Here is a 109308-nt window from a genome sequence, read left to right as displayed (position 1 = left end):
GCGAAGCGACAGCAACAACATGGTTTTATCTGTGCGAAAGCGAAGCGACAGCAACAACATGGTTTTATCTGTGCGAAAGCGAAGCGACAGCAACAACATGGTTTTATCTGTGCGAAAGCGAAGCGACAGCAACAAAAACAACAACAACATACGACAGAGTGACCAACATCAATTAAGCTAATGCAAATTGCTGCTAAACTCTCCAAATCATTTGGGGAGTTTTTTCTTGTTTCGAAAGAAAATGTTTTGTAGCATAAAGGTATTAATGAAAGAATAGGTGAATGACTGTGAACAATGCGATGACTGAAATGATGCAAGCACTTGAACAAGGGGACTTAGCATTAATTGAACAGCTACTTGAATCATTTTTAACAAAGGAGTTACCTGAGGAAATTTATACGCTAGCTGAAATCTTTATGCAGTATGGGTATATGAAAGAAGCTGACCGTGTACTGGAGCATTTACAATTTTTATTCCCAGAAGAGGCACAGTTGAAAATTGATCGTGCAAACGTCTTAATGGAATTAGGCGCTGAAGATGAAGCGTTAGATTTTTTATTAGAAATAGAGGAGACATCTCCAGAATACCCTCAAGCATTATTAGTATTAGCTGATTATTATCAAATGCAGGGTTTATTTGAAGTAGCAGAAATGCGTATCAATGAGGCGCTATCTATATTACCAGAGGAGCCATTATTACAATTTGCTAAAGCGGAGCTATTATTTGAAACTGGCCGTTTTTTAGAGGCTGCGAGACTATATGAAGAATTGTATGAACAACAAGTTGAATTTGCTGGAGTAAGTCTTGTTGAACGACTTGCTGAAGTGTATCGTGCAGGAGCTGCCTATGAAGCGGCCTTAGATTACTTTTTAAAAGCTCTTGATGATGAAGTGAAGCCAGATGTTTTATTTGGTGCAGCGTATTCAGCCTTTCAATCACAAAAATACGAAATGGCGATTAAACAATTAGAGGAATTAAAAGAATTGGACCCTGATTATTTCTCTGCTTATTTATTGCTTGCTGAAAGCTATGCAATGACAGAGGACAATAAAAAAGCATACGCTGCCATTCTGGAAGGATTAAAGCGTGACGAATACGATAAGTCCTTATTCTTATTCGCTGGAAAAATGGCTTTAAAAACTGGTTTGCCAGCTGAGGGCGAGCAGCATCTACGTGAAGCCATTGCTTTAGATCCTGAATACATGGAAGCGGTATTAGCATTGATCTCTGTGTTGGAACAGCAAGAGCGTCATGAGGATGTAATAGAATTATTTGAAACGTTACAAAAAAATGATTTTGAATGGAGCACCTTATACCCATTTGCTGCGGTTGCATATGAAAATTTAGAATTGTACGACCGTGCATACGAATTTTACCATTTGGCATATAATGATTTTAAGGAAGACGCAGCATTTTTAGAAAAATATGTTTACTTCTTATTAGAGGAAGGAAAGCGTTTAGAAGCTAAAGAAGTACTCGGTCAATTAATAACTATTCAGCCGGGTGAACTAGAGTGGCAAGAGAAGTTAGAAACCTTAGAATTTGAGTAAAGGAGGGAGTGGGTATGACTGCTTCTGTATCAGTTGTCGATAAAAAAGCATTTGTTAGATGGTTTTTAAAAAATTATCAATTGAAACGTCGTGAGTGTGTATGGATTTTGAATTACTTATTAAGCAACGATGAGTTATTAAAACGAATTCGATTTGTTGAAGAAGCTCACTATTGCCCTAGAGCAATGGTAATGTCAACAGTTGACTCAACAGGCGTGCCATTTCGTTTTTACAAAGGCAATGTAATGACAGCGGATGCTGAGAAATCTTTCCATGATTTACGCTTACATGAACATGAAGATATGTATATACAATTGAATTTTCCAAATGTACCTCCAAGCGCACAATACTTAGCAGTTCTTGAAGAAAACCCTTATATGCCGGAAGCACTGATTGTCAGTGAAAAAGATCGTTTACTGGCAGAAGAGCTGCTTTCCAACAGCTTACTCGTATTCCAGGAAGAAAAATTACTCGCACAAATTGATGAAGCCCTCGATCAAGGAGATGAAGAGCGCTTTTATGAATTGTCTAATTTGTTACAAGCTTTAAAGGAAACGGCTAATTTACATTAGTTATATGTAAAAATTGAATGTCCTTTATCTACCTCAATATGATAACATATCAAGTGAATGATTGTTTTCACTTTTTATTGGCTATCCTATTGAAGAGTGGAGAAGGGCATTTTTATTTTTGAACAAAGAGGAGGTTTGCGAAATGTATTTTAATACAAGCGATGTGACATCGTTTATGACACAGAAGGAATTTATCGATACAGCAATCGTTCCACTCGTATCCATCGATTTAACTCCTGAAAAAATGAAACAGAGTGGTACAGAGGCGGATTTTTTGTTGTCGCTCACATCTTTTATCGAACAACAATTTAAAGGCCGTCTATTACTAATGCCTCCATTCTCGTATAGTACAACATTAAAAAACGAAGATATGCCGAAGCAATTAGATGCACAATTACATAATGCTGGTTTTAAGCATGTGTTCTTCATTACTTGTGACCATTTTTGGACAAATATTGGAGATGAAGTAAATGTTATTTGGCTACCAGCGATTCCGTTAGAAAGTATGGATAAAGGCGTGAAGAACTCCATTCTCGAAGATCAATTGCGACAAGTGATTCCGATGCTTTCGACCAAATGGGCACAAATTTAACAATTTGTTTCAATAAATGTTCACATTCTCCATCTTTCCACAGAAATGCTATATTGACCAAGCTATGGACTTGATATATCATAGATATGTCCTAGTATTACTATTTGTAAAAGTATGTCCGTTGGACTGACCTTTAAGTTAGAGGGGGGAAAAAAATGAGTAATAATCGAGTTTCACGTCGTCAATTCCTAAGCTATACACTAACTGGTGTAGGTGGCTTTATGGCGGCAGGTATGCTGATGCCAATGCTTCGTTTTGCAATAGACCCAGTACTACAAAAACATGGTGGTGGGAACTTTATAAAAACAGAGCATAAAATCGCTGATATTACTGACAAACCTGTTAAAGTTGACTTAAAATTTGAACAAGTTGATGCATGGTACAAATCAGAAGTAACAAACGTAGCATGGGTTTTCAAACAAGGCGATCAAATCGTTGCATTATCTCCTGTTTGTAAGCATTTAGGATGTATGGTGAACTGGGGAGAAAATTCAGAATACCCAGATCAATTCTTCTGTCCTTGTCATGGTGGACGTTACGAGAAGAATGGTAAAAACATACCAGGAACACCACCAACAGGTCCGTTGGATGAATATGAAGTTAAAGAAGAAGCTGGTTACTTATTGCTTGGTCCAACTAAAGCAAATACTCTAGTTTAGTAAGGGGGTACAAAAAAGTGCTAAATAAAATTTATGATTGGGTCGATGAACGCTTAGATATTACACCAATTTGGCGTGATATTGCCGACCACGAAGTGCCAGAGCACGTGAACCCTGCACATCATTTTTCAGCATTCGTTTACTGTTTCGGTGGATTAACTTTCTTCATCACGGTAATACAAATACTATCAGGTATGTTCTTAACAATGTACTATGTACCAGACGTAGTGAATGCTTGGAAATCAGTTTATTATTTACAAAACGAAGTAGCATTTGGTGAAATCGTACGCGGTATGCACCACTGGGGAGCTTCATTAGTAATCGTAATGATGTTCTTACATACTCTTCGTGTATTCTTTACAGGTTCTTATAAGAAACCTCGTGAATTAAACTGGATGGTTGGTGTAGGTATTTTTGGTGTAATGATGGGTCTTGGTTTTACAGGATACTTATTACCTTGGGATATGAAAGCATTATTCGCTACAAAAGTAGGTATCGAAATTGCTGCATCTGTACCGTTTATCGGTGAATGGATTAAAATCTTATTAGCGGGTGACTCAACTATTCTTGGTGCTCAAACGTTAACACGATTCTTTGCGATTCATGTATTCTTCTTACCTGCAGTATTGTTTGGGTTACTTGCAGCACACTTTATCATGATTCGTCGTCAAGGAATTTCAGGGCCGTTGTAATAGTTCTTGACGGTTCGATGATTTTTTAAAGGAGGGGACATAATGCATCGCGGAAAAGGAATGAAATTTGTTGGTGATTCTCGTATTAAAGCGAATCACAGAATGCCGAACGTTCCAAAGGATTATTCCGAATATCCAGGTAAGACGGAAGCTTTCTGGCCGAACTTCTTACTAAAAGAATGGATGGTTGGTGCTGTATTTTTAATTGCTTATTTAATTTTAACAGTTGCACATCCATCACCACTTGAAGGACCAGCTGATCCGACAAGAGCATACGTGCCATTACCGGACTGGTACTTCTTATTCATGTATCAATTATTAAAATATTCATATGCTTCTGGTCCATATAATGTTATTGGAGCAATTGTAATTCCAGGTCTTGCATTTGGAGCGCTATTATTAATGCCATTTTTAGATAAAGGTCCAGAACGTCGTCCATCTAAACGTCCGTTACCAACAGCGTTTATGTTATTGACTCTGGCAGCTATGTTTTACTTAACATGGGAAGCTGTTGCTAACCATGACTGGGAAGCTCAAAAAGCAATGGGCGCAATTGAAAAAGAAGTTAAAGTTACTATTGATGAATCACTACCAGGTTATAAAATTTGGAATGGTGAAGCAGGTGACTCAGCTAAAACTTGTATCGGCTGTCATGCGGCTGACTTAAAAGGTGGCCCAGCTGCTCCAAAATTACTTGGTAATACACTAACAGCTGAAGAAGTTGAAGATATTATGCATAATGGTCGTGGCAAAATGCCACCTAAACAATTCAATGGTACAGCTGAAGAATCAAAGCAATTAGCTGAATTTATTGCGAGCTTAAAAGAAGATAAATAAGTATAGTTTACAAGAGTCAGGAAACTGGCTCTTTTTTTCTTCTAGCATAATAATGTGACTGTTACAACGTCAAAAAAGTTCCCGCTAAAAATATATTTGCTTCTATAATATTTATTAAGATATACATACAATTTAAGATATTCGAAAGTGGCGGGGAATTCACCGGAATTTTTGTAGTACTAACCGTGTGTTATACCCTAACATTTGATGTGGTCTATTTTTAAGAGGAATGTTAATAAAGAGCTCATCAACAAATGTTAGTTTAGGATGACATTGGCTGAAACGTAAGCTATATATCAGTTGATTCCGTTCCGACTGGACGCCCCAGGAAAGCGCCCAGTCGGAACGGAAATCAACCCCACGTTATGGTTATGAGCAAAAAAATATTGCTTCATAAATAGAAAGAATGTGGCAAATTAAAGACTATTTTATACATAATAACAGTTAAAAAAGGCATCTTAGTAAAGACAGAAGATAAAGGAGTTTTAATTATGCAAATTACACGTGCAAACATCTGGTATCTCCTTACGCATAAATCATTTTTAATACTTTTACTTATTATCAATCTATTAGGAACTATTTACGGATATTATTGGTATGGAGGGCAGCTTGCCATCACGAAGCCAATTTTTTATATTTTTGTGCCAGATAGCCCGACAGCCAGCTTATTCTTTTGCTTTGTATTGTTAGCATGGATTATGGGGAAAAAATGGCCACTAATGGAAGTGCTAGCACTTATAACACTAGTGAAATATGGAATCTGGGCTGACGTTATGAATATTTGGACGCTGATTGAAACTGGATCTATTGGTTGGCAAGGCTGGATGCTTGTGGGCTCGCATTTTGCGATGGCTGTCCAAGCAATTCTATATCTCGGTAAATATGTATTTTCATATTGGCATGTTGCCGTAGCAGCCGTATGGACATTGCATAATGATGTGATTGATTATGTATTTGGCCAAATGCCTATGTATCGAGATTTAGCAGATTATACAAGCTATATTGGCTATTTTACTTTTTGGTTATCAATTGCATCTATTTTTTTAGCCATCTTTTCAATTAGGTGGCGCAAATATTTGCCGAATTAGGTAATTGATTATAGAATTATAGTATCGAGGTAGAAAGGGGTTAGAAAATTGTCGACAAGTATGTATATTGTTTATTTTGCAATAATAATGCTACTGCCACTCTACGCACAGATGAAAGTAAAGGGCACGTATAATAAATTTGCAAATGAACGTACAATGAAGGGACAAACAGGTGCAGAGGTAGCGCGTGCGATTTTAGATGCGAACGGCTTATATGATGTACGAGTTGTTCCAACGCAAGGTGTGTTGTCTGATCATTATAATCCGGCGACAAAAACAGTTGCTTTATCGGAAAGTAATTTCTACGAGGCGAGTATTGCTGGTGCGGCAGTTGCTGCTCATGAGGTTGGCCATGCTATCCAGCATAAAGAAGCTTATTCAATGCTGACATTACGTAGTAAGCTAGTACCAGTTGCAAGTATTTCATCTAATATGTCTTGGATATTTGTAATGATTGGTATTTTTGCAAGTAGTTCGAATATGTTACTTTTAGGTATTGTATTATTGGCAGCAGGTGTGCTTTTCCAATTAGTAACGTTACCAGTAGAGTTCGATGCTTCAAAGCGTGCGTTAGTGCAAATGAATTCTTTAGGAATTATTACAAATGAAGAAGAGCGTCCAGCACGAAAAGTATTAAGTGCTGCAGCATTAACATATGTTGCCGCAGCAGCAGTTGCTGTATTAGAGTTACTACGTTTAGTATTAATCTTTACAAATATGAGAAATGACGACTAATGAAAAAACTTGTTGTAGTGATATTTCACTATAGCAAGTTTTTTAATCCTTAAACTATGTTTTTACTGAAATGCTCACCTCCAACAAACTTTTTATTTGAGGAGAGTAATCAGATTATAAGCATTTTATTGATGATTTTTGTGCGAAAGAGCAGTGTAAACGTAGCGGCAGCAGCACGATGTTGGTCACGAAGGCGTTAATCACAGGATGTGATGCTCTTAGCCTTCGTTCCCTACATGCTTGCTCCAGTGTCTTATCTGTGTCACTGATTCCCAAGGAGTCGCCCAGCTCTACTCCAATCAACTTGTATACAAGGAATATGTCTTAGCAAATGTCATCCATAACTTTTGGTGATGAGCCATTTAATTTTTAATGAATCGGTTGTTTTTGGTCATCAAGCGTGAAGCCTTCACCTGCAACATCTCGTACTTCTATTATAGATACGAAAGCGTGTGGATCTACTTCATGAATAATAGATTTTAAGCGTACAACCTCATTGCTGCCAATAACACAATAAATAACTTCTTTTTGTTGCTTAGTAAAATGGCCATGACCTTCAAGTATAGTGATGCCGCGTTCCATTCGTAATGCAATCATCTCAGCAATGGCGCTCGATTTTTCAGATATAATAAGTGCTCCGCGTGCTGCATATGCTCCTTCTTGAACAAAATCAATAACACGTGCGCCAACAAATACCGCAACAAGGGTATACATCATAGAGCGTTCATCTAAAAACGTTAGCCATGATAAGATAATGACAATTGCGTCAAAGATAAACATCGTTTTACCCATACTCCAGCCGAAATATTTATGCCCAAGGCGAGCTAAAATATCTACACCACCAGTTGTACCACCGAAGCGAAAGACGATACCGAGCCCTAGTCCAACAAAAACCCCAGCAAAAAGAGCTACAAGTAACATATCGTCCTCTAAATGAATAGTAAATTGATATTTTTGGAAAACTTTAAGGAAAACTGAAACAGATAAAGTTCCAACAAGCGTATAAATAAATGATTTTTTCCCGAGTAAACGATAACCAATAATAAACATAGGGATATTTAATAGTAAATTCATTAAGGCAGGGTCCCAGCCTAGTGTAAAATATAGTATGAGTGTAATCCCACTTAATCCACCTTCACCAAGCTGATTTTGCATGTTGAAGTGAACGAAGCCGAAGCTAAAAATTGCAGCTCCGAGCATTATTGCAATGATATTACGGATTTTGATCTGTTTTAGCATATGACCTCCTGAAGTCCCAAACATATGAAGTAATACTATCTATTATCTGACATTTTATTGTTTTTGACAACAACGGTGTAAATTTTATACGATGGTAAGTAGGAGTGTGATTTTAATGACTGAACAAATGACAATGCAAGCTTTACAGCAGCGTGTGGATGATTATATAGGACAATTTAAGGAAGGCTACTTCCCGCCATTCGAGTTACTGGCACGTTTAACCGAGGAGCTTGGTGAATTGTCTCGCGAGGTGCAGGACGTTTATGGGCAAAAGAAGAAAAAGAGTACAGAGGAAGTAAACAGTATTGAAGAAGAATTAGGTGACTTTTTCTTTGTTTTAGTGTGCTTTGCAAATGCTCAGGGCATTAAATTAGATGAAGCACTTTTACAGGTTATACATAAATTTGAAACAAGAGATAAAGGTCGCTGGACTAGAAAGGATGAAGAATAATGTCAATTCGTGTAGCTATAGCAGGACCTAGGGGAAAAATGGGGGCTGAGGCTGTACATACCGTCATGAAGCATGACAAGATGGAATTAGTAGCTGTACTAGATTATAAGGAAGTAGGAAAAACATTAGCTGATTTGGAAATGTTTCCAGCAAGTTATACGGCTCCAATCTTTACAGATATGTCTGAGCTTGTAGAGGCAACTGCACCAGACGTATTAGTGGATTTAACAAGCCCGCATTCAGTATACAAACATACTAAAGAGGCCTTGACTTTAAATGTACGACCTGTAATTGGTACAACGGGCTTTACAGATGCACAACTTGTGGAATTATCAGCAATTGCAAAAGAAAAAGAGCTCGGCTGTATTATTGCTCCAAACTTTGCGATAGGGGCAATCCTGATGATGAAATTTGCTAAGGAAGCAGCAAAATATTTACCGGATGTTGAAATTATTGAAATGCACCACGATCAAAAACTAGATGCTCCATCTGGAACAGCTGTTAAAACGGCACAATTGATTCAAGAGGTGAGAGCACAAAAAATGCAAGGACATCCAGAAGAAAAAGAAACACTTGAGGGTGCAAGAGGGGCAGAATTTGATGGCATGCGTGTTCACTCTGTTCGTTTACCAGGTTTAGTGGCACACCAGCAAGTTTTATTTGGTGGAGATGGGCAGCTATTAACAATTCGTCATGATTCTTTAAATCGTAATTCTTTTATGTCAGGAGTAGCATTCTGCGTAGAAGAGGTTATGAAAATGGATCAACTTGTATATGGTTTAGAAAACATCATCTAAAGATTGGGATGGAAGCTTAATGAAAATCGCATTAATTGCACATGATCGCAAAAAAGATAATTTAGTACAGTTTGCTATTGCTTACCGAGATATTTTAAATGAACATATGTTGTTTGCTACAGGTACAACAGGACAGCGTGTTATTGAAGCTACAGGCTTAGAGGTAACACGTTTTCGTTCAGGACCACTCGGTGGCGACCAACAAATTGGCGCAATGATTGCCAATAATGATATGGACATGATCATTTTTTTCCGTGATCCTTTAACAGCACAACCACATGAGCCGGATGTTTCTGCACTTATTCGTCTTTGTGATGTTTACCAAGTGCCACTGGCCACAAATATGGGAACTGCAGAAATACTACTGAAAGGCCTACAAGAAGGCTTTGTGGATTGGAGACTGATTCAAGAAAGACGAAATTAAAAAAGACGTGATTTAGAAAGGATGATAATCGAATGAAAAAGCTAAAAATTGGCATTACCTGTTATCCAACCGTTGGAGGCTCTGGTGTTATTGCAACAGAATTAGGAAAAATGCTTGCAGAGAGAGGACACGAAATTCATTTCATCACCTCAAGCGTACCATTTCGATTGAATAAAATTTATCCAACCGTCTTTTTCCATGAAGTAGAAGTTAACAATTATTCAGTATTTCAATATTCGCCATATGATATAGCATTAGCGAGTAAAATGGCGGACGTGATTAAGGATGAAGAACTAGATGTGCTTCATGTGCATTATGCAATCCCACATGCTGTATGTGCTGTTTTAGCACGTGAAATGAGTGGTCGTGACATTGGAATTGTCACAACGTTACATGGTACAGATATTTCGGTGCTTGGGCAGGATTCTACTCTTTCACAGGCAATTAAGTATGGCATTGACAAATCTGATATCGTTACGACAGTGTCAGAGGCATTAAAGCAACAAACCTATGAGCTTATTGATACAGTAAAGCCGATTAACACGATTTACAACTTTGTTGATGAACGTGAATATTTCCCGCGTAATCCAGGAAATTTAAAGGAACAATTTGGCATTCAAGAAGATGAAAAAGTTATTATTCACGTATCTAACTTCCGTAAAATTAAAAATCTCCCGCATATTATAGACGCTTTTATGAAGATTCGTGCAAATATGAAGGCAAAGCTGTTACTTGTAGGAGATGGCCCAGAAAAGCATCGTGTAATGGATCAAGTAAAAGAAAGTCCTTATATGAAGGATGTTCTATTTTTAGGCAAACAAGAAAATTTGGCTGAATTGTATGCGATAAGTGACCTAAAATTATTACTATCACAGCAGGAATCATTCGGGCTAGTTTTACTTGAAGCAATGGCTTGTGGTGTACCTTGTATTGGATCAGCTGTAGGCGGTATTCCAGAAGTCATTGAACATGGTGTAGATGGCTATATAGTGGAATTAGGTGATACGGACGCAGTAGCAGAATATGCCGTGGATCTATTAAATGATGAAGAGAAATTGCAACGCTTCCGCGAAGCAGCTATTCGTGCTGTTGATGAAAAATTCCATTCATCTAAAATTGTAGAACAATATGAAAAATTGTATGAAAAGGTTGCTGAAAGAAATCATGCAAAACAATAAAGAATGGCAAGCAGCCTATTCAGTTATTGAACAACTAGAAAAAGCAGGCTTTGAAGCAGTAATCGTCGGTGGTGCGGTACGAGATGCCATACTCGGCCGTCCTGCTCACGATGTAGATGTTGCAACAAATGCCATGCCAGACGAAGTAAAGTCTGTCTTTAATCATACTGTTGATATAGGGATTCAGCATGGGACGGTACTTGTTATCGTGCCAGCTGGATCGGTGGAAGTAACGACATATCGCACAGATGGAGAATATACGGATCACCGTAGACCCGAGGAAGTGCAATTTGTACGTTCGTTAAAAGAAGATTTACAGCGCCGAGACTTTACGATGAATGCCATAGCGATGCGACGTGATGGGTCTTTTGTTGATTTTTACGGAGGACGCCAAGATATTGAGGCTGGTGTTATTCGAGCTGTTGGTGACGCACAGAAACGCTTTTCAGAAGATGCATTACGAATGCTACGAGCTGTGCGTTTTTCTGCACAGCTTGGTTTTCTAATTGAATCAGAAACCTTGAAAGCAATGCAGGACAAGGCTGATAATATTTCTTGGATTGCGAAGGAGCGCATAAAGGCAGAGCTCGATAAGCTATGGGTAGGGAAAGATGTTTTTAACGGTATAAGAAAACTTGAGGAAAGTAGCTTAGTGAATTATTTGAATGGTACTTTTCAAGCTGATGACTGGTATGAATTTAAAACGCAGGACAAGCTATTAGGCTGGGCATATTTTGCTGTGTTGCAGGGGGATCATTGGAGAGAAGTGCTAGGATGCTATCGTTTATCGAATAAGGAGATGGCATTTGTAAAAGCTGTATTAGCAGCTTTTACAGCTTTCCAAAATGGCTGGACAAACATGGATTACTTTTTGCATACACAACAGGAACTCGAGGCAGCTTGTTATTTTGCGGAGCTGAGACAGCTTGACGTTCAAATGCCACAGCAAAGTATTCATGAAATACAGTCAAAACTTCCCATAAAACATAAACAGGAGCTTATTGTAAACGGTACGGACTTATTAAAATGGTCTGGAAAAAAGGGTGGGCCATGGGTAAAAGAAGCGTTGCAGGCGATGCTTGAAGCAATTGTGAATGGCGAGCTTGAAAATGAACGACAACAGATTAAGAATTGGATAGAACACGATTATTTTAAAAAAGAATGACGATTTTTAAACAAGGAGCCGGTCTCAAAAAATAAATGAGACGGCTCCTTATTAATTTGGTTCTATAATATTTTTTGCTTAATCACCAAAGGTTTTGGGTGACAATTGTTAAAACGCAACATGAGTATAAGTTAATTAGGAAGGCTTGGCGGTCAAATCACAGCATCACAGATGAGACCCTGGAGCGCGAGTGAAGTGGATAGAGGAACGAAGGCTAAAAGCATTCACGTCCTGTGATAACGCCTTTATGACCAACATCCTGTTGTTGCCGCTGCCGCTTCGCTTTCGCTCAAAAAACATTTGCCACTGCTGCCGCTTCGCTTTCGCTCAAAAAACATTTGCCACTGCTGCCCCAAGGAAAGCACCTAGCCGGGATGGAAATCAACCCTACGTTATGAGGGTAATCCAACGATCCGAAGCAAAATAGTTAAAAATAACGAATAACTAGTAGCTAAAAGATATTTGATGATAGATTGTGGTCAATTGTCATAATTTACAGTATGATAAATACAATTGAATCAATATTTTGCAAGCAAATAAAAAAATTTATAGCAGAGTTTAATAAAGGATTGATTAGCATGAGTATTTCTATGAAGGATGAAATTTTAAAAAGAATATTAGCTGCTAATGGTGAAGCGGTTTCAGGTCAGGAGCTAGCAGATTCCCTTGGAGTATCACGTACAGCTATATGGAAACATATGCAGTCGCTACAGGAGGAAGGCTATGCATTTGAAACTGTAAAGAAAAAGGGCTATGTACTGACTGGTGTGCCAAATAGCTTAAGTCCAACACAAGTTGAACTATTTTTAAATACGGAACGTTTTGGACGTGAAATTCATTATTTTGATGTTGTAGATTCAACACAAACAATTGCCCATAAGCTTGCACAGGAAGGCGCTCCACATGGCACTATTATTATCGGGGAGGAGCAAACAGCCGGTCGTGGTCGAATGGCCCGTCCATGGGAATCTGCAAATGGCACAGGTATTTGGATGACCATTATTGTGAGACCGGATGTTACTCCTCAGCAAGCTTCATCGTATACGCTTGTCGCAGCAGTTGCAGTCACGATGGCTATTAAAACATTATATAAACATATCGAACCGGCCATTAAATGGCCAAATGATTTGCTCATTAACGGTAAAAAATGTACAGGAATATTAACAGAAATGCAGGCTGAGGCAGACCGTGTACAAGCACTGCTAGTAGGCATAGGTATAAATGCAAATCAAGTCGAATCGGATTTCTCCCCAGAAATTGCAGATATTGCTACATCTTTACGTTTAGAAGCGGGTGAGGAGATTAATCGTGCGGCTCTTGTCGCATCTATTTTACAATATTTAGAACAATTCACGGAATTATACGTGAATGAGGGCTTTACTAGCATTAAAAAGCTCTGGGAACAAATGTCATGTACTATTGGACAACGTATTGAAGTAACAACTTTACGCGAGCGCTTTGAAGGCATTGCCAGTGGGATTACGGATGAAGGTGTACTACAGCTAACACAGGATGATGGAACAGTCCGAACAATTTATGCTGGAGATATAAAAATTTTATAACTAAAAGGCTGCAAGAATCATATGAAACTTGCAGCTTTTTTGTGTGTTCAATGTAATTTAGATTCTCTATTTGCGAAGTAAGTGTTTCTAGTGGCGCAAAAGAGTGCACAACCGGTGAATAACTGCTTCTATCATCTAAAATGGGAGATGCTCACTTTATTTCAACGTTAACTGTAAGTCACCATATGAAAGTGTTGCTTTTAGCTGGTTATCACCTTTATATTCTTGTGATACTTTGCTGTTTTGATCCTTCTTATCAACTGTAAGATCCCCGAAGTCAGTTTGTAATTCATAGCCAAGCTCACTTCTTTTATTTTGTAAGTGAAGTGTAGCATCCCCAAAGTTAGACGTAATAGTGGATTGACCATTTAATGTTCCATCGATATTAATATCACCATGTTCACTTTCGGCAACGAAGCCATTACTTGAAAATTGTTGTAGCTTCATATCACCAAAGGATTGTGTAATCTCTGTTTTATCACCAGTAGTGTCTTTAAAAATAATATCTCCAAAATCTTCGATTAGATTTAACTCCTGATAATTCAGACCACGAATGGTTGTATCCCCAAAATTACTATCAAGGACAACGGTTTTCAATTTTACATCTGAAGGAACAAAGATTTTGATGGAAGGAGTTCTGAAGTTACCAAATCCGAATTCTAAGCCATTCTTCTTCCTACCCTTTGTTTCAACAGTTAATGTATTATCTTTAATACTGTACGTCACATCATCATCATTAACAACATTTGTATCTAATGCATAATGATCACTAGTAACAATTTCAACATCTCCATAGTGATTGATAACATTGAGGTTAGTGAAATCATCTAGTTTATAGGAATTGTTTACTAGCTTATTATTCTCTGGTAATTGGATGCCTTCATCATTTAACACGAAACTCCATTTCCCACCAGAGAAATAACCAACTAGAGCTAACAGTATACCAAAAGCAATCATAGTAATGGCAATATGGGTATGTCGAGACGTCATTAGTATCCCTCCTTCCGTTTCTTCGTTATTTTATGAAATAGTCTACCTAATGCTTCAACACAAACAACAACGATTTTTTTGATCAAACGACCAACAATCGGGAAAATCAGGATGCCCAGACCTGTTACAATAAAGCCAATACCCATAAAGAGTAACGCTGTCTGCCAGTCTTGAGTTAAAATGAAGAAGCCTGAAATAAGTGCAACGATTCCAGCGAAAAAGATACTACATACAGTTGCTATAATCGCAATGATAACGCTGAATATAACTGCTCCAAATGAAAAAATAAGTGCTATTGCAACTACGAGTAACGGTAATGAAAGTGGGGCAGATACTATTGCTAGTATGATAAGCCAAATCGCAGAAACATTCTTCTTAGTCGAAGTTGAGGTTGCTTCTAAATCCTTTAATGCATAGTCAGCCATTATTTGTGATGCAACATGAGAAGGAGAGCCTAGCTGTTGAATGACATGCTGTTCGTTTTCCTCTCCTGCTTCATCGAAATATTCCTCATAATAGGCAAGCGCAGCATCAATCTCATGCGCTGGAAGACGTTGTAATTTCCCCCGTAGCTTTTTCAAATAGCTTGCTCTATTCATCATATTTCCCTCCTAAAAGTACACAGTCAACTTTTTCCTTATATTTTTGCCATTCTTTTAATAGCTCCAGTAATCGTACTCGACCTTGCTCAGTAATTTGGTAATAGCGTCTATTTCTACCTTGGTAGGGCTGATCGTAGGTTGTTAAGCAATTTGCTTTTTGTAAACGACGCAATACTGGATACAGCGTAGATTCTGATATATCCATCACGGTTTGTACTTGCTGTGTTAATGAGTAGCCGTATGCATCCTCTTTATCGACGATTGCGAGTACACAAGCGTCAAGTAAAGCTGAGCCAAGCTGAAATGTCATCTTTTCTCACCTCGCAATGTAATACCTATACAGAGATTTATATTATATGTCGTATAGTATGTTGGAAGTATATTACATATATTATCGATTGTCAAATTTTATTAAAAATATTTGTAAGGAAATAAAGTGATAGTAGTGTCATTTTTTATTTACAATAAAAGGTATATTGACTACGATAAAAATGACGATAGTGTCATTTTAAGTGTATGGAGGTAGAGATAATGCCAAAGGTAAGCCATGAATATGTGCAGGAAAAGAAAAACAGTATTTTAGAAGCAGCCATAGCAGTATGTAAGGTAAAGCCGCTCTATGACATTACGATGAGAGATATAATTAAAGCGTCAGGGGTAAGTCAAGGTGGTATTTATCGTTATTATTCAGACTTGGATGAAATACTCATTGAGGTTATTAATCAAGTAAATGTAAATGCAGACTATAAACATATTATCGATGATATTACGGATACGAGTAATTCTCCCACAAAAACAATCATTAAATTATTTAATTTTCTTGGAGCGTACATGAAGGAAAACGTATCAACAGTTGGCAAAATCCAATTTGAGCTTACGATTTTATTTGCTAACAATTCAGATAGAGAAAAGAAAATATTATCGAATATTTATGAGAATGAAAGTGGGCAATATTTTATGCAACAAATTTTTCATTCAATCCATAAGGGTATTTCTTCAGGATGTTTTCAGCCAGAGATTTCGGTCGTGGATCTATCTACTTTTATAATGACGTCCATTGATGGCATTGTGAGAGACGTTGTCTTGCAAAAATGTTACGGGGTGTTCTCAAATGATCAAGTGCAGTTTGATGAGGTTCGTTTGATGAATACACTTTGCAAATCCGTATTATTACTATTGGGTACGAAAGAAGGAGAGGATTAAAGTTGGGAATAGAGGTAAGAAGATTTCTATTTTATACCTTTGCTACGTCTTGGATAATATGGGGCAGTTTAGCCTTATTTACACAGCTGAATTTGCTGAAGTTTGGCAATGCAATATATATGCTGTTGTTTGTTCTCGGCGGAATTACTCCTGCAATTTGTGAGATTTGGTTGAAAAAGAAATATTCGACTAAAGAAGAGTTCAAATCATTTATCCATAATGTAAAAAATCCTAAGCATCCTGTATCTTGGTATATTCTTGTAATCGGATGGGCATTTGCGGCTTTTTTTTTACCAACGCTATGGGGCGGAGCAACTATGGAGAATCCAATATATCTGGCGTTACTTGAATTGCCAATCATGATTATTGGAGGAGGGGTTGAAGAAATCGGCTGGCGTGGTTTTTTACAGCCTTCATTACAAAAAAGATGGTCTCCCTTCACGAGCACAATGATTGTGGGCGTTATTTGGGCAGTCTGGCATCTGCCATTATGGTTTGTCATTGGATCAAATCAAATGAACATGAACTTTCTATGGTTTTCCCTAATAACTTTAGCGTTATCCTTTTTATTGACGATCATTTACTTATCCACTAAAAGTATTTTTCTCTGTATTATTTTCCACGCTTTCACCAATTCATTTTGGGATGTTTTTGTACCAGTTACAAATGTATCTTCTGGTTTTTTCACATTATTATTTGCTCTGTTACTATTTACATTGTTTGAAGTTTATCGAAAATCAAACTTTCAAAAACGAATGGTTTGAATTTAGTAATAGTTATGGATCTTAGTTATTAGAAAATAATATTTGAAGATTACATGTGGAATCTGTTATAGTATGTGCGAAGGGCAGTATCCTTGTGAACGGCACCTTCAAAATGTAAGACCTATTTACCTTCTTTCAGCAGGTGTTCAAAACACCCGCTGAAAGAAGGTAAAGCCTCCGGCGGATGTCACGGAATCGGAAAGGAGTTCTTTGTGCAAGCACAAAGCCGATTCCGGACGCAATTATGCCGGGGCATAATTGATAATAAATATCTGCCTTGATCATTTAATGACAGGGACGGAAGAAAACAAACGTTCAAAAATGTAACTTGATCAATGGAATGGGCAATTCTCTTAAAGAGATTACAATTCCTTTATTTAAGTTATGGCCTCTATTCAAGAATAAGAGGTGATTTTTGATAACGAACGAAACACTACCCTTCTGTCCATTTTAGGAACAGAGGGGTTTTTCTGTTTTCTTCCCTTAAAAAAGGAGGACTACATGGTGAAAAAGACTTCAGATTTTGTAAAGATGAAGGCAGCAGGTGAGAAAATCGTTATGCTCACTGCATACGATTATCCTGCTGCAAAATTTGCCGAGGAAGCAGGCGTTGATATGATTCTAGTGGGAGATTCACTAGGTATGGTAGTACTAGGCTATGATTCTACAATGCCAGTAACAGTAGCCGATATGGTTCATCATGCAAAAGCAGTGCGTCGCGGGGCAAAGAATACATTTGTTGTTGTGGATATGCCATTTGGTTCGTACCACGGCGATGTACACGAGACGTTGAAAACTGCAGTTTCCATGATGCAAGAAACAGGAGCAGATGCACTTAAGTTAGAGGGTGCAGGAGATGTTCTACCGGTAATTCGTAAATTAACGTCAGCTGGTATTCCGGTGGTAGCTCATTTAGGTTTATTGCCTCAATCAGCTGGAGTACTTGGTGGCTACAAGGTTCAGGGAAAAACAGCTGAACAGGCAACAAAACTTATTGAAGATGCAAAAAAATGTCAAGAGGCTGGAGCATGTGCGGTCGTTTTAGAATGTATTCCTCATCAGCTAACAGAGATGGTTTCTGCTAATCTTATCATTCCAACGATTGGCATTGGAGCTGGAGTAGAGGCTGATGGACAAGTATTGGTTTATCATGACATGTTAAGTTACGGTTCACATCATGTACCGAAATTTGTGGAACAGTTTGCTAATATGGGCCAAGAAGCAAGCAGTGGAATTGCTAGTTACGTAGAAGCGGTAAAGGCAGGCACATTCCCTGCGCCGAAGCATTTCTTCACGATGAAAGAGGAAGCATTGGACCAGCTATATGGGGGCGTAAAGTAATGAAAATCGTAACTACAATCCAAGCACTAACCGTAGAAATCCAAGCAGCTAAACAAGCTCAAAAAACAATTGGACTCGTTCCAACAATGGGCTATTTACATGAGGGCCATTTAACGCTAGCAAAAACAGCTCGTGCTGAAAATGATTTAGTCGTTATGAGTATATTTGTAAACCCGACGCAATTTGGGCCAAACGAAGACTTTGAAAGCTATCCGCGTGATTTGCCACGCGATACAGCTTTGGCAGAGTCTGCTGGTGTAGATATTGTTTTTGCACCAAGTGTTGAAGAAATGTATCCGCATGACGGTGGTATTCGTATTCATGCAGGTGAACAGGCAACAATTCTTTGTGGGGCGAGCCGTCCAGGACATTTTGATGGTGTTTTACAGGTCGTATCTAAATTATTTCACCTAGCACAGCCTACACGAGCTTATTTCGGACAAAAAGATGCACAGCAGGTTGCTATTATTGCTACGATGGTACGCGATTTTAATTTCCCGTTGGACATGCGAGTAGTACCCATTGTACGGGAGGAGGACGGCTTAGCGAAATCCTCTCGTAATGTGTATTTAAGTGAAGCGGAGCGTCTTGAGGCACCAGCGATTAATGAAGCGCTACAGCTTGCTCGTGATAGCTTTTTAGCGAATGGTGAGGTAGCGAATGCACTTGCTAAAGCAAAGGGATACATTGCAGCACGTACACATGGCCGCATAGACTATATTGAGCTATTAGCGTATCCAGATTTAACACCAGCAACTGCTGAAACTAAGCAAGTGCTTTTAGCAGTAGCCGTCTATATTGGTAAAACTCGTTTAATTGATAATTGTATCTTTAATGTGAAAGAAGGATTGTAAAATGTTACGAATGATGATGAACAGTAAAATCCACCGTGCTACAGTGACACAAGCAGATTTAAACTATGTTGGATCTATTACGATTGATGAGGATATTTTAGATGCGGTAGGGATGCTACCAAACGAAAAGGTACACATCGTCAATAACAACAATGGAGCACGCTTTGAAACTTATATTATTGCGGGGGAACGTGGATCAGGCGTTATTTGTGTGAACGGTGCAGCAGCACGTCTAGTACAACGTGGAGATATTGTGATTATTATTTCTTATGTGTATGTAGCAAATGAAGAGGCAAAAGATCATAAGCCAACAGTAGCCATTATGGGCGAGGGCAATACAATTAATGAAATGATATCGTATGAGCCAGAAGCAACAGTGATGTAATTGGCTGAGACATAAGTATATATTTAACGTAAAATTAAAAAATTTCACATCAGAAAAGCGCGAGTAATCAACGTTTCTAAAAATTGATTGCTCGCGCTTTTTAAAGTTATGACTTTTTGGTGGAACGAGATAAACCAAGGGCAATCGCTGATAAACCTTCAACAATCGCTGATAAAATAGCGAAATCGCTGATAACCCCCAAAGAATCGCTGATAAAGTAACGAAATCGCTGATAAACCTCCAAAGATCGCTGATAAAAGTAATAAACTCACCAATAAAACTCTGAAAAAAGATTTCTAAAATTGATTGCTCCCGCTTTTTAAAGTTACGACTAGTTTTGTCCCGGTCTCTTCTTTTTGTGTACTATCTAAAAGGGCAGAGGGATGCCGCTGAGCCAAATATGTGATAAAATTCATCTATCTAATGTGAACTGTGAGTTGAGATGTATGATGGAAAGTCAAAAGTATGCAATTGTTGATTTAGAGACGACTGGTCATTCACCGGCAAATGGGGACCGAATGATTCAAATAGCAATTGTAATTATGGAAGATTGGAAAATTGAGCGTACCTTTACGAAGTTTATTTATCCAGGTAAAGCTATTCCAACTTTCATTCAGGATTTAACGCATATTACGGATGAGGATGTAAAGGATGCCTTGCCGTTTGAGGCACATGCCGACTACATATATGAACTGCTTGCTGATTGTGTATTTGTCGCGCATAATGCGGATTTTGACTTATCTTTTTTACAAGCAGAGTTCAAGCGCGCGGGCTTACCGAAATGGCAGGGTAAAAAGATGGACACGGTTGAGCTTGCCAAAATATTGTTCCCGATGTCGCTAAGCTTTAAGCTAGGTGATTTAGCGGCAGATTTAAATATAGAGCTAACAAATGCACACCGAGCAGATGACGATGCGCGTGCAACAGCTGAGCTTTTTATACGTTGTTGGAAGGAGTTACTCAGTCTCCCTCAGCTAACCCTTGAACAAATGCATAAACGTTCATTCAGATTGAAATCAAATTTATCTCAGCTTTTCTTCGAGGCTCTTCAAATTAAACGACAGCACGTAACTGCTAATGAAAATGTCTCCTACTACCGCAATTTGGCTATTTGTGATGGAAGGAAAAAGCATACAAATAATACGGAGATTGTATCATATCCACAAACAGCAGCTGATAAAACAACTTTAATGACAAAGGCCATGTTGAATTTTGAGCAACGACCAGCGCAATTCGAGATGATGGACACTATTTGGCAAGCACTAAATGACAAAAGAGAGTGCGTTATAGAGGCCTCAACAGGGATTGGTAAAACAGCGGGCTATCTACTTCCTGCGATTTTGTATGCTCGATCAGTCGATAAAAAAATTGCGATTAGCACATATACATCACATTTACAGGAGCAGCTTGTTGAGGAAGAGTTACCAAAGATTGAAAAAATCCTTGGCACTAAAGTAAATATTGCTGTTCTAAAGGGCATGCAGCATTATATTGACGTTGCACGCTTTGAGCAATGTATGGCTTATGCTGATGAATCTTATGATGATACCTTTACAATTTTACAAATTCTTGTCTGGCTGACCAAAACAGAAACAGGTGTGTTAAGTGAACTCAATGTATCTGGTGGTGGACAACTATTTTTAGAGAAAATCCGGAAAATTCCTGATGAAAAACCTTCAAAGGGCGTTGATTTCTATGAACAAGCGTTAAAAAATAGTGAGTTTGCCGATTGTATTGTAACCAATCATTCTATGGTACTCAGTGATTTAGTCCGTCAAACTCCGATTTTTACAGAAATTGATGGATGGATCATTGACGAAGCACATCAATTTATACAGTCTGCCATGCAACAGGACGAAATTGTCTTCTCCTATACGCAGTGGAAGTACATTTTTGGTCAAGTAGGAACGATGGAGGAAACTGCTTTATTCCAGCAATTTAGTCAGGCGGCTAAGAAAAAACAACGTGTTCCTATGCAAAGTTTGCAACGATTAGATGCACAATTTATACGCCTGCAACGAACATTCGATGAAACTATTCAACGAGCTGTTCAAAAAATGCAGCAACAAATCAAAGGTAAACAAGCTAGTAGCAAATGCACTTTGTTTTTAGAAGATGTATCGCTAGCAAAAGAACCGCTTTTACAAGTGAGTAAGCTCACACAGCAGTGGCTTGATCTTGCGTCAGAAGTAGGGCAAGTCTTTGAAAATAATATTGAGCAATTAGATAAAAATGAGCTCTATATTTTATCGGAATGGCATTATTGGATCCGTGAATTAAAGGTAAAAATCGCGGAATGGGAGGAAATTTTTCTATCCCCACAGGTTGATAATTCGGTGTGGTTAGAATTCGATTTACGGAGCGTTCCAGGAAGCTTACATGTCTTTAAAAAGCCGGTTAATGTCACACCTATCATTGAAAAAGTACTTGCACCGCTTCGTAAACAGGCAAGTATTGTGTGGACTTCAGGTACTTTAACTGTGCCAGGTAATGAGCGTTTTGTGACGCGTCAACTCGGTATTTCTGATAGTGTGCAAGTAATAAAGCTACAAGCGCCACCATCCTATTATGCAGGGGCGAAGGCATTTATTGTCACAGATATGCCTGATATTCAACATGTGTCACAGGATGAATATATTGAAGCGGTCGCCCACGCCATTACACGTACAGTCCGAATGACAGAGGGACGTTGTTTTGTCCTATTTACCTCACAGGATATGCTTCGAAAAACTGTGGACCTTATTCAAGATAGTGAACTCCTTGATGACTATATGCTCTTCGCACAAGGTGTAACGGGTGGTAGCCGTATGCGTATTCTGAAATCATTCCAAAAGTTTAGCCACTCCGTCCTCTTTGGTACAAATAGCTTTTGGGAAGGTGTGGACGTTCCAGGTGACGCACTTGCATCGGTTATTGTTGTGCGCCTGCCGTTCTCCTCGCCAGAAGAACCTGTATTTAAGGCGAGAGCAAAACATATTACCGCACAAGGTCGTAATTCCTTCAATGAGTTATCGCTACCAGAAGCCATCATGCGTTTTAAACAAGGCTTTGGTCGTTTAATCCGTTCATCACAGGATAAAGGAGCCTTCATTGTTTTGGACCGCCGCATTTCAACAAAGTCGTACGGTAAGGAGTTTATCAAGGCTTTACCACCGATTGATGTAAAGAAATTGCAGCTACCGGAGTTGTTAAAGGAACTTAATAATTGGCATAAATAGATGGAATCCCTTTTAGTAGTTAGCTAAAAGGGATTTTTTTTAGAAATGGTGGGAAATAAGAGAGTGTTGAGAGTGCGAAATTGAGTGAAATGTAGTGCGTCCAGGTAAAAAAAGTAAGAACCGTGATCAAATAATCAATAAGGATAAGGGTCCCCACTGATAACAGTTTTACTTTATATAAAATCTATATATTTAAAGAGATTGACAATTGAGAATATTGATGATTATCATCTATCAAAAACGCCACACGGTTTCGACCATGTTCTTTTGCTTGGTATAAAGCTTTGTCGCATCTTGATAATAAAGTATTTAAGGTATCACCACTCACATAGCTAGTGACCCCAAAGCTACTCGTTTTTCGATTAACAACAGGAAATTGATGATTTTCTAGTTGCTGTCGAAGCTTTTCAGAAAGCTGTACAGCATCTTCAAGTGTAGTTTGAGGACAAATTACTAAAAACTCCTCGCCACCCCATCTTCCAATGGTGTCTTGTTCCCGAATCATGTTCTTTAGTAGCTCTGCAACGTTTATTAATACCATATCGCCTACTTGATGACCGAACTCGTCATTTACTGCTTTAAAATAATCAATATCCAGTAAAATGATGGAGAGAGGTACGTCTTGGTTTTGGGCGAGTTCAAATGCCTTTTCTAATACATGATCTAACCTAACTCGATTTGGGATTTGGGTGAGTCGGTCTGTATTTGCTAATTTTTCAAGCTCAAACTTCGCTTTTTCAAGCTCTTGTGTGCGTTCAGTTACTTTATGTTCAAGGGTTTCATTTAGCATTTGTTGCATTTCTTGATGCTCTTTTTTAATAATATTGATTTTATCGCCTAATGCTAAAGATAAAAATATGGATTCAAAAATGGCACCGATAGCAGGAACATCCTCGAAAATACGTGGATGGAATGGAATCACTTTTAAAAAGGCTAATGCCTGAACAATTACGGAACCGAGCAGAACAGTCCAACCTATTAAGTAAAATCTAGCCATTTTTTGACCTTTTAACAATACAAACAAACCAGAAAGCCAGAGAAACACAAAGACAGCTACAGCAAAAATAGTTGTAAAATTATTAACTATGGAGACATCAGAAATTATAAACACGGACATTAATGAAAGGAACGTTATGACTAAAAGTAACTTCCCCAACTTATATAGACTGGGCATATATTTTTTTAATTCAAGAAATTCTAAGCAAAATAAAAGCATAAACAAAAGTAAAAAATTAGCACTTATAACTAAGGATTTAATAAAAACCCATGAAGGTAATAGTTTACCTACTAATTCAATATCTAAAGAATTCAATGTTGCTTGATAAAGCATAAAACTGAACATATATAAAACATAATATAAATAAGCCTTTTCCTTTAATGAAAAGTATAAAAAGAGATTATAGATTAAAAGTGCAGATAAAAAGCCATAAAAGATTCCTGTTAAATATTTATAGTCGATGATGCTATTAATAAAACTATCCGTTGTATAAAGATAGGAGATTATGCTTAAAGGCAAAACCCCATCTAATTTTATATAAATTTCTTTTACAGATGGGTCTTTTATTTGAAATAAATTAGATCGGTAATGAATGTTTTGCTCGTCGATATTTGAGATTCCTCTCTTTTGCACACTATAGGAGCCATCTTCTTTCACCAGAAACATCTCGATATTATCCAGTTTATCAGTTACCTCAATCCAGTAATTTTGCTTTTCTGTTAATAGCTCATTAATTGATAATTTTAACCAAATTGTATCTTTTGTTTGCCAAAAAAATAAATAATCGTGATCACTAGCAACAAAGGACTTGTCATATGTACCAGATAATAAATCTTCTATTGTAATACTTTTAGAAGTATCACGAAATATATCATAATGCTGTCCCAATATAATAGGTGCTGTTCGCTCAGCAGCAAAGCTTGTTGAACTAAATGGTGCCATGAACAAAAATAAAAGTGCGATAATAAAATAAAATAACATGCTGTTTTTAATAGTTATATTTTTCATTATGTCTTTTTCCCTCCTTTCCCCCAGTTACTAGTAAGTTGAATAAGATGTGCCAACAATAAAGTTTTATGTAAATATATCATACTGTATTCTATTTTAGTGATATTTTAGTAGATACTGATAAACTACTTCAATAAATGTCATTGATCATAAAAGCAAGATTGTGGACGAGTTGAATAGATATTTCCCGTAAACTAATGAACAATTAGAAGGGCTCCTTATTGTCAATATAGCCGGTGTCCATGCAACAATGGAGCGACAAGATATTCGCAAGAAATAGCTTTCCCCCCTTGCAGACACTTTTCGGTACTGCTTAAGAAGCCTGTTACCCATTGTTCATACAATATAACGTTAATTAAACGAATTTTATATTTATTAAATTATTTCATAATACATTGAATATTGAAGTGATACATATTATATTATTCACGAATATGAAATCAGGGGGAATGATGAATATTGGAATGGAAATAAAGAAATTGAGAACTGAAAAGGAATTACTTTGAAAGAGGTAAGTGAAAAAAGCGATCTATCTGATGGATTTCTGTTCTCAATTAGAAGGGGGGCTTAAAACCATAGCAGTTGATTCACTTGAATAACTAGTTGATATTTTGGAAGTACATTTAACACATTTTATTGATTAGCCACATTAAAGGAAAGATATAGTTTTAAGAAGTTATGAACAAGAGATAATGGATTCAGTAGAAGGTAGTTTTGTTAAAAGAAGAGTTCATTCATTTATGTTTTAGAGGGGATATTAACAGTTTACATAAATGGAAAGAGTCATGAAGTGTATCCTGATGACAGTGTTCATATGGACTCAAATATTGCCTACAATTGGGCTAATTATACAAACAAAAAGATTAAGCTCATTGTGTTAATACGCCTAATTTTCTATAATAGTGGGTTTAATACTATACCGAAATGACCGACATCGTGTCGGCCTTCACGTTGTGGCTGTCGCTTCGCTTTCGCACAGACAAGAACGTGTTGTGGCTGTCGCTTCGCTTTCGCACAAAAAACATCTGCAGGCCTAAGCACAATTTAAAATCCGGACGCAATTACGCCAAGGCGTGATTGATAATTACAAAGTTTACAGCTGTAATAATTAGTATAATACTAGCTGCATGGTAGTATGATCGTGAAAGTAAGGAATTTTGTCTTAAAGAAAACGGAGGTATTGTTAATGAATATCAAGGATAGGGTCGAAAAGTTAAGACAGCTAATGAAAGAAAATCAAATGGATGCTTATATCATTCCTAGTTTTGATGCACATCAGAGTGAATATGTAGCGGAACATTGGAAATGTAGGCAATGGATATCAGGATTTACAGGGTCTGCAGGTACTGTAGTTATTACATTAGATGATGCTGGATTATGGACAGATGGTAGATACTATATTCAAGCTGAAAAGCAGCTTGAGGGCTCAGGAATCAGATTATTTAGAATGATGGATCCAGGAGTTCCATTTTATACAGAATGGCTAGCAGATGTTCTTAAAGAAGGTAGCATTGTGGGCTTTGATGGAAATGTTTTTTCAATTAAACTGGTTAAAAAGATGGAAAAAGATCTAGAGGCAAAGAGAATCGTATTAAATATGAATCAAGATTTAATTGGTGGTCTTTGGGAAGATAGACCAGATGTTCCTAAAGGACCGATTTTTACTCATGACGTAAAATATGCAGGCAAGTCACGAGTAGAAAAATTAAATGAAGTAAGAGAAGAAATGAAAATTAAAGGAGCAAATTATTATATTTTCACTGCCCTTGATGACATTGCCTGGCTATTGAATATAAGAGGGGCCGATGTGCCTAACAATCCAGTTGCAATAGCTAATGTAATCGTAGCAGAACATAAATGTTATTTATTTATTGATTCTTGCAAGGTTCCCTCTTTGGTTAAATTAGAACTGGAGACTGAAGGAATCGAGCTAAAAGCGAATCATGAAATACAAACATTCTTGGGGAATCTTTCAAGTGGAGATGCCATTATTTTAGATTCGAATAAAACAAATATCACATTATATAATGCCATTAACAGTAATACAAAGAAAATTGAAAGTCCTGACATCACAACTAATTTAAAAGCCATTAAAAATGAAGTTGAGATAAAAAATTTAAAATGGTGTGAAATAAAAGATGGTTTAGCCATGGTGAAATTTATAAAATGGCTAAAAAACTTTGTAGATAAAGAAGAAATTACAGAGATTACTGCAGAAGAAAAATTAGAAGATTTCAGAATGGGGCAGGAAGGATATTTTGGACCTAGCTTTGATACGATAGCAGGTTATAAAGAACATGCTGCGATGATGCATTATAAAGCCAATAAAGAAACGCAATATACTCTTAAGAATGAAGGTCTTTTTTTAATTGATTCAGGCGGACAGTATTATGATGGAACAACAGATATTACACGAACGATTGTTTTAGGAAAACTTACCGATGATCAAAAAAGAGATTTTACTTTGGTGTTAAAAGGATTTATTGCATTAAGCTCAGTGAAATATTTATATGGAGCAACAGGTTCTAACTTAGATGTTTTAGCAAGACAACCCATTTGGCAGTATGGTTTGGACTATAAATGCGGGACAGGACATGGAGTAGGTTTTTTCTTGAATGTTCATGAAGGACCACAAAGCATAAGAAATAATAATAATGATGTCATATTAGAAAAAGGTATGATTATTACGAATGAACCGGGAATATATCTTGAAGGTAAATATGGAATTAGAATTGAAAATATGATGTTAGTAGTTGAAGACGAGAAAACAGAGTTTGGTCAATTTATGAAGTTTGAAGCAATCACGTATTGCCCTATTGATTTAGACGGTATTGATAAAGATATGTTAACAGAGAGTGAAAAGCAATGGTTAAACAATTATCATCAAGAGGTATACACAAAGCTATCTCCTTATTTAAATGAAGAAGAGAGAGTATGGCTAAGGGAAGAAACTAGAGAAATATAAATAGGTATTGCCGGATAGTAATATTTATAGTTACCCGACAGAAGACTCCCACTTCAAGGAATGAGAAGGGTGTAGCCCATGCTCATGCTGGAAAAGTTATGGCTACTGCGGTGCTGGCGCAACCGGAATTAATTGAACAAGCAAAGCAAGAGCTTAAAGAACGTTTAGGAAATGAGATTTATCAAAATTCAATTCCTCAAGGTGTTAAACCTTCATACATCCGCAAATACTTATCTAACGTAATCGAATAATTGAAAAAGAGGCGTCAAGACAACAAATTGTCATCGACGCTTCTTTTGTTTTTATAACGAAGAGGAGACATTGACATCATCTATTAAAAATTCAACACAGTTTCTGCCTCGTTCTTTTGCTTGATATAACGCTTTATCACATCTTGATAATAATGTATTTCGTGTATCACCATCTACATAGCTAGTTACCCCAAAGCTACTAGTTTTTCGCTGCACAATAGGGAATTGATGATTTTCTAATTGTTGACGAAGCTTTTCAGAAAGCTTAATAGCACCATCTAGTTTAGTTTGTGGGCAAATAACTAAAAATTCCTCGCCACCCCATCTACCAACTGTATCTTGCTCTCGAATCGTATTTTGCAATATTTCTGCTACATTCATTAAAACTAAGTCGCCTACCTGATGGCCGAACTCATCATTGACTTCTTTAAAAAAATCAATATCTAATAGAATAATAGCGAATGGAGCCTCATGATGTTGGGCTTGTTCAACAGCTACTTCTAACACATCGTCTAACTTTACACGATTTGGAATTTGAGTAAGGCGATCTGTATTTGCTAATTTTTCAAGCTCAAGTTTTGCTCTTTCTAGCTCTTGTGTTCGTTCTTTTACTTTATGTTCGAGCGTTTCATTGAGCGTTTGTTGCATTTCCTGATGCTCTTTTTTTATGATATTGATTTTATCGCCTAATGCTAATGATAAAAATATTGATTCAAAAATAGCACCAATTGCAGGAATATCCTCAAATATAACTGGATGGAATGGAATAATACTTAAAAAAGCCAATGCTTGTACTATGATGGAACCAAGCACAACAGTCCAACCTACCATATAAAATCTAGCCATTTTCTGACCTTTTAACAACACAAATATTCCTGATAACCAAAGAAAAATAAAGACAACTACAGCAAGAATGATTGTTAAATTATTTGCAATCGCAACATCAGGGACAATGAATGAAGCAATTAAAGAAAGTAAAGTGATTAATAATAGAAAATTCCCGATTTTGTAGAAGCGGGGTAAGTATTTTTTAAATTCAAGAAACTCTTTGCTAAATAGAATCATACATATAATCAAGATATTTCCACTTATCGCTGCGGATTTTAGAAAAAACCATTTAGGCAAATGTTGACCTACTAATTCAATATCTAAAGAATTCAAAGTAGCTTGATAGAGAATAAAACTAAACATATACAAAACATAGTAAAAGTAAGCCTTATCTTTCAACGAAAAAAATAAAAATAAATTGTAAATTAAAAGTGCAGACAAGAACCCATAAAAAATCCCTGTTAAATATTTGTAGTCAATAATCTTATTGATAAAGCTATCCGTTGTGAAAAGATAAGAAATTGAATTTAATGGTAATTCACCATCTAATTTTATATAAATTTCTTTGACGGATGGGTCATGGAATTGAAATAAATTAGAACGATAATGAATGTTTTGTTCGTCAATATTTGAAATCCCTCTTTTTTGAACACGATAGGAGCCATCTTCTTTGACTAAAAACATTTCAATGCTATCTAGCTTGTCTGTTACCTCTAACCAGTAAGATTCCTGTTTATCCTTTAATAATTCTTCGGTATCTAATCGTATCATTCGTGTGCCAAAAGAATAGATAATCGTCTTTACTAGCGACAAATGAATTGTCATATGTACCACTTAATAAGTCATCTATCGTAATTTTTTTTGAAGAGTCACGAAAAATATCATAATGCTTTCCTAATATAGTAGGTTCTGATAGTTCCGCAGCATGACAGGGTATGCTGAATTGTGTAAAAGTAACTATAAGTACGATAAAAAAATAAAATAACAGGTTGGTTTTCATAATTTTATTTTTCATCAATCATTCTTTCTCCTATCCCTTTCCTTCAGTCACTGGTAAGTATGTTGATGAAAGGTTAAATAAAGTGCTATAAAAATAGAGTATTATGTAAATATATCACACTTTACCTATGTTTGGGATTTTTTACTATTACTAAATAATTGATTAAAAAAATTACAATAATTTTTAACAAATGAAGAGAATAAGGTTTATGATGATGAGCCGTAAAAAGCGGTTTATTATTTATCATTCACTAACATTTCCTTTGTTTGTAGAAATAGCTTAGCCAAGTATTCATTTTGTATAAATAAGCGGTTATTGCTAAAAATAAGACCGTCAAAATGGGTGATTTAATTACAATAAGTATTTGTAATTTTACCACTTGTTATGACAGGTTTTTTGCAATTTCGACGCTTTTCATACATGTGAAGTGTATAACTGGCTTCGTATCTACAAATAAAAGGAGGTGTAAATATGAGCGTAGTTTATAGAATCGCTTTAGTGTTAGTAATCATTGGAGCAATCAACTGGGGACTTATAGGATTCTTTAGATTTGATTTAGTTGCCTATTTGTTTGGTGGACAAACAGCAGTATTGTCACGATGGATTTATGCATTAGTTGGATTAGCAGGACTAATATCCTTACCGATACTTGTTATGCGATTTGATGAGGATGAAGAATTTGATCCTCTTACTCGCATAGACAGAAATCCAAGCTATGGTATGGAAGTTGGTGATGAAGCTGATTTTACTGCATTAAAAACAACTAATGTGCTAAAAGAAGAAAAAAAGGATTCACAAAGCAAAAATAAAAATAAAAATAAAAATAAAAAATAATCTTAAGTTTATCGATAGTACCTCAAAAAAACTGGTGACCATTTAGTGAGGGCACTGAAACTTACGCTTTTATAATAGCGAGCCTTTTTCAGATAAAAATAAGGCACTTCTTGTTCAATTTTGAACAGGAAGTGCCTTATTTCTGTCTCTATTCCTTATTTATTTTCGTTTAGTAACTTTAATATCCGTTTCAAATTGACAGCGAATATCGTTGTAGCACCTTGAATTTCCATGCCAAATAGACCCGTAGTCGATGCCGTATCGTACCCGTATCCGTTTTTTAATTCACTATTCTTCGCTTCTACTTTGTAGCGATTTGCGGCTAAGGTTTCTTGATTTGAAATCATCGGGGCACCACCTGCACATTAATTCTTTTATTATAAAGGAAAGAGGGACTAAAATAATAGTATGATACATTGCGTTGTTTGGAGAAGCATCGCTCGACTACTGCGGGAAAGCGAGACAGTCGAGACCCCGCACGAAGCGAAGGAGGAGGCTCGGCGCTCGCCCGCGGAAAGCGAGCGTAATGCTTCGGAAAACAACAGTAGAGTCACAGTGCCAAATGAAAAAAGCGAGGTATTCAACGATTTAATCTTTGAATACCTCGCAATGTGAGAAGATATGGACTTTTTCAGTGCCCTCCCATTTGGTTCGTCAGTTTTTTGGTTTATGGCTAGGAGAAAAGGAAAAAATCCGCAAAGATATACAGGATTGGAACCCAGATAACGAAGCGGATTTTTACTAGAAGTTCTTATATTAGTCTGTCGCATTAGCCGTTATTACTTGGAATGGCGAAGGATTAAATTCATTGATTGTTCAAGCAAATTGTTGTGGCTTTAGTGAAGGAACTTACTTGGTTTGGCCCAAACATATGTCTATCATCGAATTTTGAACGTTTCCAGCCTAATAATCATGATAGCCGACGAGAATTGAAATTGGTACATTAACACCAACTATACCGACTTGAATTTCGGAGCGGAAATCTTCTGAAGATAAACAGTTTATTGGTGTGTCAATATATCTTCAATCAAAAATGCGATATAGAGATTTGTTTTTGTAAATGGGTTATTTAAGTCCATATCTAATAGCATTTCTATTTTTTTTATTTTATATAGGACCGTGTTACGATGAATAAATTGACGTTCACTAATCCGACCAGTACTACCATTTTCCTCGAGAAAAATGCGTAAAAATTGTACATAATCTGTGTTATTCATTTCATCATAGCGATAGAGCTGACCTAAGATGTCTTGACTATATGATTTGATTAATGTTTGATTTTGCACGGCCATAATAATTTTATAGGCACCAATTTCTTTATATTTGTATAGGAAACGGTTGTTATGAAGCTTTGCTAATTGGATTACTGTTAATGACTCATCATAGCTTTTGCGAACATTTTCAAGTTCTTTGTGATAATTTCCTTTACCAATGATAATATCCAAGTAACCATTTTTTTGCGTAATTTTATCGTATATTTCTTCAACGATTTTTGAGAAGGGAGTATTTGGTGTATTGATTTGTGTTTTGTCGATTAAAAAGATGAGGTGATTTTTATGTTTTAGTTTTAAAAAACGTTTATATCTATTTTGAAATGCAAATTGGATCATGACCTCATAACGGTCAATACTAGACTGTGGACCTTTGGTAGTGCATGAAATGATAGCTAGCTCTCTACCTTGTGGAAAACCAAGCAGTGCTAATTGATCTTTAATATAGTTGGTGTTTTGTTTGTATTGAAAAAGCAAGTTGTAAAGAACCTTTTCTTCGATAGATAGCTCTCGATGGTTGTTGGAAATAAATTGAAAAGTCGTTTTTAATAAATCTGCTATTCGATAACTCCAAGGCATTTGAAAAATAGGGAAATCATGTTTATTGGCAAAAGAGATTACTGATTCTGGTATATCTGGAATGTATGGGCCGGTATTAATAATGAAACCTGCTACCTTTTTAGAGAATGCTAGTTTTACAAGCTGCTCTAAGGAATCTCCTTGTGAAGATAAATTAATACCTGTAGTAACGACTAATTCATTAGGTCTACAAAACATAATTAAATCGATGCTTTCTACTACGTTAATCCCTGTAACTCTTCGATACGTTCCGCTATGTCCAGCTATTAATGTTAGCATTGGGAATTGAACTCCCTCTACAATTTTGCGAATCGTCCCCATTTTTCCCCCCCCTTATTATGAACATAACTTACCATATATCATGTGCAGATGCACATATTTTTTTAGTTTTATATCTATATATCATAATTTTTAACTCTTATAGAATGTGTATTAACTACTGTGAAAGAGAGGACTTGCATATGTATAAGTGTAATAGTAGACGATTGCAAGAGTTAATTGAACAATTTAGTCAATTTGGAGCTACTGAAAATGGTGGTGTAACCCGTTTGTCTCTTTCGAATGAGGATGTATTAGCAAGAAACTATTTTTGTGAGTGTTGTGAAGAATTAGGAATGGACATTAAAGTCGATGATATGGGCAATATTTATGCCATTTTACCTGGAAAAAAAGATGTTCCTCCAATTATTATGGGGTCACATTTAGATTCCGTTGAAAAGGGTGGCAAATTTGATGGTGTATTAGGCGTTTTAACGGCCATAGAGGCAATTCGAACGTTAAAAGAAAACGAGATTGAACTAGATATACCGTTAATGATTGTTAACTTTACGAATGAAGAAGGTGCTCGTTTTGACCCAGCAATGATGAGCTCTGGTGTCATCTCAGCAAAATTTGAAAAAGAAAAAATGCTGCAATCTGTCGACAAAGATGGTACCAGTTTCAAAGAAGCGCTGCAAGCAAGTGGATATGAGGGAGATCAAGAAAATCGATTAAAAGAAGCTCTTGCTTATATAGAGTTGCATATCGAGCAAGGACCTGTTCTAGAGGCAAAGCAACTGGAAATAGGCGTTGTTGAAGGTGTATTAGGCATGGTTTGCTATGAAATTACGGTTACAGGGCAGTCCAATCATGCTGGAACGACACCGATGACAATGCGCCAAGATCCGATGTTAGTAACTTCAAAAATCATTACGAATTTACATGAAGAACTCGGAAAAATTGATGAACAATTAGTGTTTACCTTTGGTCGAATGAATGTATCTCCAAATATTCATACCGTTATACCGAACAAAGTGACTTTTACGATAGATTCACGTCATCAAAGTCCAGAGATCATGCAAAAGGTTGAGGACATACTGAATAATCTTCCTACAGAGGATATGGGCTGTAGCATTAAGCCCATTAAGCTATGGGGTAGAGATACAGTCTATTTTGATACACATATTTGTAATGAAGTGGAAAGGGCTTGTCAAAGCTTCGGCTATACTACACATCGGATGTTTAGTGGGGCAGGGCATGATGCGCAATATATAGCAAGCATTGTTCCATCAGCGATGATTTTCGTGCCAAGTATTAATGGTAAGAGTCATTGTGAGGAAGAGGAAACAACATTTGAGGATTGTGCGAAAGGAGCAGATGTATTACTTGAAACAGTGTTGACGCTGCAAACAAAGTTCAGTATGGGGGAGACCTACACGTTACATTAAGGTGGGTTCTATGTATGGTCTTTCCTAACATTGTCATGATTGAATATTCTCCAATATTTTATGAAGGGTGAGGGCAGAATGAAAAAAATCATTAAAGGTGGACGAGTAGCAACAGCGGCAGATGTTTTTGAGGCAGATATTTTAATTGAAAACGGAAAAATTGTTCAAATAGGCAAAGATTTATCCGACGTGGGCGCAGAAATTATTGATGCTACTGGTAAGATCGTGATGCCAGGTGGAATTGATCCGCATACTCATTTAGATATGCCATTTAACAATACTGTGACAGATGATGATTGGAAATCTGGTACTATTGCAGCGGCTTTCGGTGGAACAACTACTATTTTGGACTTTTGTTTAACGGCTGGTGAGGAAAAACTTTCAGCTGCAGTTGAAAAGTGGCATGACAAGGCGAAGGGGAAATCAGCTATCGACTATGGATTCCACTTAATGATTGGTGATTTAACCCCTGAAACAGAAGCCGAATTGCCGAAAATCTTAGAGCAGGAGGGTATTACTTCTGTAAAGGTATTTATGGCTTATGCAAAAGAATTTCAAGCAACAGATCGCACCCTTTTTAAAGCTTTTAAAATAGCGAAAGACCTCGGTGCAGTTGTTATGGTGCACTGTGAAAATGGTTCTGTTATAGATGAGCTTGTAGAAGAGGCTCGACGTGCAGGTCATAAGGAGCCGATTTATCATGCGCTCACTCGTCCAGCTGAATTAGAAGGCGAGGCGACAAAACGTGCGATTGAGTTAGCTCATATTGCTGGTGCTACCCTTTATGTTGTGCATGTAACTTGTAAAGAGGCAGTAGATGAGATCATTGCTGCGCGTGAAAAAGGCTATGACGTCTATGGCGAAACATGTCCACCATATTTAACTTTGGACCAATCTGCTTTAGCACAACCAGGTTTTGAGGGCGCAAAATATGTTTGGTCCCCACCACTTCGTCCAAAATACCATCAGGCTCATTTATGGAATGCTCTAAAAGCAAAACAACTACAAACAATCGGCTCTGACCAGTGCTCGTTTAGTTTTAAGGGTAAAAAGCAGTTAGGAATTAATGATTTTTCTAAAATTCCTAACGGTGGGCCATTTATTGAAGATCGCTTCAGTATTTTATATTCAGAAGGTGTAGCAAAAGGGAAAATTTCTATTAATGAGTTTGTCGATATGATTTCCACGAGTGCTGCAAAAGTATTTGGTCTATTCCCACAAAAAGGAACGATTGCAATCGGTTCTGATGCGGATATCGTTATTTTTGATCCAGAGGTAAAACGAGAAATTTCGGCAAAAACGCATCATATGAACGTGGATTATAACCCATATGAGGGATGGGAAGTAACAGGTGAACCAGTAAGTGTACTAGTACGTGGAGAATATGTCATTAAAAATAAAGAGTTTGTTGGTGTACTAGGTAGCGGGCAATATATAAAACGTGCATTAAAAACAACTGCTGCAGAAGCACTAAACATTTAGTTTGATGACCGATTGCTTTGAATGGAGAGCAGAGCAATCGGTCTCGTAATATTTTCATTTAGCTACAAAAGACTATCTACCTCTATAGATGGTGAGACGAATGTTGAATGTGATTCTTTTTCAATGGTTCTAACATCAATTACGCCAAGGTGTAATTGATAAGAAGGAAAAAATGAACACAAGAGGGGGATGTGGAAATGGCTCCGAATCAAGAAAATACAATGTCCCAACAGTTAAACCGTAATTTTATGGAGTTGACTAGCAGGATGACAAAGAATGAAGCAATTGAGGAATCTAATCGTTGCCTTTATTGCTATGATGCACCGTGTATTAAAGCCTGTCCAACGAGTATTCAAATCCCAAATTTCATAAAAAAAATTGCTTCTGGTAATATGAAGGGCTCTGCTACGACTATATTAGAAGCAAATCCAATTGGTGCAAGCTGTGCAAGGGTTTGTCCAACGGAGGAACTATGTGAAGGGGCGTGTGTGTTAAATTCCTCAACAAAGCCAATTAAAATCGGAGAGCTACAGCGCTATGCAACAGATTGGGCAATGGAAACGAATGCTCAGCTATTTAAGCAAGGACAAAGCAACGGACAGAAGGTAGCTATTATTGGTTCAGGTCCCGCTGGTTTATCAGCTGCTCGTGAACTAAGTCGATTTGGTTATCAGGTTACTATTTATGAAGCTGAATCGAAAGCTGGTGGCTTAGGGAGCTATGGTATTGTGTCGTTCCGTTTACCAAATGCTGTCGTTGATTGGGAAATTGAACAAATCGAAAAGCTAGGTGTGGAAATCAAAACAAACACAACTGTCGGTGTTGATATTTCTGCTGATGAAATCTTAGAGCAATATGACAGTGTTATTTTAGCAGTCGGTATGGGAGCTGTGCCGAATCTGGGTATTGAGGGAGAAGATTTAGCCGGTGTTCATGATGCGATAGAGTTTGTCAGAAAGACAAAAATGGGACCGCTTACAAAACTTATTGTTGGGAAGAGAGTTGCTGTCATCGGTGCAGGAAATACCGCGATTGACGGTGCTACATGTGCAGTGCGATTAGGTGCCGACAATGTTCAAATTCTTTATAGACGAACACAAAAGGAAATGACTGCGTACAAATTTGAATATGAATTTGCCAAGCAGGATAGTGTGGAGTTTAAGTGGCTAACAGCACCGAAAAAAATTATTGGCAATGAGTTAGGTGAGGTCGTAGGCATTGAATGTGTGAAAATGAAGCTCGGTGAAGCGGGTGCTGATGGTCGACAAAGACCTGAGGAGATTGAAGGGTCCAATTTTATTATCGAAGTAGATGCTGTTATTAAGGCAATTGGGCAAACACGTTTTGTGTCATTGATTGAAGCTTTTGGCTTACAGCATACAAATGGTGTTGTCGATATTGATGAAACGACAATGCAAACTTCGAATGACAAAGTATTTGCATGTGGAGATGTCGTCTTTGGAAATGGTCAGGGCGAGGCGATGGTTGTAACAGCTGTACAGCAAGGAAAAGACGCAGCATACAAGATCCATGAACGTTTAACTTCTTTCAGCAAAGTGTCTTTTGTACCGAAAGCGTAGCGACAGGTACAGATGAGTTGCAGAAGTCTCCCACCTCTATAGGTGGTGAGGTGAATGCAAGTTTAAGTTACTTTCAGTAGGTGACCCAATATCCGCTGAAATAGAGGAACTAAGTCTAAGAACGCCACGTCCTGTGGCAACGACTTAGTGACCAACTTCTTGTTGGCCCAAAGCCTTCGGCGGATGTCACAGAATCGGAAAGGACTGCTTAGGGGATGTTAGCCTAAAAACATCGTATCCATGCGATAACGGCTAACTGACCTGCATCGGTGCTGTGTTGCTGTCGCTTCGCTTTCGCACAGACAAAGACACGTTGCTGCCGCTTCGCTTTCGCGCAAAAAACATCTGCAGGCCCAAGCGCAAAGCCGATTCTGGACGCAATTATGCCGAGGCATAATTGATAAAACCAAGTGAGATTGCATAAGGGAGGAACTAAGATGGCAGACTTACGTATTGACTTAGCGGGCATCAAATCGCCGAATCCATTTTGGCTTGCGTCAGCACCACCAACGAATTCAGGCTATCAAGTACAACGTGCATTTGAAGCGGGGTGGGGTGGAGCTGTATGGAAAACATTAGGGGATCCAATTTTAAATGTTTCTTCACGCTTTGCAGCTGTTAGTTATAACGGACAAAGAGTAGCAGGTTTCAATAATATTGAATTGATTACGGATCGTCCGTTAGAGGTAAATTTAAAAGAAATTTATGAAACAAAAAAAAGGTTTCCACATCACGCAATCATCGCTTCCTTAATGGTGGAGCCAAAGCAAGAAAAATGGCATGAGATTGTTAAACGAGTAGAAGATGTGGGGGTTGATGGTCTTGAGCTTAACTTTGGTTGTCCACATGGGATGGCAGAACGAGGAATGGGCTCTGCCTCTGGTCAAGTACCTGAATTGGTGGAAAAGCAAACGTACTGGGTGAAAGAGGCAGCGAAAACACCAGTAATTGTGAAGCTAACGCCAAACATTACTGACATTACGGTAACGGCAGAAGCGGCTACAAGAGGTGGAGCAGATGCCGTTAGTATGATTAATACGATTAACAGCTTAGCAGGTGTTGACTTAGATACTTGGAATACAGTGCCTCATGTAGCAGGAAAGGGTGCACATGGTGGCTATTGTGGTCCTGCTGTTAAACCAATTGCACTCAATATGGTTGCAGAGTGTGCTCGTAATCCATTAATCAATGTTCCGATTTCTGGCATTGGTGGTATTTCTAACTGGCAAGATGCTGCTGAGTTTATATTAATGGGAGCTACGGGCGTGCAAGTTTGTACAGCGGCGATGCACCATGGCTTTAGCATTGTTGAAGATATGATTGATGGACTCAATAATTATTTAGACGATAAAGGCATTGCCTCTGTTATGGATTTAGTAGGTCGCTCAGTTTCCAGATATTCTAATTGGGGTGACTTGGATTTAAATTATAAAATCGTGGCTGAAATTAATAACGATGTTTGCATTAACTGTAACAAGTGCCATATTGCATGTGAAGATACATCGCATCAATGTATCGATTTATATACAGAAGATGGTCGTCCAATGCTGAAAGTTCGGGAGGAGGACTGTGTAGGTTGTAATTTATGCTCAATCGTCTGTCCTGTAGATGGTGCTATTACAATGGTTGAACGCAAATCTACAGTTCCACCAATGACTTGGAATGAACGTCAATCTCTGATTAGTAGTCTATCAAAGTAAATAAAACTTTCAAATAAACTGAAATTCCACCCTCCTTCAGCACTTTTGTTGAAGGAAGGAATAACCCCATGTAAGTTGTCACGAAAATTGGAAAAAAAGGAGAGATTATATGGAACGTGAAGGGAATTATTTAAAATCCCCAGATTTACTTCCAGTGACACATCAACAAAGAAATATTGGAACATTTGGTTTTGCGCTAATTTGGATAGGAATGGCAATTGTATTAGCTGCTTTTGCAATCGGTGGCTCAGCAATCATTAACTTACCATTGCCAATGGTGATTTTAGCAACGTTGATTGGCTCTTGTCTAATTGGTGTATTGATGACGTTAATTGGTGATATAGGCATTGAACATGGGTTATCATTCCCAGTCTATATGCGTGCTCCGTTCGGGACATTTGGCACACATATTCCGTCACTTGTCCGTGGAGTAACGGCTGCATGTTGGTTCGGTCTAAACACTTATTTTGGAGCACTAGCTATAAACGGCATTTTGAATTTACTTTTTAATTTTGATAATTGGTTTATCTGTTTCCTGATCTTTGCAGCACTTCAGTTATTTAATACATCCCTAGGTATTAAATCTATTGAACGCTTTGCAGATTTGGCAGCACCAGTTATTATTTTAATTTCTTGCTGGATGTATTATACACTCGCAGATACTGCAGTAGCTCAAGGGAAAAATATTTGGACGTGGGTAGAATCGCCAACAACAGGATTCACAGCCTTCACTGCATTTATGGTAGTGATTATGGCGAATATGGGATTTTGGTCGACACTAGCAGCCGACATGCCTTCACTTTCACGCTTCTTTAAAGCACCCAAAAATGAACGCAACTGGTTCAAACGCAATAAAACACAGTTAATTGGCTCATTAATTGTTATGCCGATTACAAACACTTTCATTGTGACAATTGGTGCTGTATGCTATATGGCTGTTTCCTCTGCTGATCCTATAAATGCATTGCAGCAAAGTGCAAGTGGCTTTATTTTAGGAATTTTACTGTTAATGATTGTATTAGCACAATGGTCAACTAATACCTCTGCAAATGTTATCCCAGCGGCAACGATTTTCTCCAATATTGGTGGTCCAAAAGTACCGTTTTGGGTTGGGGTTGTTATCGCAGGAATAATTGGTATTCTAGCACAACCATGGAGTTTATTTGATGTATTAGTAAATGCACTTTTAATTATCGGGGGAATTTTAACAGCAATCGTTGGAATATTATTTGCTGATTATTATTTAATCCGTAAACGTCGCGTGCATGTAAAAGGACTTTATGAATTAGAGGGTCAATTTAAATATTGGAATGGCTTTAACATTGCTGGTTTAATCGCTTGGGTTATCGGCGGTGCAGTGGCAAATATTTTCTCCACTTATTCTTCATTAGTAGGGTTCTTTGTAGGGGCACTCGTATATTATGTATTAGCGAAGTATTGGTGGTTCAAAAAATACCCTCAAGCTGAGCTAGAGGATCCTAGCGATACAAAATATTTAGGTATTACAGCTGGTCACAATTTGGATGAACTATTTGGACAGCAACAAGCGCCTGTTCCAACTGTTGTTCCAGATGAGAATGATGTCGTTGAACAACCAGATCCGCTGTTGGATATAAAAGGTGCTGAATAATATTAAGAACCTAACAGAATATCATGAGGTTGATTAACGGAAAGGTGAGGTGATTGCATGTCAGAACATCAACAAAGCACTGAGGAAATAAAAAAAGTGGATCATTATTTAGATAGTGGCTTTAAAATCCAATATGTTTATGAAAATTTAAGTGGGATGTTTGTAGAATTCACGCGTCAAGAAGAGGTTATTCTGTTGCAAATTCTAACAGCCGATGCACGCAAATACTTCTCTGCAAAGCTCCAAGAACAGACGTTATTGCAGTAACAAAGTAAACTCTATTCCATTCGATGGAATAGAGTTTTTTTTATGTAATAAAATTGGTTTTTACTTTAAGGGGATTCGTAAACGGCTAAAGCAAGATAAAAATTGTTGCTACGACAGCTAATTCAATTGTAATAACAGCCGAAGAGGTGGATAGAAACGCTGAAGTGGTGGATAGAACACCAAAATTCTCAGAAACCTTGTCTTAATGTCATAATTATGTTTTTCCTAAAAATACAATTGTGTTTTTCAGAAGAATTTATTATTATTATAAAATAATTCATCGTAGAAGAACTTCAGAGAAAGAGGCGGAATTTGAGTGGCAAATAAAGAATTAAAAAGGGGATTAGAGGCACGTCATATCCAAATGATTGCTCTTGGTGGTACTATTGGCGTGGGCTTGTTTATGGGTTCTGCTAGCGCCATTCAGTGGACAGGGCCTTCCGTACTCCTTGCATATGGTATAGCAGGTATATTTATTTTTTTCATTATGCGAGCAATGGGAGAGATGCTTTACGAGGAGCCAAGTACAGGTTCCTTTGCAACATTTGGCTATAAATATATACACCCATTAGCTGGTTATTTAACTGCGTGGAGTAATTGGTTTCAGTGGGTTATTGTTGGGATGTCAGAGATTATAGCAGTAGGAACATATATGCAATACTGGTATCCAGATTTACCAGCATGGATTCCAGGTTTAGTTGCAATGGTGATTTTAGGTGTTGCCAACTTTATTTCTGTTAAAACTTTTGGAGAATTTGAGTTTTGGTTTGCCATGATTAAAATTGTGACGATTATTTTAATGATTGTTGCAGGCTTTGGTCTTATTTTCTTTGGCATTGGTAATGGAGGTGTGGCAATTGGATTATCGAACCTTTGGAATCATGGAGGCTTCTTTACAGGTGGTTGGACTGGCTTCTTCTTTGCGTTATCATTAGTAGTTGCAGCCTATCAAGGCGTTGAGCTCATTGGGATTACAGCAGGAGAAGCAAAAAATCCTCAAAAAACTATTACGAATGCGATTCAAAGCATTATTTGGCGTATTTTAATATTTTATATCGGTGCAATTTTTGTCATTGTAACAGTTTATCCGTGGGATGAATTAGGCACGATTGGTAGCCCATTTGTTGCAACTTTTGCAAAGGTTGGAATTACCGCAGCAGCAGGAATTATTAATTTTGTTGTCATTACAGCGGCAATGTCAGGCTGTAATAGTGGCATTTATAGTGCGGGACGTATGCTGTATACGCTTGCCATGAATGGACAAGCACCTAAATTTTTTGCGAAGCTTTCTAGTAATGGTGTTCCGATATTCGGTACAATAGGCGTGCTAATTGGTTTGGTCATTGGCGTTATTCTAAGCTATCTTGCGCCAAAAAATTTATTTGTATATGTATACAGTGCAAGTGTATTACCAGGGATGATTCCGTGGTTTATAATTTTAATAAGTCAAATACGATTTAGAAAAATAAAAGGTGAACAACTATCAAAGCATCCATTCAAAATGCCCTTTGCACCATTTACAAACTATATAACGATTGCCTTTTTAGTAATGGTGCTTATCGGTATGTGGTTTAATGATGATACACGAGTTTCTCTAATTGTCGGAATTATATTCTTAGCGCTTGTTACAATGAGCTACTATGTGTTTGGTATTGGAAAAAATCGTCCAGTTAAAAATCAATAATATTAAAGGATGTGTCTCTACATTTTTGTGAGATACATCCTTTTTTGTTCTCTACTATTCTTTTCGCATAATAAAGCTTAAATGTCTACCAGCCTGTTTATCTTGGCGATAGGAAAAGCCATCTGGGTTAAGGAATGTACAAGTAGCATCAATGAATATTTGCTCGGATGGAATACCAGCAAGCTCGCATTGTTTTTTCACGGTTTGTTGATTATCAATATGATATTTATTCGTTTCAGAATTAAAATACATAAGATCCTCAGCATACCCTAGATTGTGGAATTTTTCGTAGACATCTACATCCACCTCAAACTTTTCTTGACTTAGTGCCATACCAATTTGTACGTGGAAATCTTGTGGGTTGCATTGCTCATGCTCCATTAAATGTTGGAGCAGCTTTAATGTCACTTCCTTAATGGTCCCTTGCCAGCCTGAATGAACCACGCCAATAAGGCCAGTCACTTCATTATAAAGAATGACAGGTACACAATCTGCAGTAAAGCTACATAAAAGTAAATTGGGCTCTAATGTATATAGTGCATCCGTATTCGAAATGGCAGTGTCCATCTGCACAGCGCCACGTCCTTTATCAGCAAGCGTGACTTTATGGAAGTTAGCACTATGTGTTTGTTGAGTGCAAATAAAATCATTCAAGTCACAGTGCAAAGTAGTTGCTAATTTTTTTCGATTGTTTATCACATCTGCTTCATTTACACATGTATGCAGTGCCATATTGTTATGTTCTAGCTCGATGTCATCCTTTAAGGTAGTTCCTGCGATAAATCGGTCGTTATCAAAATAAATTTTATTTTTCATATCATCACCTCGTCTTACTATATATGATTGGTTAATGAATGTATAGGCGCATACGCTTTTGATCTTTTTACATTAAATTTCATACCCCTCTATTGAACTTTTAGACATAAAAAATAGATTTCTTCACATATAGTATCGAAGAATCATTAAAAGTGGGAAGGAGTGTGAATAGATGACGCAAGAACTTTTTCTACTAATTTGCCAATTAGGCACAGGGCTTTTTTGGATTATTACATACATACTAATCATTAAAAAAGGTTTTCAAGATAAGAAATATGGCATGCCTATGGTTGCAATTTGCGCAAATATTTCATGGGAATATATTTTCGCCTTTATGTATCCGCAAAGTGAACTGCAAAGAATCCTTACTTTAATTTGGTTTATTTTAGATATCTTCATTATGCTGCAATTTTTGCTTTATGGTTATAAGGAGTATAAAAAAATAATTCCGATAAAAATATTTTATTCATCTTTTTTCATAACACTCGGAGTAAGCTTTTTCACGATTTTAGCGATGATGCATGAATTCGATGATATGGCTGGCACATATGCAGCATTTTCACAAAATTTGGTGATGTCAGGGCTATTTATCGCCTTATTCATACAAAGAGGGAACTTAAGCGGCCAATCAATGGGCATAGCGGTTTGTAAAATGGTTGGTACTGCATTTGCTGCAGTAGGCTTCTATATGTATTTTCGAACACCTTTGATTACCATTATCTCGCTTGCAATTCTTATCTATGATTGGATCTATATTGTATTGATTTATAGGGCATATGAAAAATATGCTAAATAATCTGCACGCTTTTTGTGATGGGAGTCATGTTTTTGAAAGGGGCTTACAATCGCAAAAAGTCTTGCGGATTTTTTTGTCTTTTAACAAAAATTATATGGATTGGTTGTAGTAACTAAAATTTTGCATACAGAAACTATAGTAATATATGCTAATTACAATAGTGTTGCAATTATATTACAAAGCTAAACAGAAAGAATAGCGCCATATATGTAATTGTATAGCACTCTTTATCTTATGTCATACAATTGTAAAAATCCTTCCAAATATTTAGTGATGAATAATATTCTGAAACTATTTACGATAAAAATAGAGCAAATCAGGAAGGATTGAATTACATGTTTAATAAAGTAAAAAAAGCAGTACTTGCTTCAGTATTATCCGCATCATTATTAATTCCAGTCGCTGCCATGGCTGCCGACTCATATACAGTAGTATCAGGTGATTCTCTTTGGAAAATTGCTGTGAAAACTCAAACAGGTACACAGGAGCTAATTGATGCAAATCCTCAGCTAGCGAATCCAAATCAAATATCTCCAGGCCAAAAAATCAATATCCCTACTAAAGAACAAGCGGGTATCGAACAAGAGGTTGTTAAACTAGTTAATGCAGAACGTGCTAAAGCCGGTTTACCAGCTTTAAAAGAAGATTGGGAACTTTCACGAGTGGCAAAATATAAATCTCAGGACATGCATGACAAAAAATACTTTGATCACACAAGCCCAACTTACGGTACACCATTTACAATGATGAAAAACTTTGGCATTACTTATAAATCTGCAGGCGAAAATATTGCAATGGGCCAACGTTCAGCAGAGGAAGTTGTCAAAGCGTGGATGAACAGTGAAGGGCATCGAGCAAATATTCTGAACAAAAATTACACATATATTGGTGTAGGGTATGTGAAGGATGGCAACTACTGGACACAAATGTTTATTCAAAAATAACAATAATGAACTGCCCCGAACTCAGCTTTACTGGGGGAAGGGAAGCCTATTCTTGAACATAGAAAGATAGAAAAAATGATAAAAGGCATTGAGAATGAACGTTCTCAATGCCTTTTATTTACAGTCTTAGAGTGTCCTGAATCTGTGATGGAATGATTACTAAAATTTGTCTTGAAAGCGGCAAATTCTTTTAGTCCCTGATATTGAATTTGAAAGTTATTGGACCGGCCTTCCGAACGAAACGGAGGAAATTATTCAGTTGTATCATGAACACGGGACTTGTGAACAATTCCATAGTAAATTAAAAACAGACCTAGACTTAGAACGTTTCCCTTCTGGAAAATTTGACACAAATGATTTGATCTTGCATCTCGGATGTTTAGCTTACAATCTCCTTCGAATCATTGGGCAAGAAAGTCTAAAATCGGGCGATGCGCCATTGAAAAGAAAAGTCTTCCGTCGACGAGTAAAAACAGTGATCCAGAACTTGATCACACTCGCATCAAAAATGGTTAAGCATTCCCGTAGAATTTACTTAAAGTTTGGAAACTATAGTCCTTGGTTTACGACTTTTTAAACATCTGTATCTTTCATTTTCAACGTAATTCAAGGCAACAAAATACGTTGTAGAGCCTGCGAAAAAATTCCAATCGAGCAGGTTTTTTTGGTGATCCCAAAAATTTGTTTATTTAGTTCAAAAAAGTGCTAAAGAGACAATAAACAGGATTTCTAGAAATCACTGAAAGAAATCAATTTTTGTCACGGATTCAGGGTTTATTTTATGTTAATGAGGATGTAAGGGAATTTTTATTTACAAAAGGATACTATTTCTATGGCAAGAATCTCTTTCATAGAACCATGTTCTCGTATCAATAGAACACGCGTTAATAAACATCACCTTTCGATAGACAGAAGAAGCTATTATTTTTACATGCGATTAAAGATAAACACTTAACATATTTTTTGATAGTTTTTTGAGAGTGGTTTTATATAAAATGAAAATAAGAGGTGAATGGGGAATGTGGAGGCAAGTTGCTGGCTGGCTATCAATCGTATGTGTTTTGATTGTCATGCTTTATATGAATTTTAGTGATCAAGACACAAGATTAGTAAATGAACATGCAAATAATGGAGTGCTAGATTTAACAACGCTACATGATCTAGATAAGCTAGTAGCTCTTTCTGGGGAGTGGAAATTCACACCGAATGTATTTATCGATCCGAAGGAGTTTAAACAAGATGCAGCTAATCAAATTGTTCCTGGGCCTTGGGATGCTGATGCACAATATGGCTCTTATCAGCTGTTGATTAAAATACCTGAGCATTTTTCGGAGGTCGGTTTTCGCGTTCGAAATATATGGTCAGCTCATACGATCTACATCAATGGTGAGAAATTATCTGAGGTTGGCCACATAGGAACAACGAAGGCAGAAACCAATCCGCATAATCCTTCTTATGAGTTTTATATAAAGCCTAAATCGAAGCAACTTCTAATGACGATTCATGTTGCTAATTTTTATAACGCAAGAGGCGGCATCATATTTCCAATCGACTTTGGCGATGCATTTGTGATGAAGCAGGATGTTGAAGACGATTTTCAAATTGAATGGACCGGTACTTTTTTACTGCTTATCTTTAGCATGTTTCATTTAACCATTTACTTGCTAAGAAAAAAGGATGTTGCCTTTTTCTATAGCGGTGTATATTTTTTTAGTTTAGCCCTCGTCGTTATGACAAGAGGAGAAAGGATCTTATATCGTAAATTTCCGAATCTATCCTTTGATTTTTATTTTCGTTTGCAAGATTCGATCACTTTTTTTAGTTCCTTGCTTTTGATATTATTTATTATTCGAACGATGCCAACGTTTATGAAAAAGAAGCAACTAATTGTATTGTTTTCACCTGTTGTCTTGTATGCTGTGGGCATTTTGCTATTGCCTGCTAGAACTTTATCAAGTTTGCAATATGTGTTTTTCTTTTACATGAACATACTATTGGTTGGATTAATTGTTCGTTTTATTGTATTAATCTATCAAAAAAAATGGCTAATTCCTAAGAATGAAATTTTGATTTTGGGTATTATGTTGATGTTTTTATTGATGTTTTTATTGAGTGGGTCAATCGATCAATTGTTTTTCTCCGGGCGTAATATTTTTAATCGTTTTGGGCTATTGGGATTTGCAATCTCGATGAATGTGTTTTTAGGAATTCGGCTTATTAATCGCACAGAAGATGCTGAAAAGTTATCGGATCGTTTGGAAAAGGCCAATTTGTCGAAGGATGCATTTTTAGATGTGACAACCGAGGAGTTGAAAAATCCACTCTATCAGGCAATTAATTTAACGAAATCTGTTCAGCTAGAAAAAGGTCACACACAGCTTTATATTATAGAGCAGCTGCTTGAGAGGCTACTCTATCTTGTGAATGACTTACAGGATTTCACGCGGATTCGATTTCAAGATTATGCATTTGATTTGCAGTCAACGAATGCTAGTATGATTGTCCGACACGTAGCACAATTAATGGACTTTTCGTTTTCAAGAAAACAGATTGAGTTTGAAGAGTGTATTCCGGAGACGCTTCATGTTTTAGCAGATGAAAAGCGTTTGGCGCAAGTGTTTTATCGTATTTTGGAAGAATCGTCATACTATGCTACGAATGGTCGAATTGTAGTGAACGCAACCCATGTTCAGCATGAGGTGATTTTAACATTTAAAGCAATTGGAGATCGGACGCAATTTCCTAAAAAGGAATCAAAAGAAATAGGTCTATTAATGGGAAAAGAGTTAATCGAGCGAATGAATGGTCAGTTGCATATTCATTATCATAAAGAAGGTGTTGATTTTATAGTGAGGCTGCCTTTTGAAGAGTATAAAAGCTATCTTTTTGCAGAGCATGCAGCTGTGATCAATACGAATGAGTGGATTGCTTCTAGTATTGACGAACAAAATGATCTGATCGTATTAATCGTAGAAGACGAACCAATTCATGCAGAGGTATATGCGTCGATGCTTTCAGATTTATATAAAGTCATGATTGTCTACACAGCTCAAGAAGCATTAATGAAAATTGAACAAGAGCCAAATATTTCACTTGTAATTATAGATGAAGTTATGCCGGGAATAGATGGCATTGAATTAACAAAGCAAATTCGTCAAAAAGCTTCATTAATGGAGCTTCCGATTATTATGACGACATCGAATGACTATCCGAAGAATTTAGAAGTGATTTTTTCATCAGGTGCAAATGATTATTTAATCAAGCCTGTTACGAAAGAAGCTGTATTGGCTCGTTTGAGCGCTGTAGAGCAAACGAAACGTGCCATGATGCAAGCGGTTGAACATGAAATGGCCTTTTTGCAGGCACAAATTAAGCCGCATTTTTTATACAATGCGCTTAGTAGTATTATTTCTTTTTGCTACACAGACGGGGAGCGAGCGGCTTATTTGCTTTCAATGTTAAGCTCGTATTTACGTTATATATTTGAATCGGGTAAAGAAGGACATCATTCCACTTTGCAAAAAGAATTGGACATTATTGAAGCATATGTAGAGGTTGAAAAAGCTCGCTTTGGTGACAGATTGTCTTTTTTATATGAAATAGATGATTCGATCAATCCGAATGAAATAGAGATTCCAAGTTTACTAATCCAACCGCTTGTTGAAAATGCAATTCGTCATGGGATTTTTGAGAAGGAAGGCAAGGGACATGTGCAATTAACCATTTCAAAGCAAGGTCAAAACCTTTTCATAAACGTAGTAGATGATGGCATTGGGATGTCAGACGAACAATGCAGGATATTGTTGGAAGAAAGAACGTCAAGTAATGGAATTGGATTTACAAATGTGCTTCGCCGTGTTCGTGAATTTTCAAAAGGCAATCTAACGATCCATTCAACATTAGGTGAAGGTACTTATATTGCTGTTACTTTTCCGATTAAGGAGAATTGATATGTGGAGGATTATGATTGTTGAGGATGAGCAGCCAATATTGGAATTACATACAATGTTGCTGGAAAAATACGGACCATTTGAAGTGGTAGCTGCTTTCCAATCACCAATAGAAGCGTTAAATGAGATACCAAAATTAGAAGTAGATGTGCTGCTATTAGATATAGAGATGCCACGAATGACTGGGATAGAGCTAGCTCAGCAGCTTGTCAATACAGGAATTGATGTGCCAATTATCTTTTCAACTGCATACGCACAATACGCTGTTGAGGCCTTTCGTGTTCAGGCGCTTGACTATATTCTGAAACCGATGATGCCGAATGCGGTGAAGCAAATGGATGAGCGGCTCCAAAAATATTATGGGTTACAGCCACGGAAAGCAAAAGTAGAGAAACTATGTGTTCAACTATATGGGGATGTGTATTGTAAGAAAGGGGATCATGCCATAAAGTGGCCAACTCGTGTGACAGAGGAGCTATTTTATTATTTTCTTCTTCATGAAGGCAATGTGTGTAGAAAATGGAGTGTGATCGATGATATTTGGCCAAATAGTGAGGAAAAACGGGCTCTGTCCAATTTGTACAATACGATTTATCGCATGCGGCAATTATTTACCGAACTTGATTTGCCGATCGTAATTGAAAGGGTAAATGATGGCTATGAGATGAAAACAAATGATTGCATCATGTTAGAGAAAAATGATAACAGAGACGCAATGCTTCTTGAATCAAAAGGGTATTTATGGGCTTATGGGTTTGATAGCAAGTGGGACCCCCCACCTCAAAACTAAGGAAAAGTCTGAGAAGTATAGGGGGGGGGGATAACTGCCTAATCTAGCTGCAGGCGTTAGGGGCTCGAGTCATAAGTCAAAGTCAAGTTGAGGCAAAGAGCGCCTCATCATGCCTTCGCCTTATGCTCGTCGCCCCTGATCGAACGCCTTTCGCTTTTTGTAGTAAAAACCCGATTGGTTCAACTAACAATCAGCGGGGGATGAACGAAAGCCCCCACTGATTGAAGTTTCACTTTATGTCACGATATGATGTCGTGGCATTTTTTTTATGGGAAAAGAAGAATTTTCTTTGAACTTAACAATTATTTTTTGAAATGTAATAGCGAGTTGCTTGGGTATGCATTTGTTTGAGAGAAATTTGAGAGAAGCACATGGTATGTTCAATGTAGGTACTTCAAATTATGTAATTGAGTAGAAAGTCCTTAGCTAAAATCATAATTGAGAAAAGGGGTGTGAAAACAAAATGAATAGAAAGAGAAGAAAGATTGTTACGATAAGCCTTATTTTGGCCATTATATTAAGCTGGTTTCCAAGCACGAATATCATTTATGCAACAAATTCACTACCTAATGGGATACAGACTTTTAGTGGTTATACTTTTTTTAATAAAGTAGGAACGAGTCCTGACGGTTTTTTTCAAATTACTTCTAATAGGGAAACGTTACAAGCAGATAAAGATGGAGCTTATATTTATAATATTAATGATAATAAAAATGAAGTTGAAACATATTTTGAAATTAAAGTTGGACCTAAGGTTGGTAGTTTTAGTTTAAAAGACTTAAATATAGGAGAGTTTGCCGATAATAGTGTAAAAGGTGGATATTTTAAAGATATAACAATAAAGGGCTATGTTGAGGGTAAAGAAGTTTTCTCAACAATTCCTTATACGGAAAATAATCCGGATATGATTGTTGAGAAATTTCCTATTGATTATACTCCAGCTAACGGTAAGTCTATTGATTCCTTTAGAATTTATTTTACTAAGGCAGCAGGTTCTTCATTCGGAGGCTTTAATCTAGTTAATTTCACCATTGGAGATGCATCTACGTCTATTCCTGTAGTTCCGACGTATCAAGTGAAATTTGATGCTGACGGAGGAAGTACGGTAGCGGATCAAACGATTAAACATGGTGAAAAAGCAACGAAGCCAGTCGATCCAACAAAGGAAGGCAATACGTTTGCAGGTTGGTATACAGATAGCGAGTATAAAACCGCCTTTGACTTTAATACTAATATAATCGAAGATACAACATTACACGCTAAATGGTTACCTGCTGAAGCGGGTGTAACTGTAGCCATCGGTAATGCGAAAGCAAGTAAGGGTCAAACAGTTGAAGTGCCTGTATCGATTAATAAGCCATCGACAGGGATTGGGGCTTATGGAATGAGGATTGATTTTGACCCTTCTGTTTTTGAGGTCATGGAAGTTGTTTCAACTTATCCTGGTTTTGTCTCAAATATATTAAATGATAGTGGATATTTAAAGGTAATTTGGTTAGATGAGACGGGGGGAGATAATCCTATATCATCTGCAGCAGACTTATTTAAGGTGAAATTAAAAGTAAAAAGTGATGCCCCTTTAGGAGATAGCTCTTTAACGATTGATAAAACAGATAAAGAAAAGCTTAATTTTTGTGATGTAGATGCTAACGATATTTTAGCAGATGCAGTAAACGGAAAAGTAACAATTGTAAATAGCTATAATGTAAACTTTGATGTAAAGGGTGGAAGTTCAGTAGATAGCCAAACAGTAATTGAAAATGGAAAAGCCATAAAACCAGCCACTCCATCAAAGGAAGGTTATACATTTGATGATTGGTATATGACGAACACATTTCAAGTTATATTTGATTTTAACAACACAAAAATCACAAAAGATACAACCATTTATGCAAAATGGAGTCCAATTCAGTATACAGTCAGCTTTGATTCAGGTGGAGGAAGTACGGTAGCGGGACAAACGTTTAACCATGGTGAGAAAGCAACGAAACCAGCCGATCCAACCAAAGCAGGTTCTACATTTGCAGGCTGGTATACGACTAATACTTTCGAAACACCATTTGATTTTGAAAACACAGCGATCACAAAAGAGACAACTGTATATGCGAAATGGACTCCGGTTCAATATACCGTTAGTTTCAATTCAGGCGGAGGAAGTGCGGTAGCGGATCAAACGATCAACCATGGAGAAAAGGTATCAAAGCCAGCAGAGCCATCGAAAGCAGGTTATGCTTTAGATGGCTGGTATGTAGATAACACACTATTTGATTTTGCCAACACAACCATAACGCAAAATACTACTATTCTTGCAAAATGGATAGCGAACAAATGCAAGATCAACTTTGACTCAAATGGTGGCACGAATGTCCCGGACGTAACAACAAATTACAACACAACCATTGAAGCACCAACTGCCCCAACGAAGGAAGGCTACACGTTTGAAGGGTGGTATAAAGAGTCAGAGTTAACGAATGCATGGAATTTCACAACAGACAAAGTAAAAGACATTACAACACTGTATGCTAAATGGAATCCGAAGCAGTACACGGTGAGCTTTGAAGTGTATGGAGGAAGTGCGGTAACGTCCCAAACGATTAACCATGGAGAAAAGGTATCAAAGCCAGTAGCTCCTACAAAAGAAGACCATACATTTTTTAACTGGTATTTAGAAAATACATTCAACACATTGTACGATTATGAAAACACAACGATTATAAAAAATACCACTATTTTTGCAAAATGGACACCAAACGAATACAAAGTAAGCTTCGATTCAAAAGGTGGCAGTAGTGTAGCGGAACAAAATGTTAAATACAACGAAACAGCAAAATTACCAACGCCCCCAACAAAAGAGGGTTACACCTTTGTTGGCTGGTACGCTGATCCATCAGATAACACCGCATATGATTTTGAGCGTATCATTAAGTCTAATGTAACGCTTTATGCGAAGTGGGTTGAAAAGGAATACAATGTTACTTTTGACGTAAATGACGGAAGTACGATCAATAGTGAAAAAGTGAAGTATGGAAATAAGGTGACGAAGCCAACTAATCCGACCAAAGCAGGCTACAAATTCGCTGGTTGGTACACAGATCGCGAGTTTCAGAACCTTTTCGACTTTAATTCAAATATTAACGCGGATACAACATTGTATGCAAAATGGATACCAAATAAATATAAAGTGTCCTTTAATGTTGACGGTGGAAGTGATGTAGAATCCCAAACGATCAACCATGGAGAAAAGGTAGCAAAACCAGTAGCTCCAACAAAAGAGGGTTATACATTAGATGGCTGGTATGTAAATAACACACTATTTAATTTTGCGGACACTGCTATCACGCAAGATACTACTATTCTTGCAAAATGGAAACCGAACAAAAACAAGATAAGCTTTGACTCAAATGGTGGCGCAGATGTTCCAGACGTAATAACGAATTACGATACAATCATCGAAGCACCAAATGCCCCAACGAAAGAAGGCTACACGTTTGGAGGTTGGTATAAAGAGTCGGGATTAACGAATGCATGGAATTTCACAACAGACAAAGTAAAAGCCAGTACCACACTGTATGCGAAATGGACTTCGAAGCAGTACACATTGAGCTTTGACGTTGATGGTGGAAGTGCGATCAATAGTGAGAAAGTAAAACATGGAAATAAGGTGACAAAGCCAACTAATCCAACAAAATCGGGTTATACTTTTGCAGGCTGGTATACAGACAACAAATTCGAAACACCATTCGATTTTGAAAAAGGTATTACATCCGATTCGACAATTTATGCAAAGTGGACAAAAAATATCGATCCAACGCCAGGGCCTGGTCCAGCACCAGACCCGACACCTGGCCCAACAACGGAACAAATTGTTATCGATGTAGTAGATGATACGAATCCGAATGAGTTACTTGTTCGAACACCGATCACTCGTACAAAGGAAACGGACGGTACGGTGAAGGATTCAGTTATCTTCAATGCTGAAAAAGCAGCAGAATCCGTTTCTAAATTAGAAAATCAAGAAACGAAAATAGCAAGAATTATTATTCCAGATGAAAAAGATCAAGTGTCAGAAACAAAAATCGAAGTACCGAAACAAGCAATCAACGCTCTAAAACAAGGCGAAACGAATTTATCGATTAGCACAGTGAATGGAACCATTTTTATCCCAACTTCTTCGCTTACAACATTCACAGATGATTTATATTTCCGTATCGTTCCTGTGAAGAAAAAAGAAGAACAATCTGCTATTGAAACAAGGGCGAAGCAGGAAGAGAAAGTGAAGGAAGTTGTTAAGGACAAGACAGCTACGATTGAAGTGCTAGGTCGACCGATGACCATTGAAACAAATATGCAAAGTCGACCGGTGACCTTGACTTTCCCGCTTCCATCAAACCTAACTCAAGACCAAAAAGACAATTTAGCGATTTTCATCGAACATAGCGATGGAACGAAGGAAGTCGTTCGTGGCAAGATTGTTGAATTCAAAAAAGGACAACTTGGCATTCAATTTAATGTTGATAAGTTCTCCACTTTCACCACCTTGTATATGGAAGGTGCCAACGAATACTTTGGGAATCAAGAAGCAAAACATACGGCATATATTCACGGCTTCACCGACGGAACTTTTCGTCCAAATGCCGATGTGACTAGAGCCCAAATGGCGGCGATGCTTGCGCGAAATTTAAGCACTGGAACTGTACCAGAAGCATCAATGAGTTATAACGATACGAATACATCATGGGCCAAGAATGACATCGAATTTGCACGTCAAGCAGGTATTATGCTTGGATATAATGACATACAATTCGGTCCGAACGATTCAATTACTCGTGCGCAAATGGCAGTAATAACCGCAAGATGGATTGAAAAACAATGTGCAAACGACCAAACAAAATCATTTTGTCAGCCAAATCAGCAGCATACTGCCTATAAAGATGTAATTAATAAACATTGGGCGGCAAAAGAAATTGAACGCATTAGCGGCACTAAGATCATGGTAGGATTCAAAGATGGCACCTTTAAACCCGATGCCAAGTTAACGAGAGCTCAAGCCGTGAAAGTGTTGAATCGTCTATTCCAGCGTGGTCCGCTTGAAGATACGGCAACGTCAACATTTAAAGATGTACAAACAAGCCATTGGGCATTCAAGGAAATTGAAGAAGCAGCCGCTACGCATGCATTTGAAATGAGAAATGGAATAGAATACAAGAAGAATTAATCCATCTGCCGAACACGACATCGAATCGTGTTCGGTTTTTTGATCATATCAAAATTTAAAAGTATCAGGTCACTAAAATTAATTGAATGGGTGCCAGGGACAGTTTTTCGAGGTAAAAACGGCAGAGGAATTCGTGCAAAATATCCAATGCGATATTGGTGTTACCTAAACGATTATGACAAAAAGCTTCAAGCACTGTCGCTTCCACAATTGTCGCAATTTGCTCATCTTGTTGTGCTTTGGTTTTTACCTGAATCAGAACGGTTAAAGCATCGTTAGGCTGTTCTTTTAATAACAACAAACGAGTATATACTAACTGCCAAAAAGGTTGTTTTGTTTTGGTTGCTTGTAGTTACATTCATGATATAGATACTATCATTTTTACAATAAATTTTTATAATTTTTCGAATGTTAATTGTCCTATCATTAACATTTGTCAGTATTATCTTTTTTTGAATTACAATAATCATTCGAAGTATAACACTAGGAGGGACTAGGACATTCCCAGACTTGCCAACCACACATTAGAGCTATGATTATATTACGACATTAGCAGATTACGATATTGCACTTAGCTATAACTGTAAACTTAGACCAGACGAGCCAGTATCACGTACAAAGTTTGTAGCATATATGTATCGTGCACTAAAGCTATAAAATAAACACACTACAAAGTGAATCACTCGACTTTGTGTGTGTTTTCATGTATTAGACAAATAAATATCAACAAATGCAACACACTATCTACAATACCCGAATAAGATGTCTCTGTAGTATGACGATAGAGGTAGGTGTTAACTGTTGAAAAAGAAGTGGATGGCCACATTGTGTATTTTATGCACAATAGGACTAGTTGGTTGTCAGGAGAAATCTGTGCATGAGAAAAAACAAGAACAGCCAATTAAGGATTTAGAGCACGAAGTAGAGAAAAAGCCAGTTACATTTGAACAACAAATAGACCCTATTGTTGAAGTTGTGGATCCTACTACTCAAGCAATCATTCAGACAATTTCACCGAAAGAAATGGGCTATGGAACGGACGTACAATTGTATACTAAAAAAATCGAGCAATTAGTAAAAGAGTTAGCGAGAGGGAATGAAAAAACAGCGGGCTATGATAAGCGTATGGTACTCGATAAGCTGGATGATCAAGGAAAAGTAATTAAAGGTAGTCCTTTAATTGTTTTAAAAGAAAGTGAATTAGTAGAGAAAATATTAGAAGTATCAGCGACCGGTGGTAAAGTGGAGATGCCTCTATATATTACAGAAAGCAGGTATTATTTCGAAGATATTCCTTTTTTAGAAAATGTAGTTGTTGCATCCTATACAACTTACTTCAATACCCATGATGTAGGAAGAAATAAAAATATAGAACTTTCTGCAAAGGCAATCAATAATGTTATCGTTGGAAGTGGAGATTATTTTTCCTTCAATACAGTTGTTGGACCAAGGGATGAAGTAAACGGTTTTCAGCCTGCGCCAGAAATCATCAATAAAAAGGTTGTGATGGGCATTGGGGGAGGTGTTTGTCAAACGTCCTCAACCTTGTTTAACGCAATCGATCAAATACCAGTAAAATTTGTAGAACGTCATCACCATTCTTTAGATGTTGGGTATGTTCCAAAAGGAAGAGATGCTACAGTTTCCTATGGTGGCTTAGATTTTAGATTTCAAAATACAACTGACGTACCATTTTTAATTAAAGCAAACTATAGTAAAAATTCTCTTACAGTTGAAGTAAGAACAGCAGAAAAATATGTAGAAATCTTGAAAAAGCCATAGTAGTTTTCCGAAGACTGAACTGCACCCCAAAAGTTAGACCAAAAATCTAACGATCGGGGTGTCTTTTTTTAGGTGTCATGCTATAGTTAAATCGAGGTATTTCAGTATAATTGTGTTATGAACAAGGGGGAGAATAATGCATCCGAAACTACAGGCAGCAATAGATTCTATTGATTTTTACCAAGTAACATATCCAGAAGATGCTTGTATTATAGTTGCTGATACTGAGAAAGTCATTGCCTATAAGCCAGGTAAACAAGTGGACTTAAAGATTAAAGTTGGTGATTCTGTAGAAAAGTATCGTGGAACAACAACTGAAAATGCTCTTAGCTTGGAAAAGTTTATTAGGGAAGAGCGAGGTTCTGAGGATTTTGGAATGGCGTATATTGCCTCAGCACAACCTATTTTTGATGGTGGGAAAGTAGTTGGTGTGTTAAGTGCCATTATTTCGAATGAAAAAATGGATGGTATGCGTTTATTAGCGACAGAGCTTTCTAGTTCTGTTGAAGAAATGACCGCAACGAATGAAGAGTTAGCAGTAGCAAGTGTAGATGTATCAAATCGCTTAGAGGAACTATCCAACTTTTCGGAATCAATGACTGGAGATATTCAACAAATCAATACGATTGTTAATTTAGTAAAAGATTTAGCTATGAAATCTAAAATTCTTGGATTAAATGCTTCCATTGAGGCTGCTCGCTCAGGTGAGCATGGAAGGGGCTTTGCAGTAGTAGCATCTGAAATACAGAAAATGTCTCAAAGTAGTAATGAAAGTGCCAATAGCATTACAAAACAATTAGAACGCATTAAACAATCTATTGATCAAGTCAATGAGTCAGCAAATCAAATTACAGCGTTTACCCAGCAATTTTCTGTGAGTATGCAGGAATTAACTGATACTTATAAAGGAATTAACAGCACAGCAGAAAAATTAATGCATATTAGCGAGGTAAAAGCCTAGCATACTAAAAAGGATAATAGCAATTTAATCGCTATTATCCTCTTTATTTATATGATATTTAATATTTCTTGCGGTGTAGCAACTTTGTACTCTGGTTCCTCTTGTTGTACAACTTCAATAGCGTCATATCCCCAGCTGACCCAAACAATAGGCACTCCCGCTTTTTTGCAGGCTACGATATCTCTTTGTTCATCACCAATGTATAAGACATCTGATGGTGTAATACTTGAGTCTTTTAAAAATTTCTTTATCACTTTATCCTTTCCGAAAATACGGTTTGAACAAAGAACATTTGATACACAATGAATACCATTCATTTTTAGAAATTCTAAAATGTTCTCCTGTGAATTGGAGGAAATGATAAGGATTTTATAGCCCCTTTTATCAATTTCCATTAGGACTTCTTTAATACCATCATATAGATGAACATCATTTAATGACTGACGGTACAAGCGATAAAACTGTGGTAAAATCATAGGCAATTTATACATAGGAAAGTCGAATAATTTACTTCGTTCCGCTATCGATAATTTTTTCAATGATTCAATTTCTTTTAATTCTATTCCTTTAAATTTGTATTTTTGTGCTATGGTATTCCAAGCCGATGCAAACACTGCCGTAGAATCTGCCAATGTTCCATCAAAATCAAAGATGATATATTTCATTTCAATTTTCTCCTTTATAATCTAATTGTAAAGACGTTTTTTTCTTGAAAATGTTACTGCCTATTCTTAAATTAATGACATGATTATACAGGATATGAAACAGCGTATTACAAAGAACTCTAGATGGGCATTTTTTTTACAATGAGGAATTATTTTTTTTAGCTAAAGTTGGAGCATGATACGTGAAATTCAATAAGAGCAATAAAAGACTTCATTAAATAAATCATATTGAATGGACAAAAAAGTACCTGTCATCCGTTGTTTGAGCTGGGGGACAGGTACGATTATTATGAAGCATTTTCTGTTTCTTCTCGTTTTTTTGTTAAATAATATGCATTTACTGAGGAAGTAATAGGAATGATAAGTGCGATTCCGATGCCTGCGCAACATATCATAATAATTTCAGTGACAAATACTTTAGAATTTATAATTTCGCCAATTGAATAAGATAAATCTTTAAACCATATGAGCAAGCTTAAATATCCACCAAAGAAAGCGTAAAATAATGTATTAGTATCTGTACCTAAAATGTCCTTTCCAATGCTTAAACCTGATGTGAATAATTTTCTTCTGCTAATTAATGGGTTATGGTGAAGAATCTCATGCATGGAAGTAGCAATGGAAATAGCAACATCCAAAATTGCACCAATCGTACTCATAATAATAACGGAAGCTCCAATTTGCACAAAATTGACCCCAATATAAAGTGAAAATATGCTAATTTCTTCTGTGGATTCTGCTCCAAATCCTCTAATCATTGATTTGTCCGTTACAAAAACAATGAATAGTAATAAAATGACAATCGTAATCATCGTAGAAATGAAAGCAGTCATCGTTTTACTGCTCAATTCATTAATAAAAAATAAGCTAATCCAACTTATGACGGTACAGGCAACGAGCGTTAATAAAATCGGACTATTCTTCGGATTGGTCATTAAAAAGATAGTTATAAAGAGTACTCCAAAGTTAAAAAATAAAGATAGAAAAGATCGTACTCCTTTTTTTCCACCAATAACGATCATCAATATGAATAAAATGGCAGTTAACCATACTAAAACATTCATTATTTTGCCCTCTTTCGATTAATGAAAAAAATAGAAGTAAATAGACTGATCGGAATCGTTAAGACAACACCAATTCCACCTGCTAGGGCTCGAGCTAATTCTAACGAAAGGTTCAAGGACAGTGTTTGCCCTAATGGATAAGAGTTTTTCAAATATAAAATTAACATAGGAATTGAACCAGAAATATACACAAAGAACAAAATACTTGTAATCGTTCCCATAACGTCTTTCCCGATATCCATTCCAGAAGTTCTTAAAGCTTGGTCAGAAATATCTTGATTTTGCTCAAATAATGCGAACATAGAAGAAGCCATTGTGATGGAGACATCCATTACAGCCCCTAGTGCCCCAATAAATAACCCAGCCATAAAGATCACTCGATAAGGTCGTGTTAAAAATTGCATTTCTTCATATCGAAGCCCATTCTCGGATGTAATCCACAGAACTAAAGCGCTAATCAATAATGAAATAAATGTTCCTAAAAGCGTTGCAACAATTGCAGCATATGTTTTCTCATTCAAGCCGTTAATGAGAATTAAAGAAATAATCGTAAATAAAAGAACACATACCCCACTGATAAATATCAAATTTATATTGGAATGCACATATAAATCCAATGCGAAGGATAATACAAGCGAATTTACAACTAAACTGATGATTGAAAATAACCCTTGTCTTTTACCAACAATCAGCAAAGCAAAAATGAAAATCCACGCTACTATCAAGACGAACTGATCACGTTTAACGTCTAAAATAGTCCCGGTTAAATCTCCATTTTTGTCAGTAGTTGCTTTAATAGAAACAAATAATTTATTACCAACATGGTACTCCTGGTCGAAGGCACCAGATGCTGAATATTCATTTGTAAAATGAATAAGCTTCCCTTTTTCTTCACCATTTTTTAATATAGCTGTAATAAGCTGAGTATATAAATGATCATCATTTTCATACATATCCGTTACAGGGTTTGATTCTTTTAACTCCGTTTTTATAACTTCGGCAATTGGACGATCATAAAATGCTTCATTGTGATAAACGAAAAAAACAGAAGCGATAAAGCAAATTACAATAAAGGTATAAAAAATAACTTTACTATTAGTTTTTCTTTTTAAGGTGTTAATAAAAATACCTCCAATGTGAGAAGGGAATTTAATCGTATTTGTTACGTACATTGTTAGAGTTAACACGAACAATGACTCACAATACCACTATGATTTTATTAATGTCAAGCAGATTAAAAAAGTGTCATTATAATTTAACTTGCTAATTGAATAGAGGTTCCTTAATTATATAATCGAGGTTAACATGACTTTGGCTTTTAGTGTACTAAGTTAGTTATAGCATATTTAAATTACTGTTATTCATTGATGTAAGTTTATTCATGAAACCATATATGAGACAGCCTATGCCGGTGCACCGTTACTGATTAATTATTCCTCTACAAAAGGAAGCTATTATTTCATTTATTAGGTCATTATCATTGCAATTATAAGGGGAATCCGTGTGATCGCAGTTGCCTCAGAGACGCCAATGAAACGAGCGGGGCAGCCATTTGAGCTTGCACTACCTATCTATATATACTTAGTATCTGATTACTCATCCTTAGTTATTGGTCAGGTACTTCATGTGAATGGGGGGATAATGACGGAAACTTAGGCAATTAAGGGATTTGTATTCTTTAACGTTTTGTGATAGATTAGTAGATACTAAATTCGAAAGGAGGTAAAAGTAATGGAAACTGTATTCGCAAAAGGCTTAGTGGAAAAAGAGGTAAAATCTTACATGCTTCTTGGAGATTTGCTGTCAAAGGGAGAAGTCTGCCCTTTTTTAAGCAAATTTCATATCGAAAACAGATTCCGGAAGCTTTTGCCTTCTTATTTTAACAATTGTAGTCATTCAATTTAGATGAACTTGTATAAATATAATTACGCATTGTGGCGCCGGTTCTGTACGGCGCTTTTTTATGTTCCATTGTGAGTTATAAGAAATCTTTCCCTTGCTTGTAGGGTTTTTTTCGCACTTTTGAGGCGCCGTTCTTTCGGCGTCTTTTTTTTGTTTGAAAGGAGTGAAAAGAGATGTGTAACCTTATATGTCCATTCATCTGTTAAGCGTTTTTAGCTTTGCAAAAGAGATGGTCAAAATCTATAAGGAGATTAAACAAATGATACTTCAATTAAATGGAATTAGTAAAAGCTATTCGGGAGATCCAGTTCTCTCAAATATAACGATGAAAATTGAGCGAGGAGATAAAATTGGCCTCATTGGTGTTAATGGTGCTGGTAAATCAACATTACTAAAGATAATTGCGGGAGACCTTCCTTATGATAATGGAGAGGTCTACATCGGAAAAGGTATTAAAATTGGTTATTTGCGTCAAGACAGTGGGTTGAAGCTAGACAATACAATTTGGGCAGAAATGTTAGAAGCGTTACCTGACCTTCTTGAGGTTGAAAAAGAACTTCGAGAGCTTGAAAAGGAGATGAGCGAACCGACGGTCATAGACAATCCTGAAAAATTTGAAAAAATTATGGATCGATATGCAATAAAATCAGAGTGGTTTATGCAGCATGGTGGCTATGAAATGGAAGCTAAAATTAACAGTATTCTTAATGGTATGGGCTTTGAAAGTACGTCCAAAAATACCCCTATTCATCAGCTAAGTGGTGGACAAAGAACTCGACTTGCATTAGCGAAAATTTTATTGGAACAGCCAGATTTACTAATGCTAGATGAACCGACGAATCATTTGGACTTAACAACATTAAATTGGCTTGAAGCGTATTTACGCTCATACCGAGGTTCCATTCTTCTCATTTCGCATGATCGATATTTTTTAGATGCACTTGTTAATGGTATTTATGAGATAGATCGAACAGAAGTCAGGAAATATGTTGGGAATTACTCCAAATATGTAGAAAGTAAAGAAAAAACTCGCCACTTACTTGAAAAAAAATATATCCTGCAACAGCAAAAAATTTCGAAAATGGAGGACTATATACAACGCAATATTACTATGGCTACTTCTTCTAAAAGTGCAAAAAACAAAAGAAAACAGCTTGAGAGAATAGAACGAATTGAGAAACCTCTAAAGGATTTAAAACATACACAGATGGGGTTTTTATTGGAAAAAAACTCTCATAAGGAAGTGTTAAAGGTACGAGATTTATCGGTTTCCTTTAAGGTAGAATGCGGGCAACAACCGCTATTAAAAAATATTAATTTTCAGCTAAAGCGTGGTGATAAGGTTGCATTAATTGGTCCGAATGGTGTTGGAAAATCAACACTAATAAAGACGTTGTTAAAGGAGATTAGTCCAGATAGTGGTGTTATCACTTGGGGTAACGGTGTGACGGTAGGTTACTACGATCAAGAGCAATCGAACTTACACCCAAATAACACCATTTTACATGAGGTCTGGAGTATTTTCCCACACATTGAAGAAGCGAGAGTTCGTACAGTTTTAGGGAATTTCTTATTTACTGGTGAAGATGTCTTTAAAAAGATATCTACCCTCAGTGGAGGTGAGAGGGCACGAGTAGCTTTATCGAAACTCGTAATGCAAAAAGCAAACGTGCTTATTATGGACGAGCCAACTAATCACCTTGATTTATTTAGTAAAGAAGTATTAGAACAGGCTCTTTTGAATTATGAGGGAACACTTTTCTTTATTTCACATGATCGATATTTTCTTAATAAGCTATCACACAAAATGCTGGAGCTTTCCTCAACTGGCATGAGTATAACTAACGGTAATTACGACGATTACATGAAAATGAAATTGAACTAAGGGCCATAAGCATGGAAAGGCAAAGAGGACCACCGATTGAGAAAATATTTGTGATTACGTAATAAAATATAAAAGCGAAAAGAGGAAGTTAATATGACAAATAAAAATCGAATTGCAGTTATTACAGGATCAGGTAGTGGAATTGGTAGAGCAACTAGTCTTAAATTTGCTGAAAATGGCTATAAAGTCGTGTTAGTTGATTTTAACGAGAAAACTGGAGAAGAGACTCTTAAACTAATTCAACAAAATGGTGGTGAGGGGATTTTCGTTAAAGCGGATGTTTCCAAAGTAGAAGATGTTCAGAATTATGTACAACAAGCCGTAGACACATATGGCCGTATCGATGTATTCTTCAATAACGCAGGCATTATTCAAAAGTTCGCACCATTTACATCGGTTGAAATGGAAGAATACGATCGTCTTATGGATATCAATGTAAAAGGCATTTTTCTTGGCATGAAATATGTTATTCCAGTAATGGAAAAGCAGGGTAAAGGGTCGATTATTAATACTGCTTCATCGGCAGGTATTCGTCCAGAACACAGTATCGCTGTATATTCCGCAAGTAAGCATGCAGTAATCGGTTTAACGAAAGGCGTTGCGATCGAGTATGCAAATAAAGGCATTCGTATTAATGCTGTGTGTCCAGGTGGTATCGTTACACCATTATTTCAAAGTGTTGGTGAGACACTTGAAAAAACAGGATACGTACCAGAAGAAATGTCACGTGTACGTATGGGACGCCATGGTGAACCAGAAGAAGTAGCAGAAGCGGTCCTATTCTTAGCTTCAGATAAAGCAAGCTTCATGGCTGGTGCTGTTGTCTCTGTTGACGGTAGTTTAACTGTATAATTTTATTGTCTTTGGAACAGTCCCGCCTTTGGTCTTTATTAATGACCATAGGTGGGGACTGTTTTTATCTTCAATTATGTAGCGAAAATGAAAAGCTGAAACAGCACCAACTTACGAATGTGAAATAAAATATTGAAAAAATTTTTATTAAGAATTATCTGGATAATAAAATGAAATAGTGTTATCGTAAGAAATAGCTAAATAAAAATATCCTTCAGGGTAGGGTGAAATTCCCAATCGGCGGTGATGAAGAAATTCAAAGTCCGTGAGCGCAAGCTGATTTGGTGCAAATCCAAAACCGACAGTTATAGTCTGGATGGGAGAAGGGTAGAAGTGTGAGCTTTTTAAATTCGCTTGAGTTTAAAAGGTTTGTTTGAGTATGCTTTTATGTTAACTACTTCCCATCGTTTAGTTGGGAAGTAGTTTTTGTTTTATTTGGCTAAAAAATTGAATAGCAATAGTTCTTCGGGGTAGGGTGAAATTCCCAATCGGCGGTGATGAAGGAATTCAAAGTCCGTGAGCGTAAGCTGATTTGGTGCAAATCCAAAACCGACAGTGACAGTCTGGATGGGAGAAGAACGATGAGATGACAGCCTATGGAAAAATTGTGTATCCATGAGGTTTATTTGTTGACGTCTTATGTAAATGAACTCCCAAACCCCTTTAATTTAAGGGGTTTTTTGTTTGAACAGAAATTATGAAGTAAATGAAAGTAGGTGAAAAAATGTTTACAGGAATTGTTGAGGATATTGGTACCATTAAAACCATGCAAAGCGATAGAGAAAGTATGGAAATTACCGTACTTTCAAAGAAAATGGTAGAGGATATAAAGCTCGGGGACAGTATAGCGGTCAATGGTGTTTGTTTAACAGTGATACATTTTAATGAACAAGAGCTAACGATGGATGTCATGCCTGAAACAGTGAGAGCAACAAATTTGCAGCAGCTCGCAGTTGGAGATCCTGTAAATTTAGAGCGCGCTATGTCAGCTAATGGACGTTTCGGAGGTCATTTTGTATCCGGACATGTAGACGGAGTAGGAAAAATATTGCGCAAGCGGCCATTAGCAAATGCAGTCTATATTGATATTGAACTATCAACGGAGTTAACGAGCTACTGTATACCAAAGGGCTCCATCACCATTGACGGAACGAGTTTAACACTCTTTCATGTCGAGAAAAACGGTGTAACAGTATCCCTGATACCCCACACTTACAAGGAAACCATTTTAGGTAAGAAGAAGATTGGTGATCACGTAAATGTAGAAACCGATTTAGTTGGAAAATACATTTTGCATCAACTTAAGCATGGACAGGAACCACCGACTGTTACAAGAGACTTCTTAGCACAAAACGGCTTTTAACCAAAATTTACGAACAGGAGGTGGAGATATTGCTACATTCAATCGAAGAAGCAATAGAGGATTTAAAACAAGGTAAGATGATTATTGTAGTAGATGATGAGGATCGAGAAAACGAAGGGGACTTACTCGCACTTGCGGAATTTATGACCCCAGAAACGATTAACTTCATGGCGACCTATGGAAGAGGTCTTATATGTACGCCGATTTCACAGCAGCTAGCACAAAAATTAGCATTAAAGCCTATGGTTAGTATTAATACAGATAATCATCAAACGGCATTTACCGTTAGTATAGATCATGTAGACACAACAACTGGAATTAGCGCCTTTGAACGGGCAATGACTATACAAAAAATGTTAGAGCCACAGGCAAAAGCTACGGATTTTCGTAGACCAGGCCATGTATTCCCACTAATAGCAAAGGAAAATGGTGTATTAGAACGTAGAGGACATACAGAAGCTACAATTGATTTGGCAAAGCTTTGTCATAGTATTCCTGCGGGCATTATTTGTGAGATTATGGGAGACAATGGCGAAATGCTACGTTTTAATGACCTTGTTAAATATGCAGAGCATCATCATTTAAAAATGATTTCAATTGAAGCATTGGCAACATATCGTCGTCAACAAATAATGGAAAAAAACACAATGACTATCTAAAAAAGGCTTATAACCAAAAGTTGTGGATGATTTTCGTTAAAACGTATGCCATATATAAAGTTGATTGGAGTGTGGGCTGGACGCCTCCAGGAAAGCGCCCAGTCGGAACGGAAATCAACCACACATTATGGTGATTAGCCATAAAAAAGGAGAAAAGAAAAATGGGTAAAACATTTGAAGCACAATTAATTGGTACGAATTTAAAAATAGCTGTAGTAGTTGGTCGTTTCAACGAATTTATTACAAGCAAATTATTAGATGGTGCATTAGATGGTTTAAAGCGTCATGGTGTGGATGAGAACTCTATTGATGTAGCATGGGTTCCTGGTGCATTTGAAGTTCCATTCATCGCGAAACAGTTAGCTGAAACAAAGAATTATGATGCAATTATTGGATTAGGTACTGTGATTCGTGGCTCAACAACACATTATGATTATGTATGTAATGAATCAGCTAAAGGAATTGCAAATGTGTCACTAACTACAAATGTACCTGTTATTTTTGGCATTGTTACTACTGAAAATATTGAACAAGCAATTGAGCGAGCTGGGACTAAGTCAGGGAATAAAGGCTATGATGCGGCAATGTCTGCTATTGAAATGGCAAATTTAAAGAAGATGATTGGATAAATCTATCTGGATATAGTATGGAAATTTCATAGGTGAATTATTCAGAGGTAGCATTCTAAACATCAAGTATTCTTGAATATTTTTAAAAACTATGGGGAAAATATCCGTAAGTGTATTTATCATAAATGTACTAATCTGGAGCTGGCTCAGTAGGAGATGAGGGATATTTCTTCAATGGAACAAGAGTTAAATTTGAAATCTTTGAAGTCACTATTTCAACGTTCTGCTGATGTGGTATTTCAGGAGTATTTCTTTCAGCAACATAAAGTACATTTGATAAAATGTGAAGCGATGATTGATGAACGTTTACTACAGACCGTTATTGTACAACGAGTTCAATCATTATTTACTGAAACATCGGATGAATTAGAGCAACATATAGAAAATAATTTACACATTCCCCATCTTCAGAGAATTACAAGTAAAGATGAGGCCATGACGAGAGTCTATAAAGGACATGTTTTACTGTATTTTGAAGATATGAATTTGCTGTATTCAAGTTATATCGCTAAAAAACCGAATCGGGAGCCTAAAGAAACGACCCTTGAATTGGTAGTCAAAGGTCCGAAAGATGATTTTATTGAGGATGTTTTTATCAATATTGCTTTATTACGCAAGCGATTACCTACTAATTCATTAAGTGTTGAGACGTATGAACTTGGTAAACGATCCAAAACAACCGTAGCTGTACTTTATTTAGAAGATGTCGTAAATCAAAAGATGCTTGAGAAAATAAAATTACAACTGCAGAGAATTGATGCGGATATTATATTTAGTGGAGATTTATTGATGGAAAGAATTGAGCGGGGTGGAAAGATTCTACCTAGACATGATTATACTGGACGTCCTGATTTTGCTGTACAAGCTTTAAGCGGAGGGCGCATTATTATCATAGTTGATGGTGTATCGTATGTAGTTATTACACCTAGTAACTCAATGTTACTTTTTAAATCCGGTGAGGATAACGAGTATCCAATTATTGTGAGCTCCATGGAGCGTTTACTCCGAATAGTGGCTATCTTAATAAGTGTACTTTTACCAGGTTTTTGGCTTGCACTTACTACCTATCATCAAGAGCAATTGCCATTCATCCTATTGGCAACAGTTGTTGAGTCAAGGACAGGTCTTCCATTTCCAACTATTCTTGAAACATTAATGATGCTTTTTATGTTTGAATTATTTCGAGAAGCAAATATCCATCTACCCAGTGTTATCAGTGGGTCCATGAGTGTTGTCGGGGGATTAATTATTGGGGATGCAGCGATTAAATCGGGTGTTACGAGCCCGTCCATGATTGTAGTAATAGCTACTTCAAGTATTGCAGCCTTTACACTCGTCAATCAATCTATTGTAACAGCAATGAGTATTCTCAGGATCATCATCATTTTAGCATCTGCCTTTTTTGGGTTATTTGGATTCTTTAGTTCGGTATTTTTCATACTTCTTTATACTGCAAATATAAGAGTATTAGGTATTCCGTACTTAAACATGGGAGCAGATTTAGATTGGCAGAACATTAAAGGATCTTTAGTTCGCTTATCTTCTGCAAGTTATCGTAAGCGTCCGAAATTTTTAGATGTACAGGATGAGACAAGGACATCGAGTAGGAAAAAATAAATACTTAGAATGAAGAGATCAGGTTTATATAAGCCTGGTCTTTTTATATTTTACTTGACCTTTTATTAACTTGAAGCTTTACGATGAATAATAGAAAATCTATAACATTAGGTAAGGAGAGAATAGCAATGAGATCTTATGAAGAATTAATCGTAGAAGTTATTGATGTAAGAGGCAGCTACTATCAAATTGGACTTCAACAAAGTAAAGTGCTACGGTCACATTCACATCAGAATGGATTTCCGAACTTAACAAATAAAACAAATGTCCAAATGGCAAAACAACTACTACAATTCCATTGCCCTAGCCTTATACAAGAAATGGAAGGATTGGCTGTTGGGTTGGCTCAAACGCTGGATTCTGTAATTAAAATGTATAGTGGCTATAATATTACCTTTCCAGAAATGGGCTGTACATCTTTTGTGCAAAATGGCAAATACATAAGAAACTATGATTTTAGTCCTACATTGTATGATGCCAGACTTGTATTTTCTAATCCAATGAATGGATACGCAAGTGTTGGATTTAGCCAACAAATTATCGGTAGACTTGATGGAATGAATGAATTTGGGTTAGTTGTCGGTCTGCATTTTGTTAATAGTGAGTACCATGATGAGGGCTTTATCGCTTCAACGATTGTCCGAATATTATTAGAGCAATGTAAAAATATTGAAGAAGCACTTAAACTAATCAGAGAGCTACCACATGGTTATTGCTACAATTACTCAATGACAGATCAAAGCGGTCAATCTATAGTAGTAGAAGCTTCTCCACAGAAGCTTGAAGAAAAATGTGGAAATCCATTAATTTGTACGAATCATTTTGAAGCAACTAGTATGAAAGAGAAAAATAAGAAAAATATTCAAGGGTCCGTTAATCGAAAGCATTTTTTAAATAGCTTGGTAGAAAAGAATTTGACTACAATGGCTACTTACAGACATTTTAATAATGGAAATTCTCCGCTATTTTTTAAACACTATAAAGAATACTTTGGCACACTACATACCGTAATTTATTCGCCAAAGCTTCTAGAAGTTATCGTTGGAATAGGAGAGGATGCAGAACCGATAATAATTTCTTTTAAAGATTATTTGGATGAAGCGCTAACGCTTCCAAAAAGGTTAACAGGTCGGATTTATCCACACAACGAAGCAGGAATAGAATAAACAATATATAATAAGGAGAGAGGCATGTAATGACAAAATGCTGTTCTCCTTTTTTTGTTTTCTTTCTAGAGAAGGATTATTAAACTATTGGGTGTGACTTGTACAATATCTCACTCGAAAAATATAAATCGTTTTAGAATTAAATTTTATCAGTACCTTATAGACGACTCCAATTTCAAGTATAGGAAGGAAATAGCTCAAACAGTAGTGGAGGTAAAGATAGGCTTGGTGATAGCCAAAACTCTTTTGTGATGATAAGATAAGAACGAATATTTTTATTTAGAGAGGCGAAGAATCCTTTATCGTATGTATTTTCCCAAATGAATTGAAACGGTGCTTTTAAGATTAACTTATAGCAGGTAAGTAGATAGTCATTGCCGTCCAAATCGCTCTGAAATATCTTGTGACAATGAATTATTAGTTAATGATGAATTTTAAACAACCTAAAAAAAAGAAGTTTACTATAGTATAATAGGATTGTTGGATATGAAATGAAATTGTTTCCCTAGTAGAAAGTATGACATGATATCAACCTCGACTAACAATTTTTGTATTTGATGCGAAAGCCAAGCCCAACTAAATTAAGGCAATATTCATTTCTATAGATGAGGAAGTACCAGGTTTTATGAAAACACGAAAAATAAAATTAATTTTAATACTATCAACTATCTTATTAGTATTGTTTACAAGTTTAAACATCTTTACATCTTATATAAAAATGAAAAAGACAGTAGAGGAGTCAATAGCGAACCAAAGTCTGGAAGCGGCTATTTCTATTGCATCTTCAATTGATGTAGAGGCGTACAAACAATTTTTAGATAACCCCGAGAAAAACGATTATTATTGGGAATTAAGAAGCTACTTAAATGATGCAAGAGTAAAACTAGGTGCTTTATTTGTTTATACTTTAAAAGTTGATAACCCAAAGGTATCTAAAGCAATGATTATGGGATTACCAGGTGATTTGACTAAAGGCTTCGATATCGGAGAGGACTGTACAGTACCTGAAAAGCAAGTGCAAAAAGCCTATAAAGGAGAAACATATGTAACAGAAGTAATACCAGATTCTGTACACGGTGCCTACTTATCTGTTGGTGCGCCGATAAAGGATAAAACAGGAAAGATCATTGCATACCTAGGCATTGATATTAGTGCAGAAACATTAAATGGCATCAAGGGAAAAGTGATCGAAGACAATCTTTTTATCTTTATTTTTAATGGTGTACTCATTTTACTCGTAATAGGCTCTTTTTTCTTTTTACAGAGATGGTATCAAAAAGAAGTGGCGAAGGAAGTTGGAGCGACAGAAGATACATATCAAGCAGAAATTAAAACTTTAATCACTTCCGTATCCTCTTTAAGACATGATTTCACAAATCATATACAAGTATTGCATGGATTTCTGCAATTAAACAAACCTGAACAGGCCAAACAATATTTATCTTCACTGTCCAAAGAGGTTCAGGCTATTAAGTCCCTCAAAGTAAATATTGATCATCCGGGCTTGTCTATATTATTACAAACGAAAAAACTAACGGCACAAAATCATAATATTGATATGGATTTCACAGTCTCAGAGGATGCATTTAATAAAATTAAAACGACGGATTTAATCAAAATCTTGTCGAATTTAATAGATAATGCTATTGATGCGGCAAATGAATTGCCGGAAGAGCAACGAAAAATAACAATTCGCTGTAAAGCAGATGACACGCAATATGAATTTAAGGTTACAAATTCTGGGCCAAATATTGTAGAGGCGGGGCAAATATTCAAGCAAGGATTTTCCACTAAAAAACCAGAGAGCGGTAAAATAAGAGGGCAGGGCTTGTTTATTGTAAATGAAATTGTCAATAAGTACGAAGGTCAAATTTCTATCGATTCATCAAAACATTTAGAGACAACCGCAATAGTAACTATTCCAATAAAGTAAAATTTCTAAACTTCCTACAGAAAATTGTAGGAAGTTTTTTCGAGGATAAACTATCGTGTTAATTAAAGCTTGGCCCTCCGACAAAACAACCACTTCACATAGCATGTATTTTCTGGCAGTGATAAAAAGAAACTTTAGCAACAATGTTTTTTATATGTGAAAGCGAGAAACCAAAATCCGCTACCGGCGAAGTAGAGGAGTTTAGCGGCGGAATGGGGAGTTTTAGCGACGAAGTAGAGGAGTTTACCAGCTAAATTAGCTGCTTCACTATGCGAAAAGATGATTCAACTTTCCTTTTACATTTTTTGAGCAATTCATTTCATATATTACTAATAATCAAAATGGTACTCTATTAGGAGGAGATGGAATAATTGGATAAAACAATCCTCGATTTATTGAAAAAGGGTGGATTTGTTTTGTATGCAAGGCATGGTAAATCAACTGAAGGCGTGGATCAGCCATATTTAAATTTTCAAGATTGTTATACTCAAAGAAATTTGTCTGAAGTTGGGCGAAGGGAGGCAATTTATTTTGGACAAATACTTCGCTATTTACAAATTCCGATTAGTTCACCGATTGTCGCAAGTCCTTTTTGTCGTACGTTTCAAACGGCACAGCTTGCATTTCCTTATGCCTATATCCAAATTGACCCAATTGGTTATGAAATTTATAAATTGGGTGGGAATGTTCCTATCGATGAAAAAACAAATATATTATCAAATCTCCAATCAGTGTTAGAAAGAAAGCCACCGCAGGGTACGAATCAAGTGATCATTGCCCATAGCTTTCCCGAAGGTGTTGGATTAGGGAATATTTCTAATATGGGAATGGTTATTGTGAAACCAAAAGGTCCTGGAAATGGGTATGAAATAATAAAAAAACTAACTTTAGAAGATCTACCACTTTTAGGTAGTAACTCTAATTAAGCAAGGGATGGGAGAAAAACATGGAAATAAAAACAGTCTCACAGTGCACTTTAGAGGAAACTTTAAAAACTTGGAATAAAGGCTTTGAGGGGTATTTTGTACAAATAGAAATGAATGAAGAAAAGTTTTTAAACCGAATTGTTGGTGAAGGACTATCGCCAGAGCTTTCAATAGTCGCATTTGATCAGAATAATCCTGTAGGCATTGTATTAAATGGCTTTAGACAAATAGATGGTAAGAAAACCTCTTGGAATGGTGGAACGGGCATTTCTCCAGACTATCGCGGTAAAGGAGTTTCTCGTGCTTTAATGGAAGAAACAATCGCCATTTATGAAAGAGAGAATGTGGAAGTTGCAACACTTGAAGCTATAAAAGAAAATAAAATAGCCATTGCGCTATATGAGAAATATGGTTATACAATTACAAATCAATTGCTATTTTTAAGTGGCGAATATGAAGCAAAAGTAGAGGAGCAAAACGCAATTTATGTGGAAACTATTCGGCCAGAGCAGCTATCACATTTATCTTTTTATCAGGAGGATGTTCCTTGGCAATGTAGCTGGCAAAGCAACAAGCAAGGAGAAGCTAAAGTTTTTTACAATGAGAATAATGAAGCGATTGGCTATATGTTATATAGAACCGTATGGGGTAAGGATGGAGCCATCGACCACATAGTACTTTATCAATTAGAGCTATTGCAGAATAGCAATGTAGAAAATATACCACACTTTATCGCAAGCATTGCAAATCACAAAGTAAATCTGGCTACAGTTAACTTTTTAGCAAGCAATCCAGCCACTAGCTATTTAATGGAGAATGGACTAGAAGTGAAAACTGGGCAAGTACAAATGAAGAAGAAGATGGATTAATAGTTTACGTGTAGAGAAAATTACAGAAGGCTTGAAATGTCAATGTTAAGCTGGACAATTGCTTGAATTTTGGGAGTTTTAAATGGCCAACGCTATACTTATACAATCATCGTGGACTCTAATGCGTTTGCTTGAGGGCTAGTTATCTTAGCAGTACTTATATCAGGTTGTAAACATTTAAGAATTCCAGTATACTAATCCGATAAAGAATGTAAATAAAGGGATGAATTTAAATGACGTTTGAAGAGATATTACCACGCTTAAAAGCCGGAGAGAAAGTAATTCGTAAAAATTGGGGTGGTGCCGAATTGTATGTGAAGCTTGTTGGACAAAGCGAACATGATGGCGAGACTTTGAATCCTTATTTTTTAATTAATGTACGTGGTGAGGGCTATACTATGTTCACACCGACAGTCTGTGATTTATTAGCGGAAGATTGGATAATTGTCAATTAATCGGAAGAGCCATCTCAAATGAGGTGGTTTCTTTGTTTTTTAAGGAGAGAGATCAATGACGTTTGAAGAATATAAGGGTAAAACAATATTTGTAACGGGGGCTTCTTCAGGAATTGGACATGCCCAAGCTATTGCATTTTTAGAAAATGGGGCGAGTGTATTCGGATTTGATTTAGATGAGTACGGTTTAGTAAATCTACATCACCAATATCCTGAACAATTTGCCTATAGGGTAGGTAGTGTATGCAATAAGGACGATGTAGAGCAAGCATTTGAAGCTGCGATTTCAATATTTAAGCAGGTAGATATTTTATTAAATACCGCAGGCATTTTAGATGGCTTTGCAAAAACACTCGATACAGATGAAGCGCTTTGGGATAAAATTATGAATACCAATGTAAAAGGTACTTTTTTTGTGACAAATACGATATTGCCCCATATGGTAAAACGAAAATCAGGCATAATCGTTAATATGGCGTCAATTGCAGGGCTTGTTGCTGGCGGTGGCGGGGCGGCGTATACAGCGTCTAAACATGCGATTGTAGGCTATACAAAGCAGTTAGACTTAGATTATTGTCGTGAAGGAATTCGTGCCAATGCCATTGCACCTGGAGCCATTCAAACACCGATGAACAAGGCAGATTTTGAAGGTGATGGAGAAATCGCAAAATGGGTCGCCAATGAAACGCCTGCAGGACGGTGGGCTCAACCAAGTGAAGTGGCGAGTTTAACACTTTATTTGGCTAGTCAATCAGCTGATTATATACATGGTTCAATTATACCGATTGATGGCGGATGGCTTACTAAATAATATTGTTCAATAATAAATTTTTTTGCTATAATACGCAAGTAAGCAAAATTTAGCTTGCACTGCGGCACTTCAGATAGGGTGAAAAGCTCTCTTCCTTTGGCCGTAGTTATTACTAAAATAGCGGATGTGCTATTTTACAAAGGAGAATAAAATTGAATACATCTATTGTAAAAAATTCAAGCCGTACTTCTGTAACTGAACTTACAAAGACGGCACTTGTTGCAGCTTTATATGTGGCTGTAACTGTTTTATTGTCAGTCATTAGTTTTGGGGCTGTACAACTACGTTTGTCGGAGATGTTCAATTATCTGGCATTGTACAACAAGCGCTATGTGTTAGCCGTGACTCTAGGAGTAGTACTCGCTAATTTCATGTCACCAACGTGGATATTAGATGTACCCATTGGTGGAATTGCGACATTTCTCGTTCTAATTCTTTGTCGAAGAGTAACGAAAAATATAACAAATGTTATTGTGAAAATGGTTATAACTGCATTGATTTTTTCAATATCAATGTTCACCGTTGCAGGACAATTAACAATTCTCTATGATCTTCCGTTTTGGGCGACATGGTTTACAGTAGGAGTTGGAGAATTGCTGTCTATGACTGTTGGCGGTATAACTATTTATTTATTAAATAAAAAAATTGATTTGACAAAATAAATTAAAGTAGAAAAGCAAGTAGCCATTAAAAGGAGACTTGCTTTTTTGATTGTATATTATTTATTAAGCCCCGTAATCCTGCTGAAAATTAGTTTGCATTAAGTCCGCGACAAGGGGGGCAGTGACTGAACATTTGAAGCATCACTCAATAAATCCGCTTCCGCTTTATTCTACTGTTACAGATAATTCTTTCACAAGGAGGGAGGCGGAGCCATATCCATCTGGCAAGAAGAAAAGTTCGGAGCTAATTTCTTCGATATTATTTAAGAACTCAAAGAAGTTCCCGGCTATTGTCATTTGTTTTACTGGTGATGCAATTTTGCCATCTTGAATATGGAAACCTTTTGCCGCGACTGAGAAATCACCAGAAACTGTATTCGTACCGGAGTGAAGGCCAGATAATTCAGTAATAAGTACTCCTTCAGAGACTGAGGCAATTAACTCCTCCTGCGATCGCTTACCTGGTGAAATATATAAATTTTGAGGTGCGATTGATAAAGTGCCTTTGTATGAGTTTTTATGTGCATGCCCACTTGTTTCGCAGCCTTCCTTTTTTGCCGTTTTTCGATTGTGTAATAGTGTTTGCAGTGTTCCATCTAAAATTATGGACTGCTCCTTTGTTGCAACACCTTCACAGTCAAAGCTTGCTCCAGACAAAGCTTCAGGATGGAATGGGGCATTCAATAATGTAAAAGCATCTGACGCCACTTTTTGTCCGACTTTCCCTTTTAATAAAGATTGATCCTTTTGTGCATTTTCAGCTGACAGAATAGGCATAAAAGTACTTAGTAAAGAAGCTGTCGCATCAGAGCGTAGGATAATTGGATATTTTCCAGATGGAATCGACTTTTCACCTAGATTCGCAAGAGCTTCCTCTGCAGCTGCTTTTGCAATTTCATCAGCATTGAGAGAATGAAAATCGCGTGTCATTTTCAAATAACTACCCGTTTTTAGTTCCTCACCTACTTTGACTACTGTGGAAAGGAAGATGACTAAGCCGTTCTCCTTATGTGATAAGGAAAGGTTTTTACTATTCGCTAATGAACGTTCAGTACTATATTCTTGAAGTAAACAATAATCAAGCGTTACAATGCGCGTATCGTACGCACGAATTTTTTGTTCAATTAAACGAAGTAGCTCTATTTTTTCAGGAATCCCAATAGTCTCTAATTCTTCATTGTAAAATTCATATGGCGTGTATTCATTACTGCCTTCAAAAATATCTATGCCCTCATCTTCATCTAGAATGTCTGCATTTTCTTTTGCACTGTTGATTAAAAAGGAAATAGAATCATTGTCTAATTTCTCTGTATAGGCGTAACCCATTTTTCCGTTGTGCAGCCCACGTAGACTTAGCCCTCCATCCTCAGACGTTTCATAGCTATCAATCTGCCCTTCGTAAAGCATGCACTGAAAAGAGTTTTTTCGTTCATAATAAACTTCTGCCTCTTTAAAACCCGCCTCTATCGCCTTATTTAATAGTTTTTCTTGATATTCAACAATGTTCATGAATTATTCCCCCTTTGTTCCTCCAACTGTCATTTCACTAACACGAATCATCGGCTGGCCTACATTGACGGGAAGACTACCACTAATTGATCCGCACATGCCAGCTCCGTGCGCAAGATTATTACCAACCCGATCAACTAGCTGCAATGTTTTTGCTCCGTTTCCTATAAGTGTTGCACCACGTACTGGACGATCGATTTTTCCATCCTTAACAATATAAGCTTCCATTACCGCGAAGTTGTAGTCACTAGTCGATGGATTTACTTGCCCACCACCCATATATTTCGCATAAATACCATATTCGGTAGATGCAATAATTTCTTCAGGAGTAGATGTGCCTGGAGCGATATATGTGTTCGTCATACGAGATGTTGGATTGAAACGATAGGATTGGCGTCGTGAAGATCCAGTTGGTTCAGCATTCATACGGCGTGCATTAAATTTATCAATCATGTAACCTTTTAAAATACCATTTTCAATTAAGATGTTTTTTTGCGTTTTTTCCCCTTCATCATCAATGTTAAGAGAACCCCATTCGTTTGGAAGTGTGCCATCATCAATATATGTAACAATATCAGGGGCAACTTTTTCACCAATACGGTTTGCAAAAACGGAATTGTTTTTCGCGACGGCTGTAGCTTCAAGTCCGTGACCACAAGCCTCGTGAAATATAACACCACCAAATTCATTATCAATGATGACTGGGAATTTACCGCTAGGACATTCATCGGCATGAAGCATAGTGACCGCAATACGTGCAGCTTCACCAGCATAGTGTTCTAGATTTAGATTTTCAATAAATTCAAAGCCCGCATGTGCGCCAGGACCATAGAAGCCCGTTTGCATTTCTTTGCCCTCGGAGGCAGTTGCTTGGATGGCAAGTCGACTATGAATACGCGTATCTTCTACAAATTTTCCTTCTGAGTTGGCAATTAAAACATGTTGCTCTTCGTCAAGATAACGAACTCTAACTTGACTGATGCGTTCATCATAATTTCTAGCAATGTCATTAGCCTGCCGCATGATCGTTGCTTTTCTAGTATGCTCTACACTGTTTGGTAGAATGATAATGTTATGAATTGGCGTTATAATTTCTTTTTTTAGAGGTTGAATCGTTCCAGTAGTACCTCCTTTAATGGCAAGTGCTGCTCGTTTTGCTGCTGCTAGTAAGCCCTCCTCTGAAAAATCGTTTGTGTATGTGTAGATACTCTGAAGACCGGAAAAAATGCGTATACCAATGCCAAAGTCACGCCCTGAAATACTTTGTTCAATTTTTCCACTTTGTAATGTTAATTCATTAACGAACTTATCCTCGATGAAAACTTCGGAAAAATCGCCACCTGTAGAAAGGGCAGCTTCAAGTACATTTTCAATAACTGATTGTTTAATCATATTTTTCCCTCCTTTTCTTAAGTATACCAAATAATTCGGAAAATTCTGCATTTGTGAAGTGTATCACATGATTATTTATATTCTATTTGTGACATTTTATGATAGGGAGTGTTGTTAGTAGGGAAATATTCCAATGAATATCTACATGAGAATTAAAAATTAATTATATTTAACATCTTCTTACATCAAACTAGTGAAAAGGCATAGGAAGGTGATGGAATGAAACAACAGCAATATAATGCAGGGGATATCGTTTATATTTTTTATCGACATCCACATATTCAGGAAGTAGTAAACATACAGGAAGCGGTAGTAGTGAACAATCCGGATAATCTAAAGGAGCTGGCGCTATTTCTCTTTGAGTCGTATTATCCGCTAACAAACGATATGTTCATTTTTACAAGCGAAATGGATGCTGAGCAAGCTTATCATCAGTATTTTCATTGATGGAGACTTACAAGTGGCAGTTTTTACTTAAATCAGTTGTTCAACACTTTAATGAGAGAAGACGTGATAAGTTTTCTCTCTAAATATTATTCTATAACTAACTGTGTTACATATGGTTCAATATATCTGCTATCTAATCCATCCGGTAACTTTAAGAGTGAGAAATATTGCATTGTCTCTGATTCTTTATAATCAATAACTAAATCGCCTTTAACATTTCTTGTATAATAGACTGCCGTAACTGAGTAAAATTCATCCCCATTCGAAACTTTAAGATAATACTCTGGACCAGAAAAAATATCTAATAACTTTAGGTCCTCTATAACCAATCCTGTTTCTTCTAACACTTCTCTTTTTGCGGTATCTTCTAAGCTTTCTCCTAATTCCATCAAACCACCTGGAAGACCCCAGCCTCCATCGTGTCTCTTTTGTAATAACACTTCATTTTCGTTATTGAGAATTAATACAACTGAACCAGGTAAAATGATGGGTTGGTGTCCTACATATTGTCTTAAAAATTTAACTTCTTTCAGCGGGTGTCCAAACATCCGCTGAAAGAAGTTAAAGCCTCCGGCGGATGTCACGGAATCGGCTTTGTGCGAGCACAAAGCCGATTCCGGACGCAATTATGCCGAGGCATAATTGATTGTATTCCATAGTTACACTCATTTCTTTAATTGTTTTTATACTTATATATGAATTATCTATATAACAAAAAAATCCTCCTTTAATTTGTATAATCCCAATCTTGGTGGTAACGCTAACAGAGATAGTCATGAAGAAGGGGAGAATACATTATGGATTCATTCCAAGTAAATTGTTGGACGGAGCATGAAGAGCTAAAGGTTGTTATGCTTTGTGCACCTTCAAAATTAGATGTAACAGATTTAACAATCGCTGAAAATGTAGGGTGGAGTGCTGCTGTCAATCATGTAAAAGCGATGGAGAATTTCATGGAATTTAAGACAACATTAGAAAATGAGGGTGTCCATGTTATTGATTATTCGAAAGAGCTAACAAATGAAGAGAATACTGTAAGTGAGCAGCTTATTAATAGGTACTTTGTGCGCGATCTTGCCTGTGTTATAGGAAATAGTATTTTCCTTGGAGAGGCAGGTAGTTCGCTAAGGCGTCCAGAGTATCAACATGCTCACTCATTATTAGAAAAGTGGTTTCCAGAAAAAAATTTAAAAGTTAAACAATCTTCTACTGCTTTAGAATGTGGAGACGTGCTGATCTTAAATAAGGATGCCGTGCTTATAAATATTGGAATGAGAACAACATTAGAGGCAGTGGAAAGTATCAAGAATCGCATCTTCCAAGAAGGATTTTCAGAAATTGCGATCATTGATTTGCCAAGACGCTCCGATACACTTCATTTAGATATGAACTGTAATGTTACGAACGCTAATCTGCTAATAGCTAAAAACTTTATGCGTTATTTTCCTGTACACGTGTTTACAGCTCAAACAAGTCGTTTTGAAATGACTGAGCAATTTTTAAATCACCATGGCTTTGACGTTTACTGGCTTGAAAAATATAATACAATCCCTGATATCAATTTTATTAATCTTAATCCCGAAACATTGTTGATTAGTAAGCAAGCAACGAAGCAGCAATGGACGAAGCATCCACAATTGCAAAAGAAAAATTTGATAGAAATTGAAGTCTCGGAGCTTGAAAAGGGCGGTGGTGGCATTCGTTGCATGACATTGCCATTGTTAAGAAAGTAGCAAAAGGCAGGAGGGGTGATCAAAAATGACATCTAAAACAAGTAAAGGGAGGTTGTCTTGGTGGCAGCTTTCGCTTCTCGGTATAGGTTGTACACTAGGAACAGGATTTTTTCTTGGGACAAGTATGGCCATTCATAAGAGTGGTCCTGCTGTTGTGATTCCTTTTTTGCTAGCGGCGATTGCTACGTACATTGTCTACGATGCTCTTGTGAAGATGTCAGTTGACAATCCAGATAAAGGATCATTCTGTACTTACGCAAAGCAAGCTTTTGGAAATTGGGCAGGATTTAGTAATGGCTGGATTTACTTGATTTCTGAGATACTTATTATGGGTAGCCAATTGACGGCGCTTGGTATTTTTACGAAGTTTTGGTTTCCGGCGCTGCCATTATGGGTTGCAGCATCTATTTATGCTGCACTTGGATTAGCCGTTATTCTTACGGGTATGAAGGGCTTTGAAAACTTTCAAAATATTTTTGGTGCGTTAAAGGCAGCAGCAGTTGTGATGTTTATTATAGTAGCGGTAGTCTTAATAATAAAAGGATTTAATACGGAATCAACGACACTCGATGCATTGCATGCGAATTATGAAGAATTTTTCTCACAGGGTGTGAAAGGAATTTGGCTGGGATTGCTATATGCCTTTTATGCATTTGGAGGAATTGAGGTTATGGGTTTAATGGTCATTGATTTAAAAAATCCTAAAGAAGCACCGAAAGCTGGAAAGGTTATGATTATTGCTATAACTGTCATTTTTATAATGGCTATTATGCTTGCCTTGGCGCTTGTTTCTTGGAAGGACTTTAATATTGAGGAGAGCCCATTTATAACTGCGCTTAATGGTTATCACATACCTTTTTTTGCAGACATTTTTAATGGTGTTTTAATAATTGCAGGTTTTTCAACAATGGTAGGCTCTTTATATGCGGTCATAACGATCCTTATTACACTGGCCGAGGATCATGATGCCCCAGCTTCCTTGGCTAAAAAAGGGAACATGAAAATTCCATTTCCTGCATTTCTTTTTTTAGCTAGTGGTTTAATCATAACTATTGTTATAGGCTTCCTTATGCCAGAAAAGATTTTTGAATATTTGGTTACAGCTGCGGGTTTAATGCTGATTTATAACTGGCTCTTTATATTAGTGACATATAGGAAGCTAATGGAGCTGTCGAAGTGGGAGCATGTGAAGACTTATATCGGAATATTACTCATTGTGATGACGGTGTCTGGGACGTTAGGGGAAAAAACAAGCAGACTCGGTTTTTTCGTGAGCCTGCTTTTTATCGTCATCATAGGAATTGCGACTTGGATTGTAATGAAAAGGCAAAAACACGGTAAGCATGTTTAACTTCTTTCAGCGGGTGTCCCTGTCGCTACGCTTTCGGTACAAAAAACATCCGCTGTAATAGAGGAACTCAGTCTTAGAGCGCCACGTCCTGTGGTAACGACTGAGTGACCAACATCGTGCTGTTGTTGCTGCCGCTACGCTTTCGCGTGAAAAACATCTGTTGCCTAAAGCCTCTGGACGCAATTACGCCGAGGATTATTGTTCTTTGTTCTGTGGAAAGAGCAGAGAATTTTGCATGCGTAAAAAAGGACATTTCGATGGACTACTATTATCATCGCTTAAAAAATACTGCTTCCATTCATAACTACCTTCTTGCCCATACCATTTTAAATCAGGATGAGCTGAAATAGCATCGTATTCGGTAATGCGTTGACGAATAAGCTTCTTTAATTTTCGACCAAATACAGTAGAGTCGTTCATTTCTTCAAATATCCAGCGTGGCTGAAATGCCATTAATAAAGTAGAAAAATTACGACTCTTGCGCAATTTATGTGCGGGCGTTGCACAAGACACAAAATAAGGCTCACCGTTAAAACAAAATTCCCATTCATGATGCGATGGATCGGTTGGAATTTCCTTTGGCCAATCGATATCATCAAATTTAGTTAAATTGTTTAAAACGGACCAAAATAAATGTCTATAATCCTCAACATCGAAATTATTATGCATATCATTAGGGGTTTTGAAGAAAATGGTATGAGTTGTATATTTTCCGAATGTATGAGAGTACTTATCGTATTCCTTTAAACATTGTGCTAGGGTCTTTATCGATTGCTCCTCACGTGGATCTCCGATGAAACTATAGCGAAGCTCGTTCGACAAAAAACCTTTTCTAGCTGGAATACAGGGAAACGTATTTGCTTCATCCGCAACCATGGCAGCGAAGTCTGTATATGCTGACTGTTGCCATAATGGAAGTGTTTCAAAATGTTCTTTTATCCACTTCTTGTCTAACACTGCTACTTCCACTTATGTCTCCTCCTTCTTACATCCTTAGACTATTAAAGAAAGAGTAAAAATGTGAATATGTAACTGCGTTAAACTTTTTCTAAATGATAGCAGTAAGGAAACCACTAAATAGATCCAATTATATTATAGAAAAATTGATTGAATTTATGATTTTTGATGAAAAATCTTATTATCAAGAATGTTTAATGCATTATGAATATCTTCTAAATCTTTCTTAGATGCATGTTGGATAAGTTGTTGAAAGCGGTCTTCTATACAGGCGAATGCTTCCTCCATTATTTTTTCTCCATCTTCTGTAAGGCAAACATAGTGCTTCCTTCGATCTTCGGTATCGCTAATTTTTTCAATAAACTTTCTTTCCTGTAATTTTCGTAATTCACGGCTTGTATTAGGTAATGACATATGCTGACAGTCACTAATTTCGGTAGGTGTGACTGGTTGGCTTACTTTAATATATTCAAGAATTTTATATTGTACGGGTGTAATATTATCGATTTTAACGTTTTGAGTTAATTCATGCGTTACTTGGTGTACTGCTGCTGTAAATGCTACAAACTGATTGAATAATACTTTTTTGTCCACACTTGTTCACCTCTTACTGACAAGATAACAAAAAACTTATCTTAAAACAATTATCATTTGACAACTAAAATGGGGTGAATTATTATTTTATTATCAAATGATAAGTAATGGAGGATGCATGATGAATACATTAATTATTTATACATATCCCAATCATAAAAGTTTGAATTATGCTTTTTTACATGAGGCTATTAAGGGCTGTAATGACAATCCGTTCATAAAGGAGATTCAAGTAGTAGATTTATATGAGGAGCAGTTTAATCCGCTTTTAGTATTTGATGAACATAAACGCCGTCGAGATATGTTTCGTGATCCAAAGCTTGAGAAATATCGAGAACAAATTAGGTGGGCTGATAAAATCGTTTTTGTCTATCCGATATGGTGGGGAAGGCCACCAGCAATGCTTCTAGGGTATATTGATCAATTGTTTGCGGCCAATTTTGCCTATAAAGATAAAAAGGGGTTATTTCCTGAGGGGCTTCTAAAAGGAAAATCAGTGGTGTGCATTTCGACAATGAAGGGGCCAACCAAATATCCACTATTATGGCTGAATAATGCGCATAAAATATTAATGAAAAGAGCGTTATTTAATTTTGTTGGCATTAAACAAGTGAAGTTTTTTGAATTCGGCAATATGGAAAGTAAGAAGGGGAGGCAAAGCAAAAAACTCGAAAAAGTTTATCAATATTTTAGAAAAGTAGCTTACTAGTTCGTCTGCCAAATAAACTCGTGCAGACGAAAGAAAGAATCTCTTATTCGTTTGCACGAGTCTGATTTATCTTCATTCAGCAGATGTTTTTTTAAACGAAAGTTCTAGTGGTAGTGTTACAAGAAACGTTGTAAATTCAGCAAGCTCGCTTTCAACAGTAATTGTTCCATTATGCATATCAATGATTTTTTTAACAATGGATAGCCCTAAACCACTTCCGCCATTCTCAGCTGTCCTCGATTGGTCGGCCTTATAAAATCGTTCGAAAACATACTTTTGTTGTTCCGCCGATAAACCAATACCATTATCATGAATGGCAATAGTGATCATATCCATTTGCGTCGACGTAGATATTGTAATGGTGCCAGCTGCTGGAGTGAATTTAATGCTGTTGCTAAGTAAATTCATCCATACTTGATTCATTAAGTCTTCATCCGCCATTACCGATAGGTTTTCTAATTGCAGAGCCATCTCTATATTTTTAGCTAACCAATTTGGTTCTAGTGCTAGCACTACATTGCGCAATTGCTTATCGAGTCGGTAGTGTTTTGGCTCGAATGGGGGATGTTGTGATTCTAATGCTGTTAGCTTTAGCAAATTGTCACTAATTTTCGATAGTCGATTACTTTCCATCTCAATGATTGTTAAATAATGCTGTCGCTTATCCTCTGGTAGGTCCATGTTTTGTAATGCTTTAGCGAAGCCATTAATAGATGTTAGAGGTGACTGAATTTCATGAGATACGTTCGAGATAAATTCTTGGCGTATTCTTTCTAGTTCGCCTAATTCGACTGCCATATGATTGATGCCATGTATTAGTTGACCGAACTGATCTTCATCTGCTTTAAGATCTAATTTAACGGTAAAATCACCTTTAGCAATTCGGCTTAATGCATCTACAATCGAATCCCAATAGTTTCGTTGTTTTTTTAGCCCAATTAAAAAGGTGATGATAACAGAGCAAGCAAAGAGAACAAAAACACCAACTACGGTCCATAATTGAAGCCAGAAACCTTGTGGATGATTGCCTAACCAATCATAAAGCCAGGACGTTATGTGGTAAGAAATAAAAGCAAATATGATGTTGATGATAAGTAGAAGCATTAAAGTTATAAAAAGCTTTAAAAAGAATTTTAGTTTTCTCATGAATCAAGTTCCAATCGATAGCCTAGACCGCGAATTGTACGAATAGCAAATCCACTTGTTTCTTGTGGGAAACGTTGCCGAAGTCTTTTAATGTGAACATCGACTGTACGTTCATCACCTTCGTAATCGTACCCCCAAATTTCTTCGATTAGCTGTTCACGTGAAAAAGTTTTCCCAGCATAACTGGCTAACGCAAATAATAGTTCGAATTCCTTTAATCGAAGTGTTAAAGATTCACCGTTATAAAAGACTTCATATGTATTACGATTTAATTTGACATTGCCAGCTTCCACAAGTTGAGATAGGGAAATATGGTATCTTTTAAGTATTGATTTCACACGGACAATTAGCTCTGCTGGCTCAAATGGTTTAACAAGATAATCGTCCGTTCCAAGATGAAAGCCCTTTATCTTTTGTGAGGTTTCACCCTTTGCAGTAAGCATTAAGATTGGTAGATTCTCATTAAAGGAACGTATTTCTTCACATAATTCCCAGCCATCCATTTTCGGCATCATAATATCCATGATAATCATATCCACCTTATCAGAATCCAATTTGGACAGTGCATCTACACCGTCCGTTGCCTCTATAACTTCTAACCCTTCATTTTGTAAAAATACCTTTATTAATTCTCGAATATGCGCATCATCATCCACAACTAATAGCTTTGTCATGCTAACAAGTCCCTTCGTTATTCCTCTTTAATACGTAATTGCTGCTTAGCAAACTCTCGATACATATCATGTGTCTCATAAAGTGTATCATGAGTACCACTGCCCGTAATATGCCCTTTCTCTACAAAAAGAATTTGATCTGCATCTACAACTGTTGAAAGGCGGTGTGCAATCACTAGAGTTGTTCTACCTTGCATTAAATTATCTAATGCTTTTTGAACATAAATTTCCGATTTACTATCTAGACTAGAAGTTGCTTCATCTAACATTAATATTTGAGGGTCACGTAACAATGCTCTTGCGATAGAGATGCGTTGTCGTTGACCGCCAGAAAGCTTAATACCACGTTCTCCTACTTCCGTGTCAAATTTATCTGATAGTTCGTTGATAAATTGATCGGCATAGGCCATTTTGGCAACTCTTTCAAGCTCTTCATCCTGCACCTCTCTGTCAATGCCATAGCAAATATTTTCTCGAATCGTACCAGATAGCAGTGCACTTTCCTGCGCAACATAACCGATTTGACTTCTCCAAGAGTGCAGAGAGAATGTATCGATTGGCGTATCTCCAAGTTTGATGATTCCGCTAGTAGGTTGATAATATCTCTCCAACAGAGAAAATGTAGTGGTTTTACCGCCGCCGCTGGGTCCAACGATAGCCGTTACTTTTCCTGGTTCAATGGTAAAATTAATATCTGTTAAAATCGGTTCTTCTCCATAAGCAAAGTCAACATTTTTTACATAAATCGGCTGATCCACTTTTTCTAATGTGTTTCCTTCGAAAATATTTTCCTCTTCATGCTCAAGTAATGCACTAATTCGCTCGGTAGCACCCATTGCTTTTTGAAGCTGTGTAAAGAACATCGTTAATTGGGTCATCGGCATGATGATTTGGATTAAATATAAAATAAATGCTACCATGTCGCCAGCTGTAAGCTCTCCTGAAGATACTCGTACACCACCGTAGCCAATAATGGCCACAAGTACTGACATTAAGACAAATGAAATAAGTGGCGAAATAAGCGCGTGAATTTTCGCTTCTTTTAAGCCGAACGTAAAGAGGTTGGTAATACCTTTCTTGCCACGCTCATATTCGATATTCTCAGCATTTGAAGCCTTTACTAAGCGTGTTTCAGGTAATACTTGATTGAGCACTGCCGTAAATTTTGCTGTCTCATCTTGCATTCCTTTTGAAATGACAAACATACGCTTCCCTAATAGCATTAAAATAACCATGGCAAGTGGAACTGCTATTAGCATTACTAAGGTCATTTTCCAATCTAAAATTAATAGAATGATGATTGATCCTATAATAGAAATTACACCCGATAAACAGTTTGCAAGGTGTTCTGTAATCAACTCTTTGACGACAGCTGTGTCATTCGTAACACGACTTAATGTTTCACCTGTATCATTTTCATCATAATATGGAATAGGTAAATGAAGTAGCTTTCTCCAAAGTTGATCACGTAATTTCGCAACAACATGATGTCCGACACGATTTAAATAATAAATGGAAAGCCCACTTGCAATAGCTTGCGCGATAAAAGCAATACCTAACAAAACAATTTGCCAATAATCAAGGGATGCTAAGGAAAAGCCATCCACTAATTTTTTTGTAAATAATGGCACGATAAATCCTACGCCCGTAGTCGTTAAACTCATCACTAATGCAATAATTAAAAGCCATATTGGTGGCTCAGCTTGTTTCACTAGGCGCACAAAGCGTCGCCAATCTGTAAGTTTAGTAGAATCTTTTGAAGTCTCTTGCAATATTTAGAATCCTCCTTATTTTCATCAACAATAAAAGTTATCTTCTATGTTACTATAACACCTCTTTGTGAACTGAATATGAAATGAAAGTGTAGTGGAGAGATTTCATAGGTTGCTTGATTAGGAGAATAGCGTGATGGTAGAAAAGGTGCAATAAACAATTCTTTAAATAAAAGACGACCTTCCTTGCTAGAAAGTCGTCTTTTTTATGTGGACATGATTGATGTGCGGTTGCTTCTGATTCCCAATTTTTATTTGAATAAGGATCATAGCCATGACGATGATGATCATGCAAATAATTGCGGCTGTAAAATTTCCAGTGAAATCTCGTATTAGACCAACAAAGAAAGGGCCAAGTGCAGCAAATACGAAGCCAACTGATTGTGTCATAGCAGCCAATAAACTTGCCTCTTTGATATCTTTGGCTTCATCAATTGGTAATGTTAGTCCTAATGAGAATAGACCCCCTGCACCAAGGCCGATCAGAACACTGCTTAACCAAGGATTTAAAGAAAACAGTAGCATCAATAAACCAATTATTTCTAATGATGAACAGCCTACTAACCATACAGCTCTATGCTGAAAACGACTATTTAAAATGGGCACTAAAAACGTTGCAGGCATTTGGGCAACCGTTAATAGTGTCAACATCATTCCAGCCTCTTGTTTACTATAGCCCATGTCCTCCCCTATAGGTGGCAACCAAGCCATAATTGTATAAAACATGAAAGCCATTAAACCAAAGAAACCAGTTAATAGCCAAGCTTTTTGATTTGTTAGGAGTTGCTTTAAATTATTTTCAGCACTAGAGGTGTCTGAGGTAGTCGTATCGACTGGATGTTTCACAATTGGTTTCCACCAAAAGAAAACAGCGATGACAGCAAGAATTGCCCATGATGCAGTAGATGCTTGCCATGTATGAAAAAGGGTGCTTAAAGGTATAGAAAGACCTGAGCCAAGCGAAGCTCCTATAACTAATGCTAACGAATATATACCGACTATACGAGAAGGATTCGTGAATTTTTGTTTAATAAAGCCTGATAATAAAGGCCCTACGATAGCGATGCCAATGCCAGAAAGAAAGGCTGTTAGCAGCATTACCCATGCAGAGTAGGCAAAAAATCTTGCAGCTGTTGCCATTCCAATAAGAATAAGTGAGTAAGCAATGGTCCGCTCAATGCTAAAGCGATTGGCAAGTTTTATTGCAAATGGCGCAAATAAGCCCATACATAGTACTGCTAATGATGTTAATAAACTTGCAGTAGCAGCACTCATTTGTAATGACTCCCGAATAGTTCCTAACAACGGAGAAACGGAAGTTATAACGGGGCGTAGATTAAGGGAAGCTAAAATAATAGCGATAATTGGAATAATCGTACGTTTTACAGTCATTCTCTTTCAACTCCTTCTATAGCTAATAATAATCACAATTTGAAGTCTATAACATTGCAGATAATTGAACAATACTATTATTACTATTACAATGATAGGTATTAACTATGATAGGTCGTGATATATTGGAAATTCGCCATCTTCATTATTTTATGGCTGTTTGTGAGGAGTTACACTTTACAAAAGCTGCTGAAAAACTAGGTATTTCCCAGCCGACGCTAAGTCAGCAAATACGAGTACTTGAGGATGAGGTTGGTATGCCACTGTTTGATCGGATTGGCAAAAAAATTATACTTACCGAGGCAGGCTCGCTATTGTTAAGGTACGGAACAGAAATATTAGATATATTACAAAACGTCAAAGACTCCATTAAAGATTTAAAGGAAATGAAAAGTGGAGAGATAAGAGTAGGAATTATGCCATCAGATTTAGATTATCGAATTACACAGCTTGTCATCGATTTTCACCAAAAATTCCCTAATGTTAAATTAAAGATTTTGTCGTCTGTCGAAATTGTGCGACAAGTTCTTGAAAATGAAGTCGATCTGGGCATTGCTATAAACGTTCTTCCGAATGACCGACTTGTTACGATTCCCTTATGTCAGGAGGAATACGTGCTAATTGTTTCGAAGGAGCATCCAATTGCAAATCGAGAAAGTATAAGCATAGTAGAATTAAAAGATTTGCCAGTGGTTATATATCCAGAAGGCTTTGTAGGGAGGGAAATTGTGGAGGAGACTGTAAAAAAACATGGTTTTCAATTAAATTCTGTTCTTGAGACAAATTCAGTTACGTCGATTATTAATCTTGTTAGAGCGAATATAGGTGCCACTATACAGCCCAATCAGTTAATCCAACAGATGAATGATCCATCTTTAAAGATCATACATATTCAGGACTACGCACCAAGACGCAGTTTGTCAATTGTTTATCGAGTGGATCGTTATGTAAGTCAAGCAACAAAAGCGTTAATTGAACAAATTAAAGAATATTTCCATAGCTAGTCCAAAAAAGGGACTAGCTTTTTGTTGTCTAATTCCCAATGATCTTCAAATACTGAATGCTCTGTTTGTGGGGGATTACTTTGTTTAGAGAAGCAACTTGTGAATCTATGATAAACGAGTGAAATGCAGATTTAACAGCACCAAGTACAGAAAAATGAAGAATAAATAAAATATAAGTTCCTTTTTTTGGATATGTACCATATAATAAATATAAACCGACAGTCGGTCTGTAATGGAAGTTTATATTACAATGCCGTCCTTAATGTTTTTAGTACTCTCCTTGTCCTTGCTATTCGAAAAGAAAATTATAGTTTCTTTACTTTCACTCTTGAATGACGGTTATTAGGAATTCAAAATCCATTGACTAAAAGGAAGGTGGCTATCGAAATGGAATCACAGATAAAAAGAAAAGGCTTTTCAAAAGATTTTAACCTGATGGTGGTTGGGCAAATTATTTCTATTTTAGGATCTGCTCTCTTAAGATTCGCTCTTTCACTATATGTACTTGATATTACAGGGCGTGCAGATCTTTTTGCAGTACTATTTGCGATATCGAGCATTCCAATTTTACTATCACCTCTTGGAGGGGCAATTGCTGATAGGTTTAATAGACGTAATTTAATGGTGATTTTCGATTGTATTAGTAGCATAATTGTTTTTATTTTCTTTGCAATGCTAGCAATTGGGAATGGATCCATTTTGCTTATTGGTGCTGTGATGGTACTGCTTTCGTTAGTTAGTGCTATGTATGCACCTACAGTAATGGCCAGTATTCCAGTACTTGTAGAAAAGGAAAAGCTTGAGCAAGCCAATGGAATTGTTAATGGTATTCAAGCATTGTCTAATGTAGCTACTCCTGTATTAGGAGGAATACTTTACGGTATAATTGGCTTAAAAGTGCTTGTCGTGGTGAGTGGAGTGTTCTTTTTCCTTTCTGCCATATTAGAGATGTTCATTCATATACCATTTATGCAACGGGAGCAAAGCGAACATATTATTCCGACGCTTGTCAATGATTTGAAAGAGGGCTTTAGCTATGTAGTGAAGCAATCTTTTATCTTCAAATGTATGATATTAGCGGCATTATTAAATTTATTATTAACACCGCTGTTTGTTGTAGGGGTTCCGATTATTCTCCGTGTTACAATGCAAAGTAGTGATACTTTGTATGGAGTAGGGATGGGGTTAATTGATTTTGCTACAATTTTAGGAGCTTTATCTATGGGGTACTTTACGAAAAAAATGGGTATCAATAATTTGTACTTTTGGGTGTTTATCACCGCTTTATTGATTATTCCAATGGTTTTAGCGGTTACGCCTCATGTGCTTAATATCGGCTATTATCCATCGTATACTTTATTTGTAGGTAGTGCACTGATCATAGCTATGATTCTTACCGTTATTTCAATATATGTTATTACGCTTGTACAAAAAGAAACACCTAATGAAAACTTAGGTAAAGTCATGGCTATTATCATTGCCGTTTCACAATGTATGGCACCAATTGGGCAAATATTGTATGGCTTATTATTTGAAGCATTTAGTGATAAAGTCTACGTTCCGATCTTAATGATTAGTGTTGTCATGGTAGTAATGGCAACAGTGACAAAGAGGATTCTACGATTTGAAAAGAGCGAGGCAGCAAAATGATTCACTTTAATGCTAGGAAATTAAATGACTAATTATCCCTTATATTTACCTCTTAAGTCCCTTGATGCTCCATAAAAGGGGCTTTTTTTGTAGATAAATAATTCTATTCTTCGGCAGAAAATGGTAAATAATACTTGACCTTCAAGTTAGTTGAAGGTTTACATTGGAATTAAGAGAGGTGTGATGATTTGAAAAAATATATGACAATTCAAGAATTCTCTGAAAGAACAGGTATATCCAAAAGTACATTACGCTTTTATGAAACCAAAAAATTACTGTTACCGGAGGAAAGAAGTTCAAATGGCTATCGAGTGTATGCAGATAGTCAAATTGCAACAGTAAAGCTAATATCCACTTTGCGATTAGCAGATGTATCTATTCATGAAATTCAAAATTATTTACATGAACAGGATGAAACAACTCGCCAAAAAATGAAGAAAACGTGGATTCAAAATATGAAACAAAAACGTGATTTGTTGGATATCAGCTTACGCTATTTAGAAAGTGACTCCATTCGTGATGATATCTATTTGATTGATAAAAGTAATGAAAAAATTATTTGGTATACAGCTCAATCCACAACGGGTAAATTTGGAGCACACTTTGAAAAAAGAGCAAACGAATTAAAACAATTGAATATTAGTATTAAAAGTTATTATTTAAATTATTTATCAGGCCAAGATGTAATCAAAGCTCAAATCGGCTTTGGTATTCCAGAAAATACAAAAATAAATGATATAGCTGAAAGTGATTTTATTGAACATATGCCTTCTTGTATATGTCTGGCATTACCATTTAAAGAACAAATGTCAACGATCAAGGACGGATATATAAAATTACTTCAATATGCGCTTCAACATAAATGGGTGCCGACACGCTCTATTCTTGAATGGTATCGAGGTAATGACTTTACTCAATTAGATTTATTGTTACCTGTTATACAAATTGAGTAGGGATAGAAAGAATTTACTAGGAATAGTTTGAGGAAGGTGTAATATGAAACGGTTCATCCGCTTTAGTATGAAAAATGCTTTAACAATGATATTAGTAATTCCTCTTATTATTGTGGGAGGAATTTATTCATTACAAACATTACATATTGAGAAATATCCGAATATTGATATTCCATATTTAACAGTAGTTATTCCTTATCAAGGAGCTTCACCTGAACAAGCGATGAATGATATAGGGGAGCAAATGGAGAGGGAATTTATGAAACTAGAAGGTAGAAAGAATGTTTATACGAACGGTATTGCCAATGCCGTATATTCAACTATTGAATTTGAAATGGCAATGGATATGAAGGAAGCAGAGCAGCTAGTAAGGAGAAGTGTAGATAAATTACAATTGCCTAAATTTGCAGGGGAACCGAGGTATGAATTAACTAAACCTGGTGGAAATCCAATAATTTTCTCAATGGGTATATATGCTTCAGAAAAAAATGACGAAGTTGAAACCTTTGTAAAGAATACTATAATTCCACAACTTTCTGTAATAGAAGGTATAACTGATATAGAAATTAGTGGAACAACGGAAAAGTTTGTTACTATTCGACTCCTGCCACATCAATTGATGACAAGGGGAATTACTTTAAATGATGTTAGAGAAGCCATTTTGGCCAATAATCCTTCAATGCCGACTGGAGACATCTCCATTTCAAATGAAGTATTGCCAGTGCGAATAAATAGCAAGCTAAAATCTATTGAGGACATTAAAGACATAAAGCTTTTTACTAAAGAAGTAAATTCGCAAAATATTACAACCACGAATTTAGGCGAAATAGCTGAAATTTCATATGAAAGTGATTACACAAACAATATGACACGCATTAACGGAAAAGAGGGCGTAAGTTTCAGCATTATTCCTGAAGGTGGTGCAAATGTAGTAACAATTGTTGATCAAGTAAAAAAAGAAATAAATAATTTAGCTATTCCGGAAGATTATAAAGTCGAAATCTTACGTGATCAATCCATCGAAATTAATCAATCGGTCCATTCTATGCTACGTGAAGTATTTCTAGGTGCATTAATGACAATCATCATCACCTTATTATTTTTAAAAAATATTCGTTCGACTATTATTGCCGTTATCTCTATCCCAGTCTCAATTTTTGCATCTTTTCTATTGTTGAAAGCAATGGGATATACATTAAATATTATGACACTTGCTGGTATTGCTGTAGCAGTTGGACGAGTTGTAGATGATTCAATTGTCGTTATTGAAAATATATTTAGAAGAGTAAGAGCTTCAAAAGAAAGAAATGAAGAATTAATAGAGCAGGCTACAGGTGAAGTAGCATCTGCGATTACTTCCTCAACGATAACAACTGTTGCTGTTTTTTTACCACTAGCCTTTGTGCCAGGAATTGTAGGTGGTTTTTTTAAGCCACTTGCATGGACTATTGTTATTTCATTGTTGATTTCATTAATTGTTGCTGTAACCGTTGTTCCAATATTGTCCAAGATCTTTTTATTAAAAATTGCTTCTAAAGAATCACATGAAAATAGACTTCAATCTTGGTATCGAAACAGTTTGACTTGGGTTTTACATCATCGTTTAGTTACTTTAACCGTGGCATTATTAATTTTGATAGGTTCTATTTTCAGTATTGCACCGAGGCTAGGGACAACCTTCTTGCCACAAGAGAAAGTGAATGATTTCAAGATCGACATCACAATGGCAAAAGGAACTGCTCCAATGAAAACAGCTGATGTGGTAAATAGAGTAGAAAATATATTATTAGATCGAAAGGACATCGACCTTATTAATACTAATATTGACGGACAATCTGAAAGTGCGACGATTGCATTCGTTGTCAATGATTCTGTTGGAAATTTGACCGATTATGTAAATGACGTTCGACTACAATTAACAACGATAACTGAACCAGAGGAAATGACAGTCTCAGGTATTGGTGGAATTATAGGAGGGGCAGAAAGCAGATACACACTAGTTATAAATGGAGCGGATTTTGAGGATATTAAAAAAGCAAGTGAGCAGATTACAACTGCTTTAAAAGAAGTACAAGGAATGGAGGATGTGACAACATCTTTAAAGGGAGATGTACCTGAAATCGTTTTCGATTTGGATGATAAAAAACTTGCTGAAAAAGGAATAACTCCAGCTATAGTTGCACAAAGCCTTCGAACACTCATTAATGGGGATGTAGTGACGACCATGAGAGTTGAAGAGGAAACGAGAGAAGTGAACCTTGGGTTGAAAATGGATGAAGTTACATCTCTTAAAGATTTAGGACAGCTCCAAATCAGTAATACAATGGGGATGCCTGTCTTTCTTCATGAAATAGGAGAGCTGAAGAGGATTAATAATATAACTTCAATTACTCATCTAAACGGCAATGAATATATCATGGTTTATGGAATTATTACTGATGAAAAAGTAGGAGATGTAACTGCTCAAGCAGATAAGGTAATTAATAACTTACGGCTTCCTGAAAATATTAGCTATTATAAGGAAGGTGTATCTGCATCGATGGATGATGGTTTCAAAGATTTGTCGATTGCCATAGCAATTAGTGTTATCTTAGTTTATTTGGTTATGGTTTTTACCTTCAAAGAAGGAAAAGCACCGTTTGTTATCTTGTTCGCTATTCCATTTTCTATTATTGGTGCATTAATTGGACTTTATATTATGAAGGAACCAATCGGTATGCCAGCAATGATCGGTTTACTCATGCTTAATGGTATTGTCGTGACGAATGCTATCGTTCTAGTTGATAAGGTGAAGCAATTTGAAAGATGTGGAATGACCAAGCAAAAAGCTTTAATTGAAGCAGGGGTCGTACGTATTCGCCCAATTTTGATGACAGCAATTGCAACAATGGGTGCATTAATCCCGATGGCTATTTCGAGTGATACTGGGATGATATCAAAGTCTCTTTCTGTTGTAGTTATAGGCGGGCTATCTACTTCTACTTTTCTAACATTGTTTATCGTACCTATTCTTTATAGTTTATTTAAAAAGAATTAAAAAATCATAGAAATCACCTTTTTTTGAACTTCCCCGTAAAAGTTTGATGTTGTGTCTAACTTTTATGGGGAAGTTCATTTTAAAGGTAGTTTTATCAATGTAACATTAGTACCATCTTCTCCGACGCCTAATAGATCTTCTTTGTTGAGGTTGAAACTCAGTAGACGGGAAGGTTGGTTGAGGAATATTTTCTATATCAGAAACTTTATGAACAATTTGATGTTCTGTGACGTCTTTTAAAGAAGATGTGTTGGGGAGCTCTACTTTTGAAAAAGTGATATTTGGAGTATTGTTCAAGAGTGGTGTAGATACTTGATTATATTCCACATTGTCTTCTAAATAAGCTGTTTCAGTAGAGCGAGTAATGTTTTGAGTACTAGTTAAGAGAGGGATAGTTTGTGGGTTATATTCTATGTCGTCTTCTAAATAAGCTGATTGCAAAGAAGCATGAGAGTATTCTGTTTTCTCTTCAGTTGGAGTGATGTATTGAGTATTATTCAAGAGTGGTGTAGTGTGCTTATTATTGCCCGTAACAATAGTAGAGTCATGGTTTTTCTGTTCTGGCATTTCATGCTGGATTTCAGCATGTTGCTCTTGTACAGGATGAACGTCCTTCATGACAAGTATTGGTCGCATCATATCGTGATCCTCATGTTCAAGGAAATGGCAATGCCACATATAATGACCGGCGTGATCTTTCCAATGCATAATAATTTTCGTAACCTTCCCTGTTTCAGCTTTTACAGTATCCTTCCAACCTTGCTCATAGTCATGCGGTTTTTCAGAGGGACCTGTAAATTCCAGTCTGCCTTCATTTTGATATAGCTCCATATCGAAAGGACGTCGTTCTAGTATTTTAAATTGAATTAAATGTAGATGAATTGGATGATCAAATTGTGTAGCATTAATAAAATTCCATATCTCTATACTATCAAGTGCAGGCTTTTCAGTAGTAGGGTCATGATACATACGATTATTTAATAATAACATTGGTCTACCAAAATCATCTGTTGTAGCAGTTAATGGTAAATGTCTCTCGATATGTGCATCGTGTGGATGTAAATCCAATGATGCTGCGAGTCTTTCTGGTATATCACTAGTATCCTCACATTTTAGAGGAAGACATACTTTAAACTGCATGATTACTCTTGTATGTTCATCAATGAAAATTTCATCAGAATTGACTAACGTTATTTCTTGACCTTCACATTTTGAAAAATCGACAATGACATCTGTTCGTTCTGCCGGCAATAACTCAACTGATTGAATTTCTTGAGGGGCTGATAAAAAGCCTCCATCTGTTCCGATTTGTATCATAGGCTCACCATTTGAAAGGCTAATGACATAGCCTCTTCTATTGGAGCCATTAAGAAAACGAAATCTATATTTACGAGGCTCGACATTTAAATATGGCCAGACCTTCCCGTTTACGACAATAGTATTACCTTCAAAGCCAGGCGTAATAGATGGATGTACCGGAACAGGGAATGGTGGTTCATCAGGATAGAAAAGGGAGCCATCTTCATTAAACGATTTATCTTGAATTAATATGGGGTACTCATAATCACCACGAGGTAGGTTAGAGCGCTCCTCAACTGTATCCCGAAGTAAATAAAAACCGGCTAATCCCGCATACACATTTAAACGAGTTAGCGCCATTGCATGATCATGATACCAAAGCGTTGTGCCGGGTTGATGATTGGTATATTCATGTATTTCTTTATTAAATTTTGGACCTATTTGTGCATAATCTCTCGTATACCATGCCTCGGGATGGCCGTCACTCTCCCAATCTACATTTGCGCCATGCAAATGTGTAACAGTTCTTACTTCTTGTGAATCGTTTGCCGCATGAAGTGTAAAATCGACTGGTAAAAAGTGCTTTGAGGGTAATAGGTTTGTATATCTAACATAAATGCTTTTGTCTTTTGTTGCTTCGATAGTTGGTCCGGGATAAAGCCCGTTATAGCCCCAAATAATTGATTTTGGGAAATCTTTATGGAAACAATGTTCTGCTTGAATCATTTTAAGTTCATAATAATCTTTTCTCTGTTGGCCCTTAAAGTATTTTGGTTTAGCGGTAACCGGTTTTGGCAGCTCATCCACAAATTTTGGTATTGTTGCTGGATCTGTAGGATTAACTTCTATACTCAAAACATCACGTCCCTTTTCCATTCTTAAAATTGCTAATCACCTTATCATATGGGTAAAAATAATAGGCAACAAGGACAATAATGGAGATTATTATGATAATAAAAATTCGACAATTAAAATCTGCAGGAGTTCGATATTCAAAGCAAATCACAGGTGCATGTGTCAATACAAAAAAATTAATATAAAAAATCTGTTTGAGCAAGAAGATTGGTGCTTGTACCGTGCTAAAAACGACGGTCATGCGAACTGTTTTATATGTGAATTATCGTTGTTTTTAGCGAGAATTTTACCTCCAATTTGCAATTGTGAATAGGTAATTCTCCATTGAAAGGGTTATCATTTTTTAGGGCTGAACGAAAAAGAGAAAAAATACTACCCGAATCATTTGAAAACGTTATTTTAACAACGTACAATATATGAAATTAAGAAACACGACAGTATAAAATTGTTGTATAATGTTGTGGTATGAGGAAAGAAAGCAGGTTGACAAAAATGGAAAGCAATATGAATGTATACGCAGTTATAAACTTGCAAAAGCATCAGGCATTCGTGTTAAAGAATAAGCTAGATGTGAAACATAAGGTGAATATATGAAAAACTGGTTGATTTTCATTTCTGTCTTTATGGTTTCATTGTCACTTGTCATCAGTATTTTAGTACTCTGGAAAGCCGAGGCTCCATTCGGTTCAATTGAAGAGAAGGCTGAACAGTTGGCACTCGATGCCAAAGCCCTCGCAATTGTCTCGGAGTCCTACACATATAATGGTAAACATCCGTATGTCACTGTGTTCGGGGTAGATGAATATGGTGATAAAAAGGCTGTCTTTGTTCCGACGAATCTAGAAGCTGATTCAATTAAGGACGTATTGTTAAAAGATGGTATTACGGAAAAGGAAGCATTATCGGTTTTAAAAAAGGAAGGCAATGTACAAAAAGTCCTCAATGTGAAATTAGGCTATGAGGAGCCAGGTGCTGTTTGGGAAATTACATACCTAAACGATCACGATAAGCTCAACTATGTCTATATTATGTTTAAGGACGGCGACTGGTGGAAGCGCATTACGAATTTATAAGAGGAGTAGATCCCGTATGAAAAATTTATTAGCAAACCGTGTAAAAACTTTAACACCTTCTTCAACTTTAGCAATTACTGCGAAAGCAAAGGAATTAAAAGAGCAAGGTATTGATGTTATTGGTCTAGGTGCTGGTGAGCCAGACTTCAACACTCCACAAAATATTTTAAACGCTGCCATTGACTCGATGGAAAAAGGTTTAACAAAATATACACCTGCTGGTGGTCTTCCAGTGCTTAAGAAAGCTATTATCGATAAACTACAACGCGACAACAATCTTACATACAAGCCGAATGAGGTAATTGTAGGTGTTGGGGCAAAACATATTCTTTACACTTTATTCCAAGTTATTTTAAACGAGGGCGATGAAGTTATTATTCCAATCCCTTATTGGGTATCTTATCCAGAACAAGTAAAATTAGCGGGCGGTGTACCTGTTTATGTGGAAGGCACACGTGAGCAAGGCTATAAAATTACTGCGGATCAATTAAGAGCTGCTGTGACAGATAAAACAAAAGCAGTTATTATTAACTCTCCTAGCAACCCATCAGGTATGATTTATTCTCGTGATGAGATTGCTGAAATTGCTGCTGTTGCGGAAGAAAAAGATATTTTAATCGTGTCAGATGAAATTTATGAGAAGCTTGTATACAATGGTATTGAGCATTTTTCAATTGCACAGTTATCTGATGCAGTGAAAGCACGTACAATCGTTGTAAATGGTGTTGCAAAATCTCACTCTATGACAGGCTGGCGTATCGGGTATGCTGCAGGGGATGCGGACATTGTTAAATCAATGACTGATCTTGCGTCACACTCTACATCAAACGCAACAACAACTGCACAATATGCAACAGTGGAAGCGTATAATGGACCACAAGACGCTGTAGAAGAAATGCGTCAAGCATTCGAAGCTCGTCTTGAAAAAATTTATCCACAGTTAAGTGCAATTCCTGGCTTCAACGTATTAAAACCACAGGGAGCATTCTACTTATTACCAGATGTAGCAGAAGCTATGGCTCATACTGGTTATGATTCAGTAGATGCATTCGCTGCGGATATTTTAACAGAAGCAAACGTAGCAGTGATTCCGGGCTCTGGCTTTGGTGCACCAACTACAATGCGATTATCTTATGCTACATCTTTAGACTTATTAGAAGAAGCAGTCCGTCGAATTGATACATTTGTAAAATCAAAATGGCAAGACTAATCCTTCTAACCAATTTTGGAGGATCTCTATGAAAAAAATTATGATTCAGGATATGCCAAAGCATATCGGTGAAACCGTCAAGCTAGGTGCTTGGTTAGCAAACAAACGATCAAGTGGGAAAATTGCCTTCTTACAATTACGTGATGGTTCTGGCTTTGTTCAGGGCGTTGTTGTGAAAGAAGAAGTAGGCGAAGAAATTTTTGCTATTGCAAAAGGTATGACTCAAGAAACTTCAATGTACATTACGGGAGAGGTTAAAGCAGATGAGCGTTCAAGCTTTGGCTGTGAAATTGCTGTAACTGGTATTGAAGTCCTACATGCTGCAACTGATTTCCCTATTACACCAAAAGAACATGGTCCAGAGTTTTTAATGGATAACCGTCACTTATGGCTACGTTCTCGTAAGCAACATGCGATCATGAAAATTCGTAACGAAATTATTCGTGCAACTTACGAGTTTTTCAACGACAATGGCTTTACAAAAATGGACCCTCCGATTTTAACTGGGTCAGCTCCAGAAGGTACTTCTGAGCTATTCCACACAAAATATTTTGATGAGGATGCATATCTTTCTCAATCTGGTCAACTTTATATGGAAGCGGCTGCAATGGCATTAGGTAAAGTATTCTCATTCGGCCCTACATTCCGTGCAGAAAAATCTAAAACACGCCGTCACTTAATCGAGTTTTGGATGATTGAACCGGAAATGGCATTTGTGGAATTTGAAGAAAACCTAGAAGTACAAGAACAGTATGTATCGCATATTGTGCAATCAGTTCTGGCAAACTGCAAATTAGAATTAGAGCGACTTGGTCGTGATACATCAAAACTTGAAAATATCAAAGCGCCATTCCCTCGTATTTCTTACGACGATGCTATTAAATTATTACATGAACAAGGATTTGACGATATTGAATGGGGCGATGATTTCGGTGCACCACATGAAACAGCAATTGCTAATTCATTTGACAAACCTGTATTCATCACTTGCTACCCAGTAGGCATTAAACCATTCTATATGCAACCACATCCTGACCGCGATGATGTAGTATTATGTGCAGATTTAATTGCACCAGAAGGTTATGGTGAAATAATTGGTGGTTCTGAGCGTATCCATGATTATGATTTATTAAAATCACGTCTTGAAGAACATCAATTATCTTTAGATGCTTATGCATGGTATTTAGAGCTACGTAAACAAGGTTCTGTGCCACATTCAGGCTTCGGTCTTGGATTAGAACGTACAGTGGCATGGATTTCTGGCACGGAGCACATTCGTGAAACGATCCCATTCCCACGTTTACTAAACCGTTTATATCCATAAGCAACAACTCTCGCCGAAAATTGAGGTGGGAGACTTGTACCGGACGCTTCACTTTCGGTACTGATAAAATACTGCCTTTTAAAGCAGTTAAAATTAAAAGTCGCGTAGTATGTCTACGCGGCTTTTCTACTTACGATGGAAAAAGGAGTCAAGTATAATATGAGCACAAATAACAATCGACTCCGTACATGGACTGAGCAGAAAATGATTCAAATTCCTCAGCTTTTTTTTCAGTTTTATAAGGAGTTAAATATTGAGGATGATGAGGCACTTATTGTTATGCATTTACTTGCGTTCCATATGGAGGGAAATGATTTTCCAACGCCTAATGATCTGATGAATCGTTTGACAATGCCTAGCAATGACATTACTTCACGTCTACAGCGATTAATGCAAAAAGGCTTCCTGGAAATAACAAGCGACGTCGATGCAAATGGCAAACTATATGAAAAATATTCGGTATACCCACTTTGGGAGCGTATTATGCAGATGATTGAAATGAAGGAACATCAAAAATCAGCAGCATCACTTCGACAAGAAGAGGGTGAAATATTCCGCTTATTTGAAGAGGAAATGGGGCGTCTTTTATCTCCTTTAGAGCTAGAAAAAATCGGATCTTGGTTAGATGAGGATAAGCACAGTCCGGCACTTATTAAGGAGGCGCTTAAGGAGGCTGTGTTTGCTGGTAAGCTAAGTATTCGTTATATCGATCGTATATTATTAGAGTGGAAAAAGAAAAATATTACGACACCACAGGCTGCACAGAAGCAAAGCGAGCAGTTCCGTGAAAAACAAACATTTAACAGACCACCAGCTCGTTCAATGCAGCAAGAAACGCAATCGACAAATAAAGTACCATTTTATAATTGGTTAGAAGAAAGAGAATAGGGGGCTTCCGATATGTTAACTAAAAAACAATGGGAGCATTGTCTAGCGGAAATGGATCGTATGTTTCCTGATGCACATTGTGAGCTAGTGCATGACAACCCGTTTGAGCTGACTATTGCTACGTTATTATCGGCACAGTGTACGGATGTACTTGTAAACAAAGTAACGAAAACGTTGTTTCAAAAATATAAAAAGCCAGAAGATTATTTAGCTGTACCCTTAGAGGAGTTGCAACAGGATATTCGCTCCATTGGCTTGTATAGAAATAAAGCGAAGAACATTCAAGCATTATGTCAGCGACTGCTGGAGGAATATGACGGCGAAATTCCCGCAAATCGAGAAGCGCTAGTTACGCTGCCTGGGGTTGGTCGTAAAACGGCTAATGTGGTGTTGTCTGTAGCTTTTGATATTCCTGCACTTGCAGTGGATACACACGTAGAGCGCGTGTCTAAACGATTAGGGCTTTGTCGATGGAAGGATTCAGTGCTTGGAGTCGAAGAAACCATTATGAAAAAAACACCGATGGACAAGTGGTCGAAAACACATCATCAGTTAATTTTCTTCGGTAGATATCATTGTAAGGCTCAAAATCCTGGCTGTGATACATGTCCTTTACTTGATGATTGTAGAGAAGGACAAAAGCGTTTGAAAAAAGGGCTGGTGAAGGAAACGTGAATGTAGAGGCAATTGAAAAGGAAAAAATAGATGCTTGGTTTGCAGAGTGGACAGAACTAGAAGCTAAAATTCATGCAGCTCATGATGCAAGGAATGGCGAAGCAAAAGGATTGATGGAAAAGGCCGTTTTATTGTTTGATTACTTAGTGCAAGAAGCAGGCGATGAAGTGTTGCCCATTAACGGTATCGAACGATTAACATTTATAAAAGCAAAGCCTGGCCAATATGCTTGTTATCGTCAGCTCGATGAATTATTTAAGGAAACAAAAAAACGAGCAGCACGGTTACGCTTGCAGGCTACAAAAAAGTAATATAGACGGATAGATTAAGCAAACTGCAAGATATAAAAAGAGGCTGGTACATAACTGGTCAAAACCTTAAAAGCGCGAGAAATCAATTTTAGAAATGTTGATTTCTCGCGCTTTTCAGTGATCAAAGTGTTGAGCCATTTCCACAGTCTGTCGCTACGTTTTCGCGCAAAAAAAAGTAACTTTTGAAGTTTCAAATTATCACTATAAATTAGATTGCCATGCCTAAGAAACATTCTATGTGATGTGGTTGATTGGAGTGGAGGCTGGGCGACTCCTTGGGGATTAGCGATAGAAGCGCCCAGCCGGAACGGAAATCAACCTTTTTTGCCGAAGAGACATACTTTATTGTGACACTTTGACTTATAGACATATAGTTTTCCAACAACAAAAAAGCAGAGTAGCATTAAGCTACTCTGCTTTATTTTATTCAGTTTTACCGGAACCGTCATCCGGTACGGTTGGTTCAGTTGGCGTTGTTGGCGGTTTGCTACCATTATTGTTGCCATTGTTTCCTGGTGGGGTACCGTTATTTCCTGTATTGCCATTGTTACCATTCCCACTAGTGTTACCATTGCCATTAGCGTTGCCATTGTTATTGCCATTGTTACTGTTATTGCCATTGTTACCATTTCCGTTACCATTGTGATTACCGTTGTCTCCGTTATTGCCATTTTGATCAGGCGCTGTTGGATCTACGACATCAGGTTTATCCGGAGTATCTGGCTCTTTATTTTCATCAGTAATACCTGTTATTTGGAAAGAGGTTGTACCTGGTTTACTGCGAGTACCATCTACAACTGCCACGACAGAAATCGTGTAATTGCCATCTTTTAGTGTGTTGCTAACTGTTAAGTCTTTGCTTTCCGTTGTACCAAGAGAAATAGTCTCTCCACCTTCTTTTGTAGCGGATACTTCGAAGGTTGTTGGTAACGGTTCATTTGTTTCCGGATTAAGCATTGCATCATGCTCCCAAGAAATATTGATAGATTGACCTTCTGTATCAAGGCTTGCACTTACATTGTAAGGTGTTGAAAGTTCTGGCATAGCGTATTCATTTGAAACTTCCTTAGGCTCTGTACCACGTACAAATAGCTCTGTACGACGTTTCTCACTTGGAGTAAAATCACTTGCTAATTTAAGTGGTTTTGTGCCTACTTCAATTGTAGCTTCCACAACTGAGTTTGGTTTTTTGAAACGTGATGTTTCAACGTTCGCCGAAATATCTTTCATTATTTGTTTAAATAAATGTTGTGGTAAACGACGTTCATCCCAAGTAGTAATTGGATCAAAGTGTTTTTCATAACCACTCCAAATAGCGATTGAATAGTTTGTTGTGTAACCAGCGAACCATGAATCCGGCACACTTGTATCCGGTAAATTATGCTTGTTAAAATCTGCACTTGAATAGTTTGTTGTACCTGTTTTACCTGCGATATCTAATCCAGATACATTGGCAGCAGTACCTGATGCATCAGGCTTACTTCCGACAACGTCACGTAACATATCTGTCACCATATAAGCTGTATAATCACTCATTGCTACATTAGACTCTGGTGTGTAGTCTTTTGTTGTTTTACCATCGCGGTAAACGATTTTTGTAATCGAATAAGGATCAGTATATACACCATTATTCCCGAATGCTGCATAGGAAGCTGCCATTTGCGTAGGAGACATCGTAATATCCCCACCACCGATTGCATCTGATTCCATAACACTTTCAGTATTAATACCCAAACGACTAGCAAAATCTTTAGCTTTATCAGGACCGACTTCTTTAAATGCTTTAACAGCCGGAACGTTGCGTGAAGCATACAAAGCTTTACGTGCTGTTATTGCACCCATATATTTATTATCCCAGTTCCTGATCGTTTGTTTTGATCCAGAGTAGGTCATAGGTTCATCCACAATTGTTTGACCTGTTGACCATTTTAAATTTTCGATAGCTGGTCCATAATCTAGTAATGGCTTCATCGTTGATCCTGGTTGATGTTTTAAGTCATATGCATAGTTGAAACCACGTGCAGCTCCGTAATGGCGTCCGCCACCGATTGCTAGAATTTGACCAGTTTTCGTATCAACGACAGACACACCCGATTGAATTTCTTTTGTTGGGAAGTTACTGTCATCATTCATAATGTTTTCAACAGTTTGTTGTGCTTTCGGATCAAGTGTTGTATAGACTTTAATTCCTTCTGCCATTGCACTACCATCACCGTTTTTCTCTAGTTCATTAATAACGACATCAAGGAAGGCATCGTATTTAGAGCCAGTAAATTTTTGACGTGTCGAATCGTCAGTTAGACCAGCTTGAATGTTTACTTTCTTTGCTTCTTCCATCTGAGCTTTTGTAATTTTACCATGTTGATACATTAATCCTAGAACCGTATTACGGCGTTTTTCTGCAAGTTCAGGATTTTTTAATGGATTGTAAGCATTTGGACGTTGTACTAAACCTGCAAGTAATGCTTCTTCATCTAAAGTTAAATCTTTAAGTTCTTTACCATAGAAATATTGAGCTGCTGTTCCGAAGCCATAAACACGACCTGACATCAACATTTTGTTAAAGTACATTTCAAAAATTTCTTCTTTTGAATATTTACGTTCTAATTGGAAGGAAAGCCAAGCTTCCTGTGCCTTACGTTTTAATTTTTTCTCATTTTGTAAAAATGAGTTTTTAACAACTTGTTGTGTTAATGTCGAGGCCCCTTGTGCCCCGAAGCCATCACGGAAGTTAGCGAGTATTGCACCACCGAGGCGATAAAAATCCATACCACCGTGTTCGAAAAAGCGTACATCTTCCGTTGCAAGGATAGCGTTAATCATATCCTGGGGTATATCTTCATACTTTACATATTTACGGTTTTCTGCACCAATTGTTGCAAACAAATCACCGTTTTTATCATAAAATTCAGAGGAAACGGGGTCCTTCAGTAATTTTTCATCTAGTTCAGGTGCGCTACTAGCATAATAGGCGAATAACCCAGCACCTCCAATAAAACATGCAGCAATAATAGCTACAAGTGTTAATGTAATGCGCTTGAACCATTTTTTCTTCGATGATTTCGGAGCGCTTTTTTTATTTTTTTGAGCGAGAGCCTTTTGATGCTCACCGCGTGTCGCACGACGTTCAGTCATTCTTCTATCTCCTCACTTTCAGACCCATGGCTTTGTGCTTCAATGAGCTGTTGGATAATCGGTAAATAATCGATACGTGGGTAATAGCTTGTAGGAATTTCAAAAGCCACCTTTTCTATAGTTGAAAAGGGTATCGATTTACGTTCACCTTTTTCCATCGCTAGCCAGGCCTTTTGTAAAACATTGTATGGCACTATAAAATATCGTTCAAAAGCTGAGAAACGAACGATAATAAAAGCCACACCATTTTGTTCCGTCACTTGCTGCATATGTGTCATTTGATGTAAGTGAATATTTTTTAGTGGAAAGCTAGTTTTTGAAGCCGTTTCCTTTGCATCAAAATCAATATAATGCCCTTTCCACACACCATTGTAATCTGTTGTTGATGGTGTTCGGAAATAAGCCTCACGAATAACTGCAGCACTTCGTGATGGGTACTCTACTTTGACGATTTGCACGGGAACAGGTTTCTTATGAATGATAGCAAGTTGCCTTTTTACATAATAATCGTTTGCTTCATTAATTTCATCTTCTAGTGTTTTTCCTCGATTACTAAAAGAAAAATCCTTGTCCTGTCCCTTCTTTACTGTTTTTTGAACAGTTGGATTAGGGGAATACAATTTCCCATTCGGATAACGAATTGTCACTTAGATCACCCTCTATAATACTGCTATTATACAATAGTTTACCATGATTAAGTAGCAGTTCTCCACTGCCATCGATAGTATGATTGATGCTAGATTAACAATAGATAAAATTACCAACAAATAATCGACCTTTGAACAATAATCGTTACTTAAAGTCGAAAAATATCATGTAGTATAACTAGTTCTTTCACGAGAATCGTCAAAATAACAGATGAAATTTCCAAGCTAATTTATAGAAAAAACTATGATCCACGTTAGCTTCATTACTTGATAGACGATTTTGAAGACAACTTAATTTAATAGAATAGTTCAGCTAAATTTTATCGAAATTCTTCTTCTTTCAGCTAACTAACGCTTATTTTGTCACGCATGAAGGGAATTTTATACATGCGAGGAATACATAAATTAAAGCAAAGGAGGCGTTATTTTGAACAAGTTAAAACAATTAGTTGCGCAGTTGGATCTGGTCAATCAATTACTGTTAACGAGAGTGTCTTTGGAAAACAATGCACAGAGTTTACATTTTTTTATGCAGCTCAAATCTGTTAGCCAGAAAGTAAGCTTAGCAGAAAAGAACTGGCAAGTAAAGAATGCTTGTTCGCCTATTAGTAGTGAAAAATGATAGACTTTGGTACACTTATCTCATATGCAAATTAAATAACTCAATATGAGCATTTTTCATACATTTTTTACCATAAAAAATGTGGTGCTTTGAGATAAATAAAGGCATTTACACTCAGAGGGAGTAAATTTACTCATATAACGGGAATAATTTAGCAGATGAATTTTAAAATAGCATGTTTGGAAAATTAGCTTAAAGTGATAGTATGCTTTTAGGTTAATGTAGATGAATTTTTGTTTTAAGGATGGAACTAACAGTTGAATTTCGAACTTCTTTTTTAGAGGTCAAAGAAATTGTCAGCTAATAACGAGAATATTTTAAGGTTTATCACTAAAAGTTGGGAATACATTTTGAAACGTATGCCATGTATATAGGCTGATGGGGTGAAGACTTGGTGACTTTTTGGGGATCAGCGTCACAGATGACACATGGAGCGAGCAGGAAGAGGAACGAAGGCAAAAAGCATCACTTCCTGTTGCGCCAAGCAGCTCATCGGACGCCCTCAGGAAAGCCCACAGTCGGTACGGAATCAAATCCCACGTTATGAAGATGAGCCTTAATTGATGAGATGAGGTACGAAATTGGTATTAATACAGCAAACTTCGGAATTAATAGATGAATGTGAAAAATGTGTAGTACGCTTTTGGCAAATGCGTGAAGAAGACCGAACGCCAGATTTTTTTGCGGAGGTTAAGCCACATGCTGACGTCATTCATCAGCTTTTAAAGGAATGGCAGCTAGAGGCAAATATATGGATTCAAAAAAATCGACCAAAATATATGCATACACAACAAATTGCTTCAGCGGTGGAATCGATGGAACAATTTGTTGTGCAATCCTTTTATAAAGAAACGAGTAAAAAGCGTTTTTTAGATGCAATTCATTCAGTCTCTTATACGTTAAAAATTTTTGAACGGCTAGTGAAGGAGATAGAAACAGATGTTATCGAAAAAAAGGACCATTAGTGAACTGTTAAACGAGTGGAGATATGATGAGGAATTGAAGGAACGCATTTTACATTGGCAAACGCTTGAAGGGCGTGAAGCTAAATATGCACCTTTCCCAGGGAATTTACATCCTTCACTTGTAAAGGCTCTCCGAAAAAGAGGGGTAGAACAACTGTATACTCATCAACGTCAGGCATTTGATTACGCTGTGGAGGGTGTTTCCTTTACTGCCGTTACGCCAACAGCGTCTGGAAAATCATATTGCTATCATTTACCTGTACTTCAAAAAATATTAGAAGACAAAAATGCACGAGCAATTTATTTATTTCCAACAAAAGCTCTAGCACAGGATCAGAAAAATGACTTAAATGAATTGATCGAACAAAGTGGTGAAGAAATTTTAAGCTATACGTATGATGGGGACACTGCGCCAGGCATTCGTCAAAAGGTTCGTAAGGCAGGGCATATTGTGATGACTAACCCTGATATGCTACATTCGGGGATATTACCACATCATACGAAATGGGTTTCCTTATTTGAAAATTTACAGTATATCGTCATTGATGAGTTGCATACATATAAGGGTGTATTTGGTTCACATGTTGCCCAT

The 109308-nt window shown here is 36.9% G+C and carries 92 protein-coding genes, 5 pseudogenes and 2 riboswitches (1 of these 99 only partly in view); of the genes and pseudogenes, 71 read left to right on the top strand and 26 right to left on the bottom strand.

Annotation, left to right across the window (positions count from 1 at the left end; translation table 11 throughout):
* Window positions 1-281: 281 nt before the first annotated feature.
* The 8 genes from ACQKNC_RS09570 to ACQKNC_RS09535 all read left to right on the top strand — a co-directional run bounded on the left by ACQKNC_RS09570 (window position 282) and on the right by ACQKNC_RS09535 (window position 6725).
* Window positions 282-1550, top strand: a complete 1269-nt coding sequence (locus tag ACQKNC_RS09570; RefSeq protein ID WP_427424619.1) for a tetratricopeptide repeat protein — start codon at window positions 282-284, stop codon at window positions 1548-1550.
* A gap of 14 nt (window positions 1551-1564) precedes the next feature.
* On the top strand, window positions 1565-2122 hold the full coding sequence (locus ACQKNC_RS09565; protein WP_079559925.1) for a ReoY family proteolytic degradation factor: 558 nt from the start codon (window positions 1565-1567) through the stop codon (window positions 2120-2122).
* A 142-nt stretch (window positions 2123-2264) separates the two neighbouring features.
* Window positions 2265-2714, top strand: coding sequence for a DUF2487 family protein (locus tag ACQKNC_RS09560; protein ID WP_427424618.1), 450 nt, complete (start codon window positions 2265-2267; stop codon window positions 2712-2714).
* Between the two features lie 155 nt (window positions 2715-2869).
* Window positions 2870-3373: a ubiquinol-cytochrome c reductase iron-sulfur subunit gene (locus ACQKNC_RS09555; protein ID WP_427424617.1), complete on the top strand. Its 504-nt coding sequence runs from the start codon at window positions 2870-2872 to the stop codon at window positions 3371-3373.
* Window positions 3374-3390: 17 nt separating this feature from the next.
* Window positions 3391-4065 carry a menaquinol-cytochrome c reductase cytochrome b subunit gene (qcrB, locus tag ACQKNC_RS09550; protein ID WP_049666761.1) on the top strand — a complete coding sequence of 225 codons (675 nt, stop codon included), beginning with the start codon at window positions 3391-3393 and terminating at the stop codon, window positions 4063-4065.
* 42 nt (window positions 4066-4107) lie between these two features.
* Complete coding sequence (locus tag ACQKNC_RS09545; protein ID WP_427424616.1) at window positions 4108-4902, top strand: c-type cytochrome; 795 nt, start codon at window positions 4108-4110, stop codon at window positions 4900-4902.
* Window positions 4903-5393: 491 nt separating this feature from the next.
* Window positions 5394-5990: a DUF1405 domain-containing protein gene (locus ACQKNC_RS09540; RefSeq protein ID WP_427424615.1), complete on the top strand. Its 597-nt coding sequence runs from the start codon at window positions 5394-5396 to the stop codon at window positions 5988-5990.
* Between the two features lie 60 nt (window positions 5991-6050).
* Complete coding sequence (locus tag ACQKNC_RS09535) at window positions 6051-6725, top strand: zinc metallopeptidase (protein ID WP_427424674.1); 675 nt, start codon at window positions 6051-6053, stop codon at window positions 6723-6725.
* Between the two features lie 369 nt (window positions 6726-7094).
* Here ACQKNC_RS09535 and ACQKNC_RS09530 read toward each other — a convergent pair whose 3' ends face one another.
* Window positions 7095-7964: a YitT family protein gene (locus tag ACQKNC_RS09530; protein ID WP_427424613.1), complete on the bottom strand. Its 870-nt coding sequence runs from the start codon at window positions 7962-7964 to the stop codon at window positions 7095-7097.
* Between the two features lie 115 nt (window positions 7965-8079).
* Here ACQKNC_RS09530 and ACQKNC_RS09525 point away from each other — a divergent pair, with 115 nt between their 5' ends.
* The 6 genes from ACQKNC_RS09525 to ACQKNC_RS09500 all read left to right on the top strand — a co-directional run bounded on the left by ACQKNC_RS09525 (window position 8080) and on the right by ACQKNC_RS09500 (window position 13541).
* The gene (locus tag ACQKNC_RS09525) at window positions 8080-8415 is read left to right on the top strand and encodes a nucleotide pyrophosphohydrolase (protein ID WP_427424611.1); all 336 of its coding nucleotides are present in this window, start codon (window positions 8080-8082) and stop codon (window positions 8413-8415) included.
* Entirely contained in the window at window positions 8415-9212 is a 798-nt protein-coding gene (gene dapB, locus ACQKNC_RS09520) for a 4-hydroxy-tetrahydrodipicolinate reductase (protein ID WP_427424610.1), read from the top strand. Before ACQKNC_RS09525 ends, dapB begins: the two co-directional genes overlap by 1 nt.
* Window positions 9213-9231: 19 nt before the next feature.
* On the top strand, window positions 9232-9636 hold the full coding sequence (mgsA, locus tag ACQKNC_RS09515; RefSeq protein ID WP_427424609.1) for a methylglyoxal synthase: 405 nt from the start codon (window positions 9232-9234) through the stop codon (window positions 9634-9636).
* Window positions 9637-9668: 32 nt separating this feature from the next.
* Window positions 9669-10814, top strand: a complete 1146-nt coding sequence (gene bshA / locus ACQKNC_RS09510) for an N-acetyl-alpha-D-glucosaminyl L-malate synthase BshA (protein ID WP_427424608.1) — start codon at window positions 9669-9671, stop codon at window positions 10812-10814.
* Window positions 10801-11979 carry a CCA tRNA nucleotidyltransferase gene (locus ACQKNC_RS09505; RefSeq protein ID WP_427424607.1) on the top strand — a complete coding sequence of 393 codons (1179 nt, stop codon included), beginning with the start codon at window positions 10801-10803 and terminating at the stop codon, window positions 11977-11979. The genes bshA and ACQKNC_RS09505 overlap by 14 nt, the downstream gene beginning before the upstream one ends.
* A 578-nt stretch (window positions 11980-12557) precedes the next feature.
* Complete coding sequence (locus tag ACQKNC_RS09500) at window positions 12558-13541, top strand: biotin--[acetyl-CoA-carboxylase] ligase (protein WP_427424606.1); 984 nt, start codon at window positions 12558-12560, stop codon at window positions 13539-13541.
* A gap of 156 nt (window positions 13542-13697) precedes the next feature.
* On the opposite strand, the gene ACQKNC_RS09495 is transcribed toward ACQKNC_RS09500, so the two are convergent.
* The 3 genes from ACQKNC_RS09495 to ACQKNC_RS09485 are packed head-to-tail and all read right to left on the bottom strand — an operon-like array spanning window position 13698 to window position 15443.
* The gene (locus tag ACQKNC_RS09495; RefSeq protein WP_427424605.1) at window positions 13698-14531 is read right to left on the bottom strand and encodes a DUF4097 family beta strand repeat-containing protein; all 834 of its coding nucleotides are present in this window, start codon (window positions 14529-14531) and stop codon (window positions 13698-13700) included.
* Window positions 14531-15130: a DUF1700 domain-containing protein gene (locus ACQKNC_RS09490; RefSeq protein ID WP_427424604.1), complete on the bottom strand. Its 600-nt coding sequence runs from the start codon at window positions 15128-15130 to the stop codon at window positions 14531-14533. The genes ACQKNC_RS09495 and ACQKNC_RS09490 overlap by 1 nt, the downstream gene beginning before the upstream one ends.
* Window positions 15123-15443, bottom strand: a complete 321-nt coding sequence (locus tag ACQKNC_RS09485) for a PadR family transcriptional regulator (RefSeq protein ID WP_427424603.1) — start codon at window positions 15441-15443, stop codon at window positions 15123-15125. The genes ACQKNC_RS09490 and ACQKNC_RS09485 overlap by 8 nt, the downstream gene beginning before the upstream one ends.
* Before the next feature lie 221 nt (window positions 15444-15664).
* Here ACQKNC_RS09485 and ACQKNC_RS09480 point away from each other — a divergent pair, with 221 nt between their 5' ends.
* From ACQKNC_RS09480 to dinG, 6 genes are all read left to right on the top strand, one after another.
* Window positions 15665-16336, top strand: a complete 672-nt coding sequence (locus ACQKNC_RS09480) for a TetR/AcrR family transcriptional regulator (RefSeq protein ID WP_427424602.1) — start codon at window positions 15665-15667, stop codon at window positions 16334-16336.
* A gap of 2 nt (window positions 16337-16338) precedes the next feature.
* Window positions 16339-17100 carry a CPBP family intramembrane glutamic endopeptidase gene (locus ACQKNC_RS09475; RefSeq protein ID WP_427424601.1) on the top strand — a complete coding sequence of 254 codons (762 nt, stop codon included), beginning with the start codon at window positions 16339-16341 and terminating at the stop codon, window positions 17098-17100.
* 504 nt (window positions 17101-17604) lie between these two features.
* Window positions 17605-18441 (top strand): 3-methyl-2-oxobutanoate hydroxymethyltransferase, encoded by an 837-nt coding sequence (gene panB, locus ACQKNC_RS09470; RefSeq protein WP_427424600.1) that lies wholly within the window; start codon window positions 17605-17607, stop codon window positions 18439-18441.
* A complete protein-coding gene (gene panC / locus ACQKNC_RS09465) occupies window positions 18441-19295 on the top strand; it encodes a pantoate--beta-alanine ligase (RefSeq protein ID WP_427424599.1) in 855 nt (284 codons plus the stop codon). Before panB ends, panC begins: the two co-directional genes overlap by 1 nt.
* A gap of 1 nt (window position 19296) precedes the next feature.
* Entirely contained in the window at window positions 19297-19680 is a 384-nt protein-coding gene (gene panD, locus ACQKNC_RS09460; protein ID WP_427424598.1) for an aspartate 1-decarboxylase, read from the top strand.
* Between the two features lie 446 nt (window positions 19681-20126).
* Entirely contained in the window at window positions 20127-22898 is a 2772-nt protein-coding gene (gene dinG, locus ACQKNC_RS09455; RefSeq protein WP_427424597.1) for an ATP-dependent DNA helicase DinG, read from the top strand.
* 184 nt (window positions 22899-23082) lie between these two features.
* On the opposite strand, the gene ACQKNC_RS09450 is transcribed toward dinG, so the two are convergent.
* Window positions 23083-24903 carry a sensor domain-containing diguanylate cyclase gene (locus ACQKNC_RS09450; protein WP_427424596.1) on the bottom strand — a complete coding sequence of 607 codons (1821 nt, stop codon included), beginning with the start codon at window positions 24901-24903 and terminating at the stop codon, window positions 23083-23085.
* A gap of 790 nt (window positions 24904-25693) precedes the next feature.
* Between ACQKNC_RS09450 and ACQKNC_RS09445 the strand changes: the two genes are divergently transcribed.
* The 3 genes from ACQKNC_RS09445 to ACQKNC_RS09435 all read left to right on the top strand — a co-directional run bounded on the left by ACQKNC_RS09445 (window position 25694) and on the right by ACQKNC_RS09435 (window position 28119).
* Window positions 25694-25831, top strand: a complete 138-nt coding sequence (locus tag ACQKNC_RS09445) for a hypothetical protein (protein ID WP_427424595.1) — start codon at window positions 25694-25696, stop codon at window positions 25829-25831.
* Window positions 25832-26089: 258 nt separating this feature from the next.
* On the top strand, window positions 26090-27868 hold the full coding sequence (locus ACQKNC_RS09440) for an aminopeptidase P family protein (protein ID WP_427424594.1): 1779 nt from the start codon (window positions 26090-26092) through the stop codon (window positions 27866-27868).
* Window positions 27869-27966: 98 nt separating this feature from the next.
* Window positions 27967-28119, top strand: a complete 153-nt coding sequence (locus ACQKNC_RS09435; RefSeq protein WP_427424593.1) for a hypothetical protein — start codon at window positions 27967-27969, stop codon at window positions 28117-28119.
* A 51-nt stretch (window positions 28120-28170) separates the two neighbouring features.
* Here the strand turns inward: ACQKNC_RS09435 and ACQKNC_RS09430 are convergent, their stop codons facing one another.
* Complete coding sequence (locus ACQKNC_RS09430; RefSeq protein ID WP_427424592.1) at window positions 28171-29772, bottom strand: sensor domain-containing diguanylate cyclase; 1602 nt, start codon at window positions 29770-29772, stop codon at window positions 28171-28173.
* A gap of 646 nt (window positions 29773-30418) precedes the next feature.
* On the opposite strand from ACQKNC_RS09430, the gene ACQKNC_RS09425 reads away from it, so the two are divergent.
* Window positions 30419-30781 carry a DUF378 domain-containing protein gene (locus ACQKNC_RS09425; protein ID WP_427424591.1) on the top strand — a complete coding sequence of 121 codons (363 nt, stop codon included), beginning with the start codon at window positions 30419-30421 and terminating at the stop codon, window positions 30779-30781.
* 155 nt (window positions 30782-30936) lie between these two features.
* On the opposite strand, the pseudogene ACQKNC_RS09420 reads toward ACQKNC_RS09425, so the two are convergent.
* From ACQKNC_RS09420 to ACQKNC_RS09410, 3 genes and pseudogenes are all read right to left on the bottom strand, one after another.
* Window positions 30937-31095: pseudogene (locus tag ACQKNC_RS09420) on the bottom strand (IS5/IS1182 family transposase); the annotation flags it as partial.
* Window positions 31096-31604: 509 nt separating this feature from the next.
* A pseudogene (locus tag ACQKNC_RS09415) lies at window positions 31605-31762 on the bottom strand (methylmalonate-semialdehyde dehydrogenase (CoA acylating)); the annotation flags it as partial.
* Window positions 31763-31782: 20 nt separating this feature from the next.
* Window positions 31783-32952 (bottom strand): PucR family transcriptional regulator, encoded by a 1170-nt coding sequence (locus tag ACQKNC_RS09410; RefSeq protein WP_427424590.1) that lies wholly within the window; start codon window positions 32950-32952, stop codon window positions 31783-31785.
* Window positions 32953-33092: 140 nt separating this feature from the next.
* On the opposite strand from ACQKNC_RS09410, the gene ACQKNC_RS09405 reads away from it, so the two are divergent.
* From ACQKNC_RS09405 to ACQKNC_RS09375, 7 genes are all read left to right on the top strand, one after another.
* The gene (locus ACQKNC_RS09405) at window positions 33093-34337 is read left to right on the top strand and encodes a Zn-dependent hydrolase (RefSeq protein WP_427424589.1); all 1245 of its coding nucleotides are present in this window, start codon (window positions 33093-33095) and stop codon (window positions 34335-34337) included.
* Between the two features lie 78 nt (window positions 34338-34415).
* Window positions 34416-35819 carry a dihydropyrimidinase gene (gene hydA / locus ACQKNC_RS09400; protein ID WP_427424588.1) on the top strand — a complete coding sequence of 468 codons (1404 nt, stop codon included), beginning with the start codon at window positions 34416-34418 and terminating at the stop codon, window positions 35817-35819.
* Between the two features lie 197 nt (window positions 35820-36016).
* On the top strand, window positions 36017-37399 hold the full coding sequence (locus ACQKNC_RS09395) for an NAD(P)-dependent oxidoreductase (RefSeq protein ID WP_427424587.1): 1383 nt from the start codon (window positions 36017-36019) through the stop codon (window positions 37397-37399).
* Between the two features lie 437 nt (window positions 37400-37836).
* Window positions 37837-39099 carry an NAD-dependent dihydropyrimidine dehydrogenase subunit PreA gene (gene preA, locus ACQKNC_RS09390; RefSeq protein WP_427424586.1) on the top strand — a complete coding sequence of 421 codons (1263 nt, stop codon included), beginning with the start codon at window positions 37837-37839 and terminating at the stop codon, window positions 39097-39099.
* 109 nt (window positions 39100-39208) lie between these two features.
* The gene (locus ACQKNC_RS09385) at window positions 39209-40729 is read left to right on the top strand and encodes an NCS1 family transporter (protein ID WP_427424585.1); all 1521 of its coding nucleotides are present in this window, start codon (window positions 39209-39211) and stop codon (window positions 40727-40729) included.
* Window positions 40730-40786: 57 nt separating this feature from the next.
* On the top strand, window positions 40787-40996 hold the full coding sequence (locus ACQKNC_RS09380; protein WP_427424584.1) for a hypothetical protein: 210 nt from the start codon (window positions 40787-40789) through the stop codon (window positions 40994-40996).
* A gap of 316 nt (window positions 40997-41312) precedes the next feature.
* Entirely contained in the window at window positions 41313-42680 is a 1368-nt protein-coding gene (locus ACQKNC_RS09375; RefSeq protein WP_427424583.1) for an amino acid permease, read from the top strand.
* A gap of 54 nt (window positions 42681-42734) precedes the next feature.
* Here ACQKNC_RS09375 and pgeF read toward each other — a convergent pair whose 3' ends face one another.
* Window positions 42735-43496 carry a peptidoglycan editing factor PgeF gene (gene pgeF, locus ACQKNC_RS09370; protein ID WP_427424582.1) on the bottom strand — a complete coding sequence of 254 codons (762 nt, stop codon included), beginning with the start codon at window positions 43494-43496 and terminating at the stop codon, window positions 42735-42737.
* A 172-nt stretch (window positions 43497-43668) separates the two neighbouring features.
* On the opposite strand from pgeF, the gene ACQKNC_RS09365 reads away from it, so the two are divergent.
* The 6 genes and pseudogenes from ACQKNC_RS09365 (at window position 43669) to ACQKNC_RS09340 (ending at window position 55191) form a co-directional block, all read left to right on the top strand.
* On the top strand, window positions 43669-44292 hold the full coding sequence (locus ACQKNC_RS09365; RefSeq protein ID WP_427424581.1) for a hypothetical protein: 624 nt from the start codon (window positions 43669-43671) through the stop codon (window positions 44290-44292).
* Window positions 44293-44627: 335 nt separating this feature from the next.
* Window positions 44628-45236, top strand: coding sequence for a SafA/ExsA family spore coat assembly protein (safA, locus tag ACQKNC_RS09360; protein WP_427424580.1), 609 nt, complete (start codon window positions 44628-44630; stop codon window positions 45234-45236).
* Between the two features lie 181 nt (window positions 45237-45417).
* Window positions 45418-45813: pseudogene (locus ACQKNC_RS09355) on the top strand (transposase); the annotation flags it as partial.
* A 442-nt stretch (window positions 45814-46255) separates the two neighbouring features.
* On the top strand, window positions 46256-49186 hold the full coding sequence (locus tag ACQKNC_RS09350; RefSeq protein ID WP_427424579.1) for a histidine kinase: 2931 nt from the start codon (window positions 46256-46258) through the stop codon (window positions 49184-49186).
* Window position 49187: 1 nt separating this feature from the next.
* Complete coding sequence (locus ACQKNC_RS09345) at window positions 49188-49976, top strand: response regulator (protein ID WP_427424578.1); 789 nt, start codon at window positions 49188-49190, stop codon at window positions 49974-49976.
* Between the two features lie 463 nt (window positions 49977-50439).
* A complete protein-coding gene (locus tag ACQKNC_RS09340) occupies window positions 50440-55191 on the top strand; it encodes an InlB B-repeat-containing protein (RefSeq protein ID WP_427424577.1) in 4752 nt (1583 codons plus the stop codon).
* A 64-nt stretch (window positions 55192-55255) separates the two neighbouring features.
* Here the strand turns inward: ACQKNC_RS09340 and ACQKNC_RS09335 are convergent, their stop codons facing one another.
* On the bottom strand, window positions 55256-55492 hold the full coding sequence (locus ACQKNC_RS09335; RefSeq protein WP_427424576.1) for a hypothetical protein: 237 nt from the start codon (window positions 55490-55492) through the stop codon (window positions 55256-55258).
* A 500-nt stretch (window positions 55493-55992) separates the two neighbouring features.
* Between ACQKNC_RS09335 and ACQKNC_RS09330 the strand changes: the two genes are divergently transcribed.
* Complete coding sequence (locus ACQKNC_RS09330) at window positions 55993-56973, top strand: VanW family protein (protein WP_427424575.1); 981 nt, start codon at window positions 55993-55995, stop codon at window positions 56971-56973.
* A gap of 136 nt (window positions 56974-57109) precedes the next feature.
* Window positions 57110-57934 carry a methyl-accepting chemotaxis protein gene (locus ACQKNC_RS09325; protein WP_427424574.1) on the top strand — a complete coding sequence of 275 codons (825 nt, stop codon included), beginning with the start codon at window positions 57110-57112 and terminating at the stop codon, window positions 57932-57934.
* Between the two features lie 47 nt (window positions 57935-57981).
* Here the strand turns inward: ACQKNC_RS09325 and ACQKNC_RS09320 are convergent, their stop codons facing one another.
* The 3 genes from ACQKNC_RS09320 to ACQKNC_RS09310 form a co-directional block, all read right to left on the bottom strand.
* Window positions 57982-58599: an HAD hydrolase-like protein gene (locus tag ACQKNC_RS09320; RefSeq protein WP_427424573.1), complete on the bottom strand. Its 618-nt coding sequence runs from the start codon at window positions 58597-58599 to the stop codon at window positions 57982-57984.
* A 287-nt stretch (window positions 58600-58886) separates the two neighbouring features.
* Window positions 58887-59663, bottom strand: coding sequence for a YibE/F family protein (locus tag ACQKNC_RS09315; protein ID WP_427424572.1), 777 nt, complete (start codon window positions 59661-59663; stop codon window positions 58887-58889).
* A complete protein-coding gene (locus ACQKNC_RS09310; RefSeq protein WP_427424673.1) occupies window positions 59663-60784 on the bottom strand; it encodes a YibE/F family protein in 1122 nt (373 codons plus the stop codon). The genes ACQKNC_RS09315 and ACQKNC_RS09310 overlap by 1 nt, the downstream gene beginning before the upstream one ends.
* Before the next feature lie 256 nt (window positions 60785-61040).
* Here ACQKNC_RS09310 and ACQKNC_RS09305 point away from each other — a divergent pair.
* From ACQKNC_RS09305 to ACQKNC_RS09235, 15 genes and pseudogenes are all read left to right on the top strand, one after another.
* Window positions 61041-61319: pseudogene (locus ACQKNC_RS09305) on the top strand (NAD(P)-dependent oxidoreductase); the annotation flags it as partial.
* Window positions 61320-61394: 75 nt separating this feature from the next.
* On the top strand, window positions 61395-61568 hold the full coding sequence (locus ACQKNC_RS09300; protein ID WP_427424571.1) for a hypothetical protein: 174 nt from the start codon (window positions 61395-61397) through the stop codon (window positions 61566-61568).
* Window positions 61569-61824: 256 nt separating this feature from the next.
* Window positions 61825-63450, top strand: a complete 1626-nt coding sequence (locus ACQKNC_RS09295; RefSeq protein ID WP_427424570.1) for an ABC-F family ATP-binding cassette domain-containing protein — start codon at window positions 61825-61827, stop codon at window positions 63448-63450.
* A gap of 93 nt (window positions 63451-63543) precedes the next feature.
* On the top strand, window positions 63544-64302 hold the full coding sequence (locus ACQKNC_RS09290) for an SDR family NAD(P)-dependent oxidoreductase (RefSeq protein WP_427424569.1): 759 nt from the start codon (window positions 63544-63546) through the stop codon (window positions 64300-64302).
* Between the two features lie 206 nt (window positions 64303-64508).
* A riboswitch (FMN riboswitch) is annotated at window positions 64509-64634 on the top strand.
* A 125-nt stretch (window positions 64635-64759) separates the two neighbouring features.
* Window positions 64760-64885, top strand: a riboswitch (FMN riboswitch).
* A gap of 141 nt (window positions 64886-65026) precedes the next feature.
* Window positions 65027-65665: a riboflavin synthase gene (gene ribE, locus ACQKNC_RS09285; RefSeq protein WP_427424568.1), complete on the top strand. Its 639-nt coding sequence runs from the start codon at window positions 65027-65029 to the stop codon at window positions 65663-65665.
* 29 nt (window positions 65666-65694) lie between these two features.
* Window positions 65695-66288 (top strand): annotated as a pseudogene (gene ribB / locus ACQKNC_RS09280) (3,4-dihydroxy-2-butanone-4-phosphate synthase); the annotation flags it as partial.
* A gap of 197 nt (window positions 66289-66485) precedes the next feature.
* Complete coding sequence (ribH, locus tag ACQKNC_RS09275) at window positions 66486-66953, top strand: 6,7-dimethyl-8-ribityllumazine synthase (protein WP_427424567.1); 468 nt, start codon at window positions 66486-66488, stop codon at window positions 66951-66953.
* A 174-nt stretch (window positions 66954-67127) separates the two neighbouring features.
* Window positions 67128-68570: a spore germination protein gene (locus ACQKNC_RS09270; RefSeq protein ID WP_427424566.1), complete on the top strand. Its 1443-nt coding sequence runs from the start codon at window positions 67128-67130 to the stop codon at window positions 68568-68570.
* A gap of 128 nt (window positions 68571-68698) precedes the next feature.
* A complete protein-coding gene (locus ACQKNC_RS09265; protein ID WP_427424565.1) occupies window positions 68699-69736 on the top strand; it encodes a C45 family autoproteolytic acyltransferase/hydolase in 1038 nt (345 codons plus the stop codon).
* A gap of 625 nt (window positions 69737-70361) precedes the next feature.
* A complete protein-coding gene (locus tag ACQKNC_RS09260; protein WP_427424564.1) occupies window positions 70362-71669 on the top strand; it encodes a Spo0B domain-containing protein in 1308 nt (435 codons plus the stop codon).
* Between the two features lie 371 nt (window positions 71670-72040).
* Window positions 72041-72595, top strand: coding sequence for a histidine phosphatase family protein (locus tag ACQKNC_RS09255; protein ID WP_427424563.1), 555 nt, complete (start codon window positions 72041-72043; stop codon window positions 72593-72595).
* Between the two features lie 20 nt (window positions 72596-72615).
* A complete protein-coding gene (locus tag ACQKNC_RS09250; RefSeq protein WP_427424562.1) occupies window positions 72616-73464 on the top strand; it encodes a GNAT family N-acetyltransferase in 849 nt (282 codons plus the stop codon).
* Window positions 73465-73697: 233 nt separating this feature from the next.
* Window positions 73698-73919 (top strand): DUF2829 domain-containing protein, encoded by a 222-nt coding sequence (locus tag ACQKNC_RS09245; RefSeq protein ID WP_427424561.1) that lies wholly within the window; start codon window positions 73698-73700, stop codon window positions 73917-73919.
* A gap of 55 nt (window positions 73920-73974) precedes the next feature.
* Complete coding sequence (locus ACQKNC_RS09240; RefSeq protein ID WP_427424560.1) at window positions 73975-74730, top strand: 3-oxoacyl-ACP reductase; 756 nt, start codon at window positions 73975-73977, stop codon at window positions 74728-74730.
* A gap of 152 nt (window positions 74731-74882) precedes the next feature.
* Window positions 74883-75392 carry a QueT transporter family protein gene (locus ACQKNC_RS09235; protein WP_427424559.1) on the top strand — a complete coding sequence of 170 codons (510 nt, stop codon included), beginning with the start codon at window positions 74883-74885 and terminating at the stop codon, window positions 75390-75392.
* Between the two features lie 165 nt (window positions 75393-75557).
* On the opposite strand, the gene ACQKNC_RS09230 is transcribed toward ACQKNC_RS09235, so the two are convergent.
* A complete protein-coding gene (locus tag ACQKNC_RS09230; RefSeq protein WP_427424558.1) occupies window positions 75558-76901 on the bottom strand; it encodes a TldD/PmbA family protein in 1344 nt (447 codons plus the stop codon).
* Window positions 76902-76904: 3 nt separating this feature from the next.
* Window positions 76905-78293, bottom strand: a complete 1389-nt coding sequence (locus tag ACQKNC_RS09225; protein ID WP_427424557.1) for a TldD/PmbA family protein — start codon at window positions 78291-78293, stop codon at window positions 76905-76907.
* 219 nt (window positions 78294-78512) lie between these two features.
* On the opposite strand from ACQKNC_RS09225, the gene ACQKNC_RS09220 reads away from it, so the two are divergent.
* Window positions 78513-78740, top strand: coding sequence for a transcriptional regulator SplA domain-containing protein (locus ACQKNC_RS09220; RefSeq protein ID WP_427424556.1), 228 nt, complete (start codon window positions 78513-78515; stop codon window positions 78738-78740).
* Window positions 78741-78826: 86 nt separating this feature from the next.
* On the opposite strand, the gene ACQKNC_RS09215 is transcribed toward ACQKNC_RS09220, so the two are convergent.
* A complete protein-coding gene (locus ACQKNC_RS09215; RefSeq protein WP_427424672.1) occupies window positions 78827-79288 on the bottom strand; it encodes an NUDIX hydrolase in 462 nt (153 codons plus the stop codon).
* Window positions 79289-79537: 249 nt separating this feature from the next.
* Between ACQKNC_RS09215 and ACQKNC_RS09210 the strand changes: the two genes are divergently transcribed.
* Both ACQKNC_RS09210 and ACQKNC_RS09205 read left to right on the top strand, forming a co-directional pair.
* Entirely contained in the window at window positions 79538-80473 is a 936-nt protein-coding gene (locus tag ACQKNC_RS09210) for an arginine deiminase family protein (protein ID WP_427424555.1), read from the top strand.
* A gap of 25 nt (window positions 80474-80498) precedes the next feature.
* The gene (locus ACQKNC_RS09205) at window positions 80499-81824 is read left to right on the top strand and encodes an amino acid permease (RefSeq protein WP_427424554.1); all 1326 of its coding nucleotides are present in this window, start codon (window positions 80499-80501) and stop codon (window positions 81822-81824) included.
* A gap of 195 nt (window positions 81825-82019) precedes the next feature.
* On the opposite strand, the gene ACQKNC_RS09200 is transcribed toward ACQKNC_RS09205, so the two are convergent.
* Together ACQKNC_RS09200 and ACQKNC_RS09195 are read right to left on the bottom strand one after the other, a co-directional pair.
* Window positions 82020-82793 carry a YqcI/YcgG family protein gene (locus ACQKNC_RS09200; RefSeq protein WP_427424553.1) on the bottom strand — a complete coding sequence of 258 codons (774 nt, stop codon included), beginning with the start codon at window positions 82791-82793 and terminating at the stop codon, window positions 82020-82022.
* Window positions 82794-82937: 144 nt separating this feature from the next.
* Window positions 82938-83375 carry a MarR family winged helix-turn-helix transcriptional regulator gene (locus tag ACQKNC_RS09195; RefSeq protein ID WP_427424552.1) on the bottom strand — a complete coding sequence of 146 codons (438 nt, stop codon included), beginning with the start codon at window positions 83373-83375 and terminating at the stop codon, window positions 82938-82940.
* A gap of 121 nt (window positions 83376-83496) precedes the next feature.
* Between ACQKNC_RS09195 and ACQKNC_RS09190 the strand changes: the two genes are divergently transcribed.
* Window positions 83497-84084, top strand: coding sequence for an NAD(P)H-dependent oxidoreductase (locus tag ACQKNC_RS09190; protein ID WP_427424551.1), 588 nt, complete (start codon window positions 83497-83499; stop codon window positions 84082-84084).
* A gap of 72 nt (window positions 84085-84156) precedes the next feature.
* Here the strand turns inward: ACQKNC_RS09190 and ACQKNC_RS09185 are convergent, their stop codons facing one another.
* The 4 genes from ACQKNC_RS09185 to ACQKNC_RS09170 all read right to left on the bottom strand — a co-directional run bounded on the left by ACQKNC_RS09185 (window position 84157) and on the right by ACQKNC_RS09170 (window position 89068).
* On the bottom strand, window positions 84157-85230 hold the full coding sequence (locus ACQKNC_RS09185; protein WP_427424550.1) for a HAMP domain-containing sensor histidine kinase: 1074 nt from the start codon (window positions 85228-85230) through the stop codon (window positions 84157-84159).
* A complete protein-coding gene (locus ACQKNC_RS09180; RefSeq protein ID WP_427424549.1) occupies window positions 85227-85904 on the bottom strand; it encodes a response regulator transcription factor in 678 nt (225 codons plus the stop codon). The genes ACQKNC_RS09185 and ACQKNC_RS09180 overlap by 4 nt, the downstream gene beginning before the upstream one ends.
* 17 nt (window positions 85905-85921) lie before the next feature.
* Window positions 85922-87676 carry an ABC transporter ATP-binding protein gene (locus ACQKNC_RS09175; RefSeq protein WP_427424548.1) on the bottom strand — a complete coding sequence of 585 codons (1755 nt, stop codon included), beginning with the start codon at window positions 87674-87676 and terminating at the stop codon, window positions 85922-85924.
* 189 nt (window positions 87677-87865) lie between these two features.
* A complete protein-coding gene (locus tag ACQKNC_RS09170) occupies window positions 87866-89068 on the bottom strand; it encodes a CynX/NimT family MFS transporter (protein WP_427424547.1) in 1203 nt (400 codons plus the stop codon).
* A 107-nt stretch (window positions 89069-89175) separates the two neighbouring features.
* Here ACQKNC_RS09170 and ACQKNC_RS09165 point away from each other — a divergent pair, with 107 nt between their 5' ends.
* The 4 genes from ACQKNC_RS09165 (at window position 89176) to ACQKNC_RS09150 (ending at window position 95712) form a co-directional block, all read left to right on the top strand.
* Window positions 89176-90072 carry a LysR family transcriptional regulator gene (locus ACQKNC_RS09165; RefSeq protein ID WP_427424546.1) on the top strand — a complete coding sequence of 299 codons (897 nt, stop codon included), beginning with the start codon at window positions 89176-89178 and terminating at the stop codon, window positions 90070-90072.
* 387 nt (window positions 90073-90459) lie between these two features.
* On the top strand, window positions 90460-91722 hold the full coding sequence (locus ACQKNC_RS09160; protein WP_427424545.1) for an MFS transporter: 1263 nt from the start codon (window positions 90460-90462) through the stop codon (window positions 91720-91722).
* A gap of 188 nt (window positions 91723-91910) precedes the next feature.
* On the top strand, window positions 91911-92675 hold the full coding sequence (locus ACQKNC_RS09155; RefSeq protein WP_427424544.1) for a MerR family transcriptional regulator: 765 nt from the start codon (window positions 91911-91913) through the stop codon (window positions 92673-92675).
* 43 nt (window positions 92676-92718) lie between these two features.
* Window positions 92719-95712 (top strand): efflux RND transporter permease subunit, encoded by a 2994-nt coding sequence (locus ACQKNC_RS09150; RefSeq protein WP_427424543.1) that lies wholly within the window; start codon window positions 92719-92721, stop codon window positions 95710-95712.
* 105 nt (window positions 95713-95817) lie between these two features.
* On the opposite strand, the gene ACQKNC_RS09145 is transcribed toward ACQKNC_RS09150, so the two are convergent.
* Complete coding sequence (locus tag ACQKNC_RS09145; protein WP_427424542.1) at window positions 95818-97866, bottom strand: multicopper oxidase family protein; 2049 nt, start codon at window positions 97864-97866, stop codon at window positions 95818-95820.
* A 590-nt stretch (window positions 97867-98456) separates the two neighbouring features.
* Between ACQKNC_RS09145 and ACQKNC_RS09140 the strand changes: the two genes are divergently transcribed.
* The 6 genes from ACQKNC_RS09140 (at window position 98457) to ACQKNC_RS09115 (ending at window position 103347) form a co-directional block, all read left to right on the top strand.
* Window positions 98457-98939: a DUF5590 domain-containing protein gene (locus tag ACQKNC_RS09140; RefSeq protein ID WP_427424541.1), complete on the top strand. Its 483-nt coding sequence runs from the start codon at window positions 98457-98459 to the stop codon at window positions 98937-98939.
* A 16-nt stretch (window positions 98940-98955) separates the two neighbouring features.
* Window positions 98956-100149, top strand: a complete 1194-nt coding sequence (locus ACQKNC_RS09135) for a pyridoxal phosphate-dependent aminotransferase (RefSeq protein WP_427424540.1) — start codon at window positions 98956-98958, stop codon at window positions 100147-100149.
* A 28-nt stretch (window positions 100150-100177) separates the two neighbouring features.
* Window positions 100178-101473, top strand: a complete 1296-nt coding sequence (gene asnS, locus ACQKNC_RS09130) for an asparagine--tRNA ligase (RefSeq protein WP_403002556.1) — start codon at window positions 100178-100180, stop codon at window positions 101471-101473.
* Between the two features lie 159 nt (window positions 101474-101632).
* On the top strand, window positions 101633-102361 hold the full coding sequence (locus ACQKNC_RS09125; RefSeq protein WP_427424539.1) for a DnaD domain-containing protein: 729 nt from the start codon (window positions 101633-101635) through the stop codon (window positions 102359-102361).
* Between the two features lie 12 nt (window positions 102362-102373).
* On the top strand, window positions 102374-103036 hold the full coding sequence (gene nth / locus ACQKNC_RS09120; protein WP_427424538.1) for an endonuclease III: 663 nt from the start codon (window positions 102374-102376) through the stop codon (window positions 103034-103036).
* Window positions 103033-103347, top strand: a complete 315-nt coding sequence (locus ACQKNC_RS09115) for a YpoC family protein (protein WP_427424536.1) — start codon at window positions 103033-103035, stop codon at window positions 103345-103347. The genes nth and ACQKNC_RS09115 overlap by 4 nt, the downstream gene beginning before the upstream one ends.
* A gap of 423 nt (window positions 103348-103770) precedes the next feature.
* On the opposite strand, the gene ACQKNC_RS09110 is transcribed toward ACQKNC_RS09115, so the two are convergent.
* The gene (locus ACQKNC_RS09110) at window positions 103771-106482 is read right to left on the bottom strand and encodes a PBP1A family penicillin-binding protein (RefSeq protein ID WP_427424535.1); all 2712 of its coding nucleotides are present in this window, start codon (window positions 106480-106482) and stop codon (window positions 103771-103773) included.
* Window positions 106479-107129 (bottom strand): Holliday junction resolvase RecU, encoded by a 651-nt coding sequence (gene recU, locus ACQKNC_RS09105; protein ID WP_427424534.1) that lies wholly within the window; start codon window positions 107127-107129, stop codon window positions 106479-106481. The genes ACQKNC_RS09110 and recU overlap by 4 nt, the downstream gene beginning before the upstream one ends.
* Window positions 107130-107556: 427 nt before the next feature.
* Here recU and ACQKNC_RS09100 point away from each other — a divergent pair, with 427 nt between their 5' ends.
* The 3 genes from ACQKNC_RS09100 to ACQKNC_RS09090 all read left to right on the top strand — a co-directional run.
* Entirely contained in the window at window positions 107557-107751 is a 195-nt protein-coding gene (locus tag ACQKNC_RS09100) for an endonuclease (RefSeq protein ID WP_427424533.1), read from the top strand.
* Window positions 107752-108332: 581 nt separating this feature from the next.
* A complete protein-coding gene (locus ACQKNC_RS09095) occupies window positions 108333-108716 on the top strand; it encodes a YppE family protein (RefSeq protein ID WP_427424532.1) in 384 nt (127 codons plus the stop codon).
* A protein-coding gene (locus ACQKNC_RS09090; RefSeq protein WP_427424531.1) for a DEAD/DEAH box helicase crosses the window boundary here: on the top strand, window positions 108691-109308 show its beginning. 1650 nt of this gene lie beyond the right edge of the window; the window shows 618 of its 2268 coding nt (coding positions 1-618); it begins with the start codon at window positions 108691-108693; its stop codon lies off the right edge, out of view. Before ACQKNC_RS09095 ends, ACQKNC_RS09090 begins: the two co-directional genes overlap by 26 nt.

The sequence above is a fragment of the Lysinibacillus sp. NPDC094177 genome (assembly GCF_050279145.1).
Lineage (GTDB): Bacteria > Bacillota > Bacilli > Bacillales_A > Planococcaceae > Lysinibacillus.
Note: the sequence above shows the minus strand (reverse complement) of the source record. Positions and strands in the feature narration are given on the sequence as shown.

What these genes read in the sequence shown, in the direction of transcription:
- ACQKNC_RS09545 (WP_427424616.1), top strand. Translation starts at nt 4,108, where the DNA reads ATGCATCGCGGAAAAGGAATGAAATTTGTTGGTGATTCTCGTATTAAA.
- ACQKNC_RS09410 (WP_427424590.1), bottom strand. Translation starts at nt 32,952, where the DNA reads ATGGGGACGATTCGCAAAATTGTAGAGGGAGTTCAATTCCCAATGCTA.
- ACQKNC_RS09530 (WP_427424613.1), bottom strand. Translation starts at nt 7,964, where the DNA reads ATGCTAAAACAGATCAAAATCCGTAATATCATTGCAATAATGCTCGGA.
- ACQKNC_RS09260 (WP_427424564.1), top strand. Translation starts at nt 70,362, where the DNA reads ATGAAAACACGAAAAATAAAATTAATTTTAATACTATCAACTATCTTA.
- ACQKNC_RS09430 (WP_427424592.1), bottom strand. Translation starts at nt 29,772, where the DNA reads ATGACAATTCATTTGTCGCTAGTAAAGACGATTATCTATTCTTTTGGC.
- ACQKNC_RS09165 (WP_427424546.1), top strand. Translation starts at nt 89,176, where the DNA reads ATGATAGGTCGTGATATATTGGAAATTCGCCATCTTCATTATTTTATG.
- ACQKNC_RS09230 (WP_427424558.1), bottom strand. Translation starts at nt 76,901, where the DNA reads ATGAACATTGTTGAATATCAAGAAAAACTATTAAATAAGGCGATAGAG.
- ACQKNC_RS09110 (WP_427424535.1), bottom strand. Translation starts at nt 106,482, where the DNA reads ATGACTGAACGTCGTGCGACACGCGGTGAGCATCAAAAGGCTCTCGCT.
- ACQKNC_RS09480 (WP_427424602.1), top strand. Translation starts at nt 15,665, where the DNA reads ATGCCAAAGGTAAGCCATGAATATGTGCAGGAAAAGAAAAACAGTATT.
- ACQKNC_RS09405 (WP_427424589.1), top strand. Translation starts at nt 33,093, where the DNA reads ATGTATAAGTGTAATAGTAGACGATTGCAAGAGTTAATTGAACAATTT.
- dinG (WP_427424597.1), top strand. Translation starts at nt 20,127, where the DNA reads ATGATGGAAAGTCAAAAGTATGCAATTGTTGATTTAGAGACGACTGGT.
- ACQKNC_RS09505 (WP_427424607.1), top strand. Translation starts at nt 10,801, where the DNA reads ATGCAAAACAATAAAGAATGGCAAGCAGCCTATTCAGTTATTGAACAA.
- ACQKNC_RS09385 (WP_427424585.1), top strand. Translation starts at nt 39,209, where the DNA reads ATGGAACGTGAAGGGAATTATTTAAAATCCCCAGATTTACTTCCAGTG.
- ACQKNC_RS09320 (WP_427424573.1), bottom strand. Translation starts at nt 58,599, where the DNA reads ATGAAATATATCATCTTTGATTTTGATGGAACATTGGCAGATTCTACG.
- ACQKNC_RS09525 (WP_427424611.1), top strand. Translation starts at nt 8,080, where the DNA reads ATGACTGAACAAATGACAATGCAAGCTTTACAGCAGCGTGTGGATGAT.
- ACQKNC_RS09540 (WP_427424615.1), top strand. Translation starts at nt 5,394, where the DNA reads ATGCAAATTACACGTGCAAACATCTGGTATCTCCTTACGCATAAATCA.
- ACQKNC_RS09190 (WP_427424551.1), top strand. Translation starts at nt 83,497, where the DNA reads ATGAATACATTAATTATTTATACATATCCCAATCATAAAAGTTTGAAT.
- ACQKNC_RS09265 (WP_427424565.1), top strand. Translation starts at nt 68,699, where the DNA reads ATGAGATCTTATGAAGAATTAATCGTAGAAGTTATTGATGTAAGAGGC.
- ACQKNC_RS09220 (WP_427424556.1), top strand. Translation starts at nt 78,513, where the DNA reads ATGAAACAACAGCAATATAATGCAGGGGATATCGTTTATATTTTTTAT.
- ACQKNC_RS09295 (WP_427424570.1), top strand. Translation starts at nt 61,825, where the DNA reads ATGATACTTCAATTAAATGGAATTAGTAAAAGCTATTCGGGAGATCCA.
- bshA (WP_427424608.1), top strand. Translation starts at nt 9,669, where the DNA reads ATGAAAAAGCTAAAAATTGGCATTACCTGTTATCCAACCGTTGGAGGC.
- nth (WP_427424538.1), top strand. Translation starts at nt 102,374, where the DNA reads ATGTTAACTAAAAAACAATGGGAGCATTGTCTAGCGGAAATGGATCGT.
- ACQKNC_RS09290 (WP_427424569.1), top strand. Translation starts at nt 63,544, where the DNA reads ATGACAAATAAAAATCGAATTGCAGTTATTACAGGATCAGGTAGTGGA.
- ACQKNC_RS09250 (WP_427424562.1), top strand. Translation starts at nt 72,616, where the DNA reads ATGGAAATAAAAACAGTCTCACAGTGCACTTTAGAGGAAACTTTAAAA.
- ACQKNC_RS09440 (WP_427424594.1), top strand. Translation starts at nt 26,090, where the DNA reads ATGAATATCAAGGATAGGGTCGAAAAGTTAAGACAGCTAATGAAAGAA.
- ACQKNC_RS09300 (WP_427424571.1), top strand. Translation starts at nt 61,395, where the DNA reads ATGGAAACTGTATTCGCAAAAGGCTTAGTGGAAAAAGAGGTAAAATCT.
- ACQKNC_RS09125 (WP_427424539.1), top strand. Translation starts at nt 101,633, where the DNA reads ATGAGCACAAATAACAATCGACTCCGTACATGGACTGAGCAGAAAATG.
- ACQKNC_RS09570 (WP_427424619.1), top strand. Translation starts at nt 282, where the DNA reads ATGACTGTGAACAATGCGATGACTGAAATGATGCAAGCACTTGAACAA.
- ACQKNC_RS09205 (WP_427424554.1), top strand. Translation starts at nt 80,499, where the DNA reads ATGACATCTAAAACAAGTAAAGGGAGGTTGTCTTGGTGGCAGCTTTCG.
- ACQKNC_RS09345 (WP_427424578.1), top strand. Translation starts at nt 49,188, where the DNA reads ATGTGGAGGATTATGATTGTTGAGGATGAGCAGCCAATATTGGAATTA.
- safA (WP_427424580.1), top strand. Translation starts at nt 44,628, where the DNA reads ATGTTTAATAAAGTAAAAAAAGCAGTACTTGCTTCAGTATTATCCGCA.
- ACQKNC_RS09560 (WP_427424618.1), top strand. Translation starts at nt 2,265, where the DNA reads ATGTATTTTAATACAAGCGATGTGACATCGTTTATGACACAGAAGGAA.
- ACQKNC_RS09395 (WP_427424587.1), top strand. Translation starts at nt 36,017, where the DNA reads ATGGCTCCGAATCAAGAAAATACAATGTCCCAACAGTTAAACCGTAAT.
- ACQKNC_RS09535 (WP_427424674.1), top strand. Translation starts at nt 6,051, where the DNA reads ATGTATATTGTTTATTTTGCAATAATAATGCTACTGCCACTCTACGCA.
- ACQKNC_RS09150 (WP_427424543.1), top strand. Translation starts at nt 92,719, where the DNA reads ATGAAACGGTTCATCCGCTTTAGTATGAAAAATGCTTTAACAATGATA.
- ACQKNC_RS09215 (WP_427424672.1), bottom strand. Translation starts at nt 79,288, where the DNA reads ATGTTTGGACACCCGCTGAAAGAAGTTAAATTTTTAAGACAATATGTA.
- panD (WP_427424598.1), top strand. Translation starts at nt 19,297, where the DNA reads ATGTTACGAATGATGATGAACAGTAAAATCCACCGTGCTACAGTGACA.
- ACQKNC_RS09555 (WP_427424617.1), top strand. Translation starts at nt 2,870, where the DNA reads ATGAGTAATAATCGAGTTTCACGTCGTCAATTCCTAAGCTATACACTA.
- ACQKNC_RS09315 (WP_427424572.1), bottom strand. Translation starts at nt 59,663, where the DNA reads ATGAATGTTTTAGTATGGTTAACTGCCATTTTATTCATATTGATGATC.
- asnS (WP_403002556.1), top strand. Translation starts at nt 100,178, where the DNA reads ATGAAAAAAATTATGATTCAGGATATGCCAAAGCATATCGGTGAAACC.
- ACQKNC_RS09435 (WP_427424593.1), top strand. Translation starts at nt 27,967, where the DNA reads ATGGCTACTGCGGTGCTGGCGCAACCGGAATTAATTGAACAAGCAAAG.
- ACQKNC_RS09495 (WP_427424605.1), bottom strand. Translation starts at nt 14,531, where the DNA reads ATGACGTCTCGACATACCCATATTGCCATTACTATGATTGCTTTTGGT.
- ACQKNC_RS09340 (WP_427424577.1), top strand. Translation starts at nt 50,440, where the DNA reads ATGAATAGAAAGAGAAGAAAGATTGTTACGATAAGCCTTATTTTGGCC.
- ACQKNC_RS09500 (WP_427424606.1), top strand. Translation starts at nt 12,558, where the DNA reads ATGAGTATTTCTATGAAGGATGAAATTTTAAAAAGAATATTAGCTGCT.
- dapB (WP_427424610.1), top strand. Translation starts at nt 8,415, where the DNA reads ATGTCAATTCGTGTAGCTATAGCAGGACCTAGGGGAAAAATGGGGGCT.
- ACQKNC_RS09565 (WP_079559925.1), top strand. Translation starts at nt 1,565, where the DNA reads ATGACTGCTTCTGTATCAGTTGTCGATAAAAAAGCATTTGTTAGATGG.
- ACQKNC_RS09225 (WP_427424557.1), bottom strand. Translation starts at nt 78,293, where the DNA reads ATGATTAAACAATCAGTTATTGAAAATGTACTTGAAGCTGCCCTTTCT.
- ACQKNC_RS09350 (WP_427424579.1), top strand. Translation starts at nt 46,256, where the DNA reads ATGTGGAGGCAAGTTGCTGGCTGGCTATCAATCGTATGTGTTTTGATT.
- pgeF (WP_427424582.1), bottom strand. Translation starts at nt 43,496, where the DNA reads ATGAAAAATAAAATTTATTTTGATAACGACCGATTTATCGCAGGAACT.
- ACQKNC_RS09140 (WP_427424541.1), top strand. Translation starts at nt 98,457, where the DNA reads ATGAAAAACTGGTTGATTTTCATTTCTGTCTTTATGGTTTCATTGTCA.
- ACQKNC_RS09245 (WP_427424561.1), top strand. Translation starts at nt 73,698, where the DNA reads ATGACGTTTGAAGAGATATTACCACGCTTAAAAGCCGGAGAGAAAGTA.
- panC (WP_427424599.1), top strand. Translation starts at nt 18,441, where the DNA reads ATGAAAATCGTAACTACAATCCAAGCACTAACCGTAGAAATCCAAGCA.
- ACQKNC_RS09380 (WP_427424584.1), top strand. Translation starts at nt 40,787, where the DNA reads ATGTCAGAACATCAACAAAGCACTGAGGAAATAAAAAAAGTGGATCAT.
- ACQKNC_RS09485 (WP_427424603.1), bottom strand. Translation starts at nt 15,443, where the DNA reads ATGACATTTCAGCTTGGCTCAGCTTTACTTGACGCTTGTGTACTCGCA.
- ACQKNC_RS09180 (WP_427424549.1), bottom strand. Translation starts at nt 85,904, where the DNA reads ATGACAAAGCTATTAGTTGTGGATGATGATGCGCATATTCGAGAATTA.
- ribH (WP_427424567.1), top strand. Translation starts at nt 66,486, where the DNA reads ATGGGTAAAACATTTGAAGCACAATTAATTGGTACGAATTTAAAAATA.
- ACQKNC_RS09425 (WP_427424591.1), top strand. Translation starts at nt 30,419, where the DNA reads ATGAGCGTAGTTTATAGAATCGCTTTAGTGTTAGTAATCATTGGAGCA.
- preA (WP_427424586.1), top strand. Translation starts at nt 37,837, where the DNA reads ATGGCAGACTTACGTATTGACTTAGCGGGCATCAAATCGCCGAATCCA.
- ACQKNC_RS09270 (WP_427424566.1), top strand. Translation starts at nt 67,128, where the DNA reads ATGGAACAAGAGTTAAATTTGAAATCTTTGAAGTCACTATTTCAACGT.
- ribE (WP_427424568.1), top strand. Translation starts at nt 65,027, where the DNA reads ATGTTTACAGGAATTGTTGAGGATATTGGTACCATTAAAACCATGCAA.
- ACQKNC_RS09365 (WP_427424581.1), top strand. Translation starts at nt 43,669, where the DNA reads ATGACGCAAGAACTTTTTCTACTAATTTGCCAATTAGGCACAGGGCTT.
- ACQKNC_RS09490 (WP_427424604.1), bottom strand. Translation starts at nt 15,130, where the DNA reads ATGAATAGAGCAAGCTATTTGAAAAAGCTACGGGGGAAATTACAACGT.
- mgsA (WP_427424609.1), top strand. Translation starts at nt 9,232, where the DNA reads ATGAAAATCGCATTAATTGCACATGATCGCAAAAAAGATAATTTAGTA.
- ACQKNC_RS09450 (WP_427424596.1), bottom strand. Translation starts at nt 24,903, where the DNA reads ATGAAAAATATAACTATTAAAAACAGCATGTTATTTTATTTTATTATC.
- ACQKNC_RS09240 (WP_427424560.1), top strand. Translation starts at nt 73,975, where the DNA reads ATGACGTTTGAAGAATATAAGGGTAAAACAATATTTGTAACGGGGGCT.
- ACQKNC_RS09160 (WP_427424545.1), top strand. Translation starts at nt 90,460, where the DNA reads ATGGAATCACAGATAAAAAGAAAAGGCTTTTCAAAAGATTTTAACCTG.
- ACQKNC_RS09185 (WP_427424550.1), bottom strand. Translation starts at nt 85,230, where the DNA reads ATGAGAAAACTAAAATTCTTTTTAAAGCTTTTTATAACTTTAATGCTT.
- ACQKNC_RS09135 (WP_427424540.1), top strand. Translation starts at nt 98,956, where the DNA reads ATGAAAAATTTATTAGCAAACCGTGTAAAAACTTTAACACCTTCTTCA.
- ACQKNC_RS09210 (WP_427424555.1), top strand. Translation starts at nt 79,538, where the DNA reads ATGGATTCATTCCAAGTAAATTGTTGGACGGAGCATGAAGAGCTAAAG.
- hydA (WP_427424588.1), top strand. Translation starts at nt 34,416, where the DNA reads ATGAAAAAAATCATTAAAGGTGGACGAGTAGCAACAGCGGCAGATGTT.
- ACQKNC_RS09325 (WP_427424574.1), top strand. Translation starts at nt 57,110, where the DNA reads ATGCATCCGAAACTACAGGCAGCAATAGATTCTATTGATTTTTACCAA.
- ACQKNC_RS09170 (WP_427424547.1), bottom strand. Translation starts at nt 89,068, where the DNA reads ATGACTGTAAAACGTACGATTATTCCAATTATCGCTATTATTTTAGCT.